This window comes from Dietzia sp. NPDC055877 (assembly GCF_053615975.1).
Window position 1 is genome coordinate 112,170 of record NZ_JBSHCV010000002.1, and the last position, 113,150, is coordinate 225,319.

The following is a 113,150-nucleotide window of genomic DNA, read 5'->3' on the forward strand; positions in this document are numbered from 1 at the left end:
GGTGGCCCGTCAAGTGTTTGCGGAGGACCGGATCGCACTGGGTGGGTGGTGCGGGTGGGCCCGCGAGGCTGGGGGGTGGCATGGCGGAAACGGAGTTCAGCTCGACTGAACTGCCAGTTCAGTGGCGGTACTGCATCATGAATAGGGCGAGACTGGCGTAGTCGCGCGCCAACTCTGCCGGGTTGCTGTCCTGATCGGCGCCCGTCCAGGAGGGCGGGGCAAGGCACATCGTGAGAATTGCGTCGACTGCGAGTTCAGGTTCAGTATTGCTGAAACTCCCGGATTCGACGGCCCGGAGGGCAGCCGCCTGGAGGGTGGCGCGGAAATCACCGTTATCCGGGCCCGAGCCGCCGGCCAACGGGAGGCCCGCCCGGTACGACTCGGTCACCATCACGAATGCCAGTGCGCGGCGCTCTTCCCGGAACAGCACCAGCGCCTCCACCATGTTCGAGAACCCCCCGGCTGCGTCCGCGCCATCCGCGGCGGCCGCGTTCAAACGCCACCCGAGGTCGGCGTGCGCCCGGGAGATCAACTCGATCAGTAGGTGCTTCTTGCTCGGATAGTGGTGATAGATGCCGGCGACGCTGATGTCGGCGCCGGTGGCGATCAGCCGCATCGTGGCCCCGTGGTAGCCGGTCTCGCGAAAGACCTCGACCGCGGACGCGAGCACGGAATCCAGTTTGATGTCGTCGAACGATCGCCAGCCCGAGCCCTCCGCCGGTGGTCGTGGCGTGGCGGTGTTCACGGCGGCTCGTCGAGGCCGGACCAGCCGGGCCGCGGGCACACCGAGAGCGTCGGAGATGTGGCTCAGTCGATCGACGGTCACGCCGACCTTGCCGTTCTCGATCGCGCTCATCGTGCCGGTGCTGACGTTGATCGCGGTGGCCAGTCCGCGCAGGGTGAGTCCGGCATCGAGGCGGGCGGCACGGATGGCGCTTCCGGTGTCGGCACGCGTGGCCTGTTCGGGCATGCTGAACACAGTACGAGAGTGTGGCCGTCCGCAGAGGCACTGTCCGTGACCGGCTGTCCGGGAATCGGCCGGGAGGGTGACGGAGTGGGCCACACTGCAGGAATGAACGCCGAGGACGAGAACTGCCGCAGGGCGCCGGTCGCGCAGGTCGGCGCGACGCATGAGTCCGTGCTGGCGGCCTTTCAGGCCGCGGTGGCCGCGGGGCCAGAACTGCCCGCGATCCACTATTTCGACACCACCATGTCGTGGCAGGACGTGGACAGGGCCTCGGATGCCGTCGCCGCGCTCCTCGCCGCGCGCGGGTTCAACGCCGGCGACCGGCTCGCCCTGTGCGTGCAGAACAATCCGGCATTCGTCATCGGACTTCTCGCGACATGGAAAGCGCGGGGGACGGTCGCCCTGATCAGTCCCATGAGCAAGAGGTCGGAGTTCGCGCTCGCCGTGGCGGACCTCGACCCGACTGCGCTCCTCTGTCTCGATGACGTCTATGACGAGGTGGCGCGACACGTCCTCGGCGAGCGATCCGTGCGGGTGCCGATCGTGCTCACCGTGTCGCCCCTGGACTTCCAGACACGCGATGACCCGCGCATGTTCGAGCAATGCCGGCGCCGCGATCCCGCCGACACCATCGATCTGGCCAGGGTGGTCGAGGCGCGCGTGGCGGAGGCGGCCCGGGCGGGCACGGTGTCGTCGTCGTCGTCGTCGTCGTCCGGATCCGGGGCCGAACCGGTGCCGGAGCCGTCGACGCGCGAGTCCGACGACCGTGCCGACCGGCAGCTCGGCGCAGTGCGGATCGCTCCGAACGACGTGGCCGTGATCGCGCCGACGTCCGGGACCACCGGAGCGCCGAAGGGCGCGATGCTCACCCACCGCAATCTGCTGGTCAGCGCGCGGATCTACCGCGACTGGTCGGAGCTCGTCGCGGGGGAGCCGGTCCTGGCGATGTCGCCACTCTTTCACGTGACCGGGCTCGTCGGGGCGGCCATCCTGGCGATGGTCACCCGCTCGCCGATCGTGCTCACGCACCGGTTCGGTCCGACGGTGATCGCGGATGCGGTAGAGGAGCGGCGTCCTGCGTTCGGGATCGCCGCGATCACCGCGTACAAGGCGCTCGCGGCGGAGCCGACCATCACCGCCGGGCGATTGGCGCCGCTGCGGATCAGATTCTCGGGCGGGCTGCCGATCGACCCGGACGTGGTGGACGAGCTCGAGGAGCGGCTCGGCGGTTACATCCACAACGCGTACGGCCAGACCGAGACCGCGTCGCCGTCGCACCTCGTTCCCTACGGGCAGCGCGCGCCGGTCGACCCCGAGACGGGTGTGCTCTCGGTGGGGATCCCGGTCCCGGGGACGACCGTGGCGGTGGTGGACGAGGCGGGGCGGCCGGTGCCCCCCGGGGCGTTCGGCGAGATCATGACGTCCGGGCCCCAGGTGATGGCCGGATATTGGCGACGACCCGACGCCACCGCGGACGCCCTCGGCACGGGGATGTTCGCGACAGGGGACATCGGGTTTGTCGACGACGACGGGTGGCTCTTCGTCGTGGACCGCTCCAGCGACGTGATCAACGCCGCCGGCTACAAGATCTGGCCCTACGAAGTTGAACAGGTGCTCTCGGCGCATGCCGCTGTGGAAGAAGTCGCCGTGGTGGATATCGCCGATGAGTACCGCGGGCAGTCCGCGCGGGCCTATGTCGCGTTGCGCGACGGGGAGATGGCCACCGCCGCGGAGTTGATCGAGTACTGCCGGGCCCGGATGGCGGCCTACAAGTATCCGCGCGAGGTGGAGATCGTGGATGCGTTGCCGCGGACCGCCACGGGGAAGATCCTGCGCCGCAGGCTGCGCGAGAACTGAACGCGCCCGAGCTTCCGGCTCGGTGGGCTGATCGCGGCCGGCCCCTGGCGTCGCCGTGCGCCGATTTTCCGAGAAACTGTTGCGCCCGTCACGTTCCGCATGTAATCCTGGTCACAACTTGACGCGGCGTCAAGTGTTCTCGACAGGCCGTCCAAACCCCTTACGCGTGGACGGCCCCACAGGAAAGGGACGCGAGAATGGCCTTCACCCTCCCCGAGTCGAACATCCCCCTCGACATCGATTTCGACCCCGAGTACCTCCGTCAGCGCTTCGCGGATGACAAGCAGGCCCGGCTCCGGAAGGACCAGTTGGCCCAGTTCCAGGGCCTGTCCGACGTGCTCGAGGTGGACGACCGCGACCCGTTCAGTGAGCCGATCACCCGCGAGCCGGTCACCGAGGAGCTCGACGTGCTGGTCCTGGGCGGGGGTTTCGGTGGGCTGACCGCCGGGGCCTACCTCATGCAGAACGGCATCACGAACTTCCGGATGGTCGAGTACGGCGGCGACTATGGCGGCACCTGGTACTGGAACCGCTACCCGGGCGTGCAGTGCGACATCGAGTCACACATCTACATGCCACTGCTCGAGGAGACCGGCTACGTCCCCAGCCAGCGCTACGCCGACGGCTCCGAGATCTTCGAACACGCCCAGCGCATCGGGCGGCACTACGACCTCTACAGCCGTACCTACTTCCAGACCCGCGCGACCCATGCCGAATGGGATGAGGACCAGCAGCGGTGGGAGGTCACCACCGACCGCGGTGACCGCTTCCGCACCAAGTTCTTCATGCGCTGCAACGGCGCGCTGACCAAGCCCCAGCTGCCCAAGGTGCCCGGCATCGGCGACTTCCAGGGGAAGATCTTCCACACCAGCCGATGGGACTACGCCTACACCGGCGGCACCCAGGCGGGGAACCTGGAGAACCTGCGGGACAAGCGCGTCGCCGTGGTGGGGACCGGGGCCACCGGCGTCCAGGTGGTGCCGTATCTCGCGCAGGACGTCAAGGAACTCGTCGTGGTGCAGCGGACCCCGAGCGTCGTGCAGCCGCGCAACAACCGCAAGACCGACCCGGAGTGGAAGGCCTCGCTCGGGCCGGGCTGGCAGTACGAGCGGCACGACAACTTCAACGGCATCATCTCCGGCCACGAGGTCGAGGGGAACCACGTCGACGACGGCTGGACGCATCTGTTCCCGGCGCTCGGCGGGCAGCACCTGGTCGACACCCCTGTCGGTGAGCTTCCGGCGGCCGATCAGGCGACGATCGCCGAGGTCGCCGACATGCAACTACTCATGGGCGCGCACGCGCGCGTCGACGAGATCGTGAGCGACCCCGCCACCGCCGACGGACTCAAGCCGTGGTTCGGCTACATGTGCAAGCGGCCGTGCTTCAACGACGAGTACCTGGACACGTTCAACCGCCCCAACGTGACCCTCGCGGCGTCGCCGAGTGGCATCGACGGGATCACCGCCACCGGGATCGTCGTGGCGGGAGAGCACCACGAGGTGGACTGCATCGTCTTTGCCACCGGGTTCGAGACCGGGTCCGGCCCGGCGGGGATCTACGGGTACGACGTGATCGGCCGCGGCGGAAACTCCCTGCAGGAGTACTTCTCCGACGGCGCCAAGACCTTCCACGGGTTCTTCACCCACGGCTTCCCGAACTTCGTCGAGCTCGGGATGACCCAGACGGCCTACTACGTCAACTTCGTCTACATGCTCGACCGCAAGGCACGGCACTCCGCCCGGCTCATCAAGCACATGTTGGACAACGGTCTCGGCACCTTCGAGCCGACTCTCGAGGCCGAGACCGACTGGGTGCGCAAGGTCCGCGAGTCCAACGAGCCCCGCATGGCCTACTGGGGCGCGTGCACGCCCGGCTACTACAACGGACAGGGAGACGTGTCCAAGGCGGTGTTCATGGATGTCTACAACTCCTCGGAGATCGACTTCTGGAACATGATCGAGGACTGGTGGGAAGCCGGGCAGTTCGATGAACTGACCCTGGAGCCGTCGCGGCCCGCGCTGCCGGTCGGCTGAGGTCCCGGCGGTCGCACGGCGTGGCGCCCCGTGGACCGGCCGACGGGGCACGGGAGGCGCGGGGCACGCGGGTGGCCACTATCTGATCTGATGATCGGGCAGTGGCCTCGCGCGTCCCGTGCGGGCATCAGCGACAAGAGGATGTGCACCATGGAACCCCGTACCTCCCCGGCAGCCGCGGCCGCAGCCGTCGGGCCCCCGGTGCGCGATGACGGTGGCAACCGGCGGCGACGGATGTCCCGCGGTGAGGTCCAGCGGCAGGCCATACTCGATGCCTTCGAGGATCTTCTCGGTCAGATGCCGGTCATGGAGATCTCCGTCAAGGACATCACCGATGCCGCAGGGATCAAGAGACCCAACTTCTACTTCTACTTCGAGTCCAAGGACGAGGTCCTGTCGGAGCTCGTGTCCTCGGTGTGGAACGAGTGGGACGCGGCGATCGGCAGCTACCACCGGAAGGCCGGCGAGTCACACGCGGACTACTTCGACAGGCTCTTCGTGGTGTCCCACTCCGTGTGGGTGCGCCGCTCGCGGGTGATCCTCTCCGGACTACAGGCCACCGGATACGACCTCACTCTCCGGGCCCGGTGGGACGCGCTGGATGCCGAGCTCAACCGGCAGCTCGCCGAGCAGATGGACCGGGACGCGGCCGCAGGCTTGATCACGCCACTGTCAACGGACCACCTCCGTCTGATCACCTCGGTGACCGACATGATCACCGCGGTGTTCTACAAGGACCGTCAGCGCACACCCTCGCCGGCGGAATCCGAGCAGACCCTCGACAGCCTGCGGGTGATCTGGGTGGCGGCGTGGGGACCGGTCGACGGCGCCTGAACCGATGCGGTTGAAGCCGCCCGGATGCTGCGTAGCGTGAAGCCATGACTGATCCCGACGCCGAACGCAACCACGACTCCGAAACATTGGGCGCCCCCGTGCCGGAGGGCCGGAACCCCGGGGAGACGTCTCTACAGCGCGATCCGGACGACTGGGTCACCGGCGACGAGCCCATGACGCAGGCCCAGAAGAGCTACCTCGACACCCTCGCTCGTGAGGCGGGGGAGGAGTTACCCGCGACCCTCACCAAAGCCGAGGCGTCCGAGCACATCGACCGCCTGCAGAAGGGCAATCCGCACCGAGGCTGACAGGGGTCGCCGACGTGGTGGGTGCTGGCCTCCGCTCAGATGGTCCGGCTCGTTTCACTCCGAGCTCGGGTAGCCACAAGGGTGATCCGTCCCGTTACCGGCCACCAGAAGGGCGGCGGCAGCACCGGGGGCGCTGCTGAAGGATGCTCGCACTGTGTCATAAGATGAGAATTATCTGACCGCGCATCCGTAAGTGGTCCTCTACTAGGGATTTAATCGATGATCAAACGCTCATTCGTGGTGGCCGGTCTGGCTGCCGCAGCACTGATGTCCGTGGCTCCGGCAGCCTCCGCCGCCGAGGTGTACATCGGCCCCTGGGCGGTGCAGGTTCCGGACGTCGCCCCGGTCGTGGTGCCGATCCCGATGGGGTCCGAGGCCGGTGCTCTCCCGCCACTGCCGTTCCCGCTCGTGTGGGACCTCCCGTTCATCCCGGCGCCTGCTCCGGCCCCCGCGCCCGTCGCCGCACCCGCGCCGGCGCCTGTCGCCGCTCCCGCTCCTCGGCAGGCCCCAGCGGCCACGTACGTCGCCAATTGCACAGAGGCCCGCAGGCTCGGCATTGCTCCGATCTACCGCGGCCAGGACGCTTACCGCCCGGCACTCGACCGGGACAACGACGGCGTGGCCTGCGAGTAAGGACGTCAGTGGGCACCGTGTCGGAGGGCCTGTCGCTGCGGCGGTGGGCCCTCCGACGTCTGACTGCGTCGTCATCTACCCCCGCCCCGCGGAGCGGGGGTAGTTACTATTATCTTGATCAATCTAGGTGAACCGGGTCGCCCTCGGTGATCCGACCGGGCTCGACCACCCGGAGGTAGACACCCAGATCCATGCCCGTGTTGCGGACCAGTGACTTCAGGATGTTCCGGTCGCGGGGCAGCTCGGCCTGGGGGAGGCCCACCATCACGCACCGCGCGATGGGCGTCGTGACCTCGCAGACCACGTCGCCGATGCGCAGCCGTCGGCCCACCCACTCGAACTCGGGGAAGCCCTCGGCGCCGGGCTCTCCGGCCACGATGACGTTCTTACGGAACCGTCGCGCGTCGATCAGCGAATCCGGGACGGTGGCCTGCAGCGACCCCAACGCCGTGGTGGTGGCCAGCGAGAGCGGCATGGCGTCGAAGTAGGTGCCCCGCGGGGTGACGTAGTCGAACAGCTCGGCCAGCAGGTCCTCGGGAAGCGTGGAGAAATCCGGGAACGGGTCATCCGGACCCAGGTCCAGCTGAGCCCGTATGTCGGCCCTGGTGATCCGGCCGCGGCGGTAATGTTCGTGGTCGTCGGGTGAGCGGCGTGGCCACAGTGTGACGGTCCGGCCCGTCGCAGCGGACAGGGCGTCGTGGATCTCGTCGTCGTCGCTCCGGACCACGGTGCCATCAGGACACGTGATCTCGATCGCCGGCGTGGAATCGGCGGCGGGCTCTTCGAGATAGCGCGCGTGGAACTGCAGCAGCGAATTGATCCGCTTGGCCCCGCGGATCTCCGAGGCCTGCTCGTCGCGCACGGCCCAGCCCCGGTCTCCGGGGAAGCCCCACCGCTCGGTCACCTCCGTGGAGACGACGCGGTCTCCGCGCATCGACTTGACCGGGTATCGCCACAGCTCAGAAACCTCGCCCACCTGCATGGGCTCATGCTACGAGGTGGTGACGCATCTGACGTTGCCCGGGCCGGACCCGTGTGACAACCTCGATCACAGGACCCCGACACGGGGCCTCCGGACGAGGGGTGCCGTACCCGGTGCGCGACAAGACGGCCCGCAGGAGGCCGTCATGGCGTGGATAGTTCTTGTCTTTTCCGGTGTTCTCGAGGCCGTGTGGGCCACTGCCCTGGGCCGGTCCGAGGGCTTCACCCGGCTCGGACCCTCCGTGGTGTTCGGAGTGGCGCTGGTTGTGAGCATGGGCGGTCTCGCCTACGCGATGCGGGACCTGCCCGTGGGCACCGCCTACGCGGTCTGGGTGGGCATCGGCGCCTCGCTGACCGTGATCTACGCGATGATCACGGGCGCCGAGCCGGTGTCCGTGCTCAAGGTGATCTTTCTGCTGGTGATCGTCGGCGGCGTCGTCGGGCTGAAACTCGTCGGTTGAGGATCAACGGATCGACGGGTGGGATTACCCTTATGCGCGGTGCGGCGATCGGCGGCACACTCCCGCGTCGCATAGTGAGGCAAGTGCATGGTCATGGAAGCAATCTGGTTCGAGAAGAGTCCCGACGGGCCGTTGAAGGCTCAGGCGCGGTCGCCCAAGGGACGCAAGCTCACCTTGACGGGGCAGCCCGGGGATCTTGAGCCGGCCGCGGAGGGCGACGTCCAACTCGTCGGCAACATGACCTTGCAACACAATCTCTGGGCGTACGCCGGCTTCCGGCAGCAGGCATCGGAGATGGTGGACGATGAGGCGTCGTCTGCGCTTCTCAAGAAGGCAGAAGTACACGCGAAGGTCGCACAGCGTCTGACGGTGCTCATCGACGAACTCGGGAACGAATCCCGGGTCGGGTGGTGCTCCAACTGCATCGAGAAGTCGACCCACCACAAAGTGGAGAGCGCCAGCACGCAGACCTCGACCTACATCTGTGACGCCTGCGGGTCCGCCACCGACGTCTGTGTTGCACCCAGGTGCAAGAACATGGCAGTTCGCAGCCTCAACAGGGTGCATCTGCCGAGTTTCTGTGCCGAACACTCGCATACTCTCCCGAGTTTTGAGCGCGCGCGTGACCCCTTGGAGCGACTCGAGGATTTCGCCTCGTTCATGGAGTACGACAAGCCCAACCTCGCGAAGGGGTCCAAGCTTGGGCTCACTGCAGTTCTTGCGGTCGGGGCGGCTTTCCCGCTCGCGCTGATGGCTGCGCCGGCGGTGGGCGGCGCGGTCGGAGTTCTGGCGTCGAAGGTGGGAGCCGGCGCTGCGCTCAGTGGCGCAGCCGCGCAGAGTTTCGGTCTCGCACTCCTCGGTGGCGGTTCGGTTGCGGCCGGTGGACTGGGAATGGCCGGCGGGACAATGGTCGTCACCGCCGTCGGCGCAGCGCTGGGTGGTGCGCTGGGGGCGTCGGTGACCAATGCCTATCTGCGCGATGACAAGTCGTTCAAGCTGGAACTGTTCCGGGAGGGCACCGGTACACCGGTGATCATCGCTCGGGGTTTCACCACCGAGGGCGATATCCAATGGTGGAAGTCGGTCGGGTTCGTTGAGCAGACGTACCCGGATCAGCCCATCTACTTCCTGCACTGGGGCTCGAAGGAACTCAACGATGTGGCTCTCCTATTGGGTTCGATCGGTGGAGCTCAGGCGGGACGCTTCGCGGTCGGCGCCGTCGCGAGGAAAGCTAGTAAAGCTGCGGCCGGAAGACTCAGCCCGCTGATGCCGGTGATGGTCGCAACGGATCTGGCCAAGAACCCATGGCATGTGGCACGAGTTCGCGCGGACAAGACCGGAGTGATCTTGGGCGACATCCTCGCCCGATTCGAGGGCGAGGCGATCCTGGTCGGACATAGTCTCGGCGGCCGGGTGATGGCGACTGCGACACAAACCCTGTCCAAAGCCAAGGCAGGCAAGAAGGTCCGGGATCTCAGAATTCTCGGGGCTGCGATCGGCCAGAAGTTCGACTGGGCATCGGTTGCATCGACCACCTCGGGGTACGTGGTCAACTACTTCTCTCGAAACGACGCGGTTCTCAAGAATGCGTACGCGGTCGCGGAAGTCGGCAGCGTCGCCGTGGGGCTCAAGGGAACCGGGTGCGAGGCTCCGAACCTCGTGGATGTCGATGTCTCGGACACGGTTCCGAACCACAACTCGTATTGGGAGAACATCACGGGTGAATGGAAGATCCGTGTATAGAACCGGCGTAGGTCCAGAGCTCGTCGAAGGTGTGAAAGCGAGCCATTTGATCGCAGAGGTACGACGGGTTGCTGGAGCGCAGTGCACGCAACACTGTCGATCAGATGGATGATTCCGCCGGGATGTACGACAAGACCGAGGACATCGTCGAGGGCATCTGTGACCGGTTCAGTGGCGTCGGCCGGGCGATGGGGCACGCTGTGGCTCGCGGTATGACTTAGGCTGGGCCGCGACACGGGGTGCCGCCCATCCGGGCAGCTGAGATCACACCCGTCGAACCTGATCTGGGTAGTTCCAGCGAAGGAATGTCGATACCGCGGCCGCGTCTCTGCGCAGGTAGGCGGGTATGCATCGCCACCCTTCGCGGGAACCGCCGGAAAGCGAGTGGCAGTGAATTCCGGGAACAGCGTGCGTATCGACGAGCAGGTAGTCCTGGTCACCGGCGGAGCCCGGGGCCTCGGTAAGGAAATCGTGCGGGCGTTCGGGCGCGAGGGCGCGCTCGTCGTCGTCAACTACCGTCGCAGCGCCGAGGCCGCGGCCGACCTGGTCCGTGAGCTCGGCGAGGACCGCGCCGTGGCGGTCCGGGCGGATGTGACCGACGACGACGAGGTAAGCAGCCTCGTCGAGGCGGCACGTACCCACTTCGACAGGCCGATCACGACGGTCATCAACAACGCCCTCGCCGACTTCGAATTCAACGGCGACGCCCGCCCCTCGCCCGAGACGCTGACCTGGGCGGACATGGAAGCACAGCTGCGCGGCGCCGTCAAGGCGACGCTCGCCACCACCCAGGCGGCGCTGCCGGGGATGCGCGAGGGCGGGTTCGGGCGGATCGTGAACATCGGTACCAACCTGTTCCAGCACCCGGTCGTGCCGTACCACGACTACACGGCCGCGAAAGCTGCCGCGCTCTCGCTGACCAGGACCCTGGCCACAGACCTCGGGCCGGACGGCATCACGGTCAACATGGTCTCGGGCGGGCTGCTGCGCACCACCGACGCAAGTGCCGCTACACCTGAAGAGGTCTTCGACCTCATCGCCTCGGGCACGCCGCTGCGTCGCGCGATCGAGCCCGCCGAGTTGGCGGACGCGGTGCTGTTCTTCGCCTCGCCGTGGGCGCGGGCGGTGACGGGGCAGAACCTCATCGTGGACGGTGGTCTGGTCAAGGGCTGAGAGGAGACGCTGTTTCAGCGAGCCCTCACGACTCGACGACGTCGTGAGGGGCTCTGACGTCCGACCCATGACAGATGTCACCGGGTAAGTCGTGACAGCCAGCCCTGTTCAGGCGGGCGCTGGCCGACGATCGTGGAGGCATGGTCAAGCACAGCCCAGCCCACACCCCACCCGCCGAAGCCACGGCCACGGGTCGTTCTCCCGGTGTCGGTCCGCGGCCGCCGGCTCTGGAGTTCCGGGACCTGGGCCAGACGTTCACGGTTCGCGGATCCGGACCCGTCCGCGCGATCCGCGGGCTCGACCTGCGCATCGACCCCGGAGAGGTGGTCGCGCTCCTCGGCCCGAACGGTGCGGGCAAGACCACCGCGCTCGACATCGCCCTGGGGCTGACCGAACCAACGGAGGGCCAGGTCCGGGTGTTCGGCGAGGCCCCGCGAGAGGCGATCGCGGCCGGCCGGATCGCCGCGGTGCTCCAGACCGGAGGTCTGCTCGCCGACCTGACGGTGGAGGAGACGGTCCGCGCGATCGCGGCACTCTACCGCCGGACGCTGTCGGTCGGGGAGGTGCTCGAGCGGGCGGGGATCGCCGAACTCGGCGGCCGCAGGGTCGCCCGGTGCTCGGGTGGTGAGCAGCAGCGCCTGAGGTTTGCGCTCGCGCTGCTGTCCGATCCGGACCTGCTCATCCTCGACGAACCCACCGCCGCGATGGATGTGGGGACCCGCCGTGAGTTCTGGGCGACCATGCACTCTGAGGCCGCATCCGGGTCGACGATCATCTTCGCCACGCACCACCTGGAGGAGGCGGAGGCGTTCGCCGACCGCATCGTGTTGATGGCGCGGGGGCGGATCGTCGCCGACGGCCCCGTCGACCGCGTCCGCGCCATGGCCGCCGGCAGTCGCGTGACCGCCGTCTGGGACCCGATGGCGGGCGAGCCGTCGCCGGAGGAGTTGCCCGGTGTCACCGCCGTTGACCGCACGGCTGCCCGGGTGATCCTCACCAGTTCGGACAGCGACGCCACCGCGCGCGTCCTTCTCACCGAGACGTCCGCGCGCGAGGTCACCATCTCGGCCAGGTCGCTGGACGACGCCTTTGTCACCCTCACCGCCGATGGTCCTGCAGACCCTGCACTGGCCGACACGGCACCCGTCGACCCTGCCGCTACCGACACCGATCCGGAGGCCACCCGATGAACGTCACCTACTGGGCCATCGACCTGCGCCGGACCCTGCGCGACATCACCAACATCTTCTTCATCGTCGGCCTGCCGCTGGTCATGTACTTCGTGTTCGGCAGCGCGCAGAGCTACCGCGATGCACCCGTCGCGCACGGCAACGTGGGCGCCGTCGTCATGATCTCGATGGCCGTCTACGGCGCGGTCACCGCCACCACCGCCATCAGCGGTGGGGCCGCCCTCGAGCGTTTCCAGGGGTGGGGCCGCCAGCTCGGACTCACCCCGTGGAGCGGCGCCGGCTTCGTGGTGACCAAGTCCGCCGTGGCCATGACCATCGCGGCCGTGCCCGTCCTCACCGTGGGCATCGCCGGCGCGGCCACCGGCGCGCAGGCCACACCGCTGGCCTGGGTGCTCTCGCTCGGCGCGGCGTGGCTCGGCTCCGCGGTCTTCGCGGGCTACGGACTGAGCGCGGGAATGGCGTTCCGCTCCGAGTCCGCGTTGGGGGTCGCGGGCGGCAGCCTGGTCCTGCTCGCGTTCGCGGGGAACCTGTTCATCCCGCTGTCGGGCGTGATGCTGGACCTGGCGCGCTTCACACCGCTCTATGGGGTCAACGCGCTGGCCCGCTATCCGATCACCGGCGGCGTGGTGGCCGACGGCGTGGTCGATCCGGTGTGGTTGCCTGTGCTCAACGTGGTTGCCTGGGCCCTCATACTGGGTACGACAGCCGCGGTGCTGGTACGTCGCCGCCGCGGTCGGGTGTGAGGAGCGACCGGGCATGACGAGCGGTGAGAGTACGACGACGACAACGGCAACGCGTGCGTCCCCGTCACCAGTGGCGGACCCGGAGGTCAGCGCGAAGTCGGTGAACGATGAAGCAGCTGCGGGGCCGTCGCGGTGGCGGCGATTCCGCTCCGCGATCACCGGTCCGAGTGTGCTGTTCTCGCTGATCTGGCAGGTCTTCCTGATCTACCCGATCCTCGCTGTGGTCTTCTCCGGGGCCCCCGCCGCGCCCACGGTGCTGGGGCTGGTCTCGATCGCGGCGTTCTCCGCGGTCTACCTGGCTGCCTTCGCCTCACCTGCCGTGACCGAGGGATACCCGCTACACCTGCGCAGCTCCGGTGCCGCCGGACCATCGGGGCGAGTCGCCGGCGATCTCCGCGACCCTGCCCGGGAGGAGCCCGCGCCGCTCGGGCTGGGCTACCTGGCCGGGCTCGTGATCTGCACTTTCGGGACCCTCCCGGCGGCCGGGCTGAACGGGCCGGTCAACTTCGTCCCGTTCCTCGCCTGCTTCGTTGCTGCCGCGTGGCCGATCCGGCGGAGCGTGCCGACCGCGATCACGCTGATCGTCATCGGCACCGTCGCGGCCCTGGTCGAGAAGACGTGGGGGATGCTGGTCCCGGGGTTCCTGGTGATCCCCGTGGTGCTGTCGATGCTGGGCACACGGATCTCGGTCGGCATCAGCGACCGAGAGGGCCATTACCGGCGGGCGCTGGGTGTGGCAGAGGAGCGCGCAAGGGTCGCGCGCGACCTGCACGACGTCCTCGGACACACCCTGACGGCGCTGACGATCCGCGCCCAGCTGGCCCGGGCGCAGCTCGACTCCGACCCGGACGCCGCCCGGGCCGAACTGGAGAACATCGAGAACCTCACGAGGACAGCCCTGTCGGAGATGCGGCAGACCGTGTCCGGCATGCGGGTGGCGGATCCGGTGCAGGAACTCGCCGGCCTGACCGATTCCTTGCATACCGCGGGTATCGATGTCGTCGTCGTCGGGTCCCCTTCTCTCCTCCCGGACGCGCGGTCGGGCCTGGTGGCCTGGACTCTCCGCGAGGCCGGCACCAACATCGCCCGCCACTCGGGCGCGGGGAACGTGACTGTCGAGTTCTCCCGCGACCGGCTACGGATCACCGACGACGGCGTGGGGGTCGACGCTCGCCGCGCCGCCCACTCTGACGTCGGCCGGACCATCTCGGCTCCGGCGGGGCAGGGCCTGCCGGGGCTCGCGAGCCGGGCCGAGGACGCCGGCGCACGGTTCGTGGTCCGCGACCGGGGCGCGGCGGAAGCGGCGTCGGTCACCGGCACCGTCGTCGAAGTGGGGTGGCCGCGATGACCGAGCCGATCCGGATCATCCTCGCCGACGACCAGGCGCTCGTGCGGGGCGGGCTCGCGGCACTGCTGGCGATGGAGCCGGACATCGAGGTGGTGGCCGAGGTGGGCCGCGGCGACGAGCTCGAGGCCGCGGTCGCCCGGCATCTGCCCGACGTGTGTGTGGTGGACATCGAGATGCCGGGCGGTGACGGCATCACCGCGACCCGGCGCATCCGACAGGACCATCCGGACGTGCGGGTGCTGATCGTGACGACCTTCGGGCGGCCCGGATACGTCAACCGGGCTCTGGAATACGGGGCCGGTGGATTCGTGGTCAAGGACACCCCGGCGCGCGAGCTGGCCGAGGCCGTTCGGAAGGTCAACGCGGGGGAGACGGTGGTCGATGCCCAGCTGGCACGGGAGTCGATGGCCGCCGGCCCGGACCCCCTGACCCCGCGCGAGAAGGACGTCCTGCGCGAGGCGCTGACAGGGGCCCGCATCGCCGACATCGCGGCCGAACTACATCTGACGCAGGGGACCGTTCGCAATCACCTGTCCTCGGCCATCGCCAAGACCCACACCTCCACCCGCGGCGAGGCGGCGAGGGAGGCGCAGGTGCGTGGCTGGCTGTGAGGTCTGTCGACCCAGCCCGCTCACCGGCGGGCGGCCGGGTGGAGTGCCCGCCCCCGCCGGTGAGCGGGCTGATCAGGCGGACGGCGAGGTGTTGGTGCCGCCGTCGTTGATCTCGAAACGCGTCCACTCACCGTCCATGTCGACCTGCATGGCGTAGCCGAGGGAATCGTCCGGGACCTCGATGGTCTTGAACCAGTCGTAGGCCTTGGTGTCGTCGGCGAACTCCTTCTCGTCGATCACGTTCTGGTCGGGATCGATCACGCGGTAACGGGGCATGACTGCTCCTTCGTTCGGGTGTTGTCGCTTCCGCTCGCAGTCTGGGTGATCGAACAGGCGCCCGCATCCGGTCCGGCGCCCCGCCTCAACCGGTGGTGGCCAGGCGGTCGGCCTCCTTGAACTCGATCACGGGGTCGCTGTGGTTGTGCTCGTAAGGGGCGGCGGCCTCACCCGTGGTCCGCGCGGCCTTGATGTCCTCCCACTGCTCCAGGGGCGTGCGCGGGTCGCCGAATCGCTCGCGCGCCCACTGCGGGGAGTGGGTGCGCGGGCTGTCGGCGGGGACGCCGCGGACCGCCGGCTCGATGTAGCGGACCGCGCGTGGGCAGATCCGCTCGACCATCCACATCATCGCGTCAGGATGGGCGGCCACCCGGTAGAACGCCTTCCAGAAGGCGATCGCGGCGGTGTCCACGGCGCGGGACTGGCGGACACCGAGCATCGGACGCATCCATCGCGGGTAGGTCGCGATGATGCTCGCCCGCAGGACCGGCCGGCCGAGTTTCCGCAGCACCTTGGGCACGCGCGGCTCGATGGTCTCGAAGCCGTTGAGAATGTGGTCGACATTCGCGATCGCGGCCTCCGACGCGGAGAGGCGATCACGCCAGTCGTCGAAGTACTTCTGCACCTCGCCGCGGGTACGCGGCACCTGTTCCTGGCGGATGGGCTGGACCTCGGCGGCGATCGCACACTGCCGCCAGTACTCGTTCTCCTCGTCGCGGCTGAGCCGGCCGGGGCCGAAGGTCTCGTAGACGTAGAGGATCGAGTGCCACGCGGTGATGTGGATCCACAGCTGCGAATCCGGGTCGTTCGAGTCGTACTCGTTGCCGGTCACCTTGTTGGTCCCGTAGGCCCGGGAGTGGACCTTCATGAGGATGTCGGACATCTTGATGACCGTCGGCGTATCGGCGAAGAGCACCGCCGAGAAGTACTCCATGGTGCGGTCGTAGCGCAGCGGGGTCCGCTGGATCACCTGGCCGGTCTCGTCCACCGCGGCGGTGAGATCGGGGTCCAGATGCTCGATGGTCACCGCCCGGGCGAAGCCCTGGAGGGCGGAGGCGGGAAAAGTCCAGACCTTCCACGCCACGGAGCCGGGGCCGAAAAGCCCTTCGTCGCTTCGGTTCTTGGTGGGTGTTGCCACGTTTTCCCCCTCGGAAGTAGCCTGCGTGAAGAAGCTCACAGCAGTTGCCGGAGAGTATTGGACACGAGCCGACCATTTGTAAAGCGTTCTCGCTAAGTTACTGGTCAACGCGCTGCCTTTCCGAGTGATCTCGCACATCCTCCTACGGCGCGTACGGTCGAACTCCCGACCCCAGGAGGCCACCGTGACCGCCGATCGCCGCGGCAATCGCCCGCACTCGACCACTGAGATACCGGAGCCGGCCCCGCCCGTGGACCCGGTGACCAAGCATCCGATCGAGATCCCGTTCCAGTCGCAGCCCGCCCCCGGGCTGGCTTCCGGGTTGGTGCCCCTGGCCGACCACGGTGAGAAGTCCTGGGTGGGGCACGGGCGGCTCGAGGGGCGCCGGGCGCTCATCACCGGTGGTGACTCGGGGATCGGACGGGCGGTGGCGATCGCCTACGCGCGGGAAGGCGCCGACGTGGCGATCGGCTATCTGCCGTCCGAGCAGTCCGATGCCGATGAGGTGGCCGAACTCGTCCGTGAAGCCGGACGCAACTGTGTGCTCCTGCCGGGGGACGTAGGCCACGAGGAGACGGCACGGGGGATCGTCCGCGACGCGGTGGCCGGGCTCGGCGGTCTGGACGTGCTGGTGCTCAACGCCGCACGCCAGACCTACGTGGAGAACCTGGAGGATCTGAGCTCCGAGCAGTGGGCCGAGACGATGAACGTCAACGTGAACGCGCCGTTCTGGCAGATCCAGGAGGCGCTTGCGCACCTGATGCCCGGCTCGAGCGTGATCTTCACCTCGTCGGTGCAGGCCTACACCCCGTCGGCCGGCCTGGTGGACTATGCGACGTCGCGGGCGGCGGTCAACACCATGTCCAAGTCCCTCGCTCAGCAGCTCGCCCCGCGGGGGATCAGGGTGAACGCGGTGGCGCCGGGCCCGTTCTGGACCGCGCTGCAGGTGAGCGGCGGCAAGGACCCGGAGCAGCTGCCGTACCACGGGCAGAAGAGCCCGCTGAAGCGGCCCGGGCAGCCCGTCGAGATGGCGGGTGCGTACGTCTACCTGGCCTCGGAGGAGTCGTCGTACACCACGGGTAACACGCTCTCCGTGACCGGCGGATCGCCGACCCCCTGACCGCGGCCATCGACGACATGGGGCCGGCGCCCGAAATGGGTTCGCCCTCCCGGCCGCGATGGGCAACGGCCGGGAGGGCGAGTTCGTGGGGCGGGGCGGATCAGGTGTCGTGGATCAGGACGCCCCGCAGGTTCTTGCCGTTGCGCAGGTCCTCGTAGCCCTGGTTCAGGGTCTCGAGCGTGTACGTGGTCGTGACCAGCTCGTCCAGCTTGAGCTTGCCCTCGTCGTAGAGCCGCAGCAGCTTGACGATGTCGTACTGCGGGTTGGCCGAGCCGAAGAGCGCACCCTTGATGGTCTTCTGGAACAGTGCCATCATCGTGCCGTTCACCTGGACGGTCTTGTCGGTCATGCTGCCCATGCCGGTGATCACCACCGTGCCGCCCTTGCCGATGATCTCGAACGCATCCGAGACCACCTTCTCCTCCAGCGAGCCCACGAGGATCAGCGCTTGGTCGGCCATCTGCCCCCAGGTCAGCTTCTCCACCTCGGCGTGGGCCTCTTCGGCGGTGGCGAAGGCGTGCGTGGCGCCGAACTTCATGGCCTCGTCGCGCTTGAACTGGACGGGATCCACCACCACGACGTGCCGGGCACCCGAGTTGGCCGCGCCCTGGACTGTGTTGATCCCGAGTCCGCCGACGCCGTAGATCACCGTCGTGTCGCCCTGGCGCACGTTGCCGGCGTAGGTCGCCGTGCCCCAGCCGGACGGCACGCCGCAGCCCACCAGGACTGCCTTGTCGAGCGGCAGCCAGTCGTCCACCTTGACCACCGAATGCTCTGAGATCACCGAGCGCTCGGCGAACGTCCCGAGCATGCAGAAGGCGCCGAAGTCCTGACCGTCCTTGTGAAACCGGTACGTCCCGTCGGGCATGTGGCCCTCGAGGATGGTGGCGCCCATGTCGCAGAGGTTCTGCCGGCCGGTGGAGCAGTAGCGGCAGGTACCGCAGCTGGGGATGAACGAGCACACCACGTGGTCGCCGGGCTTGACCTTGGTGACGCCGGTGCCCACGGCCTCGATGATGCCGGCGCCCTCGTGGCCGCCGACGATCGGGAAGCGGGGGATGAAGTCGCCGTCCGACAGGTGCAGGTCGGAGTGGCACAGACCGGCGGCGGTGTACTTGATCAGCACCTCGCCGGGGCCGGGATCGTCCAGGTCGAGTTCGATGATCTCGAACGGCTGGCCGGTGTCGAACATGACGGCAGCTCTGGTCTTCATGACAGGGGTCCTTTCGGAGGTGGGCGGCCTGCGGGGGAGCGGGGCCGAGGGAAGGTGTCGGGCGCGGCCTGCGCGGCCGCGACGCGGAACTACAGCTGGATGTTGACCGAGCGGGTCTGCGTGTAGAGGTCGAGCGCACCGGCGCCGAGCTCGCGGCCCCAGCCGGACTGCTTGAATCCGCCGAACGGCATGGCTGTGTCGAAGCCGTTGTACTGGTTCACCCACACGGAACCGGCCTGCAGGCGGCTGGCCACCTGGTGGGCCTTGGAGAGGTCCTTGGTCCAGACGCCGGCGGCCAGTCCGTACACGGAGTCGTTGGCCTGGCGGACGGCGTCCTCGACGTCGGTGAACCGCAGTGCGGAGACGACGGGGCCGAAGATCTCCTCCTTCACGACCCGGTCCTCGGGCTTGACGTCCACGAACACCGTCGGCTGGATGAAGAAGCCGGTGTCACCGTGGCGGGCCCCGCCGGTCAGTGCCCGGCCGCCGTCCTCGATCCCGGCGCGCAGGTAGTAGGAGACCTTGTCGAACTGGTCCTGGTCCACGACGGGGCCGAGCACGGTGTCGGGGTCGAGTCCGTGGCCGATGGTGGCCTGGGACGCGGCGTCGGCCACGGCCTGGGTGAACTCCTCGTAGATGGAGTCCTCGACGTAGAGGCGCGTGCCGGCGGTGCAGGCCTGGCCGTGGTTGAACATCCACGCGGCCACCGATCCGGCCACAGCGGCGTCCCAGTCGCAGTCGGCGAAGACGATGTTGGCGCTCTTGCCACCCAGCTCCAGCGAGACCTTCTTGAGGTTGCCCTTGGCGGCGTCCACGATGAGCTTGCCGACCTCGGTGGATCCGGTGAAGGCCACCTTGTCCACGTCGTCGTGGCCGGAAATGGCGGCGCCGGCATCGCCGAAGCCGGTGATGATGTTGACCACTCCGTCGGGCACGCCGGCCTCCTGGCAGACCTCTCCGAGCAGGAGCGCGGTGAGCGGGGTCTGCTCGGCCGGCTTGAGGACGAGGGTGTTGCCGGTGGCCAGGGCCGGGCCGAGCTTCCAGGCGGCCATGAGCAGCGGGAAGTTCCAGGGGATGATCTGCCCGCACACGCCCACGGGGACGCGTTGGGTGTAGGCGTGGAACTGCTTGTCGCCGGCGAACGGCATGGACACGGGGACGGTGGAGCCCTCGATCTTGGTGGCCCAGCCGGCGTAGTACCGGAACACGTCCGCGGCCCAGGCCACGTCGACGGCGGTGGCGATGCCCACGGATTTGCCGTTGTCCAGCGCCTCGATCTGTCCGAACAGTTCGGCCTTGGCGTCGAGCAGGTCGCCGATGCGCCACAGGATCTGCTCGCGCTCGCGCGGCTTCATGGTGGCCCAGGCGCCGTCGTCGAAGGTGCGGCGCGCGGCGGCCACCGCGCGGTCCACATCCGCGGGCCCGCCGTGGGCGACCTGGGTGATCTCGTTGCCGGCGGCGGGGTCGTAGGTGCCGAAGGTGCGGCCGTCGGCGGCGTCGACCCACTGGCCACCGATGAGCAGGCGATGCGGGCGGGCCAGGAAGTCGCGGGCCTCGGCGCCCAGGCGCTCGTCGACGGGCGCGGCGGAGCCGGTGTCGCGGGAGAGTGTTCCGGTCATGTCTACCTCCGAAGTCGGTGGCGGCCTCTGTGTGGGGCCGGTCACAGTCCACTATGAAGGCGGGTCCAGGCCCCGGAGTGTTCAGATTCTGGACAATCTATGAAAGGTCGAACTCGCGCATACGGGCGTAGAGGGTCGTGCGGCTGATGCCGAGCCTGCGCGCCGCCCGCGACCGCACACCGTCGCACTCGGCCAGCGCCGCGACGATCGCGTCGTATTCGCCACGCGCGAGCTCCCCGGACGTCGGTGGCCGTCCCGTCCGGGCACGCGAGGGCAGGTCTCCCACGTCGAGCCGCGGGGGGATCCGGCCCTCGATCCCGTCCAGGCATTCGGTGAGCATCGCGCGGAGCGAGACCAGTCCGTTGGGCAGATCGAGACCGCCCACGGCGTCGATGAACCGCGAGGTAACCGTGGGTGTGTCGGCGCCGCGCGCGGTTGCGAGCGCGTCGACCATGGCATGCACGATGCCCTCGAGTTCCGCGCCGCGTTCGTGAAGGGGGCGCACCGTGGTGCGTGCGCCGCACGCGTCGAGCGCCTCGGTCACCGCGGGGCGTGGGTTGTCGCGACAGGTGACGACGACGAGACCGTTCTCCATCGCGTTCAGTCGCGAGGCCAGACGGCGTAGATCTGCGTCTTCCAGGAGGTCGATGTCGTCGAGAACCACTGGGATGCCCCGGTCGCGGTGTTCTCTGAGAGCGGGTATGGCCAGTTCCTGCCAGGCCTGCAGGGCATCGTCCGCCCCGGCCAGTCGGACGTGGACTCCCTCTGGGCCTGCGGTCGCCAGCGCTACGGTCGTTCTGCCGGAACCCGACGGGCCCACCACGGCGTGTGCGCCGCGGTCCGCCTTCCGGTGAACGGGCCGCCGGGCAGTCGGCTTGTCGTCGTCAGGAAAGATCAGGTCCACCAGGTGCCCACGGCGACCGACGCGGCTTGCGGTGATCCGGACCCGTCCCATAGACAGGTCCACCGCCTCCGTCCCCTCGCCTCGCTGCACCGCTCGCCGGAGTGTCGCGATGTCCTGGGTGGCCAGGCGTTCCAGGCTGGAGTGGGAGGCAAGCACGACCTCGTCACTGAACGCGCATGTCGGTGACTCCGAGTTGCGGGTTCGTTCGACGAATCGCCGCCACAGCTCGCGATCGTCCCCCGGGGCCGTGTCCACGTACCGGGCCTCGATGTCAGCCACGATCTTCTGGACGAATGGCGCGAACAGGCCGGAGGCGTCGGAGCTCATTCCCGTGAGGTTCAGCGCCCCGACCAGTCGACGGGTCAGGGGGTCGATGATGGGGTGGCCGTAGCAGCTGAAGTCACGGAGGATCTCGGCGAAATGTTGCTCGCCGTGGATGAAGACGCCGGTGCGCGTTTCCAGTGCGGTGCCGATGCCGTTGTTTCCCACCGTGTCCTCGGTCAGCGTGACGCCGTCGTCGACCCCTCGCCGGATCAGCATGTGTGAGATCCGTGCGTTGTCACGCACGATGCGGAGGACGCGGCCGTCCCTGTCGGCCAGGGCCAGCATCGTGCGAGTTCCCATGAGGACGGTGTCCAGGTTGTCCAGCACGGGCCGGGCCGCCTCGGCCAGGCGGTGGGAGCGGGAGGCGTGGGGGTCGGGGGCTCCCGGGTGGGCGCCTTGTGGGGTCAGGCCACAGAGCTCGGACCGTCGCCAGGCCAGGGTGAGTTGGTCCTGGTCCGGGGTGGGCGCAAGAGGATCGGCGAGTGGCGGCAAAGGTCACCTCCGGCAGTGTCTCGGGTGTGATCTGTACCATACCGGTGATCGAGGGTCGGTAGGCGCTACGGTGGCGATCTCTCAGGTTTCGATCGATGTTCCCGAGGCTGGTCTCCTGCGGCGAGAGCGGTGCGAATCCGCAGTTCAGAATCGCCGCGCCGTCTGCGCCGCGTGCGCCGGGTGGACGAGATGCGCGGGCAGGGTGGACGGATTCCCGGACCCGGCAGTGGAACGAGTCGAAAGGGCGTCGGAGACCGCCGTCGCGCACACGGTGACGGACTCGACCGCCCGGGCGACGGCGCGGCCGGTCATTCGGCGACCGGGGGCGACCGCCACGGAGCCGACAACCCGCCCATCGGCACGCTGCACGGGGGCGGCGATCGAGGCCACGGCCAGGTCGGTGGCGGGCGTGAGCTCGGAGTCGGTCACGTCGATCTCGGACAGTTCCAAGAACAGCTCCGACACGCGTTCACGGACCAGGGCGCCAACGCCGGACCTCTCCAGCGAGTCGGCCATGCGCAGCATCTCGCGTCGGCCCGGGGTGAGGCGGTCGATCGACCAGCCGCGTCGCGCGACCTGGGGCAGTACCGCCTCGAGTCGTTCCCGGGCGGTCTCGGTCAGGCCGGTGCCGTCCGCCAACCACCGGCGCTGGTCGGCGAGCGGGAGCCGGGACGCGAGGTCTCGAGCGAACGGCGCGCGGAACGGGGTTGCGTGTCCCACCCGGATGGCCTCCGTCGACGCCGTGCGCATGCCGGCGCGCACGGCGTCGACCACCTCGACCATGTCGTCGCGGATCTCGAGAACCACCGCCGCGATCCCCGTCTCCCCGGCCAGGTGCTCGAGCGGGGCGCGGGCGGCGCGGACCAGATCCGGCTCGAGCGCCGCCGCCGCGCCGACCTCGCGGAGGCGCGGGCCGGCCCGCCAGCCGCCGGTGACCTTTTCGGCCCAGTCCTCCGACTGCATGTGCTCGAGAACCGCGTGCAGTGTCGACCGGCTGGCGGCAGTGGTTCGGGCCAAGTCCGCGAGTGGGAGGGGAGGCCCGTTCGTGGCGAGCGCCTCGAGTACCGCGAGTACGCGATGGGTGGGTTCGTGTCGCATAGTCGACATGATACGTCGATAAATCGACAGAACGCAGATGTGGGGCTGGGTTCAGGTGGACGGATCGGGCACGTGGAGCAATATGGGTCTCACAGGCGTCAGTAGACAGGTCTGTCTGTTCACGGTCGGCCGGATCCCCCGGGCCGACGCCCCAACACTGGAGGTCGCATGACGACGAGGTCGGCGGTGACGCTCTCGCATCTCGACGCGCTCGAGGCGGAGTCCGTCCACATCTTCCGCGAGGTAGCCGCGCAGTTCGAACACCCGGGGATGCTGTTCTCCGGGGGCAAGGACTCCGTGGTGATGTTCCACCTGGCGCGAAAGGCCTTCTGGCCCGCGCCGATGCCGTTCCCGCTCATGCACGTCGACACGGGCCACAACTTCGACGAGGTCATCGACTACCGCGACCGCGTCGTCGACGAGACCGGGGTCCAGCTGCTCGTGTCCTACGTACAGGACGACATCGACGCCGGTCGCGTGGTCGAGGAGACCGGGCCCGGCACCAGCCGCAACCGCCTCCAGACCACCGCCCTGCTGCGTGGCATCCAGGAGAACCGCTTCGACGCGGTCTTCGGCGGGGCCCGCCGCGACGAGGAGAAGGCCCGCGCCAAGGAGCGCGTCTTCTCCTTCCGCGACTCCTTCGGCGCCTGGGACCCGCGCGCACAGCGCCCGGAGCTGTGGAAGCTCTACAACGGCAAGCACCGCAAGGGCGAGCACATTCGCGTCTTCCCGCTCTCCAACTGGACCGAGCTGGACATCTGGCAGTACATCGAGCGGGAGGACATCGACCTGCCGCCGATCTACTACGCGCACGAGCGCGAGGTGATCGAGCGCGACGGCATGCTCCTGGCCAACACCCGCTTCCTCGAGACCCTCCCCGGCGAGGAGGCCCGCACCGAGTTGGTCCGCTTCCGCACCGTCGGTGACGCCACCTGTACCGGCTGTGTGGAATCCGACGCCGCCGACAACGCCGCCGTGGTGGCCGAGGTCGCGGGAACCCGCGTCACCGAGCGTGGCGCCACCCGCGCCGACGACCGCATCTCCGAGGCCGGCATGGAAGACCGCAAGAAGGAGGGGTACTTCTGATGAGCACCGCGACCACCGAACCCACCACCGAATACACGACCGGGGAGGCCGTGCTGCCCGAGGGCCACACCATGTCCGACCAGGCGCAGCTGCTGCGTATCGCCACCGCCGGATCCGTGGACGACGGCAAGTCCACCCTCATCGGTCGCCTGCTGTTCGACTCAAAGGGCATCTTCGAGGACCAGCTCGCCTCCATCGAGGCCACCTCCGCCAAGCGCGGCGACGAGTACACCGACCTCGCCTTGCTCACCGACGGGCTGCGGTCCGAGCGCGAGCAGGGCATCACCATCGACGTGGCCTACCGCTACTTCTCGACCCCGCGGCGCAAGTTCATCATCGCCGACACCCCGGGCCACGTGCAGTACACACGCAACATGGTCACCGGCGCGTCCACGGCGGACGTGGCGATCATCCTCGTCGACGCCCGCAAGGGCGTGCTCGAGCAGACCCGGCGGCACGCCTTCCTGTCGGCGCTGCTGGGCATCCCGCGCCTGGTGGTGGCCGTCAACAAGATGGACCTGGTCGACTACGACGAGGCCACCTACGAGGCCATCCGCACCGAGTTCACCGACTTCGCCGCCAAGCTCGAGGTCCACGACGTGACCTTCGTGCCGCTGTCGGCGCTCAAGGGCGACAACGTGGTCAACAGAGCGGTCGAGTCCGCTGACCCGATGCCGTGGTACACGGGCCCGGCGCTGCTCGATCACCTCGAGAACGTGCACATCGCCTCGGACCGCAACCTCACCGACGTCCGGTTCCCGGTCCAGTACGTGATCCGGCCGCAGCGCGCCGACGGACTGGATCACCGCTCGTTCGCGGGCACCATCGCCGGCGGGATCATCAAGGTCGACGACGACGTCGTGGTCATGCCGTCCGGTCGGCAGTCGACGGTCAAGGCGATCTGGGGTCCGGGCGGGGCCGAGCTGGATGAGGCCGCCGCACCCGCCGCCGTGACCATCGCGCTCAACGACGAGATCGACATCGTTCGCGGCGAGATGATCGCGCGGCCGGGCAACCGCCCGCACCAGGGCACCGAGCTCGAGGCCATGGTCTGCTGGTTCGCCGACGACGCGACGCTGACCACCGGCAAGCGGTACATCATCAAGCACACCACCCGCGACACCAAGGCGATGGTGACAGGCCTGGAGTACCGGCTCGACATCAACACCCTGCACCGCGACCCGGACGCCACCGAGCTCGAGCTCAACGAGATCGGCCGCATCGGCCTGCGCACGCAGAACCCGCTGATGTACGACCCGTACCGCCGCAACCGCGACACCGGGGCGTTCATCGTCGTGGACGAGCTCTCCGGCGACACGGTCGGCGCGGGCATGATCATCGGGCCCGCCACCAGCGGCTCGAACGTGGTCTGGCACGCCGGGACCGTGCAGCGAGGTGACCGCGGCCAGGGCCGCACCCTGTGGTTGACCGGCCTGTCGGGCTCGGGCAAGTCCACGATCGCCTCCGAGGTCGAGCGGCTGCTCATCGAATCCGGGCATCCCGCCTACATCCTGGACGGCGACAACCTGCGCCACGGCCTCAACGCCGACCTGGGCTTCTCCGCCGAGGACCGGGCCGAGAATATCCGCCGCACCGCGGAGGTGGCCGCACTCTTCGCGGACGCCGGCGTTGTCGTCATCTGCTCTCTCATCTCGCCCATGCGCGCCGACCGCGACGCGGCGCGCGCCGTCCACGCCAAGGCCGACCTGCCGTTCACCGAGGTGTTCGTCGACACGCCCCTGGCCGAGTGCGAGGCCCGCGACCCCAAGGGCCTCTACGCCAAGGCGCGCGCGGGCGAGATCGCCGAGTTCACCGGTGTCTCCGCGCCGTACGAGCCACCGCTGACCCCGGACCTGCACATCCGTCCCGAGGACGGCACCGCAGAAGAGGTCGCGCAGCGGATCGTCAGCACGCTCCTGGGAATCTGAGTCGGTGCCCGAGGCGCTCTGGACCTACGACTCACTGGGCCTCCTGGTCGTCAGCGCCGTGATCGGCGTGGTGATCGGTCTGACGGGGATGGGCGGCGGCGCGCTGATGACGCCCGCGCTCATCCTCTTCGGGATCCCGCCCACCGCCGCGGTCGCCAACGACCTGGTGGTCAACGCGGTCAACAAGGTCGTCGGCGCGGGCGTGCACTGGCGGCACGGCAAACCGAACCTCAAGATCGCCTTCTGGCTGATCATCGGCTCGGTCCCCACCGCGTACCTCGGCGCCTGGCTGGTGCACGCGGTGGGTGCCGAGGATGTGCAGGGGATGCTCAAGATGGCGATCGGGGCGACGCTCATCGTGGCCTCCACCGCCTACTTCCTCCGGGCGTTCTTCGAGATGTCGGGCAGGATACGAACGGGCGACGACGCGGACCCGCCGGTCAAGCCCGTACTCACCCTGCTGGTCGGTGTGGTCGGTGGCCTGATGGTCGGCATCACCTCGGTCGGATCGGGGACCGTCATCATGATGTGCATCATGCTGCTGTACCCCACGCTGGCGGCGCTGCGGCTGGTGGGGACCGACCTCGTGCAGGCCGTCCCGCTGGTGATCGCGGCCGCGATCGGGCATGTCATGGTGACCGGGGTCGACTGGACCCTGCTGCTGCCGCTGCTCGTGGGCGGCGCCGTGGGGACGTTCTTCGGCTCGAGGTTCGCCGGTCTCGTGCCGGGCGGGCTCATCCGCCGCGGGATCACGATCGTGCTGGCCGTGACCGCCTCGGCGATGCTCGGCGCCTCGCCGCTGCTGATCGGCGTGATCGCGCTGGTGTTGCTGACCGTCGGCCCGCTGGTGTGGAAGTTGCTGGTGCGTCGCTACTCGGTGCATCTGGGCCAGCCCGCAGAACCGGCGCGCGTCTGACGCCGGCCCGCGCGGTACGACCCGTGCGGTCCGGTGGCGCGTCACCCATCCGCGGGTGACACTCCTGCGGTGCCCAACACCGACCTCATGTACGCGGTCGTCGGAGCGGCGCTTCTCGTCGGTTCCATCCTGCCGCGACTGCTCCGGGAGCGGGTTCTGTCCGCGCCGATCGTCGTGGTGGGCGTGGGCATGCTCATCGGTTGGCTCATGCCGAGTGAGTCGAAACTCGTCGATGTCATCGAGCACGCGGAGCTCGCCGAGCGGATGGCGGAGGTCACCGTCATCGTCGCGCTCTTTGGCGTCGGGCTGGCGCTCGACCGGCCACTGACCTTCCGCGGCTGGAGCACCACGTGGCGCCTGCTCGTCATCGGGATGCCGCTGTCGATCGCCGGCGTCGCGGTGCTCGGGTGGTGGGCCCTTGGCCTGACCCCGGCGGTCGCGGTTCTTCTCGGGGCCGTACTCGCCCCCACCGACCCGGTGCTGGCCTCCGACGTGCAGGTGGAGGGGCCCGGGCACGGGGAGGGCGAGAAGGTCGACGACGAGCACGACGAGGCCCGCTTCGCTCTCACCTCGGAGGCGGGCCTGAATGACGCGCTCGCGTTCCCGTTCGTCTACCTCGCGATCTTCCTGGCCACCAGAGGGCCGCTCTCGGAATGGGGGTGGTCGTGGGCGGCGTGGGACCTCGTCGGCAAGACGGTCATCGGGGCCGTGGCCGGGTGGATCATCGGCCGGCTGGTGGGCGCGGGCCTTTACCGTGTCCGCATCGGGGAACACCGCCTGGTGGGGTACGCCGAACCCGCGGCCGCGGTGGCCACTCTGCTCCTGGCCTATGGAGTTGGCGAGTTGGTGGGCGGCTGGGGATTTCTGGCGGTGTTCTGCGCGGCTCTGGGAGTGCGCGCGGCCGAGCGACACGACGAGAAGCACGCCCGCGCCCACGAGTTCATCGAGTTCACCGAGCATCTGCTCACGCTGTTGGTCCTGCTGGTGATCGGGGCATCGTTCATCTCGGACGCGGTCTTCCGGCTGGAGTGGTCGCACGCCGCGGTCGCTGCCGGAGTCCTGCTGGTGATCAGGCCGCTCACGGCCTGGGTCGCACTGCTGGGCGATCGCAGGCTGCGGCGCCCCGAGCGCCTCTTCGTCGCCGCCTTCGGGGTGCGGGGCGTCGGATCACTGTTCTATCTCTGCTACGCCATGGGCTACTTCTCGAAGGACGACGGCTGGTCACTCTGGCCGGCGGTCTCGCTGGTCGTCGTGGCGTCCATCATCCTGCACGGTGCGGCGGCGTCCCCGGCCTTGAGAGCGCTCACGCACTACCGTCGGAGGAGGCCGGACGACCTGAGGTCGGCCGCCGGCGTCAGCGAGGCTCCCACGCGTCGGTGTCGAGCGTCAGCTCGTGGACCTCGCCCGGCAGCTGCCCGTTCGCCAGATCGGCGATCGTGACTGCGTCCATCACCCGGCGCAAGGCCGCCCGCGAGGCGATCCACACGTGCTGCAGGACCGCGGCCCGTTCGTTGTAGACCACCGACTCCGGACGGACGTCGTAGACGCTGACGAGGGGGCCGTCGACGGCCCGCAGGACATCGGCGACGGTGATCCCCGAGGCCTCGCGGCCCAGGAACCACCCACCGGTCTTGCCGCGGCGGCTGGCCACGATGCCGGCCCTGCGCAGGTCGGACAGGATCGCCTGGAGAAAACCGTGCGGTATCTCCTGTCGCCGTCCCAACTCCTCCGCGCTCAGCGGGTTCTCGCGGGGATCGTCGTCGGGGCTGGCCAGCTGGGCCGCCGCGAGTTCGACGAGCGCGCGCAGCGCATAGTCCGATTTCGCGGTGACCCTCATGCGGAACAGTGTCCCAGAGCCGGGCCGGCGCCGGGCAGGGGAGTGGGCGCCCCGGCCCGGGTCAGGCGGGGTCACGCGCGGGCGGGATCGGTTTCCTCGTCCGCGGCGGGTTCGGCCACGGTGGGTGTTGTCCCGGCGACGGCGTCGTCGTCCCGATCTCCGGCCCCGCGCACCACGGCGCCGCGGTCCCGGACGCGCCGCTCGGCGCGCACCGCCCACACGATCCCGGCGATCCACGCGGCGGCCAGGGCGACCAGGATCGGCGTCACGGCGGACGCGGGCGCGTCGGCCCACAGCAGCAGGGTGCGGGAGTTGGTCGCCACGATCAGGCCGCCGGCCGCGGTGCCGAGCACGCGCGCCGGCAGGTGCTTGACGAGCCACGCGGCCAGCGGCGCCACGAGCACGCCGCCGATGAGCAGCGCGGCGGCGTAGCCCCAGTTGATCCCGGCCGCGCCCAGCCCCACGAGGAACCCGAGCGAGCCACCCACGGCCACCACGAACTCGGAGGTGTCGATGGAGCCGACCACCTTGCGCGGCTCGACCCGGCCCGACGACAGCAGCGACGTGGTGCCGACCGGCCCCCACCCGCCACCGCCGAGGGAGTCGAGCGTCCCGCCGACCAGCCCGAGGGGCACGAGGAACCCGGTGCGGACGCGGCCCTGAAACTCGGGCCGCCGCCCGCCCAGCGCGAGGAAGCGGTAGAGCACGTACAGGCCGAGCCCGAGCAGGATCACGCCGACGACCGGTGTGGCGGCGTCGGCGGACAGGCCCGACAGGACCGTGGCCCCGACAAAGGCGCCGATCGCGCCGGGGACGGCGAGGATGCGCACGATCCGCCAGTCCACGTTGCCGAGTTTGTGGTGGGAGATCCCGGAGGCGAGTGTGGTGCCGATCTCCGCGAAGTGCACGGAGGCCGAGGCTGCCGCCGGCGCAATTCCTGCGGCGACCAGCAGCGTCGTGGACGTGACGCCGTAGGCCATGCCCAGCGACCCGTCGATGAGTTGGGCGATGGCGCCGACGACGCCGAGCACGATGAGTGTCTTCACGGATGACCCTTCAGGGTAGTGACTTCATTAAGTTGACTAGAACAGTAGACATAAGCGACGGGCGCTGTCTAGACCGATCTGTCTACGCCGTTGGCGTCCGCTGTTTCGGCCCGCCTCCTAGGCTGGGGGCATGACCGCCACGCGTACCCCGGACCAGCAGCTCGCCGTCGATCTCGCAGCGGAGGCCGGACGCCTGCTCGTCGAGTTGCGAACCTCGGGCCCCACGGGCCGGGAACTGGGCGATCTCGGTGACCGCCGCGCCAACACGCTGCTGCTCGACCGGCTCGCCGCGGAGCGCCCCGGCGACGCGGTGTTGTCGGAGGAATCGAAGGACGACCTCGCGCGCGTCGACGCCGATCGCGTCTGGATCATCGACCCGGTCGACGGCACCCGCGAGTACGGGCTCGGCGACCGGCCGGACTGGGCCGTGCACGTCGCGCTGTGGGAGCGCGCGGGAGACCCGGCACGGTCGCGTCTCACCGCCGCGGCGGTGTCGCTACCGGCGCTCGGTGTGGTGTTGGGGGTCGACGACGACGAGAACTACGCCGACCCGGCCGGCAATCACGGGGTGGACGGCAGTGGCCTGCTGGACCCCCGCACGGATTCCAGGCCGCGCATCGTGCTCTCGGCATCGCGGCCTCCGGCCTTCGCGGACGCGGTCGCCCGCGCGGTGGATGGCGAGCTCGTCCCGCTGGGGTCAGCCGGTGCCAAGGCCGCAGCGGTGGTGCGCGGGGAGGCCGACGCCTACATTCACGCCGGTGGCCAGTATCAGTGGGATTCGGCCGCTCCAGCCGGGGTCGCGCTGGCCCGCGGGTTCGTCGCGCTGAGGGTGAACGGTGACCCGCTCGAGTACAACGTGGCCGAAACCTTCCTGCCGGACCTCGTGGTGTGCCGCGCCGACCTCGCGGACGCGATCCTCGAGGCGATCGGCTCCGTGGCTGGCTGAGTCGACGGCCACACTCGGCTCGGCTCGCGACGGATTCGGCGCGAGGGGGCTGGTGCCGGTCGGGCCCGCTGACCTGCGGTGCCGTGAACCGTCCTTTCAGGGCAGCCCAGGTCAAGGCCCTGCGGGGCCCTGCCGGGAGGCCGCCCACGACCGGCGCTCGCCGGCCCGGCGTTCTCGCCCGACGACTCGCAGCAGGAGAGGGCTCTGGGATCGGCCGGCGTGAACTCGGCTTTCAGTTCCTTGTTCAGCTTCATGGCTGCGAGCGGACTTCCGCCGTGCTGTGCCGCGCTTGAGTCCTTGGGTACGGTTCGACTGTGGCCGCGCACGGAGACGAGGAACCGACGGACCGGGGAGATACCGCCGGCACGGGTCCGGAGCCCGAGGTCTGGCGCCTGGTGCATCCGCGTCACGGCACGCTCGAGGTTGCGGTGGGCGGCCCGGCGCAGCTGCGCACGGTTGACCCGGGTTTTCCGCGCAAGAAGAGGGAAGACGACGACACTGCCGTAGACGACAGCGCGCCCTCCAATCCCGGGTACGTCCTCCTGTGCGACGGGGATGTGGTGGCCCGTGCCCACCAGGTCGGCAATCACAAGGTCTCGATCACCGGTGATCCGCCCGACCGCGGGAAGTTCACCGGTAACCTCTCGGTTCTCTCGGGCCCGCGGGTACAGATGCGCAGCAGCGCGTTCGCGACGGCGGTCCGCCAGGTGACCTTCCGCGAGGGCAGCGAGGTCGTTCACTTTGATCCGCCGCCGGGGTCCGCGGCCGAAGCCCGCCTCGAAGCGATCGCCGGCTCCCCGTGGAAGCGGGTGGTCTATCCGGTTGCCGCGGGGGTGGGTAAATCCGGGTGGGCGATCGCGATGATCGTGTTGCTCCCGTTGATCGGCCGAGTGCTGAGCCCGATCCTGGACTGGATCGCTGAGCGGATACCCGACATCGATATCCCGTGGCCCGATATCTCGCTACCGAGCATTCCGTGGCCGGACATCTCTCTCCCGACGATTAACCTCCCCGAGGTGAACGTCCCGGGCTGGGTCGAATTCCTGCTCGAATACTCGAAGGTGTGGGTGCCGCTGTTGGTCGGCGTGGCGATCGCGGTGGTGGCGGTCCGGCATTCGCAGAAGTCCCGTCGCATCAAACGCGAATGGGAGTCAGCGGGAGAAGTTCAGGAGTGAGCCGGGAACAGAACCGGCCCGGCCGCGCGGGTGCGGGGCCGGACCGGGCGCTGCTGCCGGGTGGGCGACGCCGGGTGGCGTCAGGGGGTCACTTGTCGGTGACCAGCGCGCCGGCGATCGCCAGCATGAAGGCGTCCTTGGACAGGGACATGCCCTCCTGGCTCGGGCGGATCCCGTCGGACTCGGTCATTGCGGGGTTGCGGAAGTACATCGAGAGCAGGCCGGCGGAGAAGACGCCGAGCGCCGCGCCGGCGACCCTCTTGGGCACGATCGGCGTCAACAGCGCCGCGCCGATGCCGATCTCGGAGTAGGCGACGAACTTGGCGAAGGTGTCGGGGTCCATCTCGGCCACCGCGGGGACGCCGGTGGCTGCGAAACCCTGCAGTCCCGCAGCGGCCTCGGTGGGCATGCCGCGCTTGCTCCAGCCGGAGTTGAGGACGAACGCGCCGGTGATTCCGCGGAGGATGGCATTGGACAGGCTCATGGGGGTGCTCCTTCGATCGGGGTCTGAATGTGTGATTGACGTGACCCTTAGGTGACGTGACACCAACTAGCCTAACGCAGACGACGCCGGATGTAATCCCCGCAGCATCCGTAGCTGATCGGCCCTGAGATTCAGCGTGGCGGATGCGCTCGGGGCTCGTCGGTGGAAAGGTCGCCGGTATGAGCACGATCAGAACCGACACCAACACCGACCGGCCCGACCCGGACACCGACCCCGACGAGGGCAAGCCCGACTCGCCGACGTCGCTCACCGGCTCGGCGTGGAAGATCGGCATCAAGAGGGCTGTCGGTGAGTTCTCACGTGACCAGTGCACCGACCAGGCAGCCGGCCTGACCTACTTCGCGGTCCTGTCCCTGTTCCCGGCATTATTGGCCGTGGTCTCCCTCCTCGGTGTGTTCGGCCAGGGCCAGGCCACCGTCGATGCGGTGATGGAACTGCTCGAGGGCGCCGCGCCCGAGGAGACGCTCGCCGCCCTCCGTGGGCCCATCGACTCGCTGGTCACCACCCCGGCGGCCGGGTTCGCGCTGATCGCCGGTATCGCGGGTGCCCTGTGGTCGGCCTCCGGATACGTCGGCGCGTTCGCCCGGGCGATGAACCGGGTCTACGAGGTCGAGGAGGGCCGCCCCTTCTGGAAGCTCAAGCCGTCCATGCTCCTGCTGACCGCCGTCATCCTGGTCCTGATCTGCATCGCCGGGCTCCTTCTGGTGATCAGCGGACCGATCGCGGCCTGGGTGGGCGACCTGATCGGACTGGGCGATACCGCGGTCACGGTGTGGAACATCGCCAAGTGGCCGGTGCTCCTGCTCGTCGTAGTCGTCATCCTGGCCGTCCTCTACGGATTCGCGCCCAACGTCCGGCAGCCCAAGTTCCGCTGGATCTCTATCGGCGCGATCGTCGCGCTGCTCGTGTGGGCCGTGGCCACCGGCGCCTTCGTGGTGTACGTGACCAACTTCGGCTCCTACAACGCCACCTACGGCTCGCTCGCCGGCGTCATCATGTTCCTGCTCTGGCTCTGGATCACCAACAACGCGTTCCTCTTCGGGGCCGAGGTCGACGCCGAGGTCGAGCGCGCCCGCGAACTGCAAGCCGGCATGCACGCCGAGGAGGCCATCCAGCTGCCGCCGCGGGACACCACGGCCAGCGACAAGGCCGAGGACAAGCGGCAGCAGACCATCGACGACGCGGCTGACGTGCGCCGCGAGGCCCAGGCCGAGCAGGCCCGCAACCGCACCAAACTCTGAGCCCACGCGCCGGCGGTGTTGGCTGTCGGGGTGGCGCGGCTGACCGGGGAAAGGCCCCGCAACGGCGACAATCGGGGGCATGACCCCAGGAAGCAACGGCACGGCGATACGCAGACGACTGCGCGTTGTCTGGCTGGTGCTCACGCGCTCGATCTCCGAGTTCCTGCGCGACCGCGGCCCCGATCTCGCCGGCTCCCTCACGTATTACGGCGTGCTCTCGCTGTTCCCCGCGATCCTCGTGGTGATCTCGCTGCTCGGCGTGTTCGGCCAGGGCTCGCGGACCGTCGACGCGGTAATGGACATGCTCTCCGACGTGGCGCCGGGGGCGATCCTGGACCCGATCCGAGCCCCGGTCGAATCGCTGGTCACGGCCCCCACCGCGGGGCTCGCGCTGATCGTCGGTACGACGGTCGCCCTGTGGTCGTCCTCGCGGTACGTCTGGGCGCTCGGCCGTGCGATGAACAGGGTGTTCGGCGTCGAGGAGGGGCGGCCGCTGTGGCGGGTGCTGCCGGCCGGGCTGGGCCTGACGGCGTTGCTCATCGTGCTGGTCGCCTTCGGCGGACTGGCGTTGGCGTTCACCGGGCCGGTCGCGGCGACCGTCGGCGGGTGGATCGGGATGGGGAGCGAGGCCGTGGCCGTGTGGGAGCTGGCCAAGTGGCCGGCCACCCTGATCACCGCGATCGTCGCACTGGCCGTGCTCTACCGGTTCGCGCCCAACGTCTCCGGCCGCCGGTTCCACTGGATCTCGCTCGGCGCGGCCGCGGCGTTGGTCATCATCGCTGCGGCGACCGCAGGATTCAGCTTCTTCGTCGTCAACTTCGGCAACTTCAACGAGGTCTACGGTTCGCTGGCCGGGGTGATCGTGTTCCTGCTGTGGCTGTGGCTGGTCAACATCGCCGTGGTTTACGGGGCGCGCCTCGACGCCGAGGTGCTCCGGGTCCGCCAGCTGCGGGCCGGTATCCCGGCGGCGGAGTCGATCCGGGTGACCCCGCGCGACACCCGCGCGCTCGTCGCGCGCGAACGCAGACGGGCCGCGATGATCGCCGAGTACCGGGCGATGCTGAGCGAACCAGACGGAGCGGGCCGCGACGCAGGTATGGCCGGAGCGGAGGCCGAGCAGCGGTAGGGTTGCACCCATGCGCCTCGTCGTCACCGGGGGAGCCGGGTTCATCGGCGCCAACTTCGTCCGCACCGTCGTCCGCGAGTACCCGTCGGCCCACGTCACGGTGCTCGACTCCCTGACCTACGCCGCCAACCGCGCGAGCCTTGCCGACCTGCTCGGGGAGGGCTCCGGCGGAACGGCCCGCGTCGATCTGGTGGAGGCGGACTGCGCGGACGCGGCCGTGACCGACCAGCTGGTCGCCGAGCTCGCCGGCCCGGGCGACGCCGTGGTGCACTTCGCGGCCGAGAGCCACAACGACAATTCGTTGGCCACGCCGTGGCCGTTCGTGCACTCCAACATCGTCGGAACCTACACGGTTCTCGAGGCGTGCCGCCGTCACGACGTCCGTCTGCACCACGTCTCGACCGACGAGGTGTACGGGGACCTGGAGCTGGACGACCCGGCCAAGTTCACCCCGGCCACGGCCTACAACCCGTCGAGCCCGTACTCGGCCACCAAGGCCGGCGCCGACATGCTCGTCCGCGCCTGGGTGCGCAGTTTCGGGCTGCGGGCCACCATCAGCAACTGCTCCAACAACTACGGGCCGTACCAGCACGTGGAGAAGTTCATCCCGCGGCAGATCACCAACATCCTCGACGGTCGTCGCCCGCGCCTCTACGGGAGCGGGGCCAACGTGCGGGACTGGATCCACGTCGACGACCACAATTCGGCCGTGCTGCGGATCCTCGCCGATGGCGAGCTCGGCCGCACCTACCTCATCGGCGCCGACGGCGAGCAGTCGAACCTGCAGGTCATGCGGACGATCTGCAAACTGATGGGCGTTAGTGGAACGGACGGCGATCCCGGGTTCGACCACGTCACGGACCGACCCGGCCACGACCTGCGATACGCGATCGACGCGAGTGCCACCCGGGAGGAGCTGGGCTGGGCGCCCCGGCACACCGATCTGCGCGCGGGGCTGCAGCAGACCATCGACTGGTACACGGCCAATCGGGACTGGTGGGAGCCGGTCAAGGAACGCGTCGAGGCGAGGTACGCGAGCACGGAGAAGGTGCTGTGAAGGGGATCATCCTGGCCGGCGGCAGCGGCACCCGGCTGCGGCCGCTCACGTCGGCCACCAGCAAGCAGCTCATGCCGGTGTACGACAAGCCGATGATCTACTACCCGCTGTCCACGCTGATGTTGGCGGGGATCCGCGACATCCTGATCATCACCACGCCCGAGGACTCGCCCCGGTTCCGCCGCCTGCTGGGCGACGGTTCGCAGTTCGGGATCTCGCTGAGCTACGTCGAGCAGGCCGAACCCGACGGTCTGGCGCAGGCGTTCGTCCTGGGTGCGGACCACATCGGCGACGAGCCGGTGGCGCTCGTCCTGGGCGACAACATCTTCTACGGCCCCGGCATGGGTACCCGGCTGCGCCGTTTCTCGCAGGTCGACGGCGGCGCGGTGTTCGCCTACCAGGTGTCGAACCCGCAGGAGTACGGCGTGATCGACTTCGACGCCGAGGGGCGCGCCGTCAGCCTGGAGGAGAAGCCGGAGAACCCGGCCTCGGACTTCGCGGTCCCGGGCCTCTACTTCTATAGCGCCGACGTGGTGGAGGTGGCGCGCGCACTGGAGCCGTCGGCGCGCGGCGAGTACGAGATCACCGACATCAACCGCCATTACCTGCGGCAGGGTCGCCTGCAGGTGGAGGTGCTGCCCCGCGGCACCGCGTGGCTCGACACCGGCACGCACGACTCGCTCCTCGACGCGGGCAATTACGTGCGGACGATCGAGGACCGTCAGGGTCTCAAGATCGGCTGCCCGGAGGAGGTGGCGTGGCGGATGGGATATATCGACGACGACGAGCTCACCGAACGCGCCCGGGAGCTCATCAAATCCGGTTACGGTTCCTACCTCCTCCAGATCCTCCGTCGCGAGAAGGGCAGGCGGTCGTGACGTCGGCTGCGGGCGGGGACGGCTCCGAACCGGCCGACGCAGGCCCGAGCGGGCCCTGGGACTCGAGCCCGAGCGGTTTGCCGCGCATCCTCGTGCCGGGTGGCCGCGGCCAACTGGGGCGGGCTCTGGCGGGGCTCGCCCGGGGCAAGGCCGTGACCCCGGGGAGGGACGAACTCGACATCACCGACCCTCGCTCCATCGCGACTGCTCTCGACCGTCTCGCCCCGGAGGTGGTGGTCAACGCGGCCGCGTACACGGACGTGGACGGCGCGGAGTCCGATGAGGAGGGCGCGACCGCGCTCAACGTCGACGGCCCGCGGGCACTGGCGGCGGCGTGCCGCGAGCGGGGTATCCGCCTGGTCCACATCAGCACCGACTACGTGTTCTCCGGCGACGTGCCCGGCGGGGGCGACCCGGCGACCGCGCCCGCGCTCCAGCCCCACGACCCGACGGCTCCCGTCACGGTCTACGGCCGTACCAAGCTCGCCGGCGAGCGGGCCGTGTACGAGGAGTTGCCGGAGGCGACGGTGATCCGCACCGCCTGGCTCTACACCGGGGCGTGGCGGGTGATCGAGAACCAGCCGGGGAGCGACTTCGTGGCCACGATGATCCGCCTGGAGTCCGAGCGCGAGACGCTGAACGTGGTGAACGACCAGTGGGGCTCGCCCACCTACGTCTCGATCTTCGCCGATCAGGTGCTGATGTTGCTCGCCGCGGAAAAGGCTGGGGAGGCCAATGCCCGCGGGCGCACGCACCACGTCACGGGCGGCGGCCGCGCAACCTGGTTCGATCTCGCCCGGACCGTATTCCAGTACCTCGGCGCCGACCCCGAGCGCGTGCGTCCGTGCTCGAGTGACGAGTTCCCCCGGCCTGCGGCCCGCCCGAAGTTTTCCGTGCTCGGGGACACCGCGTGGCGTGACCTCGGACTGGCACCAACGCGGACCTGGAGAGAGGACCTCGTCCCGGGGATGTCCTATCTGACGTCACAGCGCGAATAGGTCGCTCTCGGCCAACGCGGCACCTCGTCGTCGTCGTTCTCACAACGCTCTCACCCGGCGGACAGCGACGGACCACGGTGAGCGGGTACTCCGTCACGCCTGTCAGGCGGGACGGACCCGCATGGCCGACGGCGCCGCGATCGGGGCGCGCGTGGTGAGCCGCGGCAGACTCAGTCCCTGGTGCGCCTTGGAGATCCGGCCGAACACCGCGCTGCGGTCCATGGGGCGATGCGGCAGGTCCAGCGCGCGGCGGACGTCCGACGGGACCAGGCTGGCGGCGGCATCCACCACGGTGGTGCAGGACCGGTGCGCGGTGACCGAGTTCTCGGCGACGCCGGGACAGGCATTGGCGTTCTCCCGCAGCTGGCGGGCCGCGCGCCGACCCGCGGTGGTGGCGCGGGCCCGGTCGCGGGAACTGCGCAGGAGCTGCTCGAGCTCGCGGGCCGAGGTGGGGAACGCGCCGGCGCCCTGCAGGTGCGCGATGCCGGCCCACTGGCGGACGTACTCGTCCGACTCGGCCGGAGTGAGGGGCTTAGCGGCAAAACGTTGGTACGCCGCCAGCAGCGACCAGGCGGTGGCGGACTGCGCCCAGCACGCAAGGTCCGGGTCGGCGCCGTAGTAGTAGTCGCCGTGCTCGGTGGTGCCGCGGAGCGAGCTGCGGTCCCGATGGGCGTGGTCGATGGTCACCATCGCGTCGTCGACCGTCCCGAACGTGGTGATCTCCACCAGGTCATGCAGGTAGTCGTCCACGATCCACGGGTTCCGGGCCGCGCTGCCGGACCCGATGATCGCGGCGAACGCCGGGTTCGCGAGCAACATGAGCAGGGCCGTGGTGACGCCGAGCGGGGTGGCCGCGTCGCCGTGCACGCGCCAGATCGGATCGCCCGGGCGGAACCACCGCGGGCCGGGGACGTCCAGCACTGAGCACACCGGTGAGTCCGACGCGTCGCGTGGAGCGAGTGGAGACACAGGCACCCCCTGGGTTTCGTGAGCCGCCCGAGGGGCGACCGGCTGGGACCTGGTGGCGACTTTAGCGCGGCAGGGCCCGGACGGCGGGACGCACGGGCACATTCCGTGCGGCGTGTTCCGTCGCGAACCGCGCGATCACGACCGCGCGCTGCCCTCTAGGCTGGGCGTGAAAAGCCACCAGACACTGACGTCGCAAGGAGTCGGCCGTGACAAACCCCCCTCTTCCCTCCCCCCGTACGGGTCCGGTGGTTCCTGATCGGTTCGCCGGTCGGACCGCGATCGTCACCGGCGCCAGCCGCGGCATCGGCCTGGGGATCGCCCGCAGGCTCTTGGCGGAGGGCGCCTCGGTGGTCATCACCGCACGCGGACAGGAGGGCCTGGACGCGGCCCTCGTCGAGCTCGACGCCCCGGGGCGGGTGGTCGCCGTGGCCGGGAAGAGCGACGACGAGGACCATCAGCGCGAGACCGTCGACCGGGCGGAGTCCGAGTTCGGGCCGGTCGACTTCCTGGTCAACAACACCGGTATCAACCCGGTGTTCGGGCGGACCGTGGACCTCGACCTGTCGGCGGCCCGCAAGATCGCCGAGGTCAACACGCTGGGCACTCTGGCGTGGACCCAGAAGGTGTACCACTCGGGGCTGGGTGAGCGTGGTGGCGCGGTGGTCAACATCGCCTCGATCGCCGGGCTGGCGCCGTCGCCGGGGATCGGCTGGTACGGCTCGACCAAGGCTCTGGTGATGCGGCTGACGCAGGAACTGGCCGTGGAGGTCGGTCCGGCGGTGCGTGTCAACGCGATCGCGCCGGGTGTGGTCAAGACCCGCTTCGCCGAGGCGCTGTACGACGGCCGCGAGGAGGCCATGTCGTCGGCGCTGCCGGCCGGGCGGCTGGGGGTGCCCGACGACATCGCCGGCCCCACGGCGTTCCTGCTCTCGGACGATTCGCACTGGATCACCGGCCAGACCCTGGTCGTGGACGGAGGCGCCCACATGGTCGGTGCGGGGCTGCAGGGCTGAGATGACGTCTATTCAGGAGTTCTGCGCGTCCACCGGGCGCAGCCTCGAGGCGAGCCCGCCGATGGCGGTGGCCGCGCAGCCACTGACCTGGGTGGACAGCCCGCCGTGGCAGCGCATCGAGTCCCCGGAGCCGTCCGCGGTGATCTACGTGGACCCGGGCGCGCACCGCGACGGGTTCTCGCCGAACGCGGTGGCGACCTGCGCGCGGGTGTCCCCCCGGATGCCGACCGAGCAGGCCGTCGAGATGATCGCCTCGACCGCCGACGCGCTGACCGGCTGGGCCCTTCTCGAGCAGGTCGCCGGCGAGGGCGACGAGGCCGCCGGCGCCGTCCGCAGTGTCTACCGCTACCTGCGCGGCACCTACACCGCCGAGCCGGGGGAGATGGCCACCTCGAGCCTGATCGTGGGGTGGAGCGATTCCGAGGCCACCTACGTCTTCCAGTTCGTCGTCACCGGGTGGCGCGAGGACACCGCGCTGCACGACGACGCCATGAGTTGCCTCTTGCTGGGCGAGTGGACGGCTGCGCAGATCGTCGACGCGATGCGGGGTTAGGGTGGTCGGCGTCCCCGTACGGGGGCGTCCTCGATCTCGGGAAGGCGGGACCGTCAGTGCAGCTTCGCGAACTCAGTGTGACGGGGGCGTGGGAGGTCACCCCTCGCCAGATCGCGGACGACCGTGGCGCGTTCCACGAGGCGTTCACCGACCCCGCGTTCCGGCGCATGACCGGCCACCGACTCGACCTCGCCCAGGTCAACGTGTCCGTGTCCGCCGAGGGAGTGCTGCGGGGTCTGCACTTCGCGGAGGTCCCCCCGGGGCAGGCCAAGTACGTGCTGTGCCCCTCGGGGACGGTCTTCGACGTCATGGTGGATGTCCGGGTCGGCTCACCCACGTTCGGTGAGTGGACGGGCGTCATCCTCGATTCGGCCGAGCAGCGGGCCGTCTACGTCCCCGAGGGCGTGGCGCACGGCTTCCTCTCGCTCGAGCCGCAGTCCACGGTGATGTACCTGTGTTCGGAGGGGTGGCGTCCCGGCGCCGAGCACGTGATCGACCCATTCGACCCCAAGATCGCGATCGACTGGCCCTCGATGGCCCTGGACGGCACGCCCATCGACCACGTCATGAGCGAGCGCGATCGCGGCGCCCCGAGTCTGCTGGATGTGGCGGCGGCGGGCCGATTGCCGAAGTGGGACGACTGCGTGGCGTACACCGACCATCTGCGTGAGGCCACGCCGCGCGTGGACGAGGAGTGGCGCCCGGCCCACTGAGCGCGATCGGCCACCCGATGTGGGGCGTATCCCAGGGGCGGAAGGTGGCGTGGGCGCCCTCCTGCACATACCCTAAGGGGTATGCAGTCCGATGGTTCGGTCGGCGCGATACGGTGTCGGATAGGCCATGGGAGAAGTCGACACGATCATAAGGAGATCACCATGTGTTACCCCGTTACCTGCACCGTCTGCGGCAAGACCACCTGGGACGGCTGCGGCCAGCACATCGACGACGTCAAGGTCGGAGTCCCCGCCGAGCAGTGGTGCGACGGGCAGCACGCCACCGCGACGGGGGCGTAGTCCGCGCCTTTCGCCGCGTCAGACGGTGGCCGAGGGTAAAACCGAGGAAACGAGACTCTTCGTCCCCTTACCGGAGGCCCACGGTGAACACCCCCTACGTCCGTGTCGAGCGCAGCGGTCCGATCGCGCGCGTCATCCTCGACCGCCCCGAGCGGCGCAATCCGCTCTCCCTGCAGATGATGCGGGACGCGACCGCCGCGATCCGTGTTCTCGGCGGGGACCCCTCGTGCGGCGTCGTCGTGGTAACCGGGTCGGGCCCGGCACTGTCGGCGGGGCATGAGATCAGTGAGATGGTCGACCGCACCCTCGAACAGGAGCGGGAGGTCTTCACCACCTGCGTCGAATTGATGGAGAGCGTTCAGGCGATCCGCCAGCCGGTGATCGCGGAGGTCCAGGGCCACGCGGTGGCTGCCGGTTGCCAGCTCGTGGCGACCTGCGACCTCGCGGTTGCCGTGGAATCGGCCCGGTTCGGGACCCCGGGGGTGAAGATCGGGCTGTTCTGCTCGACCCCGATGGTGGCGGTCTCCCGGAGCATCGGACGGAAGCGAGCCATGCAGATGCTGCTCACCGGCGAGACGATCGACGCGGCGACCGCCGTCGACTGGGGCCTGATCAACGAAGCCGTCCCGGCGGACCGGCTCCGCGCCCGTGTCGATGAACTCGCCGCCCGTATCGCCGACGCGAGCCCCCTCACCCTGGAGATCGGCAAGCAGGCCTTCTACCGACAGATCGACCTGCCCCAGGACGATGCCTACCGTGCGATGGCCGAGACCATGGCCATCAACGCTGTCACCTGTGACGCGCAGGAGGGCATGACCGCGTTCTTGGAGAAGCGCACGCCCGAGTGGCGCGGCGAGTGAGCGGACGGGCGTGCAGTCCGCGGTTGCGGAGTGCGCGCCCGACCTCGTTATGTGCTCTGCCCGATATCCCGACGTGGTCAGGGATCGAGCGGCTTGCGACGATCAAGGTCCCGGAGGAAGTCAGGGTCGTCGTCAGGCGCGATCACGCGCGGGGGAGCGGGCCGTGAGCCCGGGCCGAAGGCCCGCCACAGCAGAATCGCCACGGTGATCACTCCGATGAGTGCGAACAGCCAGATCACTCGAACCTCCTTCACACCACGATACGTATCCTGGGAGACATGAGCGAGCGAGATGAGTCAGTAAACCCGGCGGAGACCTCCGAGGGTGGGTCGGCTGCCGAATGGGAGACGCCCAAGCTGGACTCTCCCGGTGCTCGTCTGGCGCGGAACATGATCTTCTACACGATAGTCCGGCTGCTGCTGGTGCTCGTGCTGGCGCTGCTGGTCATCGGCATCGGCTACCTGGCGGGTGCCCAGGTGCCGGTTCTGGTCGCAGCGATCATCGCGGTCGTGATCGCACTGCCGCTGTCGATGGTGATCTTCAGCAAGCTGCGTTCCCAGATCAACTCGGACATCGCGGCTGTCGACGAGGGGCGCCGGATCAAGCGCGAGGACCTGCGCCGGCGCATGAACGAGGCATGAGTTCGCGCGGCGTAGTGGACGGGCAGTAGCCCGCAGACCTCAGGTGACCGGGTCGGTCCCCACTAGGGGACGGCCCGGTCCTGTCATTTCGGCACGGTCAGATCCGCACCAGACGATCCACACACCGCGGCTCGCGATGGGCGAGGAGCGACGGTGGGTTCTCGGGGCCGGGCCGCGGACTAGCGTGGGACCGGAGCGTGCGAGCCGTGCGAACCGAGCGAACCGAACGGCCCGGTCGGGCCGGCCGATTCAACCGAGGTCGGGGGAGCCGCGGGTCGACTCTGCTGGGCCCCGGTGGTGGTGGGGACCTCGGTCGGCCGACCCGGCTCTGACGACCCAGGCGTGGTGGGCGAGGTCTCGGTCTCGCCCGGGTTGCCGGTGCCGGGCGTGGTCTCGCCGGGCTCGGTGGGCTCGGTGGGCTCCGTCGGGTCGGTCGGCCCGGGCGAGGTCGAGGGCGGCGTGGTGGGCGACGTCTCGCCGGGGGACGTCGTCGTGGACTCGGAGTCCGGATCGTCCGTCTCGGAGGTCGTCTCCTCGCCCTCGAGCTGGTCGCGGTCCTCGTCGGTGGTTCCCTCGGGGCCGGCGTCGGTACGCGGCTGAGCGGGCGTCCACTGATAGGAGTCGGTCGTCTCCGACACGGGGGTCTCGCGGGTCGGCGCGAGGCTGCCCGCGTCGGCGTCCGGCACGTACAGCGCGCCCGGGGCTGGCTGTACGCCGATGTAGTAGCGGCTGAGGCAGTGGTCTGTGACGTTCTGCGATCCGTCGGTGAAGAACGTCATTCCGGGAGTGCCGCCGTCGGCCTCGGTTGCGCAACGCGCGATGAAACGGCCCGGCTGGGCCTCCTCCTCAGTGGTCTGGCTGGGAGAGGTCAGTTCGGCCGCGGAGGCGGACCGGGGCGCCTCGGAGAGGACCTGCGGTTCCGGCTGCGCGCACGACGCCGCCAGTAGCGCAATTGCGCCGGCGGACAGGAGCACCCGATTTCGCATAACGATAGTGTCTCAGTTCTGTCAAAGGATGGCTACCACTGAAGCGTTAAAGACTTCGGATAGTCCGGAAGGTCACGTTCTCTTCGCCGGGCACGGCACGCCGCTCGCACCCGTCATCGCCTCTCCTGTCCTGATCGACGGCGGATCGCGGAATGTTACCGCCGGTCTCTTGGCGGCCGAGCGCCCGGAGGTTGTCGGGCAGAGGCGTCAGCGGACGACCCGCCGCGAACCCTGTGGCTCGTGTGACTCATGTGACGTATGGTGCCTGTGTGATTGGGGTGTCCCCGGTCGCGTCACGTCCACTCCTCGACGACAAGGTGGCCTCATGTTCCAGCGACGCCCTGACCGCACCGTCCCCCGCTCTCGTTCCCTCGTGCTCGGGGGTGCGCTCGCCGCACTCGCCGTGGTCGGCGGCAGCACGGTGGCCGCCGTCAACTCGCCGGCGGAGGTCGAGGCCGAGGGGATCCAGCTCACGCAGAACGCCGCCGCGCAGGGTGGTGCAACACAGGAAATGCCCCTCGGGACCGAGGTGAACCTGGATCTGGAGCCCGTAGTGGCGCAGGCCGCGGGCGGGACGATCCCTGCCGGGACCACCGTCACGGTCACGGGCCTGCCCGACGGTCTCACCCAGGACGGGTGGGTCATCTCCGGCACCCCGACGCGCGCCGGTGAGTACGACGTGCTGGTCACGGTCTCCAACGCGGACGTCTCACGTTCGCAGCGGGTCACGATCACCGTCACCGAGGGCGCAGAGGGGGCCACGGACCCGACCGTCACCTCCGATCCGTCCGGGACGACGGACCCGTCCGCTGACACCGGGCCTGCCCCGCAGGTCGAGCCGACACTCTCGGCCGTCCCCGGTGAGCGCGCGCGTGGGGGCGCCGAGGAGCCCGGCTCCGGCGATGGTGTCGGTGGCGAGAGCGGCGGCGACGGATCTGGTGTCGACAACGACGACAACGACGACGACAACGGCGACGACAACGGCGACGGCACCGGTGGCAACACCGGGACCGGAGGCGACGGCGAGGGCGGCGCCGGAGGCGACGGGTCCGGCACCACTTCCGACCTGTGTTCAGTTCTCGGTGGCGGCCAGACCGATGCGTCGTCCCTGGCGCAGTTGCTGCCGACTATGGGCGACGAGGACACCGCCTCCACGGGCCTGGTGATGGTGCTGGTCAATGCGGTCGTGGGCCTGCTGCCGTCGGTGCTCGGTGAGGACGGCCCGTTCAGCGACCTCGGCTCGGCGGGCGAGATGCTGTGCACCCTGGCTCCGGGGCTGCTCGGCGGGCAGGGCGGGGCGACCGCCGGGGACCGCCCGGGAGCGGCCGCGACGACCGGGGTGCCCGCAGACGCTCAGCTCCAGGGGGCGGCCGCCGCGCTGCCCATCGGGCCGACCGCGCTCCTGGGTCTGCTCACCACGGGCGCCGGCAGCCTGGGCGGGTGACGTCGGCCGACGGACCGGCCGACTTCGCGGGACCGTAGTGCGCTTGAGGCAGGTTGTCGGACCGGCGCGATAGGCTTCTCCTGTCGTCACCGGCCCTCGGGCTTCCCGGGCTCGACATGAGTCGTCGCCCCATCGCTGCACTGCCATAAAGGAGTCCGCCAGCCATGTTCGCCCGCAAGGTCGTCACCGCCTCCGCTGCCGCGCTCGCCCTGGCGGCACTCGCTGTCCCCGTCGTGAGCGCGCAGGATGGCGGCTCCGATTCCGGTTCGCTTCCGGTTGAGGGGTTGCTCGGTGGGAGTCTCGCGGGTGGATCGCTCGCCGTGGATTCGGCCGGCGAACCGGATCCGGATACGGAGGACGGACCCGGCCAGTCGGACGGTGACCCGGCCCCCGGTGGCGGTAGCGGCTCCGCGGGATCGGGCGGCGGCGACAGCAGTCCTCCTGACCTGGCGCCTGAGGACGGCGCGGTGTGCGATCTGCCGGACCTGGGTGGCTCGGTCGCCAAGTTCTATCCGCTGTTCGGAATCGACGGGATCCCTGCCGGGGTGTTCGACATCGTCACCTCCGCCCTGGACACGTTCCCGAACCTGCTCGAGATCGTGGCGGGCGAGGGGAGCGGTACTGAACTCCTCGGTCGGACCGGCTCGCTGGACGAGGGTCTGTGTAAGACGATCTTCGGTGGCCAGATGGTGATGCCGCCTGTCACCGTGATCGTCGACGGTGACGGGCAGCCCGTCACCACGGTCACGGGCACCGTCGCTCGCGCTCCTCGGGGGATCGGTGCCGCTTCGTCGCCTGCCTCCGTCACCTCTGTTCCGGTTGCAGGGGCTGCGGAGTCCGATACCGGCGATTCCGCTCGCGCGTCCGCGCCCGCTGACGTCGATGGAGGGGGCGCGCGTTCCGCGCTTCCGACCACCGTTCCGGTGTCCTGACCCCGCGTAGCTGGTGCAGGCCGGCTGACAAAGCCGGCTGACGAAGCCGGCGTCACGGCGCGAACTGCCCGGCCCCGCGTGGGGCCGGGCAGTTGCCATTTGTCGCCCTCGGTGGCGAATACCGCGCGGTGCGCGTCCGGGCCCTCCGGGGAGGGCGGTAGCCGGGAGATAAGTCCCCGCCCACATCGAAAACTATACCCCAGGGAGTGTGTTACTAGTGAGACTGATGAGACATAAGTGGTTAATGAGTTAGAAGTAGACAGTTGGTGTGCAAGTGGTTAGAGTGACTCTTGTAATGGTCTGCGCTCTCATTTGGGAGTGAGCGATCGAACCCCTCCGGAAGGAATCAGCCGATGCGTGATCGCCTCGCCCGTCCTCGTCGTATCGTCCGGGGCCGCCTCGTCGCCCCCATCGCAGCCGCCGCCGCTGTCGCACTGGTGGGTGGCGTCGTCGTCGCCACTCCCGATGCGCCGACCGTCCGTCAAGACGTCCAGACCGTCGCGGTGACCATCCCCGGGTTCACGGCCGATGCCGAGTTCTCGTACGACGTCGGCCAGATCATGTGGTCCGGCAGCATGGCCGGTCTCGAGGTCACCAATGTGACCGGCCTGCCTGATGGACTGCGCTTTGAAAACGGCGTCATCGTCGGTACTCCCACTGAGGGTGGTGTCTTCGACGTGACCGTCCACGGCACGATGAACGGCCAGGACGTCACCCTGCCCGTGCAGCTGGTCATCAACAACGCCGACGGCACGGCCCCGGCCGGCTTTGACGCCGGCTCGTCGGGCGCCGTGCAGGGCAGCCTCGGCGGCGAGGCGGAGGCCGGCGGCCAGATCGTCACCGGCTCCGAGGGCGCGGACTCGCTGCTCGACGCAGTCGCCAGCATCGTCGTCGCCCTCGGCGGTAACTCGGACTCCGTCGGCGAGCTCGCGACCGGGTCGACGGGCGGCACCGACACCCCGGGCGGCCCGCTCGGCTCGCTGACCAACACCGAGGGCGGACCGGCCGGCTCGACCACCGAGGGCGAGGCCACCGGCGGCGCCGAGCTGACCACCGAGGGCGAGATCACCGTTCCGGGCTCGTCGGTCCCCGGCTCCACCACCACGGGAACCACCGGCTCGCTCGGCAACGTCGCACCGGGTCTCGCCCTGACCGGTGCCGCCCTGCTGGGCCTGGCCGGCCTGAGCATCGTGCTGAACGGCGGGTCCTCGACTCCGGGTGCCTCCTCGAGCGTGCCGGCGCTGCTCGGTTCCAGCACCGGTGGGACGACCACCGGCGGTTCGACCGGATCGGGCCCGAACGGCTCGTCGACCAACAGCCCGGGTGGTTCGGCGGGCTCGGTCGCCCCGACCGTCGCAGCCGGTTCCCCGAAGAAGCCCCAGGCCCCCGGCCCCACGGTCGCCAATGGCCGCGGCTGACCGCTAGAGACTCCCGGCGGCCGGGCAGGTCGTCGGTGACCCCGTCAACCCCGGTAGGCATCTCCTCACCCGAGATGACTACCGGGGTGGCGTGTATTTCGGGCTACGGTGGTCGGGTCGCGGTGTCGCGGCAACAACGTGCGAAAGGCTGAAGTGCGCATCTCCCGACCTGTCATCGCCTCCGTCGTCGTCCTCGGTGCCATGTCCGCGGCCGGGTTCGCGGCCGGCGCGGTCGAGGATCCCGAGGTCGCACCACCGGTTGTGGAGACTGTTGAGCTCCCACATTCGACCATCAACCCGGACGCCGGACAGTCGGACACGGAGCAGCCGGACGCCGAACAGTCGGACGCCCCGCGGTCCTAGCCGGACTTTCCACCGTCACTTCGCCAGGCACAGTGAGCGCGCCCTACGGAAGGTGCGTTGACTGCGTGCGGCAGCACCAGCCACGCCACCGCTGCCGCGAAGCGCCGCGCCGCGCCGCAGGTCGGCAGCCCGGCCACTTCGTCGACATCACTGCGATCCTTGGTAGCACCATGGTTCGATGCGGGCGAAAATCTCGCCGTGGTGCCATCAAAAGTCGCGGCCCCCACGGATGAGGGGTTGGGCCTGATCGCGGGCGGAGGACCGGAGTCACGAACGACCCGCCCAGTGGATTTCGATCTACTTCGCGGACCCCGTGAGGGGATCGATATTCGGCGTGCGAATCGGCTTCAGGCGTGGGCGAACCGCAATCTGTCGGGTGAATCCGGAGGGCGAATCGCTGTGAAGCGCGAACGCCGAAGCCGAGGGCAGCGCCGAGCACCCGAGCAGCGCCGACATGCCGCCGCCGGCGGCTACAGCGAGGCGATCAGGAAGCCGCAGCTGACGAGCACGCTCCAGGCGAGCATCGCGACCCCGGCCATCCCGAGCGCCGGAATCAGGTCGGCGCCGGAGGCCCGCGCCCGGACCGGGCCGTTGGCCTTCCACGCAATCGGCATCGCGATCAGTCCGAGCAGCGCCCACGGGGTGGCCGGAATCAGCGTGAGGGTGGCCAGAAGCGGTACGAGCAGTTCGAGCACAGCGTGCAGGCCGCGCGTGTTGGAGTCGCCGAGGCGCACGGCGAGGGTGACCTTGCCGGCCTCGGTGTCCGAGGGGATGTCACGCAGGTTGTTGGTGAGGTTGACCGCGCACGAGAAGCTGCCCACCGCCACGGCCGCGACCACCGCGTACCAGGTAATCGACCCGAGCTGGGTGAACTGCGTGCCGAGCACGGCCACCAGCCCGAAGAACACGAACACCGCGACCTCGCCGAGCCCGCGGTAGCCGTAGGGGGTCTTGCCTCCGGTGTAGAACCAGGCGGCGAAGATGCAGGCCAGCCCCACGAGGATGAGCCACGGCGCCGACGTCGCGCTGAGTACGAGACCGGCCGCGCCGCCGAGGCCGAGGAACGCGAACGCCGCCCGCTTCACCGTCGCCGGCTTGGCGAGCCCGGAGCCGACCAAACGCAGCGGCCCCACGCGCTCGTCGTCGGTGCCACGGATCCCGTCGGAGTAGTCGTTGGCGTAGTTGACGCCCACGATGAACGACCAGGCCACGACCAGCGCCAGCAGCGCCTGCCACCAGACGAACCCGCCGGCCAGCCCGGCCGCCGCAGAGCCGACCAGCACCGGTGCGAACGCGTTGGGCCACGTCCGCGGACGCGCGCCTTCCACCCAGTGGGCCAGAGTGGCGCCGCCGGACTCGGCGGGGATGTCGGGGGACTGGAAGGTCTCGCGGGTCATTCTGTGATTGTCCCATCGATGACGCCCCGGGCGACGGCGCGTCGGTCCACCTTGCCGCCCGGCAGCGTGGGGAGCTCGGGCAGGACCGCCACCGTGGCGGGGGCCGAGTGCGCGCCGAGGATCGAGGTCACGTGAGTGCGCAACTCGTCCGGCGCGGCGGGGGAGCGGAGGGTCACCGCCGCGACGGGGCGTGCGCCGAGTCTGGTGTCGGGGATCCCCACGACGACGACGTCGACCACAGCCGCGTGCTGCCGGAGCGCATCCTCCACGGTCTGCGGCAAGAGCGTCAGGCCTCCGACACTGATCGCGTCGTCGAGTCTGCCGAGAATGCGGAGCCGGCCATCCGGGTCGAGCCGGCCGGCATCGTCGGTCCGGAACCACCCCGTGCGGGCGAACGCAGGATGGCCGGATGCGTTGCGGTATCCCAGCGCGACCTGCGGTCCCGCCAGCCAGACCCGACCCGAGGCGGTGTCGTCGTCGTCCTCGATGTGGACCTCCACCCCCTCCAGCGGGACACCGTTGTACACGCACCCGCCCGCGGTCTCGCTCATCCCGTACGTGCGCACCACGCGGATCCCGGCGTCAGCTGCGCGGGCGAGCAGCTCGGGAGGCGCCGCGGCGCCACCGAGCAGGATGGCATCGAGTCGGGCGAGGGCAGCGACGGCCTCGGGAGACCCTTCGTCGAGCACCTTCGCGAGCTGGCCCGGGATGAGCGAGGTGTAACCGCGGGCCCCGCCGGCCACGCACGCCTGCACAGCCGGGGGCAGGCCAGCCGGGTCGAACCCGCCGGACAGGTCCATCACCACCGGGTCGTACCCGGCCCGCAGCGATCGCAGGATCACCTGCAGTCCGGCGATGTGGTGGGCCGGCAGCGCGAGCAGCCACCGGCCCGGACCGCCGAGGAACACATCGGTCGCCGCGGCGGAGGACCCCAGCGCGGCGGCGGACAGCATCGCGCCCTTGGGCGTCCCCGTCGAGCCGGAGGTGCTCACCACCATGGCGGCACGAGCGTCGATAGGCTCGCCCGGCCGCTGGCTGTCGACGAGCAGACGTGTGCGCGCAGGGTCCTCCGCGGGCACCGGCAGCAAGGCGGGCCCGCGGCCCGAGAGCATGTCCACCAGCGGGGGGAACACCTCGGCCACCGCCGGTCCCGCCGGCACGGGAAGGATGCGCAGTTCGCGGGTGTCAGTCACGGCTTCTCTGGTGCCTCGGGCCTGGTGGTGGGGTCAGTAGTAGTACGGGTGGTCGTCCCAGTTGGGCTCGCGCTTCTCCAGGAACGCGTCGCGCCCCTCGACGGCCTCGTCCGTCATGTAGGCCAGCCGCGTGGCCTCGCCGGCGAACACCTGCTGGCCCATCAGGCCGTCGTCGGTGAGGTTGAACGCGAACTTGAGCATGCGCTGCGCGGTGGGCGACTTGCCGTTGATCTGCTGCGCCCACTCGATCGCGGTGTTCTCCAGCTCCGCGTGGTCGATCACGCGGTTGACCGCGCCCATGGCGAACATCTCCTCGGCGGTGTAGGCCTGCCCGAGGAAGAAGATCTCGCGGGCGAACTTCTGGCCGACCTGCTTGGCCAGGTACGCGCTGCCATAGCCGGCATCGAAGGAGCCCACGTCGGCGTCGGTCTGCTTGAATCGGGCGTGCTCGCGGGAGGCCAGGGTCAGGTCGGAGACGACGTGCAGAGAGTGCCCGCCCCCGGCCGCCCAGCCGTTGACCAGGCAGATGACAACCTTGGGCATGGTGCGGATGAGCCGCTGCACCTCGAGGATGTGCAGACGCCCGCCCTCGGCCTTCACCCGCGCCCGGTCGACCTTGTCAGCGGTCGCCCCGGCGACGTCCGAGTCGTGTTCGGTCGAGTACTGGTAGCCGGAACGACCACGGATCCGCTGGTCGCCGCCGGAGCAGAACGCCCAGCCGCCGTCCTTGGAGCTGGGCCCGTTGCCGGTGAACAGGATGGTGCCCACGTCGGGGGAGCGCCGCGCGTGGTCGAACACCCGGTACAGCTCGTCCACCGTGTGCGGCCGGAAGGCGTTGCGCACCTCGGGCCGGTCGAAGGCGATGCGCACGATGCCGTTGGCCCGGCCCTCGCCCACGTGCCGGTGGTAGGTCAGGTCCGTCAGGTCCACGCCATTGCGGAAGCCCTCGATCTCTCGCCACTGCGACGGGTCGAACGGGTTGTCGGCGCTGTCCCGGGGCGTGCCCTGCGACGTGTCCTGCCCGGTGCTGCTCTGCTCAGTCATGGCCTCGACGTTAGCGTGGAGCTATGACATCCGTACCGGGCCCCGAGTCGATCGACGATCTGCTCGACCGCGTGCACGTGGTGGCCCTGCCCATGCGGGTGCGGTTCCGTGGCATCACCGAGCGCGAGGTGGCGCTGGTCGAGGGTCCGTCCGGCTGGGGTGAGTTCGGGGCCTTCCCGGAGTACGACGACGACGAGGCGGCCAACTGGTTGGCATCAGCGATCGAGATGGCGTGGCAGGGTCCGCCGCCGGCGCTGAGGACGCGGGTCGCGGTCAACGCCACGATCCCGGCGATCGCGGCGGGCGAGGTGCCCGCGATCCTGGAGCGGTTCCCCGGCTGCACGACGGTCAAGATCAAGGTCGCCGAGTCCGGACAGGAACTCGTGGACGACGTGGCCCGCGTCGCCGCCGTTCTACAGGCGCGCCCCGGCGTGCGGGTCCGGGTGGACGCCAACGGGGGGTGGGGCGTCGACGAGGCCGCGGCTGCCGTGCGGGTCCTCGACCAGGCCGTCCGCGCCGCCGACCCCTCGCGCGCGCCGGGAACCGGACCGGTGTCGCTCGACGGGCCGGGCCTCGAGTACGTGGAGCAGCCCTGCGCGACGGTCGACGAGTTGGTCGAGCTACGCGGGCGCCTGGCCGCGGACGGGGTGCGGGTCGATGTCGCGGCGGACGAGTCCATCCGCCGCGCCGAGGACCCGCTTCGTGTGGTGCGCGCCGGCGGCGCCGACCGTGCGGTGGTCAAGGTCGCGCCTCTGGGCGGCCCCCGGCGGCTGCTCGCGGTGGCCGCGGAGTTGGGCGTCCCCGTCACCGTGTCCTCGGCGTTGGACTCGGCGGTGGGAGTGTCCGCCGGTGTCGCGGCGGCCGCTGCGCTACCCGGATGTGGTGACGACGACGACGCCGTCCCTGCTGCGGGCCTGGGCACTGGGGGCTTCTTTCTTGAGGACGTGGTCGAGCCGGGTGCGTTCGATCTGGCGGGCGGTCATCTCCCGGTGCGGACCATCGGCCCGGACCCGGCACGGCTGGCGGGACTCCGGGCTGTCGCATACCGCAGGGATTGGTGGCTGGACCGCATCCGCCGCTGTCACCTGTTGCTGTGAACCCGCCGCCATCGCCGAAGTCCGCCGGTCCAGGACGTCTTGCCCGGATGCGTACCGGAGGGTGAGAGTCTCGGGACCCTGACCCGTTCGTCGAGACCTGCAGGGCTACGCCGGGCCTCGGGATTTCGCTACTTTACAGGTGTCAGCCCACTAGGGTTCTCTCCATGGATACTCTTTTTGCAGTGGTCTGGTCCGACGCCGAGGACACGGTTCCCGGCGCCGGCTCTGCCACCGAGACCCCCTCTGACGCTGGTGCCGCCTCCCCGGCACGGGTCCGCGCGGAGATCGCCGAGGCCGTCGCGGAGCCGTTGGCGAACCTGGGTGTGGCGCGCTACGTCGTGAACGTCCGTGACGCCGAGGTCGAAGGCGCACTGATCGACGTCCGCGTGACCCCACGCCGGCTGGTGGCAGCCGTTCGCGCGCGCGTTCCGGTGGCGTCCGCGGCCGGGTGCGCGGACCTACTGCACGCGCTGCGTCGGCTGGGCCCGGTCTCGGCGTGGTCTGTCACCGCCTCGGAAGTCCTTCCGGTGATCGAGTCGACTACCGCCGCCGAGCCACTTCCGCCGGAGGGCGTCAGGTGCGAGGGCATGGCGAATATCGCGTTCCTGCGCCGTCCCGAGCGCATCCCCGGGGAGGAGTGGCTGCGTACCTGGTTGGACGACCACACCACGGTGGCGGTCGACACCCAGTCCACCACCGGCTACACACAGCACGTGGTGGTTCGTGCGTTGACGGACGATGCGCCGGAGATCGACGGCATCGTGGAGGAGATCTTCCCCATCGCGGCGGCCTCCGATCTCGGTGTGTTCTTCGACGCGCCCGGTGACGAGGCGCGGATGGCCGAGAACATGAGGACCATGACCGCCTCGACCTCTCGGTTCCTCGACGAGGGGACGGTCGACGCCGTCCCCACCGGTCGATACGAGATGGAAGTTCGACGACCGGGCATCTGACAACCCGGCCGCGAGCGCGAACGATGAAGCGGCCTCCCCCATCCGTCGTGGGGGAGGCCGCTTCACCGTTCCAGGTGAGAACGCCACCTACATATCAGTCCTCGACATAGGCGTCGTCGAACATGACGACGTTCAGCATGGTGGCCTTGAGGCCGTGGACGGAGTCGTCGACGATCGCGTACTCGTCTCCGTTGGCGATCACCGTGAACGGCAGGACCTCGTTGTGGACCTCCTGCAGTGCGGTGAACGCGGCCTTCTGGGATTCGAGGTCGGAGGCCGCCTTGAGTTCGGTGATCGCCGCGGTGAGCCGGGGGTCGTCCACGCCGGTGAGGTTGGTGGCGCCGGTCGGCGTGAGGGCGCTGGCGAACGCGGAGGCGGGGTCGGCGTCGGAGACGGCGATGCCGCTGAGGACGATCTCGTAATCGCCGGTGAACTGACGGGCGGTCACCTGCGAGACCGGGGCGTTCTCGATGGTCACGTTGAACCCGGCGGCGTCGAGCAGTGCCTTGTTGACCACCCCGGCCTCGATGTTCTCCGGGCCGTCAGCGATGAGGATCGTCACCGCGCCGTCCCAGCCGGTGTCCGCCTTGACCTCCGCCACGAGTTCGGCCGCCCGCTCCTGGTTGTACTCAGGCCCCTCCTGGCCGTCGTAGAAGCGTGAGCTCTCCGCGAGCAGTGCGGACGTGGGCTCACCGTTTCCGCCGGTCAGGCGCTGGTCCATCAGCTCACGGTCCAGGGCGTAGGCCACGGCCTGGCGCGCACGTTGGTCCGTGAGGACACCGTCGTAGCCGGCCGCGCCCGAGTTCATGTTGACGACCGATCCGGAACTGATGATGTCGTGGAAACCCTGGACACCCGCGTCCTGCGCCTCGGCGACGAACTTGGCGCCCCGGAGATAACCCACCTGTAGCTCACCGTTCTGGAACGCTTCGAAGGTGCCCTGCGATCCGGGGATACGGATGAACTCCAGAGTCGGACAGACCGGCCCGCCGTAGTAGTCGGGGTTCGGGGTGAGGACGGTCTTCTGGCCCGGGACGAACTCCTCGAGCACGAAGGCGCCGGCGCCGATGGGGGCGGTTTCCCACGCATCCGGGCTGCTGGCCTCGTACGCCTGTCGGGGGATGACCTCGCCGACGGTGCCGGAGAGCAGGACCGGGAAGCCGGCCCACGGCTCATCGAGGGTGAACTCGACTGTCAGCGGGTCCACCGCCTCGGCATTGGCGACCTGGAGAGCATCGGTCATCGCGGTCGATCGCGTGGCGGGATCCTGATGGAGCCCGAGGGTGAATGCCACGTCCTCGGCGGTCAACGGGTCGCCGTTGGAGAAGGTCACCCCCTCGCGCAGGGTGAGGGTCCACACCGTGTTGTCCTCGTTGGACTCGAGCCCCTCCGCGAGCTGCGGGACGAACTCGCCGGCCTGGGAGTCCCAGCGCATGAGGCGGTCGTATACGGCGGCAGACTGGGCGCCGCCGCGGGTCCCGTACTGGCCCTGGCCCGGTGCGAACGAGGGCAGCATGACGTACTCGCCCATGGTGATCGTGCCGCCTGCCGTGTCCTCGGTGCACTCCTCGCCCATGGTCGGGAGGAGCGAGTCGGCGTCAGCCCGGGCTGCCGTCTCGGAGGCGCCGTTGTCCCCGCCCCCGCACGCGGTGAGGGCCAGGGCGGCGGCTGCGAGGACCGCGACTGAGGTGGGAGCCGTGCGTTTCATTGATTCTCCTTGAGGGGCTGCGGGTCCGAGACGCATGATGCACTGACTTAAAGCGTCTGATGTGATGAATATCACGTTTAACGGGGGTTGGTGACGAAACGTGGCGACGAGGCGCGCACAGGCAGTTGTCGACGGTCGGCTGGGTTCTCTCAGCGCCGGGGAACACCACGCTCACCGCCCGCCTCAGGCCCGGGCGGCCCGGTGGTCAGTACGTCTCTAGTGATGGCTCTGACCGCAGTTGACGTCCAGGCACTGACCGGTGATGCCGCTGGCGAAGTCGGACGCGAGGAAGATCGCGGCGTCCGCGATCTCGTCGGGGGTCGGCAGGCGTCGCGAATCCGTCTGCTGGGCCTTTTCGGCGTACTTCGCGGCAACCGTGGTTTTGCCCTGCGACTCGCGCAGCTCGTAGAACCCGCGGAGCTTCTCGCCCCAGATGTAGCCCGGGGCCACCGAGTTGACGCGAACGCCCTCGGGCGCCAGCTCAACCGAGAGGCTGCGAGCCGCCGCCAACAGTGCCGCCTTGTCCATGCGGTAGGCGCCGAATCCCGGCAGCCGGTTGCGGAGGACGAGCGAGTTGATGAGGACGACTGATCCGCCCCTTTCGGTGAGCGTGGGGGCGAGCTCCTGGACGAGCCCGACCGAGGCCAGGACGTTCAGGTCAGCCTGCTTCCGCATGTCGTCGAGGTCGGCGTCGAGGAGTTTGATAAACGGTGGGTGGACGAACGCCGCGTTCATCAGGACGTCTACGCGACCGAACTCGACGACGGCGGCCCGGACGAGCTCGCGACGAGCGGTTGCGTCTGTGACGTCGGTCGGCACGGCGAGAGCGCGTCGACCCAGTGCTCGCACCTCCTGCCCGATCGACTCGAGGCGGTCGCCATCTCGTGCGGCCAGCACCACGTCGGCGCCGGCCTGCGCGGACCGCACGGCGAGAGAACGGCCAAGATCCGGGCCGACCCCGCTCACCAGTACCACCTTGCCCGTCAGAATGGACGGTGCCGCGGCCCGGGGCCCGGGGGCGGATTCTACGATGTCGTTCATTGTCACTCCTGTGATGTGAGACGTTCGGTGGCCGGGATCCACGTCGCCGGCGTCAGCGGTCGAAAGCGTCCAGGACCTGCTTCTCGGTGAGCCCGTAGTCGGCGAGCGTGTAATTGTGTCGGGGCGCGGCGGCACCACTCCTGGCCTCGCGATCACTCTCGGCGACCGCCGCCTCGACCTCCGGCGTCCAGTCCAGGTCGAACGCCTCATACACCTGGCGCACGGTGGCGACCTGGTCCGCCACGAGGTCGCCGAACGCGATGTCGACGAACTGTGCCCGGTCGTACCTGGCACGCGCGTCGTGAAACGCGTGATACGAGTTCGACCAGAGGTCTAGTTGGGTCCGGCCGATGGTCTCGCCCACGAAGGTCTCCGAGTGGCCCGAAGTCGCGCTGGCGGCGAGTGAACAGGCCGACGCGATGCAGGTGACCGGTTCACGGTGGGTGTAGACGATCAGTGCATCGGGGTAGGCCGTCATGAGAGCGTCCAGCGCGGTCATATGCGACGGGTTCTTCAACACCCAGCGTCTGCCGGTGTCGTTGAGGCCGACCAGTTGCAGGTTTCGCCGATGCCGCGCGTAGGCGTCCGTCCAGTCCTGACCTGCCAGCCACTCGGTGTAGCGCGGTAGATATGCGGTGGTCTGATAGGAGTTCGACTTGCCGGTCTGACGCAGCAACCGCCAGCATTCCTCGACCACGGCGGCGTCCATGTAGTGGATGCCCATGAACTCGGGGTCCGCGGCGTGATGAGCGGCGAACGCCCGCTGCATCGCGGCATACTGCGGGTTCGTTTCCCAGGTGTCGCGGGGAGGGCGGGGCTGCGGGAACTGGGTCAGCCACATCTCGAGCCCCTGGGCGCCCGGGTCGGCGTGGAGAAGCCGGTGCAGGATCGTGGTTCCCGTCCGGGGCAGCCCCATCAGGAAGATCGGACGTTCGACCCGCACATCGCGGTGGCCGGGGTGGGCTGCGAACGCCGCCTCGGTGAGCAGCACCCCGGTGAGGGCGCTTTTGACCTCCGAGCGCTGGAACGCACGACCCCGGGGGGTGAGCCCGGCCTCGGCGGAATTGAGGTCCTCGATGATCACCCGCAGACCTGCTTCGTGGGCGCCGGTGCCGAGATCAGACAGTCCTGTGGAGCGCATGGCGGCGGCCACGATCTCCTCGTACGAGCCGACCTCGGCCCGCTCCCTGGTCATGACGTTGTCACTCATGTGGTGGTCCTTATCTGGTGTCACGAGATCATCCGCTGCGCGATGCCGACCTGGCGGTCGGCGATCCTCGCGGCGTACTGCTCGGCGGTGACGAGGTTGTCGTCGTAGTAGGGCAGGCTCCGGGCGAGGTCGTCGTGGGCGACGAGCTCCACGGACGGCCCGTCGGCCGGGCCGAGCTGACGTCCGATGTGTTGCCAGCGCAGCATGATCACCCCGGACGCGTGGTTCGTGGTGTCGAGCCAGTTCGCAATGCCCGGGTTGCGGGTCGAGATCACGTAACGGAACATCCCGTCCGGGTCGGCCTGCGACTGCGCGGCGGTCAACGACGACTGGTAATGCTCGTAGTCGGTCGACACGTACCACTTGGAACCCAGCTGGATCGCCTGGTACGCGGCGTCGTCGCACACGGGGACGGTGACAACCAGGGCCTGATCGTCCCGCAGGGCGTAGTGACCCAGAGCCGAGTACTGGCTGGCCAACCCGCCCGGTGTCTGCCTGGGCGGGGTCAGGGTGTTGACCGGTTCGGGATAGGTGAACCACTTCGGGAACTCGAACCAGGTGCGGATCCGGGTGGTCAACGCCTTGGCGGCGACGTCGTAGCGCTTCTGGACCCCCTCGCGGGTCAGCGGCGGCCTCGGAACGCCGGCAGTGTCGAGTCTCTGGATGCGGATCGAGCCACGGCGTTCGGCCATCCAGTCGTTGTAGACCTCGCGGATGATCAGGTTGGAGCCCTTGGACAGCCCGAGTTCAGGGCCGAACCGCCACGTGAAGCTGCCGTCGTCAGCGATGTCCAGCTCGCGGTCGTCGAAGGCCGCCAGTGTGGTCGGTGCGCCCGCGGCCGTGTAACTGCCGTCCATCAGCTGGAAGGACAGGTCCGCCGTGGTGCCGCGCACGCCCGAGATCTCGTAGGTCCCGCCCTCGGTGAGGTAGGCGTTGAAGTAGATGGCGTCCGGGTTGTCGAGCCCCTGACGTGCGTACTGATGAGTGCCGTTCATCAACACGGGGTGGACGAGGTCGTAGTCGAAGGCCGCCTGTATCGACGAGCGGATGCTGCCCGCGAGGTAGTCGTAGCCCTCGGCGCGCTCCTGTTCGGTGATGTCGAACGGCGGGTCGGCGATGAGCGCCTCGGCTTCGGCGACCGCTTCCCGCAGGCTCCGGGTCCAGTCCTCGGTCATGAGCTCTTCTCCTCGTTGTCGATCGGGTGGGTCGCGAGATGGTCGAGGATCGGTGCGGCGAGCTCAGGGCGGCATACCAGCAGATCCGGGAGCAGCACGTCGGGTTGGTTGTAGGCAAGCGGCGTTCCGTCGATCCGACTGGTGAACAGCCCGGCGCTTCGGGCCACCGCGACCGGGGCCGCGGAGTCCCATTCGTACTGGCCGCCGGCGTGGACGTAGGCGTCGGTGATCCCCCGGACCACCGAGATGACCTTGACGCCGGCCGAGCCCATCGGCGCCAGGTCCGCGTCGAGCCCGGCCGCGAGCCCCTCGACGAACGCGGGGGGCCGGCTCCGCGAGACCGCGATGCGCGGGCGGGTGGCCGTGGGCTCCGGCAGCACCGGGGCGGTCCCCGTGCGGAAGGTCCGGCCGAGCGCGGGCTGACAGACGGCGCCGGCGGCGAGCTCACCGTCCTGCCACAGTGCCACGTGGACGGCCCAGTCTTCTCGAGGTGGTTCCGAGTACTCCCGGGTCCCGTCGACCGGGTCGATGATCCAGACCCGCCGCGCCGTGTGCCGATCGTGTCGGCCGGCCGTCCCGCGGTGTTCCTCCTCGGAGAGCACCGCGTCCTCGGGCGCATATCTCGCGAAGAGCTCCATCAGCAGTTCGTGTGAGGCTAGGTCGCCGGCGTCCTTCAGTTCCCTGCCCGAGGGCATCGAGTCTCGCAGTTCGAGCAACACCCTGCCTGCGGTGTCCGCCGCCCAGGCAGCGAATCGGTGGTCGTCCCGCAGCACCTCGGGCGGAGGGGACGGGACCCCTCGTCGCATCTGCTTCTGCACAGCCGTCACGATGCCCACGCTCCTCGGTTCGTATTTTGTGTCAGAACTATGACACGAAATACGAACTGGGCACAACCCCCCCCGGGCCTGCGAGTTTCGAGAACGATCGTCTGCCCGGCCGCGCTCAGGCGCGCCTCCCCGGCCGGGCTCAGGCGCGCCCTTCCGGCGACAGCAGTCGATCGATCGCCCAGGTGACTGCATCGACGGCGTCGTCGGTCGGCATCCGCCAGATCGACGACAGCCGCTCATAGGTGTCGTTGCTCCACAGCACATCCAGAAGTGCAGCGAGACGACGGTCGCCGCCACAGGCATCGAGTAGTGCCTGCATCCGATCGCGGTTCATGGCGATCGCCGCGTCCGAGGGCGTGGGCTGCGTGTGCAGAGCCCGGTCAAAGGTGCTGAGCGAGGTGAACAGGCGCCCGACCAGCTCCGACACGTCGTCGACGGACAGGTCGTCGTAGGAGATCCCGGCATCCTGATTGATCCGGAGCAGCAGTGCCTCGTGGAGATCCGACTGGGTGGGGAAGTGCCGGTAGACGGTCCGCTCGCTCACCCCGGCGGCGTCGGCCACCGTCTTGAACGTGATGTCCACCCAGTTCCACCCGCCACTAACGCGGGCCAGGTCGAGGGCCGCCTCCAGGATGCGCTCGCGCCCCTGCTGCTGCCGGCGGGAACTGTCGTACTTTCGGGCACCGGTGGTCATGCCGGAACCCTATCGCCGCTGGTCCGGTCAGCCGCTACTTCACCGGCCGGGGGAGCTCCCGCGTCCGCGGGGCGTAGCCCCACTGGTGCCGCCCCAGGCGGGAGGGCGGCAGCAGTGAGTTGAAGTCGGGCAACCCGTCCGCGGCCAGCACGTCGTCCGCGATGGTCACGCTCACGACCCGGCCGAGCAGCATCGCACTGGTCCCGAGGTCGATCACGTCGTGGCGGACGCACTCGAACGCGATCGGTGCCTCGGCTACGCGCGGCGCAGAGACTCTGTCGGACGCCACCGAGGTCAGGCCTGTCGCCTCGAACTCGTCGACATCCGGGCCGAACGGGGCGGACGTGGCGTTCATGACCTCCATCAGCGACTCGGTGCCGATGTTCACCACGAACTCGCCGGTGTCCACCACGTTCCGGTGGGTGTCCTTGTGGCCGATCGAGGTGACCGACAGGATCGCCGGATCCGTGCAGGCAACGGTGAAGAACGAGTACGGCGCGAGGTTCGGCACCCCGTCGGCGGACACCGTCGACACCCAGGCGATCGGCCGGGGCGCGACCGACGCGGTGAGAAGCGGGTACAGGCCCCTGGCGGGGGGATCCTCGGGCGTGTAGACGGTGCGCATGAGCCCATTCTGCCGCCGGGGCCGCGCATCGTCCTGCCGGGCGGCGGAGGTCACTCTGCCCGTTGCGGGTCGGCGCCCCGCGCTCGCCACGCCCGCCCCGCGCCCGCCCCGCGCCCCCGGGCCGACGCGGAGTCACTGTCACCACGCCGGCGCCGGCACTTCCGGGTGCTCTGCGAACCACCGGCCGATGTAGGACATGTCGATGCCCTGGTCGCGCGCGATGAGGTCGTACATCGTGCCGCCGTCGATGGCCTCGCGCAGGATGTCGGCATGTCCGCTGTGCCGTTCGATCTCGGCGAGTGCGTGCAGTGCCGCCCAGCGCCCGTTGAACGCGGGCAGGTCCGCAGGGAACCAGGGCATCTCGGTGGGCACGGGCACGGGCGCGTCGAGGTCGACGGTGCGGAGGTGGTCGAGACCGGCGGCGTGCCGGCGGTCGAACTCGGCCAGGATCTCCTCGGCGGTCGCGTCGGGCGCCACCTGGTTGACGGTCTCCGCGTGTTCGAAGGACTCGAGCAGGGTGCGGCCGGTTTCCAGTGGCCGGGGGGCGGCGGCGGCACGACCGAGCCAGCCTTCGGCGACCTCGCCGATGTGCAGGATGAGCCAGCCGAGTGTGAGCTCGCTGGACGGGATCGGGCGGGTACGGAGCTGATCTGCGGTCAGTCCGGCGACGATCGATCGCGCGTTGGTGAGCGCGACGTCGATCCACTCGAGCAGGTTCTCGCGCTCGGTGCCGGAGGTGGCGGGGAAGAAGGGCATGACGACTCCTCGTGATCTGGTGGTTCGGTCAGCGGGTGGTGGCGTACAGGTCGCGGAGCAGGCACATCTCGGCCCCGTGGTGGATGACCTCGCGGCTGATGTGCAGAACGAGCGTGGCCATGGGCGCGTCGGCCCAGTGCCCCTCGGCGGGGCCGACGGGGGTCGCGAGGTCCCGGGCGTCGAGCCCGCGGACGCCGTTGATCCACCCGGCGTAGGTGCGGTCCAACTGGGCGAGGCCGCCGGCGGCGTCACCGGCGAACTCGTGGGTCATGTAGTCGTGTGGCGGTCCGCCGAAGTGGGAATGCCACCGCGCGCCCAGCACGCCGACGACGACGTGGCCGATGCGCCACGCGATGGTCGTCAGTGGCGCCGGCTGGGGCTCGGGGTAGGCGAAGTCGATCGTGAACTCCCCGGTCCCGCCCTGCATCTCCGCCGCGCCGGTGCCCCGCGGGCGCACGCCCCAGGTCAGCGCGTCGGGAGCGGGGGAGAAGTGGTACTCCTCGTCGGTCAGGCCCTCCAGCCTCGGGCGCAGGTGGCCGTGCCAGTGGAAATCCAGTTGATCGACCAGCTGACCTGTCCAGTCGAGGGGGCTGTCAGTGGCTTGTGGGCGGTCTACGGGCGAGGGACTGTCGGCGGTCATGTCGGGCTCCTGGGGCGATCGGTTCCACGGCCTGCGGTCGCGGTGAAACCAGCATCGCAGCCCATCAGGACAGTTTCTGTCCTCTGCGGGTGGGAGACTTCTCGCATGACCGCGGACAGGACGCCCACCACCCAGCGCGTGCTCAGCCTGCTGGACCTGCTCCAGCGCCGGTCCGTGTGGACGGGCGCCGAGTTGGCCGGCGAGCTCGGGGTGACGATCCGGTCCGTCCGCCGCGACGTCGACCGACTGCGAGACCTGGGGTACCCGGTCGAGTCGGAGCGCGGCGCGGGCGGTGGCTATCGGCTGGGCTCGGGCCGGAGACTGCCGCCCCTCCTGCTCGATGACCGCGAGGCGGTCGCCGTCGCCATCGCCCTGCGCCTCGCCGCCGGCGGTGCGGTCGCGGGCGTCGGCGAGCACGCGTTGGGAGCGCTGACCAAGCTCGACCAGGTGATGCCGGGCCGACTGCGGGAGCGGGTCGCCGCCGTCACCGAGTCGATGGTGGCGGTCCCGGGCACGGACACCCCGGTCGAGCCGGCGCTGCTCATCGAACTCGGGCACGCGGTCCGCGCCTCGGAGCAGGTGCGGATGGACTACCGGGACCGCGCGGGCCGGGACACCGAGCGCCGGGTCGAGCCGTACCGGATCGTGGTGTTGGGCCGGCGGTGGTACCTCCTGTCGTTCGACCTCGACCGGGCCGACTGGCGCACCTTCCGTCTGGACCGCATCCGGTCGGTGCACCGCACGCGCTGGCGGTTCACGCCCCGCGCGGACGTGCCCGATCCGGCCACGCATGTGCAGCAGTCCGTCGCCACGGCGCCGTACGAGTACCGGGCCAGCGTGGTGGTGGAGGCGCCGGCGGAGAAGGTGCTGGAGTGTTTCCCGCCGCCGTTCGGTGCGGTGACGGCCCTGCGCGGCCACGACCACCCCGACGGCCCGGCCTGCCGCCTGGAGGCCGGCGCCACCGACCTGGACGATCTGGCCTGGTACCTGGCCCGCCTGCCCGCGCCGTTCACGGTCGAGTCGCCGGACGGGTTGCGGGAGCGGTTCGCCGCGCTGGCCGAGCGGGTGACCCACGCCGCCCGCCCGTCGCGGGGACCCGACGCCGCGACCGCCCCCGACTAGGCTGGTGGCGATGACTCCCAGCCACCCCACCCAGAGCAATCCCAGCACCGCGCAGGCCCGCGTGCTGGTCGACGAGATGCTCCGCCACGGCATCACCGACGCGGTCCTGTGCCCGGGTTCACGCAGCGCGCCGCTGGCCCTGGCGCTGGCCGCGGCCGAGCGGGCCGGCCGGCTCCGGCTGCATGTCCGGATCGACGAGCGCGGGGCCGGGTTCACCGCACTGGGACTGGCGCTCGGGTCGAAGCGGCCGGTCCCCGTCGTGGTCACCTCCGGCACCGCGGTGGCCAACCTCCACCCGGCGATGGTCGAGGCCGCGCACTCCGGGGTGCCGATCCTCGCCCTGACCGCCAACCGCCCGCCCGAGCTGCGGGGGACCGGCGCCAACCAGACCATCGACCAGGTGGGACTGTTCGGGCCGCACGCGCGAACGGTGGTCGAACTGGGAGCGGCCGGAGACCCCGAGCTCGAGCACCGCCATTGGCGTGCCGCGATCGGCCGCGCGATCCTCACCGCCACGGCCCTGTCGGATCCGGGTCCGGTGCAGGTCGACATCGCCTTCCGCGAGCCGCTCGTCCCGGCGGAGGGGGACGAGGAGTACCGCCTCACCGCCGCCGACGGCACCGCCCTGGGCGGGGATGATGATGACGACGACGCCGCGACCGCGCGCGCTGTCACCGCTGCGCCGGTCGATCTCCCGGAGGGCCGCCCCGGCGGTCGTCCGTGGGTGCAGCGGGCCATGGCGGGGCTGGACTCCGCGCCGGGCGCCTCGGCCGTGGCGGTGGACCTGACCCGGCGGACGCTGGTCGTCTCCGGAGCCGGCGCGCAGCCCGTGTCCGGGCTGGTGGGCGTGCCGACGGTCGCCGAGCCCGGGGCGCCGGTCCCGCTGCACCCGGTGCACCCACTCGCGATCCCCGGACTGTCTCCGGAGCAGGTCGTGGTGACCGGGCGGCCGACCCTGCACAGGTCGGTCACCGGGTTGCTGGCCGATCCCGGGGTCGACCTGGTGATCCTCGACGCGGGCCCGCACTCGCCCAACCCGACCGGCAGCGCCGCCGAACTCGCGGACTCGGTCCTCACCGGGTGGGACGTGGACCCGGCGTGGGTCGCCGAGGCGGCCAAGGTGAACACGCACGCCCGTGAGGCGGTCGACCGCCTCCTCGACCGGCACCTCAACTCGGCCGGACCCACCGGGTTGCACGTGGCACGGGCGGTGGCCCGCGGGATGCGGGACGGCGGGAACCTCGTCGTGGGCGCCTCCAACGCCATCCGCGACCTGTCCCTGGTGGGCCCTCTGGACCCCGACGTGTCGGTGTACGCCAACCGCGGGGCGGCCGGCATCGACGGCACCGTGTCCACGGCCATCGGGGTGGCCCTCACGGCGCCGGGCCGCACGGTGGCGCTGATGGGTGACCTGACCTTCCTCCACGACCTGTCGGGACTGGTACTGGGCCCCCGCGAACTGCACCCCGAGGATCTGACGATCGTCGTCGCGGACGACGACGGGGGCGGCATCTTCTCACTCCTCGAGCAGGGCGATCCCCGGCTGGCCACCGATTTCGAGCGGGTCTTCGGCACCCCGCACGGCGCCGACCTGCGCGCGCTCTGTGTCGGCGCGGGCATCCCGTTCACCGACACCGACCCGGCCGGCCTCGAGGAGATGCTCACCGGGCCGTCGATCTCCGCCCGGCACCGCGACATCGTCCCCGAGGGCATGCGCGTCGTGCGGGTCTCCACCAGCCGCCAGGGCCTGCGCGACCTCCACGCCGCCCTACGGGCAGAGGCGCTCGGATGAGCGGGGCCCCCGGGTGACCACCACGGGATCCGCACGCCCGCTCCGGCCGGCTCGCCGGCGCTCGGCCCGTCAGGTGCGGCGAGCGGCGCTCACCAGACGTGCGGTGCGGATCGTCGCCGTCGTCGTCGCCCTGTTCTCCCTCGTCGTCGCGCTGCTCATCCTCCTGGCGTGCTTCATCAACGACCAGCGCATCGACCAGGACATGGGCAGCGCCACCGCCACCGTCACCGAGGTCACCGACCGGCGCGCAGCGGTCGAGTTCGACGCCGGCGGCGGGCAGAACGTGCGTCCGGTGACCGGCGTCTTCTATCCGACCGGCCTCGTCGAGGGCCAACGCGTGCAGGTCGAGTTCCGGCGCGCGAACCCCGACCTCGTCCGCGTGTCGGGCCGCAGCTGGACCGTCGCGGTGGTGCCCGCGTTGAGCGTCCCGGCGGTCGTGGTCCCGCTCGCGGCGCTCGTGTATGCCGCCACGTCGCCGAGGGTTCACCGGCCGTCATCGTGAATTCCTCGGGTCGTCCCCGGGAGATCACCGGCGTGTGGCCGGCGCGGGCGACAGTGATGAGGTGCGCGTAGCAATCGTCACCGAATCGTTCCTGCCGAACGTCAACGGCGTCACCAACTCCGTCCTCCGCGTGCTGGAATACGCGCGCAGGCACGGGCACGACTGCCTGGTCGTGGCGCCGTCGGGCAACGTCGGCCTGTGGCAGGGTGCGGCGGACGCGGTGCGCGCGCATCCGCTGGTCAGCGGGTTCGTCCCCCTCTTCGGCGGGCCCGAGTCGATGATGTCCGAGCGCGACCACCACCTGGGCTTCCCCGTCCACCGGGTCACGTCCGTTCGTGTGCCGGTCGTCTCCTCGCTGCCCGTGGGCGCCCCCAGCCCGAGCGTCTACAACGCGCTCCGCGACTTCGCGCCCGACGTGGTGCACCTGGCCTCGCCGTTCGTGCTCGGCGCCGCGGGTGCCGCCGCCGCGCGCGCCCTCGACGTGCCCACCGTCGCCGTCTACCAGACCGACGTCGCCGGGTTCGCGGACTCCTACGGCGTCGGCGTCATGGCCGACGCGGCCTGGGCCTGGACCCGGGCCATCCACGTCAGCTGCGACCGCACCCTCGCGCCGTCCACCGCGGCCATGGCCGACCTGTCCGGCCACGGCATCCCGCGCCTCTACCGGTGGGGCCGCGGTGTGGACTCCGTCCGGTTCAACCCCGCCCGGTGCAGCGAGGCCCTGCACAGGCTGTGGTCGCCAGAGGGGCGGCCCGTCGTGGGGTTCGTCGGCCGGCTCGCCCCGGAGAAGCACGTCGAGAGATTGCAGGCGATCGCCGACCGGTCGGGCCCCGCCGGCGATCTGCAACTCGTCGTCGTCGGCGACGGCCCGGACCGTCCCGCGCTCCAGGACGCGATGCCGCACGCGATCTTCACCGGTGAACTCCACGGAGAGCAGCTCGGCCAGGCCTACGCCACCTTCGACGTGTTCTGCCACGCCGGCGAGTTCGAGACGTTCTGCCAGTCCATCCAGGAGGCGCAGGCTTCGGGCGTGCCCGTCGTGGGCCCCGACCGGGGCGGCCCGCGCGACCTGGTCCGGGCCGGCGTGAACGGCTATCTGCTCGACCCCCGTACCTACGCCGCCGAGGTCTCCGACACGGTGGACCGCGTGCTCGCCGACCACGACGCGCTCGCCGCCGGCGCCCTGTCGACCGTCTCGGGCCGCACCTGGGACGCGATCTGCGGTCAACTCTTCGACCACTACGCGGCCGCGGGGGCCCGGACCACCGCCCGACGTCACGGCGTGGCCCGGCCGTCGCGTGTGGTGGCCTGACCACCAGCGGGTAGCGTCGTGGGCGTGTCCCGCGCCGATCTCGACAAGCAGCCCCGCGACGTAGCGTCGATGTTCGACGGAGTCGCCGACCGCTACGACGTGACCAACACCGTCCTCTCCGGGGGCATGGACCACCTGTGGCGTCGTCGTGCGCGCTCGCTGCTCGCGCCGCGGCCCGGCGAGAGTGTCCTCGACCTGGCGGCCGGCACCGCGGTGTCGACGGTCGAGCTGGCGAAGTCCGGCGCATGGTGCGTGGCGGCCGACTTCTCGCTCGGCATGCTCCGCGCCGGTGCCCGCCGCGACGTGCCCAAGGTCGCCGGTGACGCCATGAGGCTGCCGTTCGCCGACGACTCCTTCGACGCCGCGACCATCAGCTTCGGGTTGCGCAATGTGCAGGACACCGCCGCCGGGCTGCGGGAGATGGCACGCGTGGTGCGGCCCGGCGGCCGGCTGGCCGTGGTGGAGTTCTCCACCCCGGTGTTCCCGCCGTTCCGTGCGATCTACATGAACTACCTGATGAGGGCGCTGCCGAAGATCGCCACCAGCGTGTCCTCGAACCCGGACGCCTACGTCTACCTGGCCGAGTCGATCCGCGACTGGCCCGACCAGGCGGCACTGATGCGGATCATCGAGTCGAGCGGCTGGGAGCGCTGCAGCGTCACCAACCTCACCGGCGGGATCGCGGCGATCCACATGGCCCGCAAGCCCGCCTGATCTCACCCCGCCCGTCCCATCCGGCAACGGATGCCGGGGCGCAGAGCGGCGCGCAGGGTCAGTCGGTGAAGAGCGGGCGGCGGTCCAGGCGGCGGGCGATCGAGCCTGCGGCCCGCCAGCTCCGGGCGACGATGTCGCGGTCGGAATCGGCCACCGTATTGGACATGCAGCGCACCGCGGCCGTCATCAGCGCCTGCGAGCGCATCCCGATCGGCCCGGCCAGTGGCAGGAACTTCGGGAACGTCAGCAGATGGGCCGCGTCGCGGGCGATCGCGAACGACTCACCGTAGGTCGCGCGCAGCAGCTCCGGCCAGGCGCGGGAGAGGTCGACGGTGACGGGGCGCGTGCCGGACCCCGAAGCGCTCGAGCCGGCGCCGGCGGGCCCGGGGCCCGAGCAGATGAGCTCGGCCAGCAGACGACCTCCCTCGAGTGCGTAGTCGATGCCCTCGCCGTTGAGCGGGTTCACGCACGCCGCGGCATCGCCCACGGCAGCCCAGTTGCGACCGGCCACCCCGGACACCGCGCCCCCCATCGGCAGCAGCGCCGACGTCACCGCCCGCGGCTCGCCGGTCAACTCCCAGTCGTCGCGCACGAGACGCGCGTAGTGCTGCAGCAGTTCCTTGACCGCGACGTTCGCCGGGCGGGCCGCCGTCGCGAGTGCACCCACGCCCAGGTTGATCTCGCCGTCGCCGAGCGGGAACACCCAGCCGTAGCCGGGTTGGATGGCGCCCGCTTCGTCGCGCAGTTCGAGATCAGAACCGATCCACGGATGGTCGTGCCTGCCCGACCGGATGTAGGAGCGCGCCGCCACGGCGTACACGGTGTCGCGATGCCAGGTCCGACCGAGCATCCTGCCCACCGGCGAGCGGACGCCGTCCGCGACCACGAGGGTCCGGCACGCGATTCGCTGCTCCCCGGCCCGGACGGCGACGACCGCGTCGTCGTCGCCCCTCTCCACGCCCGTCACCCGCACGCCCTCATGGACCACGGCGCCGGCCTCGACGGCGGTCTGACGCAGGCGGTTGTCGAACACCGTGCGGCGCACGGCCGAACCGGTCCCGCCGTGATCGCCCGCCGGCCACGGCACCCGGCGCTGATGGCCGAAGCCGCGCAGATCCAGCCCCCTGATGGTGATGCGATCCCGCGCCCACGTGCCCAGACCCAGCCGATCGACCTCGGCCATCGCCCGTGGCGTGAGCCCGTCACCGCAGGTCTTGTCCCTGGGGAAGATCGCTGCGTCCAGCACCGTCACCTCGCGCCCGGCCCGCGCCAGCCACGTCGCCGTGGCCGACCCGGCGGGCCCGCAGCCCACCACGAGGACATCGGTCGAAGCGGGAAGTGGCGGCCGTGACTCCATGTGCTCCATGGTGGCAGGTCGCACGGCCGGACGGTCGCCGGGACCTCGGACGGGGTGGGGTGCCGCAGCCCTGAGTGCGGGACCGTAGTCTGTCCTCAGGGCCGGTCGACGCCGGTTCCGCTACAGGCGACGAGGACGAGTGGGGATGTCGAGCGATTCAGTGACGACCGGCACCGCGGCAACGACGCCCGACCACACGGTGGCGGGTGTGGACCTCGGTGACGCAGCCCTCGCGGCCGACTTGCGGAGCACGCTCGACGAGGTCGAGAAGTTGCTCGTCAGTCGACTGGCCAGCGGGGAGGACTTCCTCTCCGAGGTCGCCCTGCACCTCGTCACCGCCGGCGGCAAGCGATTCCGCCCGCTCATGACGCTCCTGACCGGGCAGCTCGGCCCGGAGCCCGACCGCGAGCGACTGGTCAAGGCCGCCGTCGTGTGCGAGATGATCCACCTCGCCACCCTGTACCACGACGATGTGATGGACGAGGCGGCCATGCGTCGCGGTGTCGAGTCCGCGAACAGTCGCTGGGATAACTCGACCGCCATCCTCGCCGGCGACTTCCTGTTCGCCCACGCGTCCATGTTGCTGGCCGACCTCGGCCCGGCGGCGGTGCAACTCATCGCCCAGACCTTCGCCGAGCTGGTCACCGGTCAGATGCGTGAGACCGTCGGACCCGGAACCGGTGAGCAGGCCACCGACGCCGCCGAGCACTACCTGCGCGTGATCTGGGAGAAGACCGGCTCGCTGATCGCCGCCGCCGCCCAGTTCGGTGGCGAGTACTCCGGAGCGGACGCCGAGCAGATCGAGCGCCTGCGCCGCCTCGGCGACGCGGTGGGGATCGCGTTCCAGATCGCCGACGACATCATCGACATCGCCTCGCCCGCAGACGACTCGGGCAAGACGCCCGGCACGGATCTGCGCGAGGGCGTCCACACGCTGCCCATGATCTACGCCATGGAGGACGGTTCAGCGGACAGCGCCCGGCTGCGGGAACTGCTCGCGCAGCCGTTGACCGACGACGCCGAGGTCGCCGAGGCCCTCGACCTGCTCCGTGCCTCGGAGGGCATGCGCCGCGCGCGGGTCGCGCTGGAGCAGTACGTCGACGACGCCATGGCCGAACTCGACGCGCTGCCGGCCGGCCCCGCCAACGAAGCGCTGCGACGGCTCGTGCGCTTCACCGTCGACCGCGTCGGCTGACACCTCCGCCCGGGAGTCTCCGGGTAGTCGCCGCGCGCCCCAGAGGCGATCGACGAGGCGGGCGGGCGTCAGGGACGCGGATAGAGCGCGACCTGGGCGGCTTTGACCACCAGCATCACGTCCGACCCCGGCGCGAGCGACAGCTCGGCGGCCGAGCGGCTGGTCACCTCGGCATCCACCAGCTGCCCGTCCCGTAGCTCTGCCGTCAGCCGGGTCAGCGCGCCCGCCGGGGCCACCGCCACCACGCGCGCGGGCCACGAATTCCGCGGGCTCGAGGCGGGGCCGGCCGGGCTGTCGGCGAGGTCGACCGGGCTCCCCGCGAGCGCGCCCGGACCCGCCGGCGCGCCGACCGCACGGATCGCCACCGATCGCGGATCCACCGTCGCGATCGCCCGCCCGCCGTTGCGCCACCCGTCCGCGGGCTCGGCACGGACCCCGGTGACCGCGTCGCCGGCGGGGGTGTGGACCTCGTCGTCGTCGACGATCGTCCCCTCCACCAGCGACACCCCCGCCAGTCGCGCGCCGAAGTCGGACGCGGGGCGGGCGAGGACCTGCTCGACCGTGCCGGTCTGCGCGGCGCGACCGGACAGGACGACGACGACATCGTCCGCCAGCGCCCACAGGTCCAGCGGATCGTGGGTCACCAGCGCGACGGCCCGGCCGGTGAGGCGGTCGGCGAGGAGGCGCCGGATCGCGGGTGCGACCTCCACGTCCAGAGCGGCCAGGGGCTCGTCGAGCAGGACGAGCTCCGGATCCACCGCCAGCGCGCGGGCCAGGGCGACGCGTTGCGCCTGCCCGCCGGACAGCTGGTGGGGGCGGCGGTCGGCGAGGTCTGCGCAGCCGACGGCGTCGAGTTCGGCGCGGGCGCGGGCGAGCGCGTCCCGGCGACGGACACCGCGGGCGCGGGGGCCGTACGCGACGTTGTCGAGGGAGGACAGGTGGGGGAACAGGCCGGGGCGCTGCTCGAGCGTCACCACGCGGCGGCGATGGGCCGGCAGGTGGGCGCGGGGAGAGCTGACCACGTGGCCGTCGATCCGGACCTCACCGGAGTCGGGTCGCAGGTGCCCGGCGAGCAGCGCCAGAGCCGTGGACTTGCCGGCGCCGTTGGGGCCGACGATCGCGACGCGGCGCCCGGCCGGGACGGCGAGGCGCAGGTCGACGTCGCGGTCCGTGACGCTGCAGTCGAGCTCGGCGGCGGGCACGGCGGCGGCCGCGACGGCCCGGGCGGGGGCGTCAGCCACGGCCCGTCACCGCCCTGCGCGCGACGACGGCCGAGCCGGCCATGAGGACCGCCGCCACGACGATGAGCAGCAGGGCCAGGGTGAGCGCGGTCCCGGTGTCCGACTCGCGGCTGAGATAGATCTCCAGCGGCAGCGTGCGCGTGGTTCCCTGCAGCGAGCCGGCGAAGGTGAGCGTCGCGCCGAACTCGCCGAGGGCGCGGGCGAAGGACATCGTGGCCCCGGCCACCAGTGCGGGCAACACCAGCGGCAGCGTCACCGTGGTGAGGACGCGGGTGGGGGAGGCGCCGAGGGAGGATGCGGTCTGCTCGAGGCGAGCGTCGACCGAACGGAGCGCGCCCTCGAGCGCCACGACGAGGAACGGCATGGCCACGAAGGTCTGTGCGATCACCACAGCGGCGGTCGTGAAGCCGATCTCGATGCCCAGCACCGACAGGTGCCGGCCCACCACGCCGGTGCGTCCGAAGGTGATGAGCAGCGCCAGGCCCGCCACCACCGGGGGCAGAACCATGGGCAGCGCGGTGACCGTCCGGGCGAGCGCCGCGAACGGGCCGTGACTGCGCGAGAGCAACACCGCCAAGGGGGTGCCCAGGAGCACGCACAACAGGGTCGAGATCGCGCACGTGCGCAGGCTGAGCAGCGCCGCGTCCCGCGCGGCCTCGGACCCGACGAGCGTGGGGACATCCGCCCAGGGGATCCGCACCGCCAGGCCGAGCAGCGGCAGCGCCATCAGCAGGACGGTGCCCGTCGCCGCGACGAGAAGCCACCGCGGGAGCGGCATCGCCACAACGCCGGGGCTGCGGACACGCCGACCGGTCACGGCGGGCCGAACCCGTACCCGGCCAACACGGCCAGACCGGCGGGGCTGGTGACGAAATCGATGAAGCGCTGGCCGAGGTCGGGGGCAGGGGAGTTCTCCAGCATCGCGATCGGGTAGCGGTTGGGATGGGCGCTCGCGCCGCTGATCCCGACCTTCTCGACCGCGTCCCCCGCAGCCGCGGCGTCGGTGACGTAGACGATCCCGGCGTCGGCCTCGCCGGAGGAGACCTTGCCGCGCACATCGGTGACCTTGGTCTCCTCGCTCACCGGCCGCAACTCGACCCCGGCGGATTCCGCGAGCGCCAGGGTGGCGTTGCCACACGGCACGCCCTCGGCGCACACGACGAGCCGGGTGCCGTCCAGAGAGCCGTCGAGCCCGGTGATCCCGGCCGGATTGCCGGGCGGGGTGATGAGCGTGAGGTCGTTGGTCGCGATCACCGCCGGCGTGCCGGCCACCAGCCCCTCGGAGATCGCGCGGTCCATGTTCGTCTCGTCCGCCGAGACGAACACGTCGGCCGGGGCGCCACTCGCGATCTGGTCGACCAGACCGGAGGAGCCGTCGAAGGAGAGCCGGACCTCGACACCGGGATTGGCCGCCTCGAAGTCCTCGGCCAACTCCGAGAACGCCTCGGTGAGCGAGGCGGCGGCGAACACCGTCAGCGTCTGCGACGCCGCGGTGTCGTCGTCGCCCCCGGAGGCGCAGCCCGCCAACGCGGACAGCCCAACGACGGCGCCGAGCGCGGCGGCGGCGAATCGGCGCGTCATTGCGGGGCGCCTTCGATCACGACGCTCGTCGCCTTGACCCGCGCCGTGGCCAGAGAGCCGGCCTCCAGGCCCATCTCGCGCACGGCCTCCGTGGAGATCAGCGAGACCACGCGGTAGGGCCCACACTGGATGTCGACCTGGGACATGACCGGGTCGGACTTCACCGACGTGACCAGGCCGCGGAAGCTGTTGCGCGCGCTGACCGCGGCGTCGCCGGAACCGTCCACTCCTGCGCCCCGCCCGGCGGCCCGTTCCTGGGCCAGCCGGGCGAGATCGGCGCCGGCGACGGTCTTGCGACCGGAATCGTCCGGGGACGCGGTGAGCTCGCCGCGTTCGATCCACCGGCGCACCGTGTCGTCGCTGACCCCCATCAGGGAGGCCGCCTCGCTGATTCGCAACTGCGTCATGAAGCTCACTCTAGACCCGCAGGTGCGCAATGGCGGGGGAGTCGGACTCGCTTCCGCGGGACCGCGCGCCAGGTTGGCGGGTCAGCGGTAGTTGGTGAACTGCAGTGCCACCTCGAAGTCCGCTCCCTTGAGCAGCGAGATGCAGGTCTGCAGGTCGTCGCGCTTCTTGGACGACACGCGGATCTCCTCGCCCTGGATCTGCGCCTTGACGCCCTTGGGGCCCTCGTCGCGCAGGAGCTTGGTGATCTTCTTGGCGTTCTCCTTGTCGATGCCCTGCTTGAGCGAGCCGACCAGGCGGAAACTCTTGCCCGACGGCATCGGCTCGCCCACCTCGAGCGCCTTCATGCTGAGCCCGCGGCGGACCAGCTTCTCGATGAACACGTCCTTAGCGGCCATGACGCGGTCCTCGGTGTTAGCGGTGATCTCCACCGCGTCCTCGCCCTTCCACTCGATGCCGGCGTCGGTGCCGCGGAAGTCGTAGCGCGTGCCCAGCTCCTTGGCGGCCTGGTTCAGTGCGTTGTCCACCTCCTGGCGGTCGAACTCCGAGACGATGTCGAACGAGGACTCTGAGGCCATGGACGCTCTCTCCTTCACTGGTGGCGGGGCTTGCTGCGGTCGATCCAGGCCAGGTTACCCGCCCCCGGAGACCCCCGATTTGGTACCCGGGGGGCGGGGCGTTGTACTGTGTCTCTGCGCCCTGCGGGGTGCACGCCAGATTGCCCGAGCGGCCAAAGGGAGCGGATTGTAAATCCGTCGGCTTAGCCTTCGTTGGTTCGAATCCATCATCTGGCACTCGGAGACCTCTGCCACAAGCGGGGGTCTTCGTGCATTTCAGGGACACCCCCTCAGCGCTGGCGGTCGCCGCGGCGCGCCGCGATAGGCTGGCGGCGTGCATACGTGGGTGGCGACAGGCTCGGACTCGACTGGGCGCGGTCAGGACCCATCCGCGTTCGCCTCCGCTCCGAATAACAGGGCATGACCTTGTGTTCTGTGCCCGCAGTCCCTCGGATGGCCGTGCGTGACGTGCCAGCGGGGCTCGGCTCCGCCGTCGACGACTGGGTTGCGGATCTCGACGCCACGACCCGCACCGGCAAGGGGATACGGTCCGCTTTGCTCGAGGCCGTGTACGTCGCCGCCGGTGGCGAGGAGCCTGCAGTGCGGGTCGCGGTGGGCGAGGCGCTCGAACTGCTCCACGAGGCATTTCTCATCCACGACGACGTCGTTGACGGCGACGACCACCGCCGTGGTCAGTCCAACCTCCAGGGCCGGACGCGGGATCGGGTGGCGGCTCGGGGCGCCGACCCGGCGGTCGCGGAGGGCGTCGGCAGGGCCGCCGGTCTGCTGGGAGGCGACATGCTCCTTGTCGCGGCGATGAGCGGCTTCGCACGCCTGCCGGTGCCCGCACCGACGGTGCACCGGGTCCTCGACGAGGTCGAGCGGGCGGTCGCGGCCTCCGTGGCCGGCGAGTACGCCGACATCCACTATTCCGCTGACGCCCGCCCGCCGAGCCGGGAGCGTGCCCTGGCGATCGGCCAGGCCAAGACCGCCGCCTACTCGGTCTCCCTGCCGCTCGTGCTGGGCGCGATTCTCGCAGGTGCCGGGGACCAGACCGTCGAGTCGTTGCGTGAAGCGGGCGCTCACCTGGGCACGGCCTATCAGGTGGTCGACGACCTGCTGGGAGTGTTCGGCGACCCGGGCGAGACGGGCAAGTCCAACGAGGGCGATCTCCTGCGCGGTGCGCCCACCGTCCTACTGGCGTTCGCCGCCACCACCGACGCGTGGCCCCGCATCGACGCCGCGCTCGGGGGCCACGGCCACGGAGACCCCGACCCGGATACCGCGCGTGATCTCCTGTACGAGTGCGGGGCCCGGGACCACGCGCAGCGGGTCGCCGAGGATCTGGTCGCCGCGGCCCGCACCGCGCTGGACCGTCCGACCATCCCGGCCGCGATCCGGGCCGCCCTCGCACCCCACCTGGCCGCCGCCCTGGAGAGGACCCGATGACCCCGACGAACCCGCACGCGGAGTTCACCGAGGCCGCGCGGGCGTGCGCGCAGGTGCTGCTGCGCCGCTACTCCACGTCCTTCGCCCTGGCCTGCCGACTGTTGTCGCCGGCCACCCGGCCGCATGTCGCCGCGATCTACGCGTGGGCGAGGGTCGCCGACGAGGTCGTCGACGGCGCGATGGACGACCCGGCCGCCGCGCGCGAGCTCATCGCCGAGGCACGCCGCCGCACCCACCGCGCGATCGAGCAGGGGCTGGACCCGGACCCCGTCACCCACGCCTTCGCCGACACCGCACGCCGGTTCGGGATCGGCGCGCGCCTGGTGGACCCGTTCTACGACTCGATGGAGGCGGACCTGGACGTCACCGTGCACAGCGACGAGTCGCTGCGCCGGTACATCCACGGGTCGGCGGAGGTGATCGGGGAGATGTGCCTGCGGACGTTCGCGGGTGGCGGATCGGGCGACGACGACGAGCTCGCAGCCGGTGCACGAGCACTGGGATCGGCGTTCCAGAAGGTCAATTTCCTCCGGGACGTCCGTGAGGATTCCGGAGAGCTCGGCCGCAACTATCTGCCCGGTCGGGATCCGCTCGCACTGACCGACCGCGATGTCCGGGAGTTGGCGGACGACGTGGACGTCGACCTGCGGCTGGCCCGCATCGCGATCGACCGGATCCCCGGCCGGGACCGCCTCGCGGTGTTGGCCGCGCACGATCTGTTCGCGGAGCTCAACGAGCGGCTGCGCGCCGCGGGCGCCGCCGGAGTGAGCTCCGGACGGGTCCGCGTGCCCGACGCGGTGAAGCTGAAGATCATCGCCCGCGCCGCGGCCACCGGTCGCCGGGTCTCCCAACGGTCGGGGGAGTCCCGATGAGTGGTGAGTTCGAGCGGCTGCGACTGCGGCTGCGTCGGGGTCGACCCGTCGCCCCCGACGGTCCTGTCGTGGTGGTGGGCGGCGGTATCGCCGGGCTGGCCACTGCCGCGCTACTCGCCCGGGAGGGCCGTGACGTCACGCTCGTCGAGGCCACCGAGGAGGTCGGCGGCCGGGCGGGTAGCTGGTCGTCCGGAGGGTTCCGCTTCGACACGGGCCCGTCGTGGTTCCTCATGCCGGAGGTGTTCGACCACTTCTTCCGACTCTGCGGCACCTCGTCCGCCGAGCAGCTCGACCTGGTCCGCCTGGACCCCGGCTACCGCGTGTACTTCGAGAACCAGTCCGAGCCGGTCGACGTCCGCTCGGACCGGGCCGCCTCCACCGCGCTGTTCGAGTCTCTCGAGCCGGGGGCCGGCGCGGCCCTGGAGAAGTATCTCGACTCGGCCCGCATGACCTACGATCTCGCACTGCGGCGGTTCCTCTACACGAACTTCACCTCGTACCCGGCCCTGGTGCGGCGGGAGGTCGTGGCCCGCGCGGGGACGCTGCTCGCGCGGCTCGCCCAGCCGCTGCAGTCGTACGTGGCCCGCCGCTTCCGGGACCGCCGCATCCAGCAGATCCTCGGCTACCCGGCGGTGTTCCTGGGCTCCTCGCCGTACCTCGCGCCGTCGATCTATCACCTCATGAGTCACCTCGACCTGGCCGACGGGGTGCTCTACCCGCGCGGCGGTTTCGCCGAGCTCATCGCGGCCGTCCGGAGGGTGGCCGAGCAGCAGGGCGTGCGCATCCACACCGGCACCGAGGCGATCGCCCTCACGGTCTCCGACCCCGGCCCGGAAAGGCCCTCCGTGACGGGGGTCCGGGTACGTGACCGGGCAGGAGCCGAGCGGACGCTGCCGGCCGGCCTCGTCGTCGGCGCCGCGGACCTGCACCACCTCGAGACCCGGTGGCTGCCGGACCACCTCCGCACCTACCCGCAGTCCTACTGGGACCGGCGTATGCCGGGGCCCGGTGCGTTGCTCGTGCTGCTCGGCGTGCGCGGCGAGCTGCCGCAGCTGGCGCACCACACGCTGTTGTTCACCGAGCGCTGGGAGGAGGGGTTCGACGCCATCTTCGGTGACGAGCCGCACATCCCCGATCCCGCCTCCCTCTACGTCTGTAGGCCGAGCGCGACCGACACCGACCCGAATGCCGGGATCGCGCCGGAGGGTCACGAGAACCTCTTCGTCCTGGTGCCGATCCCCGCCGACCCCGCGTCGGGGCGTGGCGGTGTCGACGGTGCCGGTGACGCGACGATCGAGGCGGCCGCCGACCAGGCGATCGCGCAGATCGCCGACTGGACCGGCATCCCGGACCTCGCCGAGCGGATCGTCGTACGCCGCACCATCGCGCCGGCCGATCTCGAGGCGGATCTGGGCGCCTGGCGCGGTACCGCACTCGGCCCGGCACATACCCTGGCGCAGAGCGCGTTCTTCCGCACCCGCAACGTCAGCAGGCACGTCGACGGGCTGTTCTACGCGGGCGCCTCGACCATTCCGGGGATCGGGCTGCCGATGTGCCTCATCAGTGCGGAGTTGGTGCTCAAGCACGTGCGCGGCGACACCGGCACCGCCCCGGTGGCCGAGCCGGGCGGAGGCACGGTGTTCAGCGGGTGATCGGGCTGGCGTACCTGGCTGTCCAGGCCCTCTCGTTCGCGGGGATCCTCGTGATCGACCACCGCTGGCGTCTCGCCGCATTCCGCGCCCCGGCCGCCACCGCGCTGGCCGTCACCGCCGCAGTGGCGTTGTTCCTGACCTGGGACGTACTCGGCGTGCGCAGCGGTGTGTTCTTCCGCGGCACGACCGACTTCATGACCGGACTGCTCATCGCGCCGGAGATCCCTGTCGAAGAGGTGGTGTTCCTGGCGTTCCTGTCGTACCTGGCGCTGGTCTGTGCGACCGGGGTGACGGCCGCGGCCGAGCACCTCCGCGCACGGCGGACAGGGAACGACCCGGCCCGTACCGACGAAACGGGGGAGCACCCGTGACCGGTATCTACACGACCATCAACCTCACCATGTCGATCCCGGTGCTCGGCGCCGCGGCGATCGCCCTGTGGCGACTGCGCGGGGCCGAGCGACGGCGGTGGTTGCTCGGCGTCGGCGGCTCGCTGGTGGTGCTGCTCGTCCTCACCGCGATCTTCGACAATCTCATGATCGCCGCCGGTTTCGTGGCCTACGACGACGCGCTCACCAGCGGTCTGCGCCTCGGGCTGGCGCCGATCGAGGACTTCTCGTATGCGATCGCCGCCGCCGTGTTCGTGCCCTCGGTGTGGTCCGTACTCACGGCGCGGACGCCGGCGGCCGTGGCCGACGAACACACCTCTCCGCAGGACTCCGCGGCAGGCGTTCCGGACAGCGTTCGGGACAGCGTTCCGGATAGGCCGGCGCCGCCCGCACTGCTGACCACGCTGTTCTGGTCATCGCGTCCGGTGTCGTGGGTGAACACCGCCGCCCCGTTCGCGCTGGCCTACCTCCTGGCCACCGGCGGATTCGACCTCGTGGGGGTGATCGGCACGGTCTTCTTCCTGGTGCCGTACAACCTCGCGATGTACGGGATCAACGACGTCTTCGACTACGAGTCCGACCTACGCAATCCGCGCAAGGGCGGGGTCGAGGGCGCCGTGCTCGACCGGTCGCGGCACACGGCGACGCTCGTGGCCTCGGCCGTGACGACGGTGCCGTTCCTGGTCTACCTGGTCCTGGTGGGTTCGGCGGAATCATCACTGTGGCTGGCGGCCAGCATGTTCGCCGTGATCGCCTACAGCGCCAGAGGAATGCGGTTCAAGGAAGTCCCGTTCCTGGACTCGATCACATCCGCATTCCACTTCGTCTCCCCGGCCATCATCGGGTGGACGATCGCCGGGGCCGAACTCACCGCGGGGGTGTGGGCGTGCCTGGTCGCGTTCATGCTGTGGGGCGCGGCGTCCCAGGCGTTCGGGGCCGTGCAGGATGTGCGTTTCGACCGCGAAGCCGACCTCAAGTCGGTCGCGACCGTGCTCGGGGCGCGGAGCACCGTCTGGTTCGCGCTGGCCTGTTACGTCGCCGCCGTCCTGGTGTTGCTGATCTGCGCGCCGTGGCCCGCGTCGGGTGCGGCGTTCGCGATCCTGCCGTACCTGGCGACGGTCGCCGCCTACCTACGGGTCGACGATTCGACCGCCGAGGCGACCAATGAGGGCTGGAAGCGCTTCCTCGTGCTCAACATGCTGGCCGGCTTCTGCGTGACCCAACTCGTCCTCTGGTCGGTTCTCGTCTGGGCCTGACCGCCGCCTCGCCGCCCGGCCCTTCCGCTCGGCCCGGACCGTGCACGTCTCTCAGCGCCGGGCGCGCTCCAGCCACCGCTGCGAGGGTGGGCTCGTGCGCCAGTTACGGAAGATCGTCCGGAACGCGCGGGAGAACCGTCTCCGCATGGCGGCCGGGTCGTCGAAGGGGCGCGCGGAGATCCCGACGCTCAGCGAGCGGTCCACGACCACGCGGTCGGCGGCGCCGAACTGGAACGACAGGTCGATGTCGTCGTGGAGTTCGGGGTCAGTCCGGTCGACACCATCGCGCGCCCGATCCCACGCACTGCGGCGCATCGCCAGGTTGGAACCGAACAGCACCGGGTGGGCCATCGCCGCGCCGACCGACAGGAAGAAGGCGTCCATGTAGAGCACCCGGGCCGCCGCAGCGCGCCATCCTTCGAGCCCGATGAACTCGCCGGGCCCGGAGAGTGCCGAAAGCGCCGCGTCCGTCTCAAAGGCCGTCTCGATCCGGGCGAGCCAGTCGGGGCCGGGGCGAGAGTCCGCGTCCAGCCGGGCGATCACATCGCCTGTTGCCGAGTCGTAGCCGGCCGCCGCCGCAGCCGGGATGCCCCTGACGGGCTCCTCGATCACCCGCGCGCCCGCGGCGAGGGCGACGGCCGCGCTGTCGTCGGAGCAGCCGTTGTCGACCACGACGATCTCGTCGGCCGGTCGTGACTGCCCGAGCAGTGCGGCGAGGCATCCGCGGAGTTCATCGACGTCGTCCAGGACGGGAACGACCACGGAGATGCGCATGCGAGCATTCTGCCACCCCCGACGGCGAGCAGCCGCCGCTCAGATCGGGGTAGGCCACCGTTGACCAGCCGATTTGTGTGCGCTCGAAGCCTGTGTGTAATCTGCTAAAGGCTTACGCACCGAGCCGAGGACGGACAGTCCGAGACTCGATGTGGCCCGCCCCCTTAGCTCAGTCGGCAGAGCGTTTCCATGGTAAGGAAAAGGTCGTCGGTTCGATTCCGACAGGGGGCTCGCACTGTGCGGGCGGCGCGATCGTCCGACTAGCAGAGCATGCCGGTGTAGCTCAGCTGGTTAGAGCGCACGACTCATAATCGTGAGGTCGGGGGATCGAGTCCCCCCACCGGTACTCCTGACGAAAGCCGTCCACGGATCCGTGGACGGCTTTCGTCTTCTCAGGCGCGGGCCCTTACCCCTTCAGCCCTCAGGGGTTGCGGAAATCGGGCGGCCGGTCACACCCCGAACGTCGAGCGCGGGTACATGGCCTCGACATCGGTGATCACGTTCACCAGGTACGGAACCCCGCTGGCGAACGCGCGGTCCAGGGCCGGGCCGATCTGCGCCGGATCGGTCACCATCTCGCCGGCCCCGCCGAGGGCGCGGACCACCTCGTCGTAGCGGGTTCCCGGGGCGAGGTCGGCGATCACGTCGTAGCCGTACAGCATCTGCATCGGACCCTTCTCCAGGCCCCACGCACCGTTGTTCCCCATCACCATCACCACGGGCAGATTGTGCCGCACGAGCGTGTCCACGTCGATGAGGGAGAAGCCGGCGGCGCCGTCGCCGAGCAGGAGCACCACCTGGCTCGACGGGCGGGCGATGCGGGCCGCGATCGCCGCACCCAGCCCCGCGCCGAGGCAGCCGAAGGGCCCGGGGTCGAGCCAGTTGCCGGGCCGGGCGGGCTCGATGAACTTGCCGGCGTAGGACACGAAGTCCCCGCCGTCGCCGATCACCACCGCGTCCTCGGCCAGTCGCGGGAGCAGCTCGCCGTAGATCCGCCCCGGGTGGATCGGGTCCGCGCTCGCGGAGAACAGCTCCAGATCGGCGGCGTGGGTGGCGTCCGCCTTCTCCCGCAGCGAGGCCGTCCAGCTGCTCCGGTCGGGTCGCGTGGGGCGCTTCTCGACCGCCGCCAGCATCGCGTCGAAGATCCGGCCCAGGTCTCCGGCGGTCGCCACGGCCGGGGAGGCGTGGTGGCTGAGCTGGCTCTCGGAGTCCGCGATGTGGATCACGGTCGCGGGCGTCGCGTCGTCCTTGCCGCCGAACACCCCGTACCCGAGCCGGAAATCGAGCGGTGTCCCCACCACGATCACCAGATCGGCGGTGCCGAACGCCAGGCCGCGGGCCTTGGTCACCAGCAGCGGATGCCCCGCGGGCAGGATCCCGCGGCCCATGCCGTTGGGGATCGTCGGCAACCCGAGCGTCTCCACGCAGCGCAGCGCCGCCTCCTCGGCGCCGTCGGCCCACACGTCCGAGCCGATCACCACCACGGGCCGCTCGGCGCCCACGATCAGGTCGGCGATCCGGTCGACGGCGTCGGTGTCGGGGGAGCGGTCGGGCGCGGCGGCGGGGGAGCCGTCGTCGGCCGGGCCCGGGCCGGGCCGCACCGACTCGCTGCGATCGAAGAAGTGGTCCATGTGCACGTCGAGGAACGCCGGACCGCGGTGGGCGGTGCCCGCGGCGGTGAACGCGCGATGGGTGGCGGGGGCGATGTCGGCGGTGTCTCGGGCGGTCTCCGCTGACACGGTCACGGACTGCACGACCGGCACGTGGTCGAACTCCTGCAGACTGCCGGTGCCCCACCGCGCCGCCGGGGCCCGCCCGCCGATCATGACCATCGGAGCTCCCGAGAACGTCGCCTGCGCCAACGCGCTGACCCCGTTGGTGACGCCCGGACCGGCGGTCAACACCGCCAGGCCGGGGGAGCGGGTGAGTTTGCCGGTCGCCTCGGCCGCGAACGCCGCCGTCTGCTCGTGCCGCACGTCCAGGAGCGAGACGCCGTGGTCCTCTTTCTCGGCCGCGTCGTACATCGGGAAGACGTGAGCGCCGGACAGGGTGAACACGGTCCGCACCCCGTGCGCGGCGGCCACGGCCGTGGCGTGCGAGCCACCGTGCCCCTCGACGGGGGACGGCCCCGTTCCGGTGTCCCGGCGGCTCTGGTCGGTCGGACTGTTCTGGCGCACGGCTCTCTCCCTGGTCGACTCCCCTCCACCGTAGGAGTTGAGGGGTGCGACATTCAGGGCTTCGGCGTATGCGGTGTCCGCAGGGCGACGACCACCGGGATCACGATGAGCACCACCCCGATCGCCTGCAGCCCCGGGGAATCATCGGCCTCACCGAGGATCAGCCCGGCGATCCCGAGACCGATCACCGTGAGAAGGCCGATGAGGATCACCACGAAACGCGCTGCCGCCTTCATCGACCGACCTCGTTGTCGTCGTCGTTGTCGTCGTTCTGGTCTTCCTCGACCCACTCGAGCAGGTCTCCGGGTTGGCAGTCGAGCACCCGACACATGGCGTCGAGCGTGCTGAAGCGCACCGCCTTGGCCCGCCCGTTCTTGAGGACGGAGACGTTGGCCGGCGTCAGGCCCACCCGCTCCGCGAACTCGCCGACGCTCATCTTGCGCCGGGCCAGCTCAACGTCGATTCGCACCACGATGGGCATCAGATCACCGCGTCCATATCCGTACGCAGCCCGGTCGCCTGCCGCAGTAGCGCACGCATCACGACCATCAGCAACGCGGCCACCGCGATGATCGTCACCATCAGCAGGAGTAGGAGCGGCAGCCCGGGGTCGTCGGCGGTGAACCCCACCACCAGGAACACCCCGGCCAGCACCAGCCAGGCGGCGACGATCGCACCGAGGATCACGTCCACCCATTTCAACGAGGCCACCGTGAAGATCCGGTCGGCCACCACCATCCCGAGCAGCCTCCACGTCGCGACGATCACCACCTGGATGCACAGCACCCAGAAGACCGTCACGGCCGTCAGCGGCCAGCGCAGATGTGCGCTCTCAGGGTGCTCCGCGGCCATGTGGGCGAACTGGCCGGGCAGCGACATGGTCTGGAACACCAGCAGGATCGCGAACAGCAGGACCAGGAGCGCCCTAAGCGGTAGGACCGCACGAATGACGATGTTCATGCAATGAGTATCGCTAAATACCTATCGAAAGTCAATAGGGGCACCCGGTTCGGAGAATCGGACGTGGTCGGGCCGCCGGCCGGGCGGTCATAAGGAAAAAGTTGTGCCGGGCCCACCCATCCGGCAGTCCATCCGTCGCGAAGCCCGAGAACCCCGACGGAAAGGATCCTCCGTGAACCACCCCATCATCGACCGCCTGCACGGCGACGACCGTGTGCAACTCTTCGAGGCCATCACCGCGGCCGGCCAGAGCCCGTACTTCGCCGCGTCGCAGTCCGGCTGCGGCACCGTGACCACCTACGACGGCACCGAGCGGATCATGCTCGGGTCGAACAACTACCTGGGTCTGGCCCAGCATCCCGAGGTCGTCGAGGCGGCGGTCCGCGCGGTCCGGGAATTCGGCGCGGCCAGTACCGGAAGTCGCCTGCTCAACGGCACCATGGAGCTGCACGAGGAGTTCGAGGACGAGATCACCCGCTGGTTCGGCACCGAGCAGAGCCTGAGCTTCTCGACCGGCTACCAGACCAACCTCGGGACGCTGGCCGCCCTGTTGGGTCCCGACGACGCGGTGGTGGTGGACCAGTTCGCCCACGCCTCGATCCACGACGGCATCCGGATGTCCCGCGCGACGCCCCACGTGTTCGCCCACAACGACCTCGGATCACTCGACAAGGCCCTGGTCGCGGCCCGCAGGTCGGGGGCCGACCAGATCCTGGTGGTCGTGGATTCGCTGTACTCGATGGAGGGCAGCCTGGCCCCGGTCCCGCAGATCGCGGCGTCGGCGCGCGAGCACGGCGCGGCACTGATGGTCGACGAGGCCCACGCCCTCGGTCTCTACGGACAGAACCGTCGCGGCTGGGCAGAGGAATGTGAGTGCTCGGCCGACGTGGACGTGACCATGTCGTCGCTGTCCAAGGCCACCGCCTCCATCGGCGGCTTCATCACGGGCAGCCGCGAGCTGATCGCCGGGTTGCGGGTCAGTGCGCGACCGATGTTGTTCTCCACCGCGGCCGTGCCCGCGACGGTTGCCGGCGTGCTGGCGGCCGTGCGGATCATCCGCAGTGACGAGGGCGCACGTCGCGTGGAGGCTCTGCGGCACAAGGCCACGGGACTGCGTGCGGAACTCGAGCGCCGCGGCCACGAGTGCGGCTCGGGGCACGCCGGCGCCGACTGGTCGCCGATCGTGCCGGTACACGTGGGCGACGACATGTTGGCGTTCGAGGCATGGAACCGACTGATGGCGCGCGGCGTGTACACCGGCACCGCGGTCAGCCCGGCCGTCCCCGCGTCGGGCGCGATCCTGAGGGTGTGCGTGACCTCTGAGCACACCGAGGAGCAGCTGGCGCACGCCGCCGAGGCGATCGACGGCGTGCTCGCGGAACTCGTCGGGGCGCCGGCCTGATGCGGGTCGTGCTGACCGGTGCCTCCGGCGACTTCGGCACGGCGATCCTGCGACGGCTGATCACCGAGAGCCGGGTCGATTCGATAGTCGCGATCTCACGCTCGCCGCTGCGGGTGTCCGACCCGCGTATCGAGACGGTGGCGCTGGACCTGGCCACCGACCCCGTCGACCGGGTCATGGCCGGCGCCGACGCGGTGATCCACTGCGCGTTCGTCGTGGAGGAGCCCAGGGACAAGGCCGCGGCCCGCCGGGTCAACGTGGACGGCTCCGCCCGGATCCTCCGCGCGGCCGACGCGGCCGGGGCCGCGATCTGCGTGATGACCTCCAGCGTCAACGCCTACGGGCCCCGCGGTGGGCCCGAGGTCCTGGACGAATCGGCCCCGATCGGTGCGGGGCCCGAGCACTACTACCTGCACCACAAGGCCCTGGTCGAGGAGGACATCCGCCGCTGGCGCCACACGAGTGGTGGCCGGATGGCCGTGGCCGTCCTGCGCCCCACCTACATCGTGGGCCCGGACATGGACAACTCCGGACTGGCGTCGATGCGGGCCCGGGTCGTCGCCTACCCGACACCGTGGCGCTCGTACTACCAGTTCCTCCACCAGGACGATCTGGCCGACGCGTACGTCCGGGTGATCCGCGACCGGGTGGACGGCGAGTTCAACGTGGGAGCCGAGGACGCGGTCACCGTCGCGCAGATGTGCCGCTGGAACCGCTCGCTGTGCGTGCCCCTGCCGCTCGGACTCGCCGGCCGCCTGGCGGACCTGGGCTACCGACTCCGACTGCTGCCCTACTCGTCCCACTGGGTGACGCCCGGTGAACCCGTCACGACGTCCCGGCGCCTGCGCCACGCCACCGGCTGGAGACCGGCACGGACGAGCGCCGAGGCCGCCCGACTCATGCTCGCGGGCGGCTGACCGCCACCGAGCCCCGGCCGCAGGCGGTCTCGATCGGCCGGCGACGCCGATCAGCTCTGATCGCCACCCAACGAAAGGAACCCCATGACCCTGACCACCGAGTACGCCGTTCTGGACCACTACGCGCCGGGCCTGCGGGAACGACTGTCCACCGCGGGCCTGATGGCCAATGAGAGCCCCGATTCCAGCGCGATCGCCGAGTGGGCCGCCACCGATGCCACCGGGCTGATCGTTCCCGCCGAACTGGCAGGCCGTGGCGCAACAGCAGTAGAGGCGGTCCGGTTCCAGACCGCGGTCGGCGCACTGGCCCCGTCGCTGGCGGCGGCGACGACCATGCATCACCTGTCCTGCGCCACCCTCTTCGAGGCCGCCGAGGACGCGACGCCGGACGAGCGCGAGCTCATCCGCTCCCTGGTTGAGCAGCGCACCGTGATGGCGTCCGGGTTCTCCGAGGGCAAGCCCGGCGGGTCCGTGTTCCGTCCCACGATGACCGCGCGCAGGGAGGGCGACGACTACGTGCTCTCCGGTCGCAAGATGCCCTGCAGTCTGTCCCGGTCCATGTCGCTGCTCGTGGCCAGCGCTCTGGTCGACGACTCCGAGCGGGCTGTCGTCCTGGTGTTCAACGGCTCCGACGGCCTGACCCGCGAGGACTTCTGGAAGGCGCCCGTCCTGGCCGCGGCCGAGAGCGACGCGCTGGTGCTGGACGAGGTGCGGGTCGAGTCCGACATGGTGTTCCTCACCTCGGAGAACGACCCCGACGACGTCCATGAGATGACCGGCTACCTGTGGTTCGGACTGCTCATCAGCGCCGGCTACCTCGGCGTGGCCGCACGCCTGGTGGAAGCCCTCGCGGCCAGGGACACGGTGGACCCGAAGCTGTTCGCGACCGTGCTGGCCGAGGTGGAGACGATGCGCACCGCGCTGCTGGCCGTGGCGGCCGCGTTCGACTCCGGCGAGCGCGGGGGTGATCTGTCCGCCCGCCTCGCGCTGGTCCGTTGGTCGATGCGCGAGGCCCTGGTCCGCGTCCAGTCCGGGGTCCGCGAGGCCGTGGGCGGGTTCGCCTATATGCAGGATCCCGAGCTGGCGTACGCCTTCGAGGCCGTCCAGGTGTTCGGCTACCACCCGCCGTCGCGGCGTGAGACCGCCGACAAGCTCCTCGCGTGGGCGCAGGGCGAGGACTTCCGATACGTGTGACTCCGATACGTGTGACCCGGCCTCGGGCCGGTGGTAGGCCGGGCCGGCGGCGGGCCGGGGGCGGCGGCCACCGGGCGGGACCGGCGGGACGGGCACCGATGCTCGGGTAGCGTCGCCGGGTGTGAGCACAGATAACGCTGATGACCCCGTCGTCGTCGTCGGGGATCCCGTCACGGTCACCGACGCGGTGGTCGCGCGCTTCGCCGAGGCGGTCTCCGCACCGCCCGGACAGCTTCCGGCGACCCTCGCCGCCGCGCTGACCGCCCCGGTCCAGCGCGCAGTGATGGACCACCCCGCGCTGCGCATCGACCTCTCGCGCACCCTCCACACCGCGCAATCCAGCGAGCACCACCGACCGATCCGGGTCGGCGACGTCCTCACCGCCACCGCGACGGTCACCGGCGTGCGATCGGCGCGCGGCGGGCGGATGATCGGCTTCGACACCGTCCTGCGCGACGCCCGCGGCGCGGCCGTCCAGACCCTGACCAGTGCACTGCTCACCGCGGAGGTGGAGGGATGACGACGCCGCACGACCCGACGACGACCCCGACGACGACCCCGCCCGTCGCCCCGTCCGTCGGCGACGCGTTGCCTTCCCGCGACGTGGAGATCACCCGTGCCGACCTGCGTCGCTACGCCGAGGCCTCGGGCGACCACAACCCGATCCACCTCGAGGACGGGGCGGCGCAGGCGCTCGGCCTGCCCGGCGTGGTGGCGCACGGGATGCTCACCTCCGCGCTGGCGATCGGGGTCGTGGCCGGGTGGGCCGGGGGAGCGGACCGCGTCCTGGCCACATCGATCCGGTTCGCCGGGCCCGTGGTGGTGCCGGCCGAGGAGCCCGCGGTGCTGCAGGTGTCCGGCACGGTGCGCAGAGTGGCCGAGGACGGGGCGAGCGCCGACGTCGCGCTGGCGGTGACGTGTGGCGGCGCGAAGGTGTTCGGCAAGGCGATCGTCACGGTCGCGGTGGGGGTGTGATTTCGGCGGACGGCCGCCGCTGTCGTACAGTGGGACGCCCGACCGAACGCGGTCGCGGACCACGCTGCCCGAGGCAGTAGCCGACACTGTAGAGTCGAGGCGTTCGTGCGGACCGCAGACGCGGAAGGCACGGGTGGCCGGGAGACCGGCCGAAGGGGCGTAGCTCAATTGGCAGAGCAGCGGTCTCCAAAACCGCAGGTTGCAGGTTCAAGTCCTGTCGCCCCTGCACTTCCCCGCAAGCCAGACGACCCGGAGGTAGGCGCGTGAGCAAGGATCGCGACGACGACGTCGACACCAGCGGCGCCCGCGACTCCGATGCCGCCGTCCCCACCGGGAAGGCCGGTCGTGGCGACACGACCGTCGCGAGCCGCGTCCGGACCGATGCGGACAAGCCGGAGGACACGCGGGCATCCCGCGCCAATCCGTTCCAGTACATCGCGCAGGTGGCCGAGGAACTGCGTAAGGTCATCTGGCCCACGCGCAATCAGATGGTCACCTACACCATCGTGGTGTTCCTGTTCCTCATCTTCATGACGGCGCTGGTCTCCGGCGTCGACTTCGGTGCGGGCAAGCTCGTCGAGCTCGTCTTCGACCGCTGACGACCCGCCGCACCAGGTCCGGGGCGAGAACCGGACCGACGAAACTCGAGAGGACCGCATTTCCGTGAGCGACATCGACCAGAGCCCTGAGGCCGACGGCGTCGAGGAGACCCCCGCTGCCGCCGAGCAGGCCGAGATCGAGGCCGACGCGGTGCTCGGTGACACGGGTGCGGATCCGTCGGACGCCGAGGTCCCCCCGGCTGCCGACGACGAGACCGCCGGTGACGACGCGATCGACGAGACCGCCGGTGACGAGGGGATCGTCGAGGAGATCGTCGACGGCGACGAGGCTGACCTCGAGGGCGGCGACGAGGCCGAGGCGGAGGCTCCTGCCGAGCCGGCCGCGCCGACGATCGACCCGATCATCGCGTTCAAGCGCCAGCTGCGGAAGCTGCCCGGTGACTGGTTCGTCATCCACTCTTACGCCGGGTACGAGAACAAGGTGAAGGCCAACCTCGAGACCCGCGCCGTCACCCTCGGCGCCGAGGACAAGATCTTCCAGGTCGAGGTCCCGATCGAGGAGTACACCGAGGTCAAGAACGGTCAGAAGAAGACCGCCAACCGCAAGGTCCTGCCCGGCTACGTGCTGGTGCGCATGGAGCTCGACGACGAGTCGTGGGGCGTCGTGCGCAACACCCCCGGTGTGACCGGCTTCGTCAGCGCGACCGGTGGTGCCACGGGCGCCCCGACCCCGCTGTCGCTGAGCGACGTCGCCAAGTTCCTGGCCCCCAAGCCGGAGAAGAAGGCCGCCGCCGGCGCCGCCGAGGGCGAGGGCGGTCTGGTCGCACCGGCCATCGAGGTCGAGTTCGAGGTCGGCGAGTCCGTCACCGTCATGGACGGTCCGTTCGCCACCCTCCCCGCGAGCATCTCCGAGGTCGACCCGGCCGCGCAGAAGCTCAAGGTGCTGGTGTCGATCTTCGGGCGCGAGACCCCGGTCGAGCTCGGTTTCAACCAGGTCGAGAAGATCGACTGACGCCCACGGGCTTGTCGGCGAACCCGCCCCGCGCAGCACGCGCCGGGCGGGTTCGCCGTTTCCGGGGCCGGGTGCCGATTGGGTGTTGGGGCCTGATTGGACGTAGACTCTCTCAGGTTGCGCCTGTATTCCCGCATGCCCGCCAGGTGGCTGGACGTCGCGGGGGAGGCGCACACGACAGTCGGTCCCCCGCGTGTACAGCGCGGCACCGAGATCCAGTCGAAGAATCAGGAAGACGATGCCTCCGAAGAAGAAGAAGGTCTCAGGGCTCATCAAGCTCCAGATCCAGGCCGGCGCTGCAAACCCGGCCCCGCCGGTCGGCCCGGCTCTGGGTGCCCATGGTGTCAACATCATGGAGTTCTGCAAGGCCTACAACGCAGCAACCGAGAACCAGCGCGGGAACGTCGTGCCGGTCGAGATCACGGTCTACGAGGACCGGTCGTTCGACTTCAAGCTGAAGACGCCCCCGGCCGCCAAGCTCCTGCTCAAGGCCGCCGGCCTGCAGAAGGGCTCCGGCACCCCGCACTCCGACAAGGTCGGCAAGGTCTCCATGGACCAGGTCCGCGAGATCGCGCAGACCAAGATGGAGGACCTCAACGCCAACGACATCGACCAGGCGGCCAAGATCGTCGCCGGCACCGCCCGTTCCATGGGCATCACGGTCGACGGCTGACCTCCACCCCGATAGCACCTGTGGAAGGGCAGCTCAGGCCCGCACCACACCCAACCGCTGCGCAATAGGCGTGGCAGGAATGGAACTGAAATGAGCAAGAACAGCAAGGCCTTCAAGGCCGCCGCTGAGAAGGTCGACCGCACCAAGCTGTACTCGCCTCTGGATGCCCTGGCCCTGGCCAAGGACACCTCCTCGACGAAGATGGATGCCACCGTCGAGGTCGCCATGCGACTTGGCGTCGACTCCCGCAAGGCGGACCAGATGGTCCGCGGCACCGTGAACCTTCCGAACGGTACCGGTAAGACCGCCCGCGTCATCGTCTTCGCCGCGGGCGAGAAGGCGACCGAGGCCGAGGCCGCCGGTGCCGACGCCGTGGGCTCCGAGGAGCTCATCGAGAAGATCCAGGGCGGCTGGCTCGACTTCGACGCCGCGATCGCCACCCCGGACCAGATGGCCAAGGTCGGCCGTGTGGCCCGCGTGCTCGGCCCGCGCGGCCTCATGCCGAACCCCAAGACCGGCACCGTCACCATGGACGTGACCAAGGCCGTGTCCGACATCAAGGGCGGCAAGGTCACCTTCCGCACCGACAAGGCCAATAACCTGCACTTCATCGTGGGTAAGGCGTCGTTCTCAACCGAGCAGCTCACGGAGAACTACCAGGCCGCGATCGACGAGGTCATGCGTCTCAAGCCGTCCTCCTCGAAGGGCCGCTACCTGCAGAAGATCACCATCTCCACCACGACCGGCCCCGGCATCCCGGTCGACACCTCCGCCGTGTCCAAGCTGCTCGAGGGCGGCTCCGGAGACGAGTGAGCTGATCCTCGACTGAGGTGAGCCCCGGCAGGGGCGAGGGCCCCGCGACCAGAATCCGGTCGCGGGGCCTACTCGCATTTCCGCTTCCTCGCAGACGGATACGGGAGGATGTCCTCATGACCACTTCGCCGAACAGCTCGCTCGCCGGGTCGTCCCCGACCGCGCACCCCGTCGCGGTGCGGGATGTGGCCCTGCGGGACGGGCTGCAGCTCACCGAGGGGCGTCTGAGCACCGACTCGAAAATTGAGCTGGTCCGCACCCTCCTCCGGCTCGGAGTGCCGGAGCTGGAGGTGGGGTCGATGGCCCGCCCCGATCTCGTACCGGCGCTGGCCGACACCCTCGAGGTGATCGGCGCGCTGGACGAGGCCGAACGCGACCGCTGCTGGGTCTGGGTGGCCACCCCGGGGCACGTCCGTCGGGCCGCGGACGCCGGCGTGCGCCGCTTCCAGTACTGCCTGTCCGTGACCGACGAGCACAACACCGCGAACATCGGCCGCGACACTGAGACGTCCATGGCCGGACTGCCCGAGGCGCTCGAGGCCGCCGCGGAGGTGGATGGCACGGTCCAGCTGTGCCTGGCCACCACCTTCACGTGCCCGATCACCGGGCAGGTCGACCCGGACCGGGTCCTGGGGCTCGTCGGCGACCCGCGCGGGGCGGGGACGGTCGACGTGGTCCTGGCCGACACCCTCGGCCAGGCGCACCCGCGTCAGGTGTCCGAGCTGGTCGCGGCCGCACAGGAGGCCGCTGGCGACCGCCGGATCGTCTTCCACGGACACGACACCTGGGGGATGGGCGTGGCCAACACGCTGGCCGCCGTCAGCGCGGGCGCCACCATGGTGGATGCGGCCCTCGGCGGACTCGGCGGCTGCCCTTTCGCCCCGGGTGCCTCGGGGAACACGGCCACCGAGGACGTGCTGTTCGCGCTGCGACCCGACTGGCTGGATCCGCAGCGTTTCCACGAGTTGATCGCCGCCGGTGACCGCATGCTCGCCGAGTTGGGGGAGGCCTCGCGGTCGCGGGCCTCGGCGGGAGCGCACGGCAACGGCCGCGAGTTCGCCTGGACCCTGCCGCAGGGACCGCGGGCCCCGGTCGTCAGATGACGCCACGCGCGGCCAGATCGGACATGCGTGTGTCGTCCATCCCGAGCAGGTCGCGGTAGACCGCATCATTGTCGAACCCGGGCTCCGGCGCGCCGCCGCGGCCGACCTGTCCAGGGGTGTCGGTCAGGACCGGCACGACGCCGGGGCCGAGGACGGTGTCGTCCACGCCGGGTACCGCGTGCGGCACCAGCATCCCGCGGGCCCGGAACTGCTCGTCGCGCACCACGTCGGCCACTGTGTTGACCGGACCGGCCACGACGCCCGCACGGTCGAGCGTCTCGCGGATCTGCTCGGCGGTGCGGCCGGCGGCCCAGTCGGCGATGATCTCGTCGATCTCGTCCTGGTGGATGCCGCGCGCCTGATGGTCCACGAACCGGGGATCATCGGCGAGCCCGGGGCGTTCCATCGCCGAGCACAGGCGGCGGAACACGGTGTCCTGGTTGGCGGCGATGATCACCCAGAGGCCGTCCGAGGCCCGGTACAGGTTGGACGGGGCGATCCCCTCGAGCCGGGTGCCGGACGGTCCGCGGACCACCCCGGCCGCGTCGTAGTCGGGGATCACCGACTCCTGGACCGCCAGGCAGGACTCGGTGAGCGCGACGTCCACCACCTGGCCGCGGCCGCTGGTGGCGCGGGCGAGCAGCGCCGCGAGGATGCCCTGCACGGCGAACATTCCGCCCAGGGTGTCGCCGATCGACAACGCCATGCGCGGCGGCGGTTGGTCGGGGAAGCCGTTGAGGTGACGCAGGCCCGACACGCCCTCGGCGACGGAGGCGTATCCGGCGCGCTTCGCCTGCGGACCGGTCTGGCCATACCCCGAGACACGGCCGATCACCAGGCCCGGGTTGATCTCGTGCAGCTCATCAGGTCCCAGACCCCACTTCTCGAGGGTGCCGGGGCGGAAGTTCTCCACCACCACGTCCGCGCGGGACACCAGGTCGCGGAAGATCGCCGCGCCGTCGTCCGAGCGCAGATCGAGCGTGACGGATTCCTTGTTGCGGGCGTGCACCGTCCAGAAGTGTCGGCGCCCGTCCCGCTCGCCCTGCCCCCAGGTGCGCAAGGGGTCGGGGCGGCCGGGGTCCTCGATCTTGATCACGCGGGCGCCCATGTCGCCGAGCAGGCGGCCGGCGAAGGGGCCGGCTATGAGGGTGCCGAGCTCCAGCACGAGTATCCCCGCCAGCGGTCCGGTCCGGTCCTGCGTCGTCGACTCCACGTCCTGCTCCCTCCCCGCCGCGCGCCGCCCGGCTCGTGGCTCCTACATCTCTACTCAGAACCCTAGGTGGACGGTCTCGCCCTCGGCGTGGAGGAGATCCACGATGTGTTGGCGCTTCTCGTGCGCGACGACTGACCTGAGGGGTCAGTTCGGGACGCGGACCATCAACCCCCGGTGCTTGATCCGTGCCGAGAAGCCCGAAACCGTACCGCAGTCCTCCCCGTCGATCTGGAACGACGCCGGCTTCTCGAGGATCCGGGTGTGTACTCGCACGCCCTGCCGGAAGTCCACCGGGGGCGTCCGGCGCTGTTCTCGCTCGTCCGCCGGCGCCCTCGTCCCCGGGAGCGACCGGACCCGGTGTCGGACGGTGTGTTGGGCGAGAACGGCACCGGCCTCGGCCCACTCGAGCACGCCCTTGGCGCGAAGCGCCATCACGTCCAGTTGGCCGTCATCGATCACGGCGGCGGGCAGGAGCACCATCCCACCCTGCAGCATCCCGCAGTTCGCGACGAGGAGCGTCCGCGCCCTCGTCTGCACGAGTGGACCGTCGTCCAGTGAATACTCGACCTTGATCCGGTGGCCGCGCACCAGGGTGTTGGCGAACGCCCCGACGTAGGCGAGCCACCCCACGCGGGCCTTGAGATCGTCGTCGGTGCCGGCGATCATGTCGGCGTCCATGCCGGCGCCGAGCATGACGAGAAAGACATCGTCGTGCGAGGTGCCGTCGCCGTCGGTGTACCGGACCTCGCCCAGATCGATCGGGCGCGTCCGCCCGCCCATGGCCACATGCAGCGCGCGGTCGACGGCGTCGCGAGGGACGTCGAGATTGCGGGCCAACAGGTTGCCGGTACCGAGGGGGACCACGCCCATCGGTACGGAACTGCCGATGAGCCCCCTGGCGACGGAACGCACCGTTCCGTCACCACCGCAGGCGATCACCAGGCCGACGCCCTCCGCCACAGCCGCGGCGGCCTGCCCGGTTCCCGGATCGGCTTCCGTGGTCTCGTGGAACAGGGGATCGGTCCACCCGTGGCGCGCTGCCCGGATCTCGGTGCGTCGACGGATCTCGTCGCCACTGACTTTGATCGGGTTATAGACGACGGCGACACGGGACGGGGATGGGGCCACGGCACCAATCTGTCAGAATCCCGACCGGCCCGCCATTCCGCCGGCCAGGAGATTTGGTCTGTTCCTATGAGTGCCTATACTCTGGAGCAGAAGTTTGAACGCCTGGTCGCCTCGTGCGGCCGGGCAACTGATCAAGTTTCACCGAAGACCGCAGGTCGCCACTCCCGCCGGGGGTGGTCGAAGGGTCCGGGAGCGCCCGGACGGCCCGCGCAGGAGAACACCGGTCAGCGTTGGACGTGTTAGCGAACCCCCGGGTTCGCGGCCATTCCTCCACGCCCCGTGCCCCCTGCGCACGGGGCGTTCGTGTTTCTCTCGGGCGAGACGAAGCAGAAAGGAGGCGAAACATGGCAAAGCCCGCCAAGGTCCAGGCCGTCGCGGAGATCACGGAGCATTTCCAGAACTCCACGACCGCTGTGGTCACCGAGTACCGCGGACTCTCCGTTCCGCAGGTCACCGAGCTGCGTAAGGCGCTGGGTGAAGGTTCCACGTACACCGTGGCCAAGAACACCCTGGTGAAGCGCGCGGCGCAGGAAGCCGGCGTCGAGGGTCTCGACGACCTCCTGTCCGGCCCCACCGCCATCGCGTTCGTCACCGGTGAGGTCGTGGACGCCGCCAAGGCGCTCAAGAACTTCGCCAAGGACAACAAGGCGCTCGTCATCAAGGGCGGTGTCATGGACGGCCAGCCGCTGTCCGCCACCGACTTCGAGAAGATCGCCGAGCTCGAGTCCCGCGAGGTCCTGCTCGCGAAGCTCGCTGGTGCGCTCAAGGGCAACCAGACGAAGGCCGCCGGCCTGTTCAACGCGCCCGCCTCGCAGCTGGCGCGTCTGTTCGGCGCCCTCCAGGACAAGAAGAACTGACCTACCCCACATGCTTCCGGGCCGCATGACGGCGCCGGGACACAACGAAAGGACGCCACCATGGCGAAGCTCAGCAACGACGAGCTCCTTGATGCCTTCAAGGAGATGACCCTTCTCGAGCTCTCGGAGTTCGTGAAGCTGTTCGAGGACACCTTCGAGGTCACCGCCGCCGCTCCGGTCGCCGTCGCGGCCGCCGGCGCCCCGGCTGCCGGTGGCGAGGCTGCCGCCGAGCAGGACGAGTTCGACGTCGTCCTCGAGTCGGCCGGCGACAAGAAGATCGGCGTGATCAAGGTCGTTCGCGAGATCGTCTCGGGCCTGGGCCTCAAGGAGGCCAAGGACCTCGTCGAGTCCGCTCCCAAGGCGCTGCTGGAGAAGGTCGACAAGGAGGCCGCCGAGGCCGCCAAGACCAAGCTCGAGGAGGCCGGTGCCTCCGTCTCGCTCAAGTGAGCTGACGCACCACCGCTCGTCCGGGGGCGGTCCGGCATTCGTGCCGGGCCGCCCCTGCGGCATTTCCGGGCGACGGGCGGCAGGGGATCGACCGGGCCCGATCAGGCGCTCCACAGCGTCCGGCAAGCCACCCGGGCGGCGTGCCTTGGCGGCCGTCCACCGGTCTCGCACTACCGGTTCGATCTGATCCCGTAACGGAATCGGTGGGCATGTAACAAAGCAGTTCCTCCGAGCGGTAGTTTACAGTGACCGTGGCCACAAACGTGGGCTGAAGTGAGGAGTGCTGACGTGGGTGTCGAGGTTTCCGTCGAAGGGCTGACCAAGTCGTTCGGTTCGCAGAAGATCTGGGAGGACGTGACGTTCACCCTCCCCGAGGGAGAGGTCAGCGCGCTACTGGGCCCGTCGGGCACCGGTAAGTCCGTGTTCCTCAAGTCGCTGATCGGTCTCCTGCGGCCTGAGCGCGGCAAGATCATCATCGACGGCACGGACATCCTCCAGTGCACCGCCAAGGAGCTCTACGAGGTCCGCAAATTGTTCGGCGTCCTCTTCCAGGACGGTGCGCTGTTCGGCTCGATGGACCTCTACGACAATGTGGCGTTCCCGTTGCGGGAGCACACGCGCAAGTCGGAATCAGAGATCCGGAACATCGTCATGGAGAAGCTGGAGCTCACCGGTCTCACCGGCGCCGAGGGCAAGCTTCCCGGGGAGATCTCCGGCGGTATGCGCAAACGCGCCGGCCTGGCCCGCGCCCTCGTGTTGGACCCGGAGATCATCCTCGTCGACGAGCCCGACTCGGGACTCGACCCGGTGCGTACGACCTACCTCGCACAGCTGCTCATCGACATCAACGCGCAGATCGACGCCACGATCCTCATCGTGACGCACAACATCAACCTCGCCCGTACGGTTCCCGACAACCTCGGGATGCTGTACCGCAAGAACCTCGTCATGTTCGGCCCGCGCGAGGTGCTCCTCACAAGTGAGGAGCCGTCCGTGCGTCAGTTCCTGCGCGGATCCAAACTCGGCCCCATCGGGATGTCCGAGGAGAAGGACGACGCGCAGATGCGTGCGGAGATGGAGCAGGCCGAGGCCGGGCACAACGACGGCTCCCCGGGCGAGGACGAGCTCCGAGGCGTGCCGTCGCAGATGCAGCCGACGCCGGGTAGCCCGGTGCGACAGGGCGAGCTGCGTCGTGAGAAGCGCGTGTCGGAGATGCTCGACACCCTGCCCGCGGGCGCCCAGAACGCCATCCGCGAGGAGTGGGCCGCGCGAGGCCACGGCAACGGCAACACCGCCGGGGCCGTCCCGGCGGGTGCCGTCGCGCCGGCTTCCGGAGGTGACTCCGCCTCCGGAAGCGGCCTGGACGACCATTATGGTTCTGCTGAGAACTGAATCGGCGACGAGTCCGGGGGGAGGGTAGATGGCGGAGGGAGCAACCCAGCAGCCAGGCGAGAAGGCCGGGGTCTCGGCCGCCGAGGTCGGCGGTGGGATCCGGGACGCGGTCGGCGCGGCTGGTTCGGTGTTCCGACTCTTCCTCGAGGTGCTTCGGGGAATCTTCAGAAGGCCGTTCCAGTTCCGTGAGTTCATCGAGCAGTCCTGGTTCATCGCCTCGGTGACCATCCTGCCGTCGGCATTGGTCGCGATCCCGTTCGGTGCGGTCGTGGCGATGCAGACCGGATCGCTGGTCCAGCAGCTGGGTGCGGAGGCCTACACCGGTGCGACCGGTGTCCTCGCCGTCGTCCAGCAGGGCGCGCCCCTGGTGACCTCTCTGCTCATCGCCGGCGCCGCGGGATCCGCGGTCGCCGCCGACCTGGGGGCCCGCAGTATCCGCGAGGAACTCGACGCGATGCGGGTACTGGGAATCGACCCTGTGCAGCGCCTCGTCGTCCCCCGCGTGCTGGGGATGATGCTGGTGGCGGTCCTGCTCAACGGCTTGGTCTCGATCGTCGGGATCTCCGGTGGCTACGTGTTCAACATCCTGCTGCAGGGCGGTACCCCCGGTGCCTACCTCATGTCGTTCGGTGCGCTCGCGCAGTTGCCGGACTTCATCATGTCCTCGTTCAAGGCCCTGGTCTTCGGGCTCATCGCCGGAGTCGTGGCCTCGTACTGCGGCATGAACCCCAAGGGTGGGCCCAAGGGTGTCGGCGATGCCGTGAACCTGGGCGTGGTCCTGACCTTCCTCCTGCTGTTCTTCGCCAATCTCATCCTCACGGCGATGTACCTGCAGATCGTTCCCCCGAAGGGCTCGTAGATGGCGATCCATACCGACGTCGGGCCCACGCGGGCACGACTGCGGGCCATGATCCGTGGCCCCATTGCGTCATTCGACTCGCTGGGCGACCAGCTGGCGTTCCACCTCCGGGCCATCCGCTGGATCCCGCAGACGATCGTGCACTACCGACACGAGGTGCTGCGCCTCATCGCCGAGGTCACGTTCGGAGTGGGCGTGCTGGCGGTCCTCGGCGGCACCATCGGCGTCATCGTCATGATGAGCGGTTTCACCGGCGTGGTGGTCGGCCTGCAGGGCTACGCGGCGCTCGACCAGATCGGCAGCTCCGTCCTCACCGGCTTCCTGTCGGCCTATGTCAACACCCGCGAGGTGGCGCCGGTCGTGGCGGCGCTCGCGCTCTCGGCCACGGTGGGCTGCGGGTTCACCGCCCAGCTCGGTGCCATGCGGATCTCCGAGGAGATCGACGCCCTCGAGGTCATGGCTATCCCGAGTGTCCCGTACCTGGTCACCACCCGGATCATCGCCGGCTTCATCGCGGTGATCCCGCTCTACGTGGTCGGTCTGCTGGCGTCGTATCTGGCCACACGGGGGGTCAACACCCTGATCCAAGGCCAGTCCACAGGCTCATTCGACCACTATTTCCACCTCTTCCTGCCACCAGAAGACGTCATATATTCCTTCATCAAGGTCATCATCTTCGCGTTCGTCCTCGTGATGATCCACTGCTTCTACGGGTTCACCGCCACCGGCGGCCCGGCCGGTGTCGGCGTGGCCGTGGGGCGCGCCGTCCGGACGACGATCGTCGTGGTGGCAATCCTCAACTTCTTCGTCGGACTCGCCCTGTGGGGCACGACCACGACTGTGCGGGTGGCCGGATGAACGAGATGTCCTCGACGAGGAAGCGACTGCTCGCAGCCCTGTTCATCGTCATCGTCATGGCCTTCGTCGCTGTCACCGTCGCCATCTACAACCGGGCGTTCACATCGTCGGACAGCGTCACCATGTACACCGACGACATGGCCTTCGCCCTGCCGAACGACGCGGACGTCAAGGCCCGGGGTGTACTGGTCGGTCGCGTCGCAGGCGTTGAGCTGGAGGGCGACCGGGTGCGCGTCGACATGGAGTTCGACCCGGCCTATATGGATCAGCTGCCCGCGAACATCAGCGGCCGGTTGCTGCCCAAGACGCTGTTCGGCGAGCGCTACGTCTCACTGGCGTTCCCCGAGCAGCCGGTCGGCACGATCGAGGCGGGTGCGACCATCGAGCAGGATTCCCGCGGTAACGCGACCGAGCTCGGTCGCGTCCTCGACGGACTGCTCCCGGTGCTGGAGGCCGTCCCGCCGGAGAAGCTCGCCGGCACGCTCGGTGCCATCAACCAGGCGCTGGCCGGCAGGGGAGACGAGATCGGCGCGGGCCTGGTCGACATCGGACAGGTCTTCGACGGCATCACCCAGGAGATGCCCGCCCTGGAGGCCGGGCTCGAGGACCTGGCGACCTTCTCACAGACCTATTCCGAGGCGCTGCCCGACCTCATCCACGCTCTCGACGCGCTCCGGACCACCGGCGACACGGTGATCCAGCGGCGCACCGACATCGCGGACGGGTTGGAGCGGATCAGCTCGGGCACCGAGGCGGCCACCGGCTTCCTCGCCGACAACCGCGACGACCTCATCGCGCTGACCATCAACTCGCGACGTTCGCTGGAGGCGCTCGCCGAGTACACGCCGGCGCTTCCCTGCACGGCCGAACTGTTCATGACCGCTCTCGAGCGTTCTGACGACATTCTCGGCGTGGGGACCTCGACCCCCGGCATCCGGGTGACCATCGAGGTCGTCAACCCCAAGGGCCGGTACGTCCCCAACCAGGACGAGCCCCGGTTCTTCGACACGCGCGGACCGCGCTGCTACGAGCCCGCCCAGGCACCGCAGAACTTCCCGATGGCACCCGGCGGTGCGATCGCGGACGGCTCCTATCAGCCGCCGTCACGTAACCCCGGGCCGGAGTTCATGCCCACCCTGCCGAATCCCCTGTTGGAAGACGGTCCCGTGCCCCCCATGCGCACTCGGGGTTCAGTTCCCGCGGCCCCCGGCCGCGCCGTCGCGGAGCAGCCGAACATGCCGTTCCCGTCGACCGTCACCGCGGGACAGGGAGCAGACGTGATGGCCATGGCCTACGCCGGATCTCCACTGGAGGCCGACACCGTCCGAACCGTGTACGGAGTCGCCACCTCGCGTAATGCCGACGAGGTCCCGGGGTGGATAGGCGCCGTCGGCGCTCCCGCGCTGCGCGGAACGGAGGTGGCCTTCAAGTGAACGCGAAACTCAGGGCATTGTTCCGCGGCGGCCTGCTGGGATCGTTCGTCAAGCTCACCGTCTTCGTGGTGGTGACGGTCCTGCTCAGTGCGGTTCTCGCCACCACGATCCGCGGTGGCACCCGTGAGGACGGGACCAAGTACTCGGCGATCTTCTCCGACGCGACCATGGTCGAGGAGGGGGACGACGTCCGTATCGCCGGTGTCGTGGTGGGGCACGTGACCGACTTCGAGGTCTACGACCGGGACAAGGCGAAGGTCTACTTCACCATGGTCGGCGACCGCACCCTTCCGGAGAACGTCCACCTGACGCTGCGTTTCCGCAACATGATCGGTCAGCGGTACATGAACATCGCCCGGGTGCCGGGCCCCGCCCAGCCGGCGATGCCGGCGGGGACGACGATCCCGCTGGACAAGACCTCGCCGGCCGTTGACCTCACCGCGCTGTTCAACGGGTTCCAACCCTTGTTCACCACGCTGCAGCCCGACGACGTCAACGCGTTGGCGGACTCGCTGGTCAAGGTCCTCCAGGGTGAGGGCGGGACCGTCGCCAACCTGGTCCAGCAGACAGGTCAGCTGACCAACCATCTGGCCGATCGCGACCAGGTGATCGGCGAGGTCATCGACAACCTCACCCAGGTGCTGCAGACCATCAACGATCGTGATGTGCAGTTCCAGCAGCTCGTGGTGACCACCCGCCAGCTCGTCGAGGGCCTGGCCCAGGAGCGTGACGCGATCGGTAGCTCGCTCGATTCGATGGCTGACCTGACCTCGTCCGCGGAGAACATCGTCACCGCGACCAGGCCCAGCGTCACCGAGTCGCTCGACCATCTCAAGAAGGTCACGGACGACGTGGTCGCGAATGAGGACAAGGTCAGCGAGGTGCTGCACAACATGCCGCTCAAGACCGACAACCTCATCCGGATGGGATCGTTCGGGTCCTGGTTCCAGTTCTATCTGTGTGGCGCGGACATCGTGTCGGGGCCGGGCAACAACGTGCCCAACCTCCTGCCCTCCGGCGGTCCGACACTCAACCACGTGCTGTACACCAACTCCGCACCTCGGTGCCACGAAGGGGGGATCCCGTGAGCAAGCGCAAGCCGGGGGAGCCCCGGTTCTCCAACGCGATGGTCGGCGCCGTGGGCGTGCTGGTGATCCTCGTGCTCACGGCGGGATCGTTCATGCTGGACGCTCTGCCGTTTGTGGGTGCCGGGCCGAAGTACAAGGCCTATTTCTCGGAGGCCGCCGGCCTCACCGACGGCAACGAGGTGCGGGTCGCCGGCGTCAAGGTCGGGGTCGTCACCGACGTCGAACTCGAGGGCGACAAGGTCGCCGTGGGGTTCCGGGCGAAGGATGCCTGGCTCGGCGACGACACCCGCGCGAGCATCCAGATCAAGACGGTGCTGGGGCAGAAGTACCTCGCCCTCACTCCCGCGGGCAACAGTGAGCTGGACCGGTCCGAGCCCATCCCGCTCGAGCGGACGGTGGCGCCGTACGACGTCGTGACCGCGTTCTCGTCGGCCGCCGAGACCCTCGACAAGATCGACGACACCAAGCTGGCGACAAGCCTCGACACCCTAACCGACGCGATGCAGGCCTCTCCCGAGGAGTTCCGCGGCGCCGTCGACGGCGTGGCCCGCCTGTCCCAGACCATCTCCAGCCGCGACGACGAACTCCGTGCACTCCTCGAGGCCACCAAGACGAGCTCGGAGATCCTGGCCGAGCGTAACGACGACTTCCGGCGGCTCATCATCGGCACCGGGCAGCTCCTCGGAGAGCTGAACGCACGGTCGGAGAGCCTCAAGTTGGTCCTGGCGTCGACCCGCGGACTGTCCGCCGAACTCCGGCTCTTCGTGGCCGAGAACGAGGCGGAGTTCGCTCCCACCCTGGAGAGTCTGGATTCCGCGCTCGGGGTCCTGACCGACCACGAGGAGGAGCTGAAGAAGTCGATCCACAACCTCGCCCCGTTCTACCGGTTGTACGCCAACATGCTGGGCACCGGACGGTGGTTCGATTCGGTGGTCACCAACCTGATACCGCCGGGCGCGCCTGAGCCGCCGTTCTACCCGGGCGCCCGTGGCCCCGCACGACTGAGTGGGATCAACTGATGACCAAGAAACTGCCGTACTGGCTGCTCGCGCTGATCCTCGTCGTCGTCGTCGCGATCGTCGCCGTCACCTACCTGGCCGTGTCCCGCATGGGGCGGACCACCATCACCGCGACGTTCCCGTCGGCGGTCGGTATCTCCCAGGGCACCGACGTGAGGATCCTCGGCATCACCGTGGGCTCGGTGGACAAGGTGGTCCCGATGGGCGAGACGGTCGAGGTGGAGCTCCACGTCCGGCGGGGTGTCGAGGTCCCGGCCGACGCCAAGGCCGTCCAGGTGACCCCGTCGGTCATCCCGGACCGCAACATCCAGTTGGTCCCGGCCTACGCGGGTGGCCCGACCATGGAGTCAGGCGCGCACATCCCGCTGGACCGGACCGCGACACCGGTCGAGGTGGACAAGCTCTACGCCTCGGTCCAGGAGCTCACCGAGGCGCTCGGCCCCGACGGGGCCAACAAGGACGGCTCGCTCGACCGCTTCCTGGCCACGTCCGCGGACACGCTCGGCGGCAACGGCGCCGCCCTCGGACGGTCGATAGACGAGCTGTCCACGGCGGCCACGACGCTCGCCGACTCCAGCCAGGACATCAGCGACACCGTGGTCAACCTGCAGTCCTTCGTCACCATGCTGGCGGAGAACGACGCACAGGTCCGCAACTTCAACACGCAGATGGCGACCTTCAACTCGACGGTCGCCGGGCAGCGGGAGGACCTGCAGGGCGCGCTGGCCGAGCTGAGCTATGCGCTGGCCGACGTGGCCCGTCTCGTCCGGGACAACCAGGACGTGATCCGTAGCAACGCCGACCGGCTGGCCTCCCTCAGCCAGATCACGGCGGACCAGCGCGGCGACATCGAGGAGATCCTCAAGACCGCCCCGCTGGCGCTGGCCAACCTCATCAACGCCTACGACGCGGAGTCCGGGACCCTGTCGATGCGCGCGAACATCCCGGAGAAACAGAACCCCGCCGGCGTTCTCTGCACGCTCATGAAGCTGGGCCGGCTCAATCCGGGCAATGAGATGTTCCAGGAGCTCGACAACCTGCGGCGCGCCGACATCCAGGCGTGCGAGGCGCTCGCTCCGGAGCGCAACCAGGAACTCCGTGCGTCCAACCCGAACCTGCCGCTGGGCATCCTCGAGGGCGAGATGAAGCAGTCCATTCCGGTGCCCGGCACCGTTCCGGGGATCCGCGGCTGGCCGATGACCCCCGCATCCGAAGGGGGGCAGTGATGAGACACGACAGTCACGACGCCGCGACCGGGCCGACTGCAGCCGGTCGCGCCCGATCGGGTCTCGGGTTGCCCGGGATCGGCCGCGCCGGACGGGTTCTGGGCGCCACGGCGCTCGTCTCGGCGCTCGCGGCCGGGTGTTCAATGAATCTCGAGGACTACACCCTGCCCGGTGGTGCCGACGTGGGGGAGAACCCCCTGAACGTGGCGATCCAGTTCGACGACGTCCTGGACCTGGTCCTGCAGTCCTCGGTCAAGATCAACGGTCTCGACGCCGGCCGGGTCACCGGGATCTCGCTCGCCGAGGACGGGTGGACCGCCCAGGTCGAGGTGCTGATCAACGACGACGTGGACCTCCCGGAGAACGTCGAGGCGTCGATCCAGCAGACAAACCTCCTCGGTGAGAAGTTCGTCCAGCTCACCCCGCCGGAGGACGCCGAGCCCGTCGGCCAGCTCGAGTCCGGTGACGTCATCCGCACCTCCAACACGCGCACGGCCACCGATATCGAGCAGGTGCTCGGCGCCCTGTCGCTGTTGCTGAACGGCGGCGGCGTGGACCAACTGCAGCCGATCGTGGCGGAGATGCGCAAGGTCACCGACGGCCGGGAGGAGGGGCTCACCGAAACCCTGCGGTCGGCCGACGAACTCATCTCGGGTCTCAACCGGCAGCGCGACAGCATCACCGCTGCGCTCGAGGGGGTCAACCTGATGTCCGCCCGGGCGAACGACCAGCGCGCGCAGATCCAGGCGGCCCTGGACGAGTTGCCCGCGGGTGTGGCGGTGCTCGAGGAGCAGCGGCCGCAGTTCGTGGAGATGCTGCGTCGGGTGGACGCCCTGGGGCAGGTCGGTTCCGACATCCTGCTGACCAGCCGTGAGGACCTCATCGCGGATCTGCGGGCGCTGCGGCCGGTACTGCAGTACCTCGGTGAATCCACGCCGGAACTCATCGAGCTGACCGGGTTCGTCCCGACGTTCCCGTTCCCGGACGCCTCGATCCAGTCGACGATCGGTGGTTCGGCCAACGTGTTCCTGTCGATCGACGCCACGATCTCCGAGACCCTCCGTAACCTCGGCGCCAACCAGGGCAACCCTGTTCCGCTCTGGCCCACCACGACCAGCGGTCCGTACAACGTCGATCCGGGCAACCCCTGGATCGGGGACAACGGACCCGACAGGCGCACGACCATCGTGCTGCCGTTGCTTCCCGTCCCGCCGATCATGGACCGGGCAGTGAACCCCCCGCCCGCGCCCGGTACCTCGGAGTTCTCCGAGAACTACCTGCCCGAACCAGGGGAGCCCGGATACCAGTGAACAAGACCCTGAGAACGCAGCTCATCGTCTTCTGCGTGATCGCCGCAGTGGGGATCACGTATGTCGGCGCCAACTACGTGCGCCTGCCGTCGCTGTTCGGCATCGGCCAGTACAAGGTCTATCTCGACCTGCCCGACACCGGCGGCGTGTTCACCAACGCGGCCGTCAGCTACCGGGGCACCCCGGTCGGCCGCATCGGGGACCTCTCGCTCACCGAGGACGGCGTCAGGGTGGAACTGGATCTGGACTCCAGCGCGCCCGACATCCCGGCCGACACGGTCGCCGTGGTGGCCAACCGGTCGGCGATCGGTGAGCAGTTCGTCGACCTGCGACCTAACAGTCTCTCCGAGCCCTATCTGGAGGAGGGCGATGTGATCTCGGCGGGCGACGAGGCGCTGCCCGTCCGCGTGGAGGACCTGCTGCTGTCGGTCGACGAGCTGTCGCGGTCGGTTCCGCTCGACGAGCTCGAGGTGACGGTCGACGAACTAGGGAAGGCCTTCGAGGGGCGGGGTCCCCAGCTCCAGCGGCTGTCCGATTCGTTGATCACGATCTCGGACTCCGGAATCCGGACCATGCCCCAGCTTCAGGCGCTCATCCGCGACGGCGCCACGGTCCTGGACACGCAGGCGGACCAGTCGGGTGAGATCATCAGCTTCTCCAGCGACCTGCGGACTGTCACCGAGGCACTGCGTGACTCGGACTCGGATCTCGAGCGGCTGATCTCCACCGCGCCGGAGTTCGCCGACGAGACCCGCCGCCTGGTGGAGAACTCGGGCGAGCCCCTGACGCGTTCGGTGACCAATCTGTCGAACACCATGAAGACGGTCGACCCGCTGGCGCCGTCGTTCAAGGTGCTGCTGCAACTGTTGCCCGCCCTGGCCGCCGGCGGTCTGTCAGTGGCCCCGGGCGACGGGACGATCCACTTCGGTCTCGTTCTCGAGATGGACAACCCGACCCCCTGCACCATGGGCTACGAGGGGACGCAGCAGATCATCGACGAGATGAAGGCACAGGATCCCTCGTTCGACCCGCAGGAGCAGAACTTCCCGCCCAACTACGACGCGCACTGCTCGGTGCCGTTCGGCAGCCCGACCAACGTGCGTGGCGCGGAGCGGGTCGAGTACGCGTACCCGGGTGTCGTGCAGCCGTGGGACAACAAGCCCAAGATCGATCCGGACAAGCTCAACCTCTCGGTGGCCGCCGAGCAGCTCGCGGTGCTGCAGGGACTGATCCCGCGGTGACGCGGCGACCGCCCGGTGATCCGGCGCGCCGCCCGTCCGGTACCGTCGCCGCCATGAGTTCGCAGGAGACGAGCGAGAGCACGGACACCACTGCCGCTGCCGCCGGGGTGCCGCGGTGGCTGACGGCCGTGTCCCTGGTGGTGCTGGTGGTGGGGCTGTCGATCCTGGGCGTATTCGGCTGGCGCTACGCCGAGGCACGTTCGGCGCAGACCGCGGCCACGCAGCGGGACGAGGTCACGGACGTCGCCTCGCAGGTGATCATCAACGCGTTCAGCTTCGATCATCAGAAGGTGGACGAGTCGCTCGAGCAGCTCTCCTCCATGTCGACCGGGGACTTCCTCACCGAGCAGGAGCAGTGGTCGGAGGACGTCCGCAACCGGGTCATCGAGCAGAAGGCCGTCACCACGGCCACCGTCTCGAACGCCGCGGTCGAGGAGTTGAACGTCGACGAGGGTGACGCCGCCGTGCTGGTCGTGTTCACCGCCCACTCTGAGCGCGAGGGCCAGGAGGACATCACGGGCCGTCAGGCGATGCGGGTGGACCTGACCCGGGTCGACGGCCAGTGGAAGGCCGACGCGGTCAACCAGGTGGGCGTGACGGTGCCGGTCGGCCAGTCCAGCCAGTCCGTGCAGGACCTCGAACTCCCGGACCCCGAGGACGTCGAGGACGAGGACAGCTCCTCCGGCACCGCGGGGGAGGGGTCGGCCTCCGCGCCAGCTCCCACCACCACCGCCGGACGATGAGGAAGGGCGAGGAGAGCTAGATGCCACCCATCAAGAGGAACCAGAAGCCGGCCCAGGCCCCCGCCACGCGTCGACTCGCCGGCCACTCCGGCCCCCGCCAGGGATCGACCGGGTCGCCCGAGGCAGGTACCGGACCGGTGACCACGCCCCGGGGTGTGAACAAGGTCGACGACGACAAGGCCGCCACCCGCTCCACGGCCACCGACCCGCGGACGGATGCGGGGGAGGCGGCGTCTCGTCGTCGTCCCTCCGGGCGGGCCGTCGCCTATGCCGCTCTCGCCGTGGGCGTGGTGGCCGGGGCGGCGGGCGCCTATCTCGCCACCGAGCCGGGCATCTCGGTGCCCAATCAGGCGTTCGTGGACAGGGCGGAGACCGACGAGGTCCTCACCGCGGCGTCGACCAACGTGCAGCGGCTGGTGTCGATCGATCACGAGAGCCTCGACGAGTACCACGACTCGCTGGGCGAGTTCCTCACGCCGAACCTCGTCGAGGAACTCGACGCGAACTGGCCGGCGCTTCGTGACAGCTACGAGCAGTCCGCGACCACCGTCGACGCGCAGGTCCGCGAGGCCGGCCTGTCCTACCTCGAGGGCGACCGCGCGGAGGTCCTGCTGGTCCAGGACGTCTCGATGGAGCGCGACGGCGCCGCCGCGGGCAGCACCAGCGGCACCTACCTCGTCGGTCTGGACAGGGTCGACGGCGTCTGGAAGCTGTCGAAGATCCCGGATCTGCCGTCCTGACACGCCTCGGCCGGCCGCGGATCGGACATTCTCCGGCCGGGGATCGGGGACAAGCGGCGTCAGATCCTTGACGAACGGGCTTCGACCCGTCACTCTTTAGGGGCATCGGGCGTAGAGGACTCCGCTCGGGTGCGACGTCCCGACCGGGGGCCGATGAGGCGAGAGCCACGAGGGCAACCAGCGCAGGGACGGTCGTCGCGCCACGCGTGCCACAGCCTCCGGGGCTCTTCCCGTCGAGGGCTGGACTTCAGCGCCGCTATAGGCTAGATTAGGTCGTTGCGCTGGCTGCTATTTGCCTCTTGTTCCGTCATCGACGGCCCGTTCCCGGTCTGACCGGGTATTTCCGGGCCTTGAAGTTCAGTGACGGCGCACGGGTGGATACCCGTCGGCGGACCGCTCGCAGATACATCTGTGGTCACCGCCCGTGGTGATCACGTGAGGTGCTGGAAGGACCCATCTTGGCAGTCTCCCGCCAGACCACGTCAGTCTCCACCGTTCCCGGTGCGCCCCGGAGAGTCTCGTTCGCGAAGCTCACCGAGCCGTTGCCGGTCCCGGGGCTGCTCGACCTCCAGACGGAGTCGTTCGAGTGGTTCATCGGTTCGGAGGAGTGGCAAGAGAGGGCCGCCTCGCGCGGCACCACGAACCTCGAGGGAGGCCTGGAGTCCATCCTCAAGGAGATCTCCCCGATCGAGGACTTCTCCGGCTCCATGTCGCTCTCGTTCTCGGAGCCGTATTTCGAAGAGGTCAAGGCGTCCCTCGAGGACTGCCGTGAGAAGGACCGCACCTACGAGGCGCCGCTCTTCGTCACCGCCGAGTTCGAGAACACCGAAACCGGTGAGATCAAGTCCCAGACCGTCTTCATGGGTGATTTCCCCATGATGACCGACAAGGGCACCTTCATCATCAACGGCACCGAGCGGGTCGTCGTCTCGCAGCTCGTCCGTTCGCCGGGCGTCTACTTCGACCGGTCGCGCGACAAGTCGACCGAGCGTGACGTCCACGCGGTCAAGGTCATCCCGTCGCGCGGTGCGTGGCTCGAGTTCGACGTGGACAAGCGCGACACGGTCGGTGTCCGCATCGACCGCAAGCGTCGCCAGTCCGTCACCGTGCTGCTGAAGGCGCTCGGCTGGACCACCACCGAGATCAAGGAGCGCTACGGCTTCTCCGAGATCATGATGTCGACCCTCGAGAAGGACACCGTCGAGGACACCGACCAGGCGCTGCTCGAGATCTACCGCAAGCTGCGTCCGGGCGAGCCCCCGACCCGCGAGTCGGCCGAGGCGCTGCTGGAGAACCTGTTCTTCAAGGAGAAGCGCTACGACCTGGCCCGCGTCGGCCGCTACAAGGTCAACCGCAAGCTCGGTCTGCCGGACCCGGAGGGCGACGCCACCACGACGCTCACCCGCGAGGACATCGCGGCCACCATCGAGTACCTGGTGCGCCTGCACGCCGGCGACGCGTCGATGCAGGTCGAGGGCGGCCGCGAGGTGCCGGTCGAGGTGGACGACATCGACCACTTCGGTAACCGTCGTCTCCGCACGGTCGGTGAGCTGATCCAGAACCAGGTCCGCGTCGGACTGTCCCGCATGGAGCGCGTCGTCCGCGAGCGCATGACCACGCAGGACTCCGAGGCGATCACCCCGCAGTCGCTGATCAACATCCGGCCCATCACCGCTGCGCTCAAGGAGTTCTTCGGAACCTCCCAGATGTCGCAGTTCATGGACCAGAACAACCCGCTGTCGGGCCTGACCCACAAGCGTCGTCTCTCCGCGCTCGGCCCCGGCGGTCTGTCGCGTGAGCGTGCCGGCCTCGAGGTGCGAGACGTCCACGCCTCGCACTACGGGCGCATGTGCCCCATCGAGACCCCCGAGGGGCCGAACATCGGCCTCATCGGATCTCTCTCGGTGTACGCGCGGGTCAACCCGTTCGGCTTCATCGAGACCCCGTACCGCCGTGTCGTCGACGGCGTCGTCACCGACCAGGTGGACTACCTGACGGCCGACGAGGAGGACCGCTACGTCGTGGCGCAGGCCAACTCCGAGCTCTCGCCGGAGATGACCTTCGTCAGCGACCGGGTACTGGTGCGCAAGAAGCACGGCGACGTCGAGGTCGTCGAGGCCGCGGATGTCGACTACATGGACGTCTCGCCGCGTCAGATGGTCTCCGTGGCCACCGCGATGATCCCGTTCCTCGAGCATGACGACGCCAACCGTGCCCTCATGGGCGCGAACATGCAGCGTCAGGCCGTGCCGCTGGTGCGTTCCGAGGCGCCGCTCGTCGGTACCGGCATGGAGCTGCGTGCCGCCGTCGACGCCGGTGACGTGATCGTCAACACCACCCCGGGCATGGTCGAGGAGGTCTCCGCCGACTTCATCACCGTGATGGACGACGACGGGGGTCGCCAGACCTACCGCCTGTCGAAGTTCGCGCGCTCCAACCAGGGCACGTGTTCCAACCAAAAGCCGATCGTCGACGAGGGTGACCGCGTCGAGGCCGGCCAGGTTCTCGCCGACGGACCCTGCACCGAGGACGGTGAGATGGCCCTGGGCAAGAACCTGCTCGTGGCGATCATGCCGTGGGAGGGCCACAACTACGAGGACGCGATCATCCTCTCGCAGCGCCTGGTGGAGGAGGACGTCCTGACGTCCATCCACATCGAGGAGCACGAGATCGACGCCCGCGACACGAAGCTGGGCGCCGAGGAGATCACCCGCGACATCCCGAACGTCTCCGACGAGGTCCTCGCGGACCTGGACGACCGTGGCATCGTGCGCATCGGCGCCGAGGTCCGCGACGGCGACGTCCTGGTCGGCAAGGTCACGCCGAAGGGCGAGACCGAGCTCACCCCCGAGGAGCGCCTGCTGCGCGCCATCTTCGGCGAGAAGGCCCGCGAGGTTCGCGACACCTCACTCAAGGTGCCGCACGGCGAGTCCGGCAAGGTCATCGGCGTCCGCGTCTTCTCGCGTGACGACGAGGACGATCTTCCCCCCGGTGTCAACGAGCTCGTCCGCGTGTACGTGGCGCAGAAGCGCAAGATCCAGGACGGCGACAAGCTCGCCGGCCGCCACGGCAACAAGGGCGTCATCGGCAAGATCCTCCCCGCGGAGGACATGCCGTTCATGCCCGACGGCACGCCGGTGGACATCATCCTCAACACCCACGGTGTCCCGCGTCGTATGAACATCGGTCAGATCATGGAGACCCACCTGGGCTGGCTGGCCAAGGCCGGCTGGGAGGTGCCGCGTGAGGCGGACGGTTCCCTGCCCGAGTGGGCGGCCAAGCTGCCGGAGCAGATCCACCGCGTCGAGCCCGACACGAACACCGCCACCCCGGTGTTCGACGGTGCCGCGGACACGGAGATCACCGGCCTGCTCGGTCACACCCTCCCGAACCGTGACGGCGAGCGGATGGTCCAGGGCGACGGCAAGGCGACCCTCATCGATGGTCGTTCGGGTGAGCCGTTCCCGTACCCGGTGTCCGTCGGCTACATGTACATCCTGAAGCTGCACCATCTGGTGGACGACAAGATCCACGCCCGGTCGACCGGTCCGTACTCGATGATCACCCAGCAGCCGCTCGGCGGTAAGGCCCAGTTCGGTGGCCAGCGCTTCGGTGAGATGGAGTGCTGGGCCATGCAGGCCTACGGCGCGGCGTACACGCTGCAGGAGCTGCTGACCATCAAGTCCGATGACGTCGTGGGCCGCGTGAAGGTCTACGAGGCGATCGTCAAGGGCGAGAACATCCCGGAGCCCGGCATCCCGGAGTCCTTCAAGGTTCTTCTGAAGGAGCTGCAGTCGCTGTGCCTCAACGTCGAGGTGCTCTCCAGTGACGGGCAGGCCGTCTCCCTCGGCGAGGGGGACGACGACGACCTCGACCGCACCGCCGCGAACCTGGGGATCAACCTCTCGCGCGACGAGTCCTCCGCGGCCGACGAGCTGGCGCAGTAAGTAGGCGGGCGGTGCCGCCGAGAGGTCGCACCGCACCGCACCCGAAGAATTCAGTTCCACCACGGCGGGCCCCGCAAGCGGCCCCACCCCGAGCGGGGCCCGCCATCATCCCACCCGGGAAAGGACGCCTACGTGCAGGACGTCAACTACTTCGACGAGCTGGTCATCAGCCTCGCCACCGCCGAGGACATCCGTAACTGGTCCTACGGCGAGGTCAAGAAGCCGGAGACCATCAACTACCGCACCCTCAAGCCGGAGAAGGAGGGCCTGTTCTGCGAGAAGATCTTCGGCCCCACCCGGGACTGGGAGTGCTACTGCGGTAAGTACAAGCGCGTCCGCTTCAAGGGCATCATCTGTGAGCGCTGTGGCGTCGAGGTGACCCGCGCCAAGGTGCGTCGTGAGCGGATGGGCCACATCGAGCTGGCCGCGCCGGTCACGCACATCTGGTACTTCAAGGGCGTTCCGTCGCGCCTGGGCTACCTGCTCGACCTGGCGCCCAAGGATCTCGACAAGATCATCTACTTCGCCGCGTACGTCATCACCGATGTCGACACCGAGCTGCGCCACAACGAGCTCAGCACCCTCGAGGCCCAGGTCGTCGAGGAGCGCAAGATCATCGAGGACGAGCGTGACTCCGACATCGAGGCGCGCGCCAAGAAGCTCGAGGCCGACCTGGCCGAGCTCGAGGCCGAGGGCGCCAAGGCCGACCAGCGCCGCAAGGTGAAGGACGGCGGCGAGAAGGAGATGAAGAAGATCCGCGAAGCGGCCCAGCGTGAGCTGGACCGTCTCGAGGAGATCTGGACCACCTTCACCAAGCTCGACGTCAACCAGATCATCGTCGACGAGGGCATCTACCGCGAGCTCGACGACCGCTTCGGCGAGTACTTCGAGGGCGGCATGGGCGCCGAGGCGATCCAGTCGCTGCTGGAGAACTTCGACCTCGAGGCCGAGGCCGAGTCGCTCCGCGACGTCATCCGCAACGGCAAGGGGCAGAAGAAGATCCGGGCGCTCAAGCGCCTCAAGGTCGTCTCGGCGTTCCTGCAGTCGGGCAACCACCCGGCCGCGATGGTGCTCGGTGCCGTCCCGGTGATCCCGCCGGAGCTGCGCCCGATGGTCCAGCTCGACGGTGGCCGCTTCGCCACGTCGGACCTCAACGACCTGTACCGCCGTGTGATCAACCGCAACAACCGCCTCAAGCGACTGATGGACCTCGGCGCGCCCGAGATCATCGTCAACAACGAGAAGCGGATGCTGCAGGAGTCCGTCGACGCACTGTTCGACAACGGTCGTCGCGGCCGCCCCGTCACGGGCCCGGGCAACCGTCCGCTCAAGT

111 protein-coding genes, 4 tRNA genes and 2 riboswitches (1 of these 117 only partly in view) are annotated in these 113,150 nt (G+C 69.8%); of the genes, 76 read left to right on the top strand and 39 right to left on the bottom strand.

The genetic code is table 11. The features are described 5' to 3' along the window. Positions 1–118: 118 nt before the first annotated feature. Positions 119–970: a TetR family transcriptional regulator gene (locus tag ACWGLC_RS02700; RefSeq protein WP_452098463.1), complete on the bottom strand. Its 852-nt coding sequence runs from the start codon at positions 968–970 to the stop codon at positions 119–121. A 102-nt stretch (positions 971–1,072) separates the two neighbouring features. Here ACWGLC_RS02700 and ACWGLC_RS02705 point away from each other — a divergent pair, with 102 nt between their 5' ends. The 5 genes from ACWGLC_RS02705 to ACWGLC_RS02725 all read left to right on the top strand — a co-directional run bounded on the left by ACWGLC_RS02705 (position 1,073) and on the right by ACWGLC_RS02725 (position 6,635). Then, the gene (locus ACWGLC_RS02705) at positions 1,073–2,824 is read left to right on the top strand and encodes a class I adenylate-forming enzyme family protein (protein WP_452098464.1); all 1,752 of its coding nucleotides are present in this window, start codon (positions 1,073–1,075) and stop codon (positions 2,822–2,824) included. A gap of 197 nt (positions 2,825–3,021) precedes the next feature. Continuing rightward, on the top strand, positions 3,022–4,860 hold the full coding sequence (locus ACWGLC_RS02710) for a flavin-containing monooxygenase (RefSeq protein WP_452098465.1): 1,839 nt from the start codon (positions 3,022–3,024) through the stop codon (positions 4,858–4,860). A gap of 150 nt (positions 4,861–5,010) precedes the next feature. Continuing rightward, positions 5,011–5,694 (top strand): TetR/AcrR family transcriptional regulator, encoded by a 684-nt coding sequence (locus ACWGLC_RS02715; protein WP_452098466.1) that lies wholly within the window; start codon positions 5,011–5,013, stop codon positions 5,692–5,694. 44 nt (positions 5,695–5,738) lie between these two features. Beyond that, positions 5,739–6,002: a DUF3072 domain-containing protein gene (locus ACWGLC_RS02720; RefSeq protein ID WP_452098467.1), complete on the top strand. Its 264-nt coding sequence runs from the start codon at positions 5,739–5,741 to the stop codon at positions 6,000–6,002. A gap of 219 nt (positions 6,003–6,221) precedes the next feature. Then, a complete protein-coding gene (locus ACWGLC_RS02725) occupies positions 6,222–6,635 on the top strand; it encodes an excalibur calcium-binding domain-containing protein (RefSeq protein ID WP_452098468.1) in 414 nt (137 codons plus the stop codon). 118 nt (positions 6,636–6,753) lie between these two features. On the opposite strand, the gene ACWGLC_RS02730 is transcribed toward ACWGLC_RS02725, so the two are convergent. After that, positions 6,754–7,617 carry an MOSC domain-containing protein gene (locus ACWGLC_RS02730; protein ID WP_452098469.1) on the bottom strand — a complete coding sequence of 288 codons (864 nt, stop codon included), beginning with the start codon at positions 7,615–7,617 and terminating at the stop codon, positions 6,754–6,756. A 68-nt stretch (positions 7,618–7,685) separates the two neighbouring features. Further along, positions 7,686–7,752: riboswitch (guanidine-III (ykkC-III) riboswitch) on the top strand. Positions 7,753–7,762: 10 nt separating this feature from the next. Here ACWGLC_RS02730 and ACWGLC_RS02735 point away from each other — a divergent pair. From ACWGLC_RS02735 to ACWGLC_RS02765, 7 genes are all read left to right on the top strand, one after another. After that, on the top strand, positions 7,763–8,077 hold the full coding sequence (locus ACWGLC_RS02735; RefSeq protein ID WP_452098470.1) for a DMT family transporter: 315 nt from the start codon (positions 7,763–7,765) through the stop codon (positions 8,075–8,077). Between the two features lie 93 nt (positions 8,078–8,170). Further along, complete coding sequence (locus ACWGLC_RS02740; protein ID WP_452098471.1) at positions 8,171–9,820, top strand: DUF726 domain-containing protein; 1,650 nt, start codon at positions 8,171–8,173, stop codon at positions 9,818–9,820. A 225-nt stretch (positions 9,821–10,045) separates the two neighbouring features. Beyond that, positions 10,046–10,143, top strand: a riboswitch (TPP riboswitch). Positions 10,144–10,228: 85 nt separating this feature from the next. Next, entirely contained in the window at positions 10,229–10,993 is a 765-nt protein-coding gene (locus tag ACWGLC_RS02745) for a 3-oxoacyl-ACP reductase (RefSeq protein WP_452098730.1), read from the top strand. A gap of 140 nt (positions 10,994–11,133) precedes the next feature. Then, on the top strand, positions 11,134–12,183 hold the full coding sequence (locus tag ACWGLC_RS02750) for an ABC transporter ATP-binding protein (protein WP_452098472.1): 1,050 nt from the start codon (positions 11,134–11,136) through the stop codon (positions 12,181–12,183). Next, complete coding sequence (locus ACWGLC_RS02755) at positions 12,180–12,926, top strand: ABC transporter permease (RefSeq protein ID WP_230928382.1); 747 nt, start codon at positions 12,180–12,182, stop codon at positions 12,924–12,926. The genes ACWGLC_RS02750 and ACWGLC_RS02755 overlap by 4 nt, the downstream gene beginning before the upstream one ends. Positions 12,927–13,026: 100 nt before the next feature. After that, positions 13,027–14,274 carry a sensor histidine kinase gene (locus tag ACWGLC_RS02760; RefSeq protein ID WP_452098473.1) on the top strand — a complete coding sequence of 416 codons (1,248 nt, stop codon included), beginning with the start codon at positions 13,027–13,029 and terminating at the stop codon, positions 14,272–14,274. Continuing rightward, the gene (locus ACWGLC_RS02765; RefSeq protein ID WP_452098474.1) at positions 14,271–14,885 is read left to right on the top strand and encodes a response regulator; all 615 of its coding nucleotides are present in this window, start codon (positions 14,271–14,273) and stop codon (positions 14,883–14,885) included. Before ACWGLC_RS02760 ends, ACWGLC_RS02765 begins: the two co-directional genes overlap by 4 nt. Before the next feature lie 72 nt (positions 14,886–14,957). On the opposite strand, the gene ACWGLC_RS02770 is transcribed toward ACWGLC_RS02765, so the two are convergent. Both ACWGLC_RS02770 and ACWGLC_RS02775 read right to left on the bottom strand, forming a co-directional pair. Further along, complete coding sequence (locus ACWGLC_RS02770) at positions 14,958–15,161, bottom strand: hypothetical protein (RefSeq protein WP_230928379.1); 204 nt, start codon at positions 15,159–15,161, stop codon at positions 14,958–14,960. An 85-nt stretch (positions 15,162–15,246) separates the two neighbouring features. After that, positions 15,247–16,299, bottom strand: coding sequence for an oxygenase MpaB family protein (locus ACWGLC_RS02775; protein ID WP_452098475.1), 1,053 nt, complete (start codon positions 16,297–16,299; stop codon positions 15,247–15,249). Between the two features lie 250 nt (positions 16,300–16,549). On the opposite strand from ACWGLC_RS02775, the gene ACWGLC_RS02780 reads away from it, so the two are divergent. After that, positions 16,550–17,419: an SDR family oxidoreductase gene (locus tag ACWGLC_RS02780; RefSeq protein WP_452098731.1), complete on the top strand. Its 870-nt coding sequence runs from the start codon at positions 16,550–16,552 to the stop codon at positions 17,417–17,419. A 100-nt stretch (positions 17,420–17,519) separates the two neighbouring features. Here ACWGLC_RS02780 and ACWGLC_RS02785 read toward each other — a convergent pair whose 3' ends face one another. The 4 genes from ACWGLC_RS02785 to ACWGLC_RS02800 form a co-directional block, all read right to left on the bottom strand. Next, positions 17,520–18,632 (bottom strand): NDMA-dependent alcohol dehydrogenase, encoded by a 1,113-nt coding sequence (locus ACWGLC_RS02785; protein ID WP_452098476.1) that lies wholly within the window; start codon positions 18,630–18,632, stop codon positions 17,520–17,522. An 89-nt stretch (positions 18,633–18,721) separates the two neighbouring features. Then, entirely contained in the window at positions 18,722–20,251 is a 1,530-nt protein-coding gene (locus ACWGLC_RS02790) for an aldehyde dehydrogenase family protein (RefSeq protein WP_452098477.1), read from the bottom strand. 97 nt (positions 20,252–20,348) lie between these two features. Continuing rightward, positions 20,349–21,971, bottom strand: a complete 1,623-nt coding sequence (locus ACWGLC_RS02795) for a helix-turn-helix domain-containing protein (RefSeq protein ID WP_452098478.1) — start codon at positions 21,969–21,971, stop codon at positions 20,349–20,351. A 144-nt stretch (positions 21,972–22,115) separates the two neighbouring features. Then, the gene (locus tag ACWGLC_RS02800; RefSeq protein ID WP_452098479.1) at positions 22,116–23,069 is read right to left on the bottom strand and encodes a helix-turn-helix domain-containing protein; all 954 of its coding nucleotides are present in this window, start codon (positions 23,067–23,069) and stop codon (positions 22,116–22,118) included. Positions 23,070–23,237: 168 nt separating this feature from the next. On the opposite strand from ACWGLC_RS02800, the gene cysD reads away from it, so the two are divergent. The 4 genes from cysD to ACWGLC_RS02820 all read left to right on the top strand — a co-directional run bounded on the left by cysD (position 23,238) and on the right by ACWGLC_RS02820 (position 28,439). Then, positions 23,238–24,155: a sulfate adenylyltransferase subunit CysD gene (gene cysD, locus ACWGLC_RS02805; RefSeq protein WP_230928373.1), complete on the top strand. Its 918-nt coding sequence runs from the start codon at positions 23,238–23,240 to the stop codon at positions 24,153–24,155. Continuing rightward, positions 24,155–26,083 carry an adenylyl-sulfate kinase gene (cysC, locus tag ACWGLC_RS02810; protein ID WP_452098480.1) on the top strand — a complete coding sequence of 643 codons (1,929 nt, stop codon included), beginning with the start codon at positions 24,155–24,157 and terminating at the stop codon, positions 26,081–26,083. Before cysD ends, cysC begins: the two co-directional genes overlap by 1 nt. A 4-nt stretch (positions 26,084–26,087) precedes the next feature. Then, complete coding sequence (locus ACWGLC_RS02815; RefSeq protein WP_452098481.1) at positions 26,088–26,999, top strand: sulfite exporter TauE/SafE family protein; 912 nt, start codon at positions 26,088–26,090, stop codon at positions 26,997–26,999. A gap of 69 nt (positions 27,000–27,068) precedes the next feature. Then, positions 27,069–28,439, top strand: coding sequence for a cation:proton antiporter (locus ACWGLC_RS02820; RefSeq protein ID WP_452098482.1), 1,371 nt, complete (start codon positions 27,069–27,071; stop codon positions 28,437–28,439). Here the strand turns inward: ACWGLC_RS02820 and ACWGLC_RS02825 are convergent. Together ACWGLC_RS02825 and ACWGLC_RS02830 are read right to left on the bottom strand one after the other, a co-directional pair. Then, positions 28,354–28,836 (bottom strand): RrF2 family transcriptional regulator, encoded by a 483-nt coding sequence (locus ACWGLC_RS02825; RefSeq protein ID WP_230928370.1) that lies wholly within the window; start codon positions 28,834–28,836, stop codon positions 28,354–28,356. The genes ACWGLC_RS02820 and ACWGLC_RS02825 overlap by 86 nt on opposite strands. A 71-nt stretch (positions 28,837–28,907) precedes the next feature. Then, a complete protein-coding gene (locus ACWGLC_RS02830; protein WP_452098483.1) occupies positions 28,908–29,882 on the bottom strand; it encodes a sulfite exporter TauE/SafE family protein in 975 nt (324 codons plus the stop codon). 130 nt (positions 29,883–30,012) lie between these two features. Between ACWGLC_RS02830 and ACWGLC_RS02835 the strand changes: the two genes are divergently transcribed. Then, positions 30,013–30,828, top strand: a complete 816-nt coding sequence (locus ACWGLC_RS02835) for a 3'(2'),5'-bisphosphate nucleotidase CysQ (RefSeq protein WP_452098484.1) — start codon at positions 30,013–30,015, stop codon at positions 30,826–30,828. A 314-nt stretch (positions 30,829–31,142) separates the two neighbouring features. Continuing rightward, positions 31,143–32,003 carry a hypothetical protein gene (locus ACWGLC_RS02840; protein ID WP_452098485.1) on the top strand — a complete coding sequence of 287 codons (861 nt, stop codon included), beginning with the start codon at positions 31,143–31,145 and terminating at the stop codon, positions 32,001–32,003. An 88-nt stretch (positions 32,004–32,091) separates the two neighbouring features. Here the strand turns inward: ACWGLC_RS02840 and ACWGLC_RS02845 are convergent, their stop codons facing one another. Then, positions 32,092–32,487 carry a hypothetical protein gene (locus ACWGLC_RS02845; RefSeq protein ID WP_452098486.1) on the bottom strand — a complete coding sequence of 132 codons (396 nt, stop codon included), beginning with the start codon at positions 32,485–32,487 and terminating at the stop codon, positions 32,092–32,094. 179 nt (positions 32,488–32,666) lie between these two features. Between ACWGLC_RS02845 and ACWGLC_RS02850 the strand changes: the two genes are divergently transcribed. The 5 genes from ACWGLC_RS02850 to rfbD all read left to right on the top strand — a co-directional run bounded on the left by ACWGLC_RS02850 (position 32,667) and on the right by rfbD (position 37,808). After that, complete coding sequence (locus tag ACWGLC_RS02850) at positions 32,667–33,749, top strand: YihY/virulence factor BrkB family protein (RefSeq protein WP_452098487.1); 1,083 nt, start codon at positions 32,667–32,669, stop codon at positions 33,747–33,749. 79 nt (positions 33,750–33,828) lie between these two features. After that, positions 33,829–34,875, top strand: a complete 1,047-nt coding sequence (locus ACWGLC_RS02855; protein WP_452098488.1) for a YihY/virulence factor BrkB family protein — start codon at positions 33,829–33,831, stop codon at positions 34,873–34,875. Positions 34,876–34,885: 10 nt separating this feature from the next. Continuing rightward, positions 34,886–35,932, top strand: coding sequence for a dTDP-glucose 4,6-dehydratase (gene rfbB, locus ACWGLC_RS02860; RefSeq protein ID WP_452098489.1), 1,047 nt, complete (start codon positions 34,886–34,888; stop codon positions 35,930–35,932). Next, positions 35,929–36,810 carry a glucose-1-phosphate thymidylyltransferase RfbA gene (rfbA, locus tag ACWGLC_RS02865; RefSeq protein ID WP_452098490.1) on the top strand — a complete coding sequence of 294 codons (882 nt, stop codon included), beginning with the start codon at positions 35,929–35,931 and terminating at the stop codon, positions 36,808–36,810. Before rfbB ends, rfbA begins: the two co-directional genes overlap by 4 nt. 77 nt (positions 36,811–36,887) lie before the next feature. After that, positions 36,888–37,808: a dTDP-4-dehydrorhamnose reductase gene (gene rfbD / locus ACWGLC_RS02870; RefSeq protein WP_452098732.1), complete on the top strand. Its 921-nt coding sequence runs from the start codon at positions 36,888–36,890 to the stop codon at positions 37,806–37,808. 102 nt (positions 37,809–37,910) lie between these two features. Here the strand turns inward: rfbD and ACWGLC_RS02875 are convergent, their stop codons facing one another. Next, complete coding sequence (locus ACWGLC_RS02875) at positions 37,911–38,729, bottom strand: oxygenase MpaB family protein (protein WP_452098491.1); 819 nt, start codon at positions 38,727–38,729, stop codon at positions 37,911–37,913. Between the two features lie 254 nt (positions 38,730–38,983). Between ACWGLC_RS02875 and ACWGLC_RS02880 the strand changes: the two genes are divergently transcribed. The 5 genes from ACWGLC_RS02880 to ACWGLC_RS02900 all read left to right on the top strand — a co-directional run bounded on the left by ACWGLC_RS02880 (position 38,984) and on the right by ACWGLC_RS02900 (position 42,216). After that, entirely contained in the window at positions 38,984–39,790 is an 807-nt protein-coding gene (locus tag ACWGLC_RS02880) for an SDR family oxidoreductase (RefSeq protein WP_452098492.1), read from the top strand. Position 39,791: 1 nt separating this feature from the next. Next, positions 39,792–40,343: an LpqN/LpqT family lipoprotein gene (locus tag ACWGLC_RS02885; protein ID WP_452098493.1), complete on the top strand. Its 552-nt coding sequence runs from the start codon at positions 39,792–39,794 to the stop codon at positions 40,341–40,343. Between the two features lie 56 nt (positions 40,344–40,399). Next, on the top strand, positions 40,400–41,056 hold the full coding sequence (locus ACWGLC_RS02890; RefSeq protein WP_452098494.1) for a dTDP-4-dehydrorhamnose 3,5-epimerase family protein: 657 nt from the start codon (positions 40,400–40,402) through the stop codon (positions 41,054–41,056). Between the two features lie 162 nt (positions 41,057–41,218). After that, positions 41,219–41,356, top strand: coding sequence for a hypothetical protein (locus ACWGLC_RS02895; protein ID WP_230928357.1), 138 nt, complete (start codon positions 41,219–41,221; stop codon positions 41,354–41,356). An 83-nt stretch (positions 41,357–41,439) separates the two neighbouring features. Beyond that, positions 41,440–42,216 (top strand): enoyl-CoA hydratase, encoded by a 777-nt coding sequence (locus ACWGLC_RS02900; protein WP_452098495.1) that lies wholly within the window; start codon positions 41,440–41,442, stop codon positions 42,214–42,216. A 77-nt stretch (positions 42,217–42,293) separates the two neighbouring features. On the opposite strand, the gene ACWGLC_RS02905 is transcribed toward ACWGLC_RS02900, so the two are convergent. Further along, on the bottom strand, positions 42,294–42,455 hold the full coding sequence (locus ACWGLC_RS02905; RefSeq protein WP_230928355.1) for a hypothetical protein: 162 nt from the start codon (positions 42,453–42,455) through the stop codon (positions 42,294–42,296). 39 nt (positions 42,456–42,494) lie between these two features. Between ACWGLC_RS02905 and ACWGLC_RS02910 the strand changes: the two genes are divergently transcribed. After that, entirely contained in the window at positions 42,495–42,857 is a 363-nt protein-coding gene (locus tag ACWGLC_RS02910) for a DUF4229 domain-containing protein (RefSeq protein ID WP_452098496.1), read from the top strand. Between the two features lie 179 nt (positions 42,858–43,036). On the opposite strand, the gene ACWGLC_RS02915 is transcribed toward ACWGLC_RS02910, so the two are convergent. After that, on the bottom strand, positions 43,037–43,843 hold the full coding sequence (locus tag ACWGLC_RS02915; RefSeq protein ID WP_452098498.1) for a hypothetical protein: 807 nt from the start codon (positions 43,841–43,843) through the stop codon (positions 43,037–43,039). Between the two features lie 325 nt (positions 43,844–44,168). On the opposite strand from ACWGLC_RS02915, the gene ACWGLC_RS02920 reads away from it, so the two are divergent. The 4 genes from ACWGLC_RS02920 to ACWGLC_RS02935 all read left to right on the top strand — a co-directional run bounded on the left by ACWGLC_RS02920 (position 44,169) and on the right by ACWGLC_RS02935 (position 48,000). After that, positions 44,169–45,287, top strand: coding sequence for a hypothetical protein (locus ACWGLC_RS02920; protein ID WP_452098500.1), 1,119 nt, complete (start codon positions 44,169–44,171; stop codon positions 45,285–45,287). Positions 45,288–45,451: 164 nt separating this feature from the next. Further along, positions 45,452–46,219 (top strand): hypothetical protein, encoded by a 768-nt coding sequence (locus tag ACWGLC_RS02925; protein ID WP_452098501.1) that lies wholly within the window; start codon positions 45,452–45,454, stop codon positions 46,217–46,219. 353 nt (positions 46,220–46,572) lie between these two features. Continuing rightward, positions 46,573–47,637, top strand: a complete 1,065-nt coding sequence (locus ACWGLC_RS02930) for a hypothetical protein (RefSeq protein WP_452098502.1) — start codon at positions 46,573–46,575, stop codon at positions 47,635–47,637. A gap of 153 nt (positions 47,638–47,790) precedes the next feature. After that, complete coding sequence (locus ACWGLC_RS02935) at positions 47,791–48,000, top strand: hypothetical protein (RefSeq protein ID WP_452098503.1); 210 nt, start codon at positions 47,791–47,793, stop codon at positions 47,998–48,000. A gap of 470 nt (positions 48,001–48,470) precedes the next feature. Here ACWGLC_RS02935 and ACWGLC_RS02940 read toward each other — a convergent pair whose 3' ends face one another. The 3 genes from ACWGLC_RS02940 to ACWGLC_RS02950 are packed head-to-tail and all read right to left on the bottom strand — an operon-like array spanning position 48,471 to position 51,634. Next, positions 48,471–49,397 carry a 1,4-dihydroxy-2-naphthoate polyprenyltransferase gene (locus tag ACWGLC_RS02940; protein ID WP_452098504.1) on the bottom strand — a complete coding sequence of 309 codons (927 nt, stop codon included), beginning with the start codon at positions 49,395–49,397 and terminating at the stop codon, positions 48,471–48,473. Then, positions 49,394–50,590 (bottom strand): o-succinylbenzoate--CoA ligase, encoded by a 1,197-nt coding sequence (menE, locus tag ACWGLC_RS02945; protein ID WP_452098505.1) that lies wholly within the window; start codon positions 50,588–50,590, stop codon positions 49,394–49,396. Before menE ends, ACWGLC_RS02940 begins: the two co-directional genes overlap by 4 nt. A gap of 33 nt (positions 50,591–50,623) precedes the next feature. Next, positions 50,624–51,634 (bottom strand): 1,4-dihydroxy-2-naphthoyl-CoA synthase, encoded by a 1,011-nt coding sequence (locus ACWGLC_RS02950; RefSeq protein ID WP_452098506.1) that lies wholly within the window; start codon positions 51,632–51,634, stop codon positions 50,624–50,626. Between the two features lie 23 nt (positions 51,635–51,657). Between ACWGLC_RS02950 and ACWGLC_RS02955 the strand changes: the two genes are divergently transcribed. Beyond that, entirely contained in the window at positions 51,658–52,731 is a 1,074-nt protein-coding gene (locus ACWGLC_RS02955; protein WP_452098507.1) for an o-succinylbenzoate synthase, read from the top strand. A 164-nt stretch (positions 52,732–52,895) separates the two neighbouring features. Next, positions 52,896–53,684 carry a hypothetical protein gene (locus ACWGLC_RS02960; protein ID WP_452098508.1) on the top strand — a complete coding sequence of 263 codons (789 nt, stop codon included), beginning with the start codon at positions 52,896–52,898 and terminating at the stop codon, positions 53,682–53,684. A gap of 94 nt (positions 53,685–53,778) precedes the next feature. Here the strand turns inward: ACWGLC_RS02960 and ACWGLC_RS02965 are convergent, their stop codons facing one another. The 9 genes from ACWGLC_RS02965 to ACWGLC_RS03005 all read right to left on the bottom strand — a co-directional run bounded on the left by ACWGLC_RS02965 (position 53,779) and on the right by ACWGLC_RS03005 (position 62,360). Next, positions 53,779–55,392, bottom strand: a complete 1,614-nt coding sequence (locus ACWGLC_RS02965; RefSeq protein ID WP_452098509.1) for an ABC transporter substrate-binding protein — start codon at positions 55,390–55,392, stop codon at positions 53,779–53,781. Between the two features lie 216 nt (positions 55,393–55,608). Next, entirely contained in the window at positions 55,609–56,433 is an 825-nt protein-coding gene (locus ACWGLC_RS02970; RefSeq protein WP_452098510.1) for an SDR family oxidoreductase, read from the bottom strand. Positions 56,434–56,485: 52 nt separating this feature from the next. Beyond that, positions 56,486–57,643 carry a sulfotransferase family protein gene (locus ACWGLC_RS02975; RefSeq protein ID WP_452098511.1) on the bottom strand — a complete coding sequence of 386 codons (1,158 nt, stop codon included), beginning with the start codon at positions 57,641–57,643 and terminating at the stop codon, positions 56,486–56,488. Positions 57,644–57,663: 20 nt separating this feature from the next. After that, positions 57,664–58,818, bottom strand: a complete 1,155-nt coding sequence (locus ACWGLC_RS02980) for a hypothetical protein (RefSeq protein ID WP_452098512.1) — start codon at positions 58,816–58,818, stop codon at positions 57,664–57,666. Further along, positions 58,815–59,624, bottom strand: a complete 810-nt coding sequence (locus tag ACWGLC_RS02985; RefSeq protein ID WP_452098733.1) for a 3'(2'),5'-bisphosphate nucleotidase CysQ — start codon at positions 59,622–59,624, stop codon at positions 58,815–58,817. Before ACWGLC_RS02985 ends, ACWGLC_RS02980 begins: the two co-directional genes overlap by 4 nt. A gap of 160 nt (positions 59,625–59,784) precedes the next feature. Beyond that, positions 59,785–60,339, bottom strand: a complete 555-nt coding sequence (locus tag ACWGLC_RS02990; protein ID WP_452098513.1) for a TetR/AcrR family transcriptional regulator — start codon at positions 60,337–60,339, stop codon at positions 59,785–59,787. A gap of 34 nt (positions 60,340–60,373) precedes the next feature. Continuing rightward, positions 60,374–60,964, bottom strand: a complete 591-nt coding sequence (locus ACWGLC_RS02995) for a flavin reductase family protein (RefSeq protein WP_452098514.1) — start codon at positions 60,962–60,964, stop codon at positions 60,374–60,376. 138 nt (positions 60,965–61,102) lie between these two features. Next, entirely contained in the window at positions 61,103–61,720 is a 618-nt protein-coding gene (locus tag ACWGLC_RS03000) for a mycothiol transferase (protein ID WP_452098515.1), read from the bottom strand. A 28-nt stretch (positions 61,721–61,748) separates the two neighbouring features. Then, positions 61,749–62,360 carry a DinB family protein gene (locus ACWGLC_RS03005; protein ID WP_452098516.1) on the bottom strand — a complete coding sequence of 204 codons (612 nt, stop codon included), beginning with the start codon at positions 62,358–62,360 and terminating at the stop codon, positions 61,749–61,751. A gap of 105 nt (positions 62,361–62,465) precedes the next feature. Here ACWGLC_RS03005 and ACWGLC_RS03010 point away from each other — a divergent pair, with 105 nt between their 5' ends. The 5 genes from ACWGLC_RS03010 to ACWGLC_RS03030 all read left to right on the top strand — a co-directional run bounded on the left by ACWGLC_RS03010 (position 62,466) and on the right by ACWGLC_RS03030 (position 67,802). Then, positions 62,466–63,482, top strand: a complete 1,017-nt coding sequence (locus ACWGLC_RS03010; RefSeq protein ID WP_452098517.1) for a helix-turn-helix transcriptional regulator — start codon at positions 62,466–62,468, stop codon at positions 63,480–63,482. A gap of 10 nt (positions 63,483–63,492) precedes the next feature. Beyond that, entirely contained in the window at positions 63,493–65,274 is a 1,782-nt protein-coding gene (menD, locus tag ACWGLC_RS03015; protein WP_452098518.1) for a 2-succinyl-5-enolpyruvyl-6-hydroxy-3-cyclohexene-1-carboxylic-acid synthase, read from the top strand. A gap of 13 nt (positions 65,275–65,287) precedes the next feature. Beyond that, positions 65,288–65,776, top strand: coding sequence for a hypothetical protein (locus tag ACWGLC_RS03020; RefSeq protein WP_452098519.1), 489 nt, complete (start codon positions 65,288–65,290; stop codon positions 65,774–65,776). A 61-nt stretch (positions 65,777–65,837) separates the two neighbouring features. Next, entirely contained in the window at positions 65,838–67,088 is a 1,251-nt protein-coding gene (locus ACWGLC_RS03025; RefSeq protein ID WP_452098520.1) for a glycosyltransferase family 4 protein, read from the top strand. Between the two features lie 24 nt (positions 67,089–67,112). Further along, positions 67,113–67,802 carry a demethylmenaquinone methyltransferase gene (locus tag ACWGLC_RS03030; RefSeq protein WP_452098521.1) on the top strand — a complete coding sequence of 230 codons (690 nt, stop codon included), beginning with the start codon at positions 67,113–67,115 and terminating at the stop codon, positions 67,800–67,802. A 58-nt stretch (positions 67,803–67,860) separates the two neighbouring features. Here the strand turns inward: ACWGLC_RS03030 and ACWGLC_RS03035 are convergent, their stop codons facing one another. After that, on the bottom strand, positions 67,861–69,168 hold the full coding sequence (locus ACWGLC_RS03035) for a geranylgeranyl reductase family protein (protein ID WP_452098734.1): 1,308 nt from the start codon (positions 69,166–69,168) through the stop codon (positions 67,861–67,863). Between the two features lie 136 nt (positions 69,169–69,304). On the opposite strand from ACWGLC_RS03035, the gene ACWGLC_RS03040 reads away from it, so the two are divergent. After that, positions 69,305–70,354: a polyprenyl synthetase family protein gene (locus tag ACWGLC_RS03040; RefSeq protein WP_452098522.1), complete on the top strand. Its 1,050-nt coding sequence runs from the start codon at positions 69,305–69,307 to the stop codon at positions 70,352–70,354. Between the two features lie 68 nt (positions 70,355–70,422). Here ACWGLC_RS03040 and ACWGLC_RS03045 read toward each other — a convergent pair whose 3' ends face one another. From ACWGLC_RS03045 to ACWGLC_RS03065, 5 genes are all read right to left on the bottom strand, one after another. Continuing rightward, positions 70,423–71,595, bottom strand: a complete 1,173-nt coding sequence (locus ACWGLC_RS03045) for a sulfate/molybdate ABC transporter ATP-binding protein (protein ID WP_452098523.1) — start codon at positions 71,593–71,595, stop codon at positions 70,423–70,425. Next, positions 71,588–72,373: an ABC transporter permease gene (locus ACWGLC_RS03050; RefSeq protein WP_452098735.1), complete on the bottom strand. Its 786-nt coding sequence runs from the start codon at positions 72,371–72,373 to the stop codon at positions 71,588–71,590. The genes ACWGLC_RS03045 and ACWGLC_RS03050 overlap by 8 nt, the downstream gene beginning before the upstream one ends. A 35-nt stretch (positions 72,374–72,408) precedes the next feature. Continuing rightward, a complete protein-coding gene (gene modA / locus ACWGLC_RS03055; protein WP_452098524.1) occupies positions 72,409–73,176 on the bottom strand; it encodes a molybdate ABC transporter substrate-binding protein in 768 nt (255 codons plus the stop codon). Further along, on the bottom strand, positions 73,173–73,583 hold the full coding sequence (locus ACWGLC_RS03060; protein WP_452098525.1) for a TOBE domain-containing protein: 411 nt from the start codon (positions 73,581–73,583) through the stop codon (positions 73,173–73,175). The genes modA and ACWGLC_RS03060 overlap by 4 nt, the downstream gene beginning before the upstream one ends. An 81-nt stretch (positions 73,584–73,664) precedes the next feature. After that, positions 73,665–74,159 carry a YajQ family cyclic di-GMP-binding protein gene (locus ACWGLC_RS03065; RefSeq protein ID WP_230928324.1) on the bottom strand — a complete coding sequence of 165 codons (495 nt, stop codon included), beginning with the start codon at positions 74,157–74,159 and terminating at the stop codon, positions 73,665–73,667. Between the two features lie 134 nt (positions 74,160–74,293). On the opposite strand from ACWGLC_RS03065, the gene ACWGLC_RS03070 reads away from it, so the two are divergent. The 6 genes from ACWGLC_RS03070 to ACWGLC_RS03095 all read left to right on the top strand — a co-directional run bounded on the left by ACWGLC_RS03070 (position 74,294) and on the right by ACWGLC_RS03095 (position 79,756). After that, a tRNA-Tyr gene (locus ACWGLC_RS03070) sits at positions 74,294–74,375 on the top strand. A gap of 198 nt (positions 74,376–74,573) precedes the next feature. Beyond that, complete coding sequence (locus ACWGLC_RS03075; protein WP_452098526.1) at positions 74,574–75,587, top strand: polyprenyl synthetase family protein; 1,014 nt, start codon at positions 74,574–74,576, stop codon at positions 75,585–75,587. Next, positions 75,584–76,459 (top strand): phytoene/squalene synthase family protein, encoded by an 876-nt coding sequence (locus ACWGLC_RS03080; RefSeq protein WP_452098527.1) that lies wholly within the window; start codon positions 75,584–75,586, stop codon positions 76,457–76,459. The genes ACWGLC_RS03075 and ACWGLC_RS03080 overlap by 4 nt, the downstream gene beginning before the upstream one ends. Next, a complete protein-coding gene (gene crtI / locus ACWGLC_RS03085; RefSeq protein WP_452098528.1) occupies positions 76,456–78,111 on the top strand; it encodes a phytoene desaturase family protein in 1,656 nt (551 codons plus the stop codon). The genes ACWGLC_RS03080 and crtI overlap by 4 nt, the downstream gene beginning before the upstream one ends. Next, complete coding sequence (locus ACWGLC_RS03090) at positions 78,108–78,482, top strand: lycopene cyclase domain-containing protein (RefSeq protein ID WP_452098529.1); 375 nt, start codon at positions 78,108–78,110, stop codon at positions 78,480–78,482. Before crtI ends, ACWGLC_RS03090 begins: the two co-directional genes overlap by 4 nt. Then, the gene (locus tag ACWGLC_RS03095; RefSeq protein WP_452098530.1) at positions 78,479–79,756 is read left to right on the top strand and encodes a prenyltransferase; all 1,278 of its coding nucleotides are present in this window, start codon (positions 78,479–78,481) and stop codon (positions 79,754–79,756) included. The genes ACWGLC_RS03090 and ACWGLC_RS03095 overlap by 4 nt, the downstream gene beginning before the upstream one ends. Positions 79,757–79,807: 51 nt before the next feature. Here the strand turns inward: ACWGLC_RS03095 and ACWGLC_RS03100 are convergent, their stop codons facing one another. Continuing rightward, the gene (locus tag ACWGLC_RS03100; RefSeq protein ID WP_452098531.1) at positions 79,808–80,530 is read right to left on the bottom strand and encodes a glycosyltransferase family 2 protein; all 723 of its coding nucleotides are present in this window, start codon (positions 80,528–80,530) and stop codon (positions 79,808–79,810) included. 158 nt (positions 80,531–80,688) lie between these two features. On the opposite strand from ACWGLC_RS03100, the gene ACWGLC_RS03105 reads away from it, so the two are divergent. Both ACWGLC_RS03105 and ACWGLC_RS03110 read left to right on the top strand, forming a co-directional pair. Then, positions 80,689–80,761, top strand: a tRNA-Thr gene (locus ACWGLC_RS03105). A 41-nt stretch (positions 80,762–80,802) separates the two neighbouring features. Then, positions 80,803–80,876 (top strand) — tRNA-Met (locus ACWGLC_RS03110). A 103-nt stretch (positions 80,877–80,979) separates the two neighbouring features. Here the strand turns inward: ACWGLC_RS03110 and ACWGLC_RS03115 are convergent. From ACWGLC_RS03115 to ACWGLC_RS03130, 4 genes are read right to left on the bottom strand one after another with little or no spacing between them, the layout of a single operon-like run. Next, positions 80,980–82,707, bottom strand: coding sequence for an acetolactate synthase (locus ACWGLC_RS03115; protein WP_452098532.1), 1,728 nt, complete (start codon positions 82,705–82,707; stop codon positions 80,980–80,982). A gap of 53 nt (positions 82,708–82,760) precedes the next feature. Then, positions 82,761–82,943: a hypothetical protein gene (locus ACWGLC_RS03120; protein ID WP_452098533.1), complete on the bottom strand. Its 183-nt coding sequence runs from the start codon at positions 82,941–82,943 to the stop codon at positions 82,761–82,763. Next, entirely contained in the window at positions 82,940–83,188 is a 249-nt protein-coding gene (locus ACWGLC_RS03125) for a helix-turn-helix domain-containing protein (protein ID WP_452098534.1), read from the bottom strand. The genes ACWGLC_RS03120 and ACWGLC_RS03125 overlap by 4 nt, the downstream gene beginning before the upstream one ends. Beyond that, the gene (locus ACWGLC_RS03130) at positions 83,188–83,667 is read right to left on the bottom strand and encodes a DUF2975 domain-containing protein (RefSeq protein WP_230928315.1); all 480 of its coding nucleotides are present in this window, start codon (positions 83,665–83,667) and stop codon (positions 83,188–83,190) included. The genes ACWGLC_RS03125 and ACWGLC_RS03130 overlap by 1 nt, the downstream gene beginning before the upstream one ends. A gap of 172 nt (positions 83,668–83,839) precedes the next feature. On the opposite strand from ACWGLC_RS03130, the gene ACWGLC_RS03135 reads away from it, so the two are divergent. The 11 genes from ACWGLC_RS03135 to ACWGLC_RS03185 all read left to right on the top strand — a co-directional run bounded on the left by ACWGLC_RS03135 (position 83,840) and on the right by ACWGLC_RS03185 (position 92,316). Then, positions 83,840–85,069 carry an aminotransferase class I/II-fold pyridoxal phosphate-dependent enzyme gene (locus tag ACWGLC_RS03135; protein WP_452098535.1) on the top strand — a complete coding sequence of 410 codons (1,230 nt, stop codon included), beginning with the start codon at positions 83,840–83,842 and terminating at the stop codon, positions 85,067–85,069. Further along, positions 85,069–85,986 carry an NAD-dependent epimerase/dehydratase family protein gene (locus ACWGLC_RS03140; protein WP_452098536.1) on the top strand — a complete coding sequence of 306 codons (918 nt, stop codon included), beginning with the start codon at positions 85,069–85,071 and terminating at the stop codon, positions 85,984–85,986. Before ACWGLC_RS03135 ends, ACWGLC_RS03140 begins: the two co-directional genes overlap by 1 nt. Positions 85,987–86,070: 84 nt before the next feature. Further along, the gene (locus ACWGLC_RS03145) at positions 86,071–87,180 is read left to right on the top strand and encodes an acyl-CoA dehydrogenase family protein (protein ID WP_452098537.1); all 1,110 of its coding nucleotides are present in this window, start codon (positions 86,071–86,073) and stop codon (positions 87,178–87,180) included. 121 nt (positions 87,181–87,301) lie between these two features. Beyond that, the gene (hadA, locus tag ACWGLC_RS03150; RefSeq protein ID WP_452098538.1) at positions 87,302–87,700 is read left to right on the top strand and encodes a (3R)-hydroxyacyl-ACP dehydratase subunit HadA; all 399 of its coding nucleotides are present in this window, start codon (positions 87,302–87,304) and stop codon (positions 87,698–87,700) included. After that, positions 87,697–88,155, top strand: a complete 459-nt coding sequence (locus ACWGLC_RS03155; protein ID WP_452098539.1) for a MaoC/PaaZ C-terminal domain-containing protein — start codon at positions 87,697–87,699, stop codon at positions 88,153–88,155. Before hadA ends, ACWGLC_RS03155 begins: the two co-directional genes overlap by 4 nt. Before the next feature lie 153 nt (positions 88,156–88,308). Then, positions 88,309–88,381: transfer RNA gene (locus ACWGLC_RS03160), tRNA-Trp, on the top strand. 37 nt (positions 88,382–88,418) lie between these two features. Beyond that, positions 88,419–88,754 (top strand): preprotein translocase subunit SecE, encoded by a 336-nt coding sequence (secE, locus tag ACWGLC_RS03165; RefSeq protein WP_230928309.1) that lies wholly within the window; start codon positions 88,419–88,421, stop codon positions 88,752–88,754. A 64-nt stretch (positions 88,755–88,818) separates the two neighbouring features. Continuing rightward, positions 88,819–89,727: a transcription termination/antitermination protein NusG gene (gene nusG, locus ACWGLC_RS03170; RefSeq protein WP_452098540.1), complete on the top strand. Its 909-nt coding sequence runs from the start codon at positions 88,819–88,821 to the stop codon at positions 89,725–89,727. Positions 89,728–89,965: 238 nt separating this feature from the next. After that, complete coding sequence (gene rplK, locus ACWGLC_RS03175; protein ID WP_230928307.1) at positions 89,966–90,400, top strand: 50S ribosomal protein L11; 435 nt, start codon at positions 89,966–89,968, stop codon at positions 90,398–90,400. Between the two features lie 90 nt (positions 90,401–90,490). Further along, positions 90,491–91,213: a 50S ribosomal protein L1 gene (gene rplA, locus ACWGLC_RS03180; RefSeq protein ID WP_452098541.1), complete on the top strand. Its 723-nt coding sequence runs from the start codon at positions 90,491–90,493 to the stop codon at positions 91,211–91,213. A gap of 116 nt (positions 91,214–91,329) precedes the next feature. Next, a complete protein-coding gene (locus ACWGLC_RS03185) occupies positions 91,330–92,316 on the top strand; it encodes a hydroxymethylglutaryl-CoA lyase (protein ID WP_452098542.1) in 987 nt (328 codons plus the stop codon). Here the strand turns inward: ACWGLC_RS03185 and ACWGLC_RS03190 are convergent. Continuing rightward, positions 92,309–93,529: a CaiB/BaiF CoA transferase family protein gene (locus tag ACWGLC_RS03190; protein ID WP_452098543.1), complete on the bottom strand. Its 1,221-nt coding sequence runs from the start codon at positions 93,527–93,529 to the stop codon at positions 92,309–92,311. The genes ACWGLC_RS03185 and ACWGLC_RS03190 overlap by 8 nt on opposite strands. Before the next feature lie 144 nt (positions 93,530–93,673). Then, positions 93,674–94,657 carry a diacylglycerol/lipid kinase family protein gene (locus tag ACWGLC_RS03195; RefSeq protein WP_452098544.1) on the bottom strand — a complete coding sequence of 328 codons (984 nt, stop codon included), beginning with the start codon at positions 94,655–94,657 and terminating at the stop codon, positions 93,674–93,676. 344 nt (positions 94,658–95,001) lie between these two features. On the opposite strand from ACWGLC_RS03195, the gene rplJ reads away from it, so the two are divergent. The 15 genes from rplJ to ACWGLC_RS03270 form a co-directional block, all read left to right on the top strand. Further along, positions 95,002–95,514 (top strand): 50S ribosomal protein L10, encoded by a 513-nt coding sequence (gene rplJ, locus ACWGLC_RS03200; RefSeq protein WP_230928303.1) that lies wholly within the window; start codon positions 95,002–95,004, stop codon positions 95,512–95,514. Positions 95,515–95,574: 60 nt separating this feature from the next. Continuing rightward, on the top strand, positions 95,575–95,961 hold the full coding sequence (gene rplL / locus ACWGLC_RS03205) for a 50S ribosomal protein L7/L12 (RefSeq protein ID WP_230928302.1): 387 nt from the start codon (positions 95,575–95,577) through the stop codon (positions 95,959–95,961). 288 nt (positions 95,962–96,249) lie between these two features. Beyond that, the gene (locus ACWGLC_RS03210) at positions 96,250–97,353 is read left to right on the top strand and encodes an ABC transporter ATP-binding protein (RefSeq protein WP_452098546.1); all 1,104 of its coding nucleotides are present in this window, start codon (positions 96,250–96,252) and stop codon (positions 97,351–97,353) included. A gap of 28 nt (positions 97,354–97,381) precedes the next feature. Beyond that, on the top strand, positions 97,382–98,212 hold the full coding sequence (locus ACWGLC_RS03215) for an MlaE family ABC transporter permease (protein WP_452098547.1): 831 nt from the start codon (positions 97,382–97,384) through the stop codon (positions 98,210–98,212). A 48-nt stretch (positions 98,213–98,260) separates the two neighbouring features. Beyond that, complete coding sequence (locus ACWGLC_RS03220) at positions 98,261–99,070, top strand: MlaE family ABC transporter permease (protein WP_452098736.1); 810 nt, start codon at positions 98,261–98,263, stop codon at positions 99,068–99,070. Between the two features lie 5 nt (positions 99,071–99,075). After that, the gene (locus ACWGLC_RS03225) at positions 99,076–100,503 is read left to right on the top strand and encodes an MCE family protein (protein ID WP_452098548.1); all 1,428 of its coding nucleotides are present in this window, start codon (positions 99,076–99,078) and stop codon (positions 100,501–100,503) included. Next, complete coding sequence (locus ACWGLC_RS03230) at positions 100,500–101,591, top strand: MCE family protein (RefSeq protein WP_452098549.1); 1,092 nt, start codon at positions 100,500–100,502, stop codon at positions 101,589–101,591. The genes ACWGLC_RS03225 and ACWGLC_RS03230 overlap by 4 nt, the downstream gene beginning before the upstream one ends. Next, positions 101,588–102,610, top strand: a complete 1,023-nt coding sequence (locus ACWGLC_RS03235) for an MCE family protein (RefSeq protein ID WP_295647650.1) — start codon at positions 101,588–101,590, stop codon at positions 102,608–102,610. The genes ACWGLC_RS03230 and ACWGLC_RS03235 overlap by 4 nt, the downstream gene beginning before the upstream one ends. Next, positions 102,610–103,836: an MCE family protein gene (locus tag ACWGLC_RS03240; protein ID WP_452098550.1), complete on the top strand. Its 1,227-nt coding sequence runs from the start codon at positions 102,610–102,612 to the stop codon at positions 103,834–103,836. The genes ACWGLC_RS03235 and ACWGLC_RS03240 overlap by 1 nt, the downstream gene beginning before the upstream one ends. Next, positions 103,836–105,146 (top strand): MCE family protein, encoded by a 1,311-nt coding sequence (locus tag ACWGLC_RS03245; RefSeq protein WP_452098551.1) that lies wholly within the window; start codon positions 103,836–103,838, stop codon positions 105,144–105,146. The genes ACWGLC_RS03240 and ACWGLC_RS03245 overlap by 1 nt, the downstream gene beginning before the upstream one ends. After that, on the top strand, positions 105,143–106,387 hold the full coding sequence (locus tag ACWGLC_RS03250) for an MCE family protein (protein ID WP_452098552.1): 1,245 nt from the start codon (positions 105,143–105,145) through the stop codon (positions 106,385–106,387). Before ACWGLC_RS03245 ends, ACWGLC_RS03250 begins: the two co-directional genes overlap by 4 nt. A gap of 53 nt (positions 106,388–106,440) precedes the next feature. After that, positions 106,441–107,130: a hypothetical protein gene (locus tag ACWGLC_RS03255; RefSeq protein ID WP_452098553.1), complete on the top strand. Its 690-nt coding sequence runs from the start codon at positions 106,441–106,443 to the stop codon at positions 107,128–107,130. Between the two features lie 20 nt (positions 107,131–107,150). Then, positions 107,151–107,870: a hypothetical protein gene (locus tag ACWGLC_RS03260; protein ID WP_452098554.1), complete on the top strand. Its 720-nt coding sequence runs from the start codon at positions 107,151–107,153 to the stop codon at positions 107,868–107,870. Between the two features lie 440 nt (positions 107,871–108,310). After that, positions 108,311–111,817, top strand: coding sequence for a DNA-directed RNA polymerase subunit beta (gene rpoB / locus ACWGLC_RS03265; protein ID WP_452098555.1), 3,507 nt, complete (start codon positions 108,311–108,313; stop codon positions 111,815–111,817). A gap of 132 nt (positions 111,818–111,949) precedes the next feature. Continuing rightward, on the top strand, positions 111,950–113,150 hold the start of the coding sequence (locus ACWGLC_RS03270) for a DNA-directed RNA polymerase subunit beta' (protein ID WP_452098556.1). It continues 2,759 nt past the right edge of the window; the window shows 1,201 of its 3,960 coding nt (coding positions 1–1,201); the start codon lies at positions 111,950–111,952; its stop codon lies off the right edge, out of view.

Coding starts and splice junctions, on each gene's coding strand:
- ACWGLC_RS02700 (WP_452098463.1), bottom strand. CDS start 970: ATGCCCGAACAGGCCACGCGTGCCGACACCGGAAGCGCCATCCGTGCC.
- ACWGLC_RS02705 (WP_452098464.1), top strand. CDS start 1,073: ATGAACGCCGAGGACGAGAACTGCCGCAGGGCGCCGGTCGCGCAGGTC.
- ACWGLC_RS02710 (WP_452098465.1), top strand. CDS start 3,022: ATGGCCTTCACCCTCCCCGAGTCGAACATCCCCCTCGACATCGATTTC.
- ACWGLC_RS02715 (WP_452098466.1), top strand. CDS start 5,011: ATGGAACCCCGTACCTCCCCGGCAGCCGCGGCCGCAGCCGTCGGGCCC.
- ACWGLC_RS02720 (WP_452098467.1), top strand. CDS start 5,739: ATGACTGATCCCGACGCCGAACGCAACCACGACTCCGAAACATTGGGC.
- ACWGLC_RS02725 (WP_452098468.1), top strand. CDS start 6,222: ATGATCAAACGCTCATTCGTGGTGGCCGGTCTGGCTGCCGCAGCACTG.
- ACWGLC_RS02730 (WP_452098469.1), bottom strand. CDS start 7,617: ATGCAGGTGGGCGAGGTTTCTGAGCTGTGGCGATACCCGGTCAAGTCG.
- ACWGLC_RS02735 (WP_452098470.1), top strand. CDS start 7,763: ATGGCGTGGATAGTTCTTGTCTTTTCCGGTGTTCTCGAGGCCGTGTGG.
- ACWGLC_RS02740 (WP_452098471.1), top strand. CDS start 8,171: ATGGAAGCAATCTGGTTCGAGAAGAGTCCCGACGGGCCGTTGAAGGCT.
- ACWGLC_RS02750 (WP_452098472.1), top strand. CDS start 11,134: ATGGTCAAGCACAGCCCAGCCCACACCCCACCCGCCGAAGCCACGGCC.
- ACWGLC_RS02755 (WP_230928382.1), top strand. CDS start 12,180: ATGAACGTCACCTACTGGGCCATCGACCTGCGCCGGACCCTGCGCGAC.
- ACWGLC_RS02765 (WP_452098474.1), top strand. CDS start 14,271: ATGACCGAGCCGATCCGGATCATCCTCGCCGACGACCAGGCGCTCGTG.
- ACWGLC_RS02770 (WP_230928379.1), bottom strand. CDS start 15,161: ATGCCCCGTTACCGCGTGATCGATCCCGACCAGAACGTGATCGACGAG.
- ACWGLC_RS02785 (WP_452098476.1), bottom strand. CDS start 18,632: ATGAAGACCAGAGCTGCCGTCATGTTCGACACCGGCCAGCCGTTCGAG.
- ACWGLC_RS02790 (WP_452098477.1), bottom strand. CDS start 20,251: ATGACCGGAACACTCTCCCGCGACACCGGCTCCGCCGCGCCCGTCGAC.
- ACWGLC_RS02800 (WP_452098479.1), bottom strand. CDS start 23,069: ATGCGACACGAACCCACCCATCGCGTACTCGCGGTACTCGAGGCGCTC.
- cysD (WP_230928373.1), top strand. CDS start 23,238: ATGACGACGAGGTCGGCGGTGACGCTCTCGCATCTCGACGCGCTCGAG.
- cysC (WP_452098480.1), top strand. CDS start 24,155: ATGAGCACCGCGACCACCGAACCCACCACCGAATACACGACCGGGGAG.
- ACWGLC_RS02825 (WP_230928370.1), bottom strand. CDS start 28,836: ATGAGGGTCACCGCGAAATCGGACTATGCGCTGCGCGCGCTCGTCGAA.
- ACWGLC_RS02835 (WP_452098484.1), top strand. CDS start 30,013: ATGACCGCCACGCGTACCCCGGACCAGCAGCTCGCCGTCGATCTCGCA.
- ACWGLC_RS02845 (WP_452098486.1), bottom strand. CDS start 32,487: ATGAGCCTGTCCAATGCCATCCTCCGCGGAATCACCGGCGCGTTCGTC.
- ACWGLC_RS02850 (WP_452098487.1), top strand. CDS start 32,667: ATGAGCACGATCAGAACCGACACCAACACCGACCGGCCCGACCCGGAC.
- ACWGLC_RS02855 (WP_452098488.1), top strand. CDS start 33,829: ATGACCCCAGGAAGCAACGGCACGGCGATACGCAGACGACTGCGCGTT.
- rfbB (WP_452098489.1), top strand. CDS start 34,886: ATGCGCCTCGTCGTCACCGGGGGAGCCGGGTTCATCGGCGCCAACTTC.
- ACWGLC_RS02885 (WP_452098493.1), top strand. CDS start 39,792: ATGACGTCTATTCAGGAGTTCTGCGCGTCCACCGGGCGCAGCCTCGAG.
- ACWGLC_RS02895 (WP_230928357.1), top strand. CDS start 41,219: ATGTGTTACCCCGTTACCTGCACCGTCTGCGGCAAGACCACCTGGGAC.
- ACWGLC_RS02910 (WP_452098496.1), top strand. CDS start 42,495: ATGAGCGAGCGAGATGAGTCAGTAAACCCGGCGGAGACCTCCGAGGGT.
- ACWGLC_RS02915 (WP_452098498.1), bottom strand. CDS start 43,843: ATGCGAAATCGGGTGCTCCTGTCCGCCGGCGCAATTGCGCTACTGGCG.
- ACWGLC_RS02920 (WP_452098500.1), top strand. CDS start 44,169: ATGTTCCAGCGACGCCCTGACCGCACCGTCCCCCGCTCTCGTTCCCTC.
- ACWGLC_RS02925 (WP_452098501.1), top strand. CDS start 45,452: ATGTTCGCCCGCAAGGTCGTCACCGCCTCCGCTGCCGCGCTCGCCCTG.
- ACWGLC_RS02930 (WP_452098502.1), top strand. CDS start 46,573: ATGCGTGATCGCCTCGCCCGTCCTCGTCGTATCGTCCGGGGCCGCCTC.
- ACWGLC_RS02940 (WP_452098504.1), bottom strand. CDS start 49,397: ATGACCCGCGAGACCTTCCAGTCCCCCGACATCCCCGCCGAGTCCGGC.
- ACWGLC_RS02950 (WP_452098506.1), bottom strand. CDS start 51,634: ATGACTGAGCAGAGCAGCACCGGGCAGGACACGTCGCAGGGCACGCCC.
- ACWGLC_RS02955 (WP_452098507.1), top strand. CDS start 51,658: ATGACATCCGTACCGGGCCCCGAGTCGATCGACGATCTGCTCGACCGC.
- ACWGLC_RS02960 (WP_452098508.1), top strand. CDS start 52,896: ATGGATACTCTTTTTGCAGTGGTCTGGTCCGACGCCGAGGACACGGTT.
- ACWGLC_RS02965 (WP_452098509.1), bottom strand. CDS start 55,392: ATGAAACGCACGGCTCCCACCTCAGTCGCGGTCCTCGCAGCCGCCGCC.
- ACWGLC_RS02970 (WP_452098510.1), bottom strand. CDS start 56,433: ATGAACGACATCGTAGAATCCGCCCCCGGGCCCCGGGCCGCGGCACCG.
- ACWGLC_RS02975 (WP_452098511.1), bottom strand. CDS start 57,643: ATGAGTGACAACGTCATGACCAGGGAGCGGGCCGAGGTCGGCTCGTAC.
- ACWGLC_RS02980 (WP_452098512.1), bottom strand. CDS start 58,818: ATGACCGAGGACTGGACCCGGAGCCTGCGGGAAGCGGTCGCCGAAGCC.
- ACWGLC_RS02985 (WP_452098733.1), bottom strand. CDS start 59,624: ATGCGACGAGGGGTCCCGTCCCCTCCGCCCGAGGTGCTGCGGGACGAC.
- ACWGLC_RS02990 (WP_452098513.1), bottom strand. CDS start 60,339: ATGACCACCGGTGCCCGAAAGTACGACAGTTCCCGCCGGCAGCAGCAG.
- ACWGLC_RS02995 (WP_452098514.1), bottom strand. CDS start 60,964: ATGCGCACCGTCTACACGCCCGAGGATCCCCCCGCCAGGGGCCTGTAC.
- ACWGLC_RS03000 (WP_452098515.1), bottom strand. CDS start 61,720: ATGCCCTTCTTCCCCGCCACCTCCGGCACCGAGCGCGAGAACCTGCTC.
- ACWGLC_RS03005 (WP_452098516.1), bottom strand. CDS start 62,360: ATGACCGCCGACAGTCCCTCGCCCGTAGACCGCCCACAAGCCACTGAC.
- ACWGLC_RS03010 (WP_452098517.1), top strand. CDS start 62,466: ATGACCGCGGACAGGACGCCCACCACCCAGCGCGTGCTCAGCCTGCTG.
- menD (WP_452098518.1), top strand. CDS start 63,493: ATGACTCCCAGCCACCCCACCCAGAGCAATCCCAGCACCGCGCAGGCC.
- ACWGLC_RS03035 (WP_452098734.1), bottom strand. CDS start 69,168: ATGGAGCACATGGAGTCACGGCCGCCACTTCCCGCTTCGACCGATGTC.
- ACWGLC_RS03040 (WP_452098522.1), top strand. CDS start 69,305: ATGTCGAGCGATTCAGTGACGACCGGCACCGCGGCAACGACGCCCGAC.
- ACWGLC_RS03050 (WP_452098735.1), bottom strand. CDS start 72,373: ATGCCGCTCCCGCGGTGGCTTCTCGTCGCGGCGACGGGCACCGTCCTG.
- modA (WP_452098524.1), bottom strand. CDS start 73,176: ATGACGCGCCGATTCGCCGCCGCCGCGCTCGGCGCCGTCGTTGGGCTG.
- ACWGLC_RS03060 (WP_452098525.1), bottom strand. CDS start 73,583: ATGACGCAGTTGCGAATCAGCGAGGCGGCCTCCCTGATGGGGGTCAGC.
- ACWGLC_RS03065 (WP_230928324.1), bottom strand. CDS start 74,159: ATGGCCTCAGAGTCCTCGTTCGACATCGTCTCGGAGTTCGACCGCCAG.
- ACWGLC_RS03080 (WP_452098527.1), top strand. CDS start 75,584: ATGACCCCGACGAACCCGCACGCGGAGTTCACCGAGGCCGCGCGGGCG.
- crtI (WP_452098528.1), top strand. CDS start 76,456: ATGAGTGGTGAGTTCGAGCGGCTGCGACTGCGGCTGCGTCGGGGTCGA.
- ACWGLC_RS03100 (WP_452098531.1), bottom strand. CDS start 80,530: ATGCGCATCTCCGTGGTCGTTCCCGTCCTGGACGACGTCGATGAACTC.
- ACWGLC_RS03120 (WP_452098533.1), bottom strand. CDS start 82,943: ATGAAGGCGGCAGCGCGTTTCGTGGTGATCCTCATCGGCCTTCTCACG.
- ACWGLC_RS03125 (WP_452098534.1), bottom strand. CDS start 83,188: ATGCCCATCGTGGTGCGAATCGACGTTGAGCTGGCCCGGCGCAAGATG.
- ACWGLC_RS03130 (WP_230928315.1), bottom strand. CDS start 83,667: ATGAACATCGTCATTCGTGCGGTCCTACCGCTTAGGGCGCTCCTGGTC.
- ACWGLC_RS03140 (WP_452098536.1), top strand. CDS start 85,069: ATGCGGGTCGTGCTGACCGGTGCCTCCGGCGACTTCGGCACGGCGATC.
- ACWGLC_RS03145 (WP_452098537.1), top strand. CDS start 86,071: ATGACCCTGACCACCGAGTACGCCGTTCTGGACCACTACGCGCCGGGC.
- ACWGLC_RS03155 (WP_452098539.1), top strand. CDS start 87,697: ATGACGACGCCGCACGACCCGACGACGACCCCGACGACGACCCCGCCC.
- rplK (WP_230928307.1), top strand. CDS start 89,966: ATGCCTCCGAAGAAGAAGAAGGTCTCAGGGCTCATCAAGCTCCAGATC.
- rplA (WP_452098541.1), top strand. CDS start 90,491: ATGAGCAAGAACAGCAAGGCCTTCAAGGCCGCCGCTGAGAAGGTCGAC.
- ACWGLC_RS03185 (WP_452098542.1), top strand. CDS start 91,330: ATGACCACTTCGCCGAACAGCTCGCTCGCCGGGTCGTCCCCGACCGCG.
- rplJ (WP_230928303.1), top strand. CDS start 95,002: ATGGCAAAGCCCGCCAAGGTCCAGGCCGTCGCGGAGATCACGGAGCAT.
- rplL (WP_230928302.1), top strand. CDS start 95,575: ATGGCGAAGCTCAGCAACGACGAGCTCCTTGATGCCTTCAAGGAGATG.
- ACWGLC_RS03215 (WP_452098547.1), top strand. CDS start 97,382: ATGGCGGAGGGAGCAACCCAGCAGCCAGGCGAGAAGGCCGGGGTCTCG.
- ACWGLC_RS03220 (WP_452098736.1), top strand. CDS start 98,261: ATGATCCGTGGCCCCATTGCGTCATTCGACTCGCTGGGCGACCAGCTG.
- ACWGLC_RS03225 (WP_452098548.1), top strand. CDS start 99,076: ATGTCCTCGACGAGGAAGCGACTGCTCGCAGCCCTGTTCATCGTCATC.
- ACWGLC_RS03240 (WP_452098550.1), top strand. CDS start 102,610: ATGACCAAGAAACTGCCGTACTGGCTGCTCGCGCTGATCCTCGTCGTC.
- ACWGLC_RS03245 (WP_452098551.1), top strand. CDS start 103,836: ATGAGACACGACAGTCACGACGCCGCGACCGGGCCGACTGCAGCCGGT.
- ACWGLC_RS03255 (WP_452098553.1), top strand. CDS start 106,441: ATGAGTTCGCAGGAGACGAGCGAGAGCACGGACACCACTGCCGCTGCC.
- ACWGLC_RS03260 (WP_452098554.1), top strand. CDS start 107,151: ATGCCACCCATCAAGAGGAACCAGAAGCCGGCCCAGGCCCCCGCCACG.